The organism is Kribbella sp. NPDC051620 (assembly GCF_044453825.1).
In the GTDB taxonomy this organism is placed as follows: domain Bacteria; phylum Actinomycetota; class Actinomycetes; order Propionibacteriales; family Kribbellaceae; genus Kribbella.
Map to the genome: position 1 here is coordinate 1 of NZ_JBITDB010000004.1, position 115,343 is coordinate 115,343.

Sequence of the window (115,343 nt, forward strand, 5' to 3'; positions counted from 1 at the left end):
AGCGTTCGTCCTGAGCCAGGATCAAACTCTCCGTTGAAATCTATATGTCAACCATCCGAAGACAGTGAACAGACAAAACGAAAAACGATCCATTGAATATCTCAGAAACAATCAAACTGACTTGAATCATCCGTTAATCAAAGGAATCCGCCACAACCCCGAAAAGAGTTGTGAACGGGGTAAATGCTAAATTTCGGCATTGACTTTCGGCACGCTGTTGAGTTCTCAAGAATCGGACGCACACCGCGCTTTTCTCTTTCGAGTTAAGCTCCGGGGCAACCCGCCAAACATTACTGTTTCGTCCTGGGCCAGTCAAATCGGCCCTTTTCGATCCAGTCACCCGGCAAGACTCAGCGGCTGAAGTCCGCACTAGGCGTGCTTCAGCTCCTGGGACCTTCTGGGAGTTCGAAGCGACCGGCCGCTTTCGCGTCCCGCACTCGCTCCGACAAAGAGAACAATACACGCCCCGGAGAGTGCTTTTGACCAGGGGTGCCAACCCCGGCCGTTCACCAGGGCGACTTGGTGATCCCGGGCAGCTCGCCGCGGTGCGCCATCGTCCGGAACCGGACCCGCGAGATGCCCGCCTTGCGCAGGAACCCGCGCGGCCGGCCGTCGGCCACGTCCCGGTTGCGTACCCGGATCGGGCTCGCGTCCCGCGGCAGCTTCTGCAGCCTGACCTGAGCGGCGCCGCGCTCCTCGAAGCCCGACGCCGGGTCCGCGATGATCCGCTTCAGCTCCGCGCGGCGCTCGGCGTACAGAGCGACCGTGCGCTTGCGCTGTTCGTTCTTCGCGATCTTGCTGGTCTTCGCCACCCGCTCCTACCGCTCTTCGCGGAAGTCGACGTGCTGGCGGACCTTCGAGTCGTACTTGCGGATCACGAGCCGGTCGGGGTCGTTCCGCCGGTTCTTCCGGGTGACGTAGGTCGTCCCGGTCCCCGCGGTGCTCCGCAGCTTGATGATCGGGCGGACGTCGTTGTGCTTGGCCATCGAACCCTTCCTTCCGGGCGCCTCCCGGCGCCGTTGACCTCTGTAGCGTTGAACACCCGCCACCGGGGCTGACATTCCCGTTGGCAGGAGTGTACGTTGTACTGGTTATCATTTTCAATAACCATCGAGGGGTGCCATGCCGAGCCAGCTGCCGATCACCCTCCTGACGGGCGTCGACGAGTCCGCGCGCGGTTCCGTCGCCACCGCCCTACTGTCCGTAGCCGGCCAGGCCGTCCTGGTCGAGTACGACGTGAGCGGCCTCGCGGGTGGATCCGTACTCCGGATCGCCCGTACCGCGGGAGGCGTCATCGACCGCGAGGTCATCCGGATGGGCCACCCCTGTGTGTCGTGCGCAATGCGCGGCTCACTCCTCCCTCTCCTGGTGAGCATCGCCGCCACCGAGAAGTACAGCGCGGCGATCGTCTCTGTCCCTGGCGCCGGCGACACCCAGGCGCTGGCCGAGGAGGTCGCCCGGGAAGCCGGCGACGAACTCCAGGTGGATGCGGTCCTGACGGTCCTCGACACGGCCACCTTCGCCAAGGACGTGAGTGGCGAGGACCTGATCCACGACCGGGGCATCCCGACGGCGGCTGAGGACGGCCGGGCGATCGCGGAGGTACTGGTCCGGCAGGTCGAGTACTCGAACGCGGTCATCCTGAGTGAGCCCGCCGACGTGGTCGAAGGTCTGGCCAACGCCCTGAACCCGCAGGCGCTGGTCCGGCCCGCGACAAGAGCCGCGGAGCTGTTCGGAGTACGGCTGCATGATCCGGACGCGGCGGAGGCTTGGGTCGAGCCCGGGTCGATCAGTGCTCCGCTGCAGACGGACGAGCGGGTGCAGACGCTGGTGTGGCAGTCGGACCGGCCGTTCCATCCGGAGCGGCTGTACGACGTACTGGAGGATCTGGTCGCCGGCTCGGTGCGCGGCAAGGGGACGGTCTGGCTCGCGTCGCAGCCGCACGCGCGACTCGGGTGGGACAGCTTCGGTACGAACATCGCTCTCGGCGTCCTCGGCCCGTGGCTCGCCGACCTCCCGGTGGAGCGCTGGTCTGAGGTCGGCCAGACCCATCAGGCCCGGTCGGCGCTCGAGTGGCACCCCGAGCACGGCGACCGCGCGTCGTACCTGTCGATCACCGGAATCGATCTGGACCGGCGGGAATTAGCCCGGGTCCTCGATGGTTGTGTCCTTCGTACGGATGAGTCGGCCGACCAGCTGACCGATCCGTTCGCCCCTTACCTGGAAGGAAGTAGCGCAGCATGAAGAAGGACATCCACCCCGATTACCGCCGGGTCGTCTTCCGGGACAAGTCCGGCAACTTCAGCTTCCTGACCGGCTCGACGCGCGAGAGCAACGAGACCATCGAGTGGCACGACGGGAACACCTACCCGGTCGTCGACGTCGAGATCTCGTCCGCCAGCCACCCGTTCTACACGGGCCAGCAGCGCGTGATGGACACCCAGGGCCGGGTGGAGAAGTTCAAGAAGCGCTACGGCAAGGCGTAACCCCCAAACCCCGAGCCCGCCGATCCCCGATCGGCGGGCTTTCGCTTGCCCTCCAGCACCACCTTGAGCACCGGGCAGCCGGTTACCAGCGGGTTCGACGACTGCTCCGTGCTCAAAGTGGGGTTGTCTCGGATTCGAGACGGAGGGGTGGCGTCGGTACTACGTGCGCTGGGTCACAGGACTCACACTGGGCGGGTGGAGCCGGTGGAGATTGTCGGGGCGGGGCTGTCGCCTCTTGATGTGGTCGCGCTCGGGCAGCGCCGGACGACCGTGCGGCTGGGGGACGACGCCCGCAAACGGATGGCCGCGTCTGCGGAGGCGGTCGCCGAGATCGCGTTGCATCAGCCGGTTTATGGGCGGACCACCGGGGTCGGGGCCAACCGGGATGTGCTCACGTCGGATCCGGAGCACGGGGCGCGGCTGCTGGCGTCGCACTCGACGACCGGGACTACGTCGTACCCGAAGGATGTGGTTCGGCTCGGGTTGCTGATCCGGGTCAATCAGCTGGCATCGGGCGGGTCGGGGCTGCAGCCCGAGGTCGCGGACGCGATCGTCGCGTTGCTCAACGACGATGAGCTGCCCGATCTCCACCGTGGTGGCGCGATCGGTACCGGAGATCTCGGTGCGCTGGCGGAGCTGGGGCTCGCGCTCGGGGACGTCATCGACGGGACCAGCGCACTCCCCCTGCTCTCCAGCAACGCGATCACCCTCGCCGAGTGCTGCTTGGCGTTTGTCGAGGCGGCGACGCTGATCAACGTCGTACCGCTCGTCGGTGGGCTCTCGCATGTCGCGCTGCGCGGCAATGCCGAGGTGTACGACGAACGCGTCCACGCAGCCCGGCCGCAACCCGGCCAAGTCCGGGTGGCCCGCCGGATGCGTGGGCTCCTCGACGAGTTGCCGATCCCGCCGGCCCGGGTGCAGGACCCGTTCGGCCTGCGCGCGTTCGCCCAGGTGCTCGGCCCGGCCGTCGACCATGTCGATGCCTTGGGCAACGCTCTCGCGATCGACATCAACGCCTCCGCGGAGAACCCGCTGGTGGCCGGCGACACCGTGCTCCACAACGGCAACTGGCATGCGATGCCGATCGCGCTGGCCCTCGACTCGCTCCGGCTCAGCCTCCACTCGGTCGCCACCCTCTCGACATCCCGGGTCGCGAACCTGGTCGATCCCGACTTCACCGGTCTGAGCCGCTTCCTCGCCAGCGGCGCGGAGGCGAGCTCGGGCGTGATGATGATCGAGTACGTCGCCCACGACGCGCTCGCCTCCGTCCGGTCGACCGCCCAGCCGGCCACGCTCGGTACGGCGACCCTCTCCCGGGGCGCCGAGCACCACGCGAGCTTCGCACCGCAGGCCGCGGTACTGACCGGATCGCTGCTGGATGCACTCCGGGATGTGCTGGCGTGCGAGCTGGTGACCGCCGTGCGGGCCGCACGGCTGGCTGGGATACACCCAGAGAAGCTGGCGCCCGCCGCGATCGGCCCTTGGCTGGCCGATGCGCTCGCCGCGCTCCCCGACGTACTGACCGACCGTTCCCTGCGCGACGACCTGGAGATCGCCCGAGGCCTCCTGACCCAGTGGGGCGACCGCCAGGTCGAACACCCAGCCGAGGCCGGCTAGCCGAGTCGAGCGCCCGGTCGAAGCCGGTCAGAGGCGGCCGTAGGCCCTCAGGGTGCGGAGGGCCTGGACGGTGACGATGCCTCGGTATTCGAGGGTCGCGGCGGCGCCCGGCGGCTCCCAGGTGATGGCCCAGCCGCCGTCGGGTTGCTGGTCGGCGATCAGTCGGTCGAGGTGGCTCTCGAGCTGAGCGTCGTCGAAGAGTTGCCGCCAGAAGCTGTCCGGGGTCGGTGCGAACTGCAGCGGCGTCACCCCGTACTCCGGATCGGCGGCGTCGGCGCGATAGTGCGAGAGCTTCGGCAGCCACTCCTTCACTGCAGCGACATCAGGCGCGTCAGTGTGCTCGAGGTACTCCAGCGACTCATGCATCGCGTGCGCATCGTCCGGGAACCCCTTGGCCAACGCGTCGGCACACCATGCAGCGGCCCGGTCCCGCCAGGGATGCTCGACACCCATCGTCTGCAGGCGCCCGACCAGCCCGGCAGTCGGGTTGAGGCCGGGGACGTACGTCCACTCGGACATGTGCTCGGCCCGCGGGTAGCCCTCGATCGCCGGGGAGGCCAGCGAGACGGTGCCCTCCGGCGTAGCGACCGACTGCAGCCAGTCGCAGGCCCGGCGTACCAGGTCGTCATCGTGAACGCCCGCGGCGATCAGGACGTCGAAGGCCGTCTCCACATCGAGCCCGGTGCTGTCCGGACACCGCTTGTCCGGCTCCAGACCGTGCCCGAACCCGCCGTCCGCGTTCTGATAGCCGCGCAGCGCGTCCACCACCCCGTCCGGATCGGCCCCTTCGAACACCGTCGCGAACAACCGCCGCTCCACCAACCGCGCATCCCGCCGGACGAACTCCCGGGCAGCCTTGAAAATCTCCATACCCCAACCTTGCCCCGTCGCCCCCTCCCCAGTCTTGAAGAAATCGGCCATGATCCCAGCCATGACCGACGACCTGTACTCCGATGTCCTCGACGAACAGTTGACCCGTCCCGATGGCCGCACAGTCGCCTGGACGCGAACCGGAACCGGTACGCCGGTACTGCGCCTGCCCGGCACCCCTGGGTCGCGCTGGAGCATCCGGGCCGACCGGACCCTGTGGAACGAGCGTGGTCTCCAGGTGATCACCACCGAGCGCCCGGGATTCGGCGACTCGACCCGGCTGCCGGGACGGAAGTACCGGGAGCACTCAGACGACTTGGCGGCGATCCTGGATCACCTCGGGCTGGACCGGGTCTACCTGACCGGAGGCAGCGGTGGCGGGCCGCATGTACTGGCGTTCGCCGCACACCATCCGGACCGGGTGATCGCGGCGACGATCGCGGTCGGGTTCCCCCAACTGAACGATGACGAGTACGACCAGATGATTCCGTTCAACACGAAAGCCTTCCGGGCAGCCCGGGACGGTGACGAGGCGACGCTCCGGGAGCACCTCGCCGGCGCCTACGAGGTGGTCAAGACCGCACCACTGGCCCCGCTGGACGCCGCGATGGCGACCGCGCCGGCGTCCGACCTCGAGGTGATGAGCGACCCGGTCTGGCGGGCCGGTCAGGAGCGCGCGACGGTCGCGGCGTTCGCGCAGGGGATGGACGGCTGGTACGACGAGATGCTGGCGATGGGCGGTGAGTGGACCGACATCGACCTGGCCGCGATCACCACCAGCCTGACCTGGTGGCACGGACCGACCGACCGCAACTGCCCTTACGCCGCAGCCGAGCGGCTGGTCAACAAGTTGCCAACGGCAACACTCAGGACGCTTGGCGCCGGCCACTTCGAACCGTACCTGCGCGAAGGAGACATCCTCGACGAACTGCTCAGCCGTCAGGGTTCGAAGCGGTAGCCCATGCCGGGTTCGGTGAGCAGGTGGACAGGGCGGGCGGGGTCGGCCTCGAGTTTGCGGCGAAGCTGGCCCATGTAAAAGCGCAGGTTGCCGCTCGCCGTCTCGTAGCCCGGCCCCCAGACCTCGGTGAGCAGTTGCCGCTGGGACATCAACTTGCCCGGGTGCCGGATCAGCACCTCCAGCAGGTGCCACTCGGTCGGTGTCAGGCGGACGTCCTCGCCGGACTCCAGTGTCACTCGCTTCGCCGACAGATCCACCTGGGCGCCACCGACGGTGACGACCGGCTGGTCCTGCGCGAGGTTGCTGCGCCGCAGTACCGCGCGCATCCGCGCCAGCAGCTCGTCGATACCGAATGGCTTGGTCACGTAGTCGTCCGCGCCCGCGTCAAGCGCCTCGACCTTGTCCGTACTGTCCGTCCGCCCGGACAGCACCAGGATCGGTGCCTCGGTCCAGCCGCGCAGCCCGCGGATCACGTCGACGCCGTCGAGGTCGGGCAGCCCCAGGTCGAGAATGACCAGGTCAGGCGGGTACTGCGCGGCCACCTTGAGCGCCGCCGTACCACTGCCCGCGACGTGCACCTCGTACCGCCGTGCCTTCAGGTTGATCTGCAATGCCCGCACGATCTGGGGTTCGTCATCGACCACCAGAACTCTGGTCATCCCCGCCCCTCCGACCGCTCACGGCTGCCCGGTACCGGCGCATCACTCGCCCCCAAGGTTGCCACTGGCAACGACACCACCATGGTCAGCCCACCGCCGGGCGTGTCCTCCAGCTGCAGCGAGCCGTGCATCGCCTCGGCCAGCCCGCGCGCCAGGGCAAGCCCGAGACCGACACCGGTGGTGTTGTCAGTGTCACCGAGCCGCTGGAACGGCGCGAACACCCGGTCCCGTGCCTCGCGCGGGATGCCCGGCCCCCGGTCGATCACGCGTACTTCGACCACATCACCGAGCGAACTCCCGGTCAGCAACGGCGGCCGGCCAGGCGGCGAGTAGCGGACCGCGTTGGCCAGCAGGTTGGCGATGACGCGCTCCAGCAGCGCCGGATCGGCGTCCACCAACGGCAACGTGTGCGGGATGTCCACGGTGATGTCGGCAGCCCGGTCACCCAATTCGGCCAGCGAGCCCGGCATGACCTCGTCGAGCGCCATCGGCCGGGTGAAGACGGGCAGTACCCCGGCCTGCAACCGGCTCAGGTCGAGCAAGTTGTCCACGAGCCGCGTCAGCCGGTCGAGCGACTCGTCGGCCGTCGCGAGCAACTCGTCCCGCTCCTCGTCGGTCCAGTCGACGTCCGAGCCGCGCAGGCTGGTGACGGACGCCTTGGCCGAAGCGAGTGGGGATCGCAGGTCGTGGCCGACCGCGCGGAGTAGCGCAGTACGGAGCTTGTCGGCCTCGGCGAGTGGTTTGGCCTCGGCGGCGGCTTCGCTCAAGCGGGCCTTGTCGACCAGGGCTGCAGCGTGGGCTGCGAAGGCTCCCACCAATCGGCGTTCGTCCGCGGCCAAGGAGCGGCCTTGCAGGACGAGTACGAGGTCGTCGCGACCGGGGATCTCCGCGTCGCCGTCCTCCGGGCGCCGGCAGGTCGGCGTACCGGCTGAGGCCAGTGGGCGCCAGGTCTCGGTCAGCTCGTCGGTGTCGATGCGTTCCATCAGGCAGGCGCTCGTCATCCCGAAGGCCTCGCGGACCCGCTCGAGCAACGCGGGCAGGGCGGTTTCGCCGCGGAGTACGGAGCCGGCGAGGGTCGCCAAGGTCTCGGACTCGGCTGCCGACCGCGCGGCCTGGCGGGTACGCCGGGCCGCCCGGTCGACCACCGACGAGACGAGCGCGGCGATGAGCACGAAGATGCCCAGGGCGAGCGCGTTGTTCGGCTCGGTGATCGTGAAGGACTGCTTCGGTGGGGTGAAGAACCAGTTCAGGACCAGCGTGCCCGCGACGGCGGTGAGCAGAGCGGGCCACAAACCGCCGACCAGGGCGACCACGACCACCGCGAACAGGAAGGCGAGCACATTGCTGGTCAGGTTGAGCGTGTCATCGCCAAGGCTGAACAGCACCGCGAACAGCGGCGGCAGCACGACCGCGAGCGTGAACCCATAGACCAGCCGCCGGCGCGACAGGCTCCCATGCACCCGGGGTAAGCGGCCGCGGCCCATCTCCGAGTGCGTGACGATGTGTACGTCGATATCGCCGGAGTCGCGGATCGCGCTGGAGCCGATGCCGGGGCCGGTGAGCAGCGCGGTCAGCCGGGAACGGCGGCTGCCGCCGAGCACGAGTTGGGTGGCGTTCTCGCCGCGGGCGAAGGACAGCAGCGCTTCCGGGATGTCCTCGCCGACGACCTGGTGGTACGTCCCACCGAGGCTCTCGACAAGGGCGCGTTGCTGGGCCAGTGCGGTCGGATTGGCGCCGGTCAGTCCGTCGGACCGGGTGATGTGGACTGCGAGCAGATCCCCGCCGGCGGAGCGGGCGGCGATGCGGGCGGCACGCCGGATCAGGGTCTCGCCTTCGGGTCCGCCGGTGAGCGCCACGACGACCCGCTCGCGCGCCTCCCAGGTGGAGTCGATGTCATGCTGCGAACGGTACTGCTGCAGGCCCGCGTCGACCCGGTCGGCGAGCCAGAGCAGCGCGAGTTCGCGCAGGGCGGACAGGTTGCCGACCCGGAAGTAGTTGCCCAGGGCAGCATCGATCTTGTCCGCCGCGTAGACGTTCCCGTGCGCCATCCGGCGGCGCAGCGCCTCCGGGGTCATGTCGACCAGCTCGATCTGATCGGCGGCCCGGACCACCCGGTCGGGCACGGTCTCCTGCTGCGGTACGCCGGTGATCTTCTCGACGACGTCGTTGATCGACTCCAGGTGCTGGATGTTGACGGCCGAGATCACGTCGATCCCGGCGGTCAGCAGCGCGTCGATGTCCTCCCAGCGCTTGGCGTTCCGGCTGCCCGGAACGTTGCTGTGGGCAAGCTCGTCGACGATTGCGACCTCCGGCCGGCGGGCCAGCACGGCGTCCAGGTCCAGCTCGGTGAAGCTGGCGCCGCGGTAGTCGATGATCTTGCGGGGCACCACCTCGAGGCCGTCGAGCATGGCGGCGGTGTGCTCGCGGCCGTGGGTCTCGACGTACCCGACCACGATGTCCGTACCGCGCTCCCGCCGGCGCTGCGCCTCGCCCAGCATCTTGTAGGTCTTGCCGACGCCGGGCGCGGCACCCAAGTAGATCCTCAGGTGCCCGCGACCGCTTCCGCTCATTTCTCCATCGTCTCAGTTATCCCAGCGCGACCAGGTCGGCATTCAGGGTGACCACGTTGACGTACGGTTCGCCGAGGAATCCCAGCGTCCGGCCTTTCGTGTTGTCCTTCACCAACTGTCGCACCTTGGCCACGTCGAGACCGCGCTCCCGCGCGACCCGGTTGATCTGCAACGCGGCGTACGCGGGGCTGATGGCCGGGTCGAGGCCGCTGCCGCTGGCAGTGAGTGCGTCCGGTGGTACCTGAGCTGGATCGACGTTCTCGAGCTTGGCGACCGCCGCCCGCCGCTCGTCGATCAGTTTGACCAGCTCCGCGTTGTTCGGCCCGTACTGCGAGGCTGCGCTGCCCGCGCCGTCGTACTTGACCGCCGACGGCCGGGTCTGGAACAGCGTCAGATCCTTCGAGTAGTCCTGACCGATCAGGTCGGAGGCGACGTCCTTGCCGTCGACCTGGATGACCGAGCCGTTGGCGTTGTCGTGGAACAGCGCCTGGGCGGCCCCGGTCATCGCGAGCGGATAGATCACCCCCAGGCCGAGGGTGAACACCGCGATCGCCCGCGTTGCGGCCCCGAACTGGCGAAACGTCGCGGGAAGTCTGCTGGACATTGTCTATCCCCTTCAGCCGATGCCCGGGATGAGCGAGATCAGCAGGTCGAGAAGTTTGATGCCGATGAACGGGCTGATCAGCCCGCCGACGCCGTAGATCAGCAGGTTGCGGCGCAACATCGCCGACGCCGAGGACGGCTTATACCGGACCCCGCGCAGCGCGAGCGGCACCAGCGCCACGATCACCAGCGCGTTGAAGACGATCGCCGACACGATCGCCGACTGCGGCGAGTGCAGCTGCATGAGGTTCAGCTTGTCCAGCCCCGGATAGGCCGCAGCGAACAGGGCCGGCAGGATCGCGAAGTACTTGGCCACGTCGTTGGCGATCGAGAACGTGGTCAGCGATCCACGGGTGATCAGCAACTGCTTGCCGATCTCGACGATCTCGATCAGCTTGGTCGGGTTGGAGTCGAGGTCGACCATGTTGCCGGCCTCCTTGGCGGCCGACGTGCCGCTGTTCATCGCGACGCCCACATCGGCCTGCGCCAGCGCCGGCGCGTCGTTGGTGCCGTCACCGGTCATCGCGACCAGCCGGCCACCCTCCTGCTCCTTCTTGATCAGCGCCATCTTGTCCTCGGGCGTCGCCTCGGCCAGGTAGTCGTCGACCCCGGCCTCCTCGGCGATCGCCTTCGCCGTCAGCGGGTTGTCACCGGTGATCATCACGGTCCGGATGCCCATCGCGCGCATCTGGTCGAAGCGCTCGCGCATCCCTTCCTTGACGACGTCCTTGAGGTGGATGACGCCGAGCGGGCGGGCCACATCTTCATTGCTGATGGCAACGACCAGCGGAGTTCCGCCGGAGGCGGAGATGCCGTCGACGATCTCGCCCAGCTCGGCCACCACGGTGCCACCCTGGTCGTGGATCCGGGCCGTGATCGCGCCGGCCGCGCCCTTGCGGACCTGCCGGCCGTCCACGTCCACGCCGCTCATCCGGGTCTGCGCGGTGAACTCGACGAAGGTCGCGTGCGGCAGCTCACCGGTGTGCCGTTCCCGCAGCTCGTACTTCGTTTTGGCGAGCACCACGATGGAGCGGCCCTCGGGCGTCTCGTCGGCCAGGCTGGACAGCTGGGCCGCGTCGGCCAACTCGGTCTCGCTGACCCCGGCCAGCGGGATGAACTCGGAGGCTTGCCGGTTGCCCAGCGTGATCGTGCCGGTCTTGTCGAGCAGCAGCGTGTTCACATCGCCGGCCGCCTCGACGGCCCGGCCGGACATCGCCAGCACGTTGCGCTGCACCAGCCGGTCCATCCCGGCGATACCGATCGCCGACAGCAGCGCGCCGATGGTGGTCGGGATCAGGCAGACCAGCAGGGCGACCAGGACGACGACACTCAGGTCGATCCCGGCGTACCGGGCGAAGGTCGGCAGCGTCGCGGTCGCGATCAGGAACACGATGGTCAGGCTCGCGAGCAGGATGTTCAGCGCGATCTCGTTCGGCGTCTTCTGCCGCGACGCGCCCTCGACCAGCGCGATCATCCGGTCGATGAAGCTCTCACCGGGCTTGGTGGTGATCTTCACGATGATCCGGTCCGACAGCACCTTGGTGCCGCCGGTGACCGCGCTCCGATCGCCGCCGGATTCCCGGATCACGGGAGCCGACTCGCCGGTGATGGCGGACTCGTCGACGCTGGCGACGCCTTCGATCACGTCTCCGTCGCCGGGGATGATCTGGCCGGCCTCGACGACCACGAGGTCACCCAGTTGCAGTTGGGCAGCCGGCACCTCCTGCTCGGTGAGGCGGTCCGCGGACAGCTTGCGGGCGGTCGTCTCGGTCTTCGCCCGGCGCAGGGTGGCGGCCTGGGCCTTGCCGCGCCCTTCGGCGACGGCCTCGGCCAGGTTGGCGAACACCGCGGTCAGCCACAGCCAGACCACGATCCACCAGACGAACACGCTGGGATCGGTGAAGGCGAGGATCGTGGCCGCGACCGCGCCCACCTCGACCACGAACATCACCGGGTTCTTCACCATCACTCGCGGATCGAGCTTGCGGAGCGCGTCCGGCAGCGAGGTGAGCAGCATCTTCGGGGTGGTCACAGTCCCTCCGCGAGGGGTCCGAGAGTCAGGGCAGGGAAGTAGGTGAGACCGGTGACGATCAGCACGACACCGATGAGCAGGACGACGAACAACGGCTTGTGGGTGGGCAGCGTGCCCTCGTTGACGGGGACCGGCTGCTGCTTGGCGAACGAGCCGGCCAGGGCCAGCACGATCACGATCGGCACGAACCGGCCGAACAGCATCACCAGCCCGAGAGCCGTGTTGTAGAAGGGGATGTCGGCACTGATCCCGCCGAACGCGCTGCCGTTGTTGTTACCGGCCGAGGTGAACGCGTAGAGCACTTCGGAGAACCCGTGCGGGCTGTCGGTGTTGAAGATCGACGCCCTCGCCGTCGCCAGACCCATGGCGAGCGAAGCGCCCACGAGGACCACGATCGGCGTGGCCAGGATGTACAGCGAGACGAGCTTCATCTCGCGTGCGGTGATCTTCTTCTTCAGGTACTCCGGGGTGCGGCCGACCATCAGCCCGGCCACGAAGACGGCCAGCACCGCGAGTACGAGCATGCCGTACAAACCGGTTCCGGTACCGCCCGGGCTGACCTCGCCGAGCATCATGTGGAACAGCGCCGTACCGCCGCCCAGCGGGGTGAACGAGTCGTGCGCGGAGTTGACCGCGCCGGTCGACGTACCGGTCGTCGAGCTGGCGAAGAGGGCCGAGGCCCATTCGCCGAAGCGGGTCTCCTTGCCCTCCATCGCGGCTCCGGCCGCTTGCGTCGCAGTACCGGCGCCCTGGTTCTCGAAGAAGGTCGCGGAGAAGGTGAAGGCGGCCCACAGCGTGCCCATCACGCCGAGGATCGCGTAGCCCTGCCGCTTGTCCTTGATCATCAGGCCGAAGGTGCGGGTCAGGCAGACCGGGATCACCAGCAGCAGGAAGATCTCGAACAGGTTGGACAAGCCGTTCGGGTTCTCGAACGGGTGGCCGGAGTTGGCGTTGTAGAAGCCACCGCCGTTGGTGCCGAGTTCCTTGATCACTTCCTGGCTGGCGACCGGGCCACCGGGCAGGTGCTGGGCCTGGCCGACCACCGAGGTGACCTCGTGACCGCCGGAGAAGTTCTGGACGACGCCCATCGCGACCAGCGCGAGAGTGCCGAGCACGGCGATCGGGAGCAGCACGCGGACGACCGTGCGGGTCAGGTCGACCCAGAAGTTGCCCAGCCGGTCCGTCTTCGACCGCGCGAAACCCCGGATCACGGCGATCGCTACGGTGATACCGACGGCGGCCGAGAGGAAGTTCTGCACCGCCAGGCCGGCGAACTGGACCAGGTGGCCCATCGTGACCTCGGGCGAGTAGGACTGCCAGTTCGTGTTCGATACGAAGGACGCGGCGGTGTTGAAGGCCAGTCCCGAGTCCACCTTGGGCAGCCCCAGCGAGAGCGGCAGGTGCGACTGCAGCCGCTGGAGGAGATACAGGAGAATCAGCCCGACCGCCGAGAACGCCAGCAGTGAGCGCGTGTAGACGACCCAGGTCTGGTCGGCCTTGGAGTCGACCCCCAGCAGTTTGTACGTTCCGCGCTCGATCCGGCCGTCCTTGTCGGACGTGTAGACCCGGGCCATGTACCCACCCAGCGGGCGGTACACGGCGGCCAGGAGCGCGACCAGCAAGCCGACCTGGAGCAGGCCGGCGGCAGCGTCGGACATCAGAACCTCTCGGGAAAGATCAGGGCGGCGATCAGGTAGAGGACCAGGGCCGCGGCCACGACGAGGCCGGCGATGTTCTCGGCGCTCACAGCTTCGCCATCTCAGTGCTCATGGCTCTACTGAACTGCGGTGATTGCGCCGTCAGCAGCGTTCTCGCAGGTCTCTCACACCCGGCGACCCAGCTCTCACGCGTCTCTCGCATACTTACGCCTGGTACGAGCAGCCCCCACCAGAGTTAGGGAAAACCGCAGTGACTGAAGTGGACAACCAGGAGTTCTCCGCCACCGGGGAGCAGTTCTTCTCCGAGGAGAGCCGCAAGGCACTGGCCGAGGCCAGTCGCCAGCTGGCCGAACGCCTGCAGGCCCACACCGAGGCCCTGCTGGCGATGACCGGTGACGAGGACCAGAACACGCTCTACGAGCAGAACGCCGCGCTGGAGGAGCTCGTCGAGGGCTGGAACGACGCCGTCTTCGAGCACACCGGGACCGCGCCGCTGCTGCTGGACGACGAGGTCGACGAGGACGCGGACGACGAAGAGGACGAAGAGCGCGACCAGGTGATCAGCGTCGTGTCGCGGTTCGACCTGCGGGTGGTCGACCTGGACGCGTTGCTCGAGGCCGGCAAGTCGGCGCAGGAGCGGCACCCGGCCGAGCTCGACGAGTCCGGCGAGCGGGAGCCGGTCGAGACGGCCGAGCAGGCCATCTACGAGATCAGCCGCGAGGTCGGCGAGGCGTGGTTCGAGCTGCCGGGGGTCGATCTCGTCGCGGGTGCGCGCGCGTACGTAGTACCGGAGTGGCCGTTCGAGCCGCTGGAGGCCGACGCCGAGGACGTTCTCACCGAGCTGGGCGCCCCCAACGGGACCATCACCCACGCGGAGACCTGGGCCTAGACCTTCAACTCGCCGTCGATCACGGTGACGGCATGGCCGGTGAGCTGCACTCGATCGCCGGCCAGCAGGACCTGAACGACCCCGCCTCGGGCGGAAGCCTGGTACCCGACCAGCCGCTCCCGCCCGAGGCGTTTCGCCCAGTACGGCGCCAGCCCGGTATGCGCGCTCCCCGTCACCGGGTCCTCGGGAATCCCGTGGCCCGGCGCAAAGAAGCGGGAGACGAAGTCATACAGCCCGCTCGGCTCGAGGTCCCCCTCCGCCGGTGCGGTGAGGATTGCGCCCCGGAAGGCGAACTTCTCGGTGAGCTTCGCCACGGCGATGAGATCCGGGGCCGCCGAGCGGACCGCTGCTGCGTCCGGCAGGACGACGAGCAGGTCACCCAGCGGTTCTGTGCGGTAGACCTCGACCGGCTCGATGCCCAGCGCCTCGCGCAGGCCTTCCGGCGCTTCGATCACGGCCGGCAGCGACACCGGGAAGTCGAGAGTGATCAGCTGGTCCTCGACCGACGCGACCAGTACTCCGCTCAAGCTGTTGAAGCGGACCCGGCCGTCCAGCAGGCCGTCGGACGCCATCACGTGCGTGGTGGCGAGAGTGGCATGACCACACATCTTCGCCTCGACCGTCGGGGTGAACCAGCGCAGCTCCCAGTCCGCATCCGGGTCGTCGGGGAGCGGGCGCGCGAAAGCCGTCTCGGACAGGTTCACCTCCGCGGCGATCTGCCGCATCCAGCTGTCCGCGGGCCAGGGACCAGCCTCGAGCAGACACACCCCGGCCGGATTCCCGGCGAACGGCTGGTCGGTGAACGCGTCGACGATTCTGATCCGCATGCTGTTGAGGCTAGGCGCGGGCGGCTCGGCGGATCCATAACCAATCGGCGGGGAGTGGACCGCAGTACGGGATCAGGAAGCGGCGACTGCTTCTATTTCGAGCAGCCACTCCTCGGCGTAGATGTCGCAGATGATGATCGTCAGGGCCGGGGCGTGGTTGCCGAGGATCTCTTCGCGGATCTTCGAGTTGAGGGCCCGGTACTGGCGGTCGGACAGGTACGTCGTCACCTTCACCAGGTTGGCGACGCCGAGGCCCGCCTCGGCCAGGACGGCGAGGATGTTGCGCCAGACCATCCGGCACTGGTCCTCGAAGGAGTCCGGGATCTTGCCCTGGCCGTCGCCCCACGGCACCTGGCCGCTGACGAAGACGAGCCGGCGGGCGCCGTCCACCTGGACGCCGTGCGTGTAGTTGCCCGTCGCGGCCGGCAGCAGCTTCGGGTTGAGCGGCTGGATCGAGAGGTCTGGCATGTGGTGTCCCCCGGAGTTTTCGGTTTCGCCATGTCTATCGTGCGAACCGCTGAACCGGCCAGACCTTTCGCTCGTATGGGTGGTGTTCGACTTCGCCAACCGACAGGAAAGTGTCATGTCGCTTCGCTTCAAGGGACGCCCACTCGCCACCGCCGCCGCACTCGTCGGCGGGCTGGCACTGGTCGTTCCCGCCACTGCCAGCGCGCACGAGTCCTACGGTCATGACTCGCGCCACGACCTTGCCCTGCACCAGGTCAACCTGGTGTCCGACGTACCGGGCCAGGCCGCGCTGCTCGATCCCGACCTGGTCAACCCGTGGGGCCTCGCCCTCGGCGCGACCTCACCGCTGTGGGTGTCCAACCAGGGCACCTCCACCTCGACCCTGTACTCCGCGGCGCCCGGCGCGACCGCCGCGACCAAGGTGGCGGCCGTGCGCGTCAACGTCCCGGCCCCGACCGGGCAGGTGGCCAACGCCGGTACCGGCTTCCAGCTGGCTCCTGGTGTGTCAGCCCGGTTCATCTTCTCCACCCTGACCGGGCAGATCGCCGCCTGGGGCCCGCCCGCGACGCCGCTGATCGGTGACGCCCAGATCAAGGCCACCACGCCGGGTGCTGTCTACACCGGCCTGGCCATCGCGACTGCGACGAAGGGCGATCAGCTGTACGCCGCCGACTTCGCGCAGGGCAAGATCGACGTCTTCGACAACGCCTTCGCCCCGGTCGCGCAGCCCGCGTGGGCCTTCAAGGACGCCTCGCTGCCGAAGGGTTACAGCCCCTACAACGTGCAGACGCTGAACGGCCGGATCTTCGTCGCGTACGTCAAGGTCGACCCGGTGACCCACCGCCCCGCCAGCGGTAAGGGCCTCGGCATCGTCGACGAGTACTCGGTGGACGGCCGGTTCGTCGACCGGATCGTCTCGCACGACTCGCTGAACGCGCCGTGGGGTCTCGCGATCGCGCCTGCTTCGTGGGGTAAGCAGGCGGGAGCGCTGCTGATCGGCAACTTCGGCGACGGCCGGATCAACGTCGTCGAGGCCAAGAACCACGGCCGTTTCCAGCACAAGGTCGCGAGTCAGGTGCGCGACGCCGCGACCGGCCGTCCGGTGGTCATCCCGGGTCTGTGGGCCCTGACCCCCGGTACGGCGACCACAGGTGGTACTGACGCGATCTGGTTCTCCGCCGGCATCGCAGGCGAGACGCACGGCCTGCTCGGTCTGCTCCGCAAGTAACACCTGCCGTGTGAACGGGAAAGGGCTGAGGATGCCAGGGGGATCCTCAGCCCTTTGCCAGTTGCTTTTCGAACCAGTGGTGGGCGTAGGGCTCGTCGTTGAAGGCCGGTACTTCGGTGTAGCCGGCGGCCTGGTAGAGCCCGATCGCCTCGGTGAGGTTGCGGTTCGTCTCCAGTCTCAGTGCTGGAGCGCCGTGTGCCGCTGCCTGCTTCTCGAGTTCAGTGAGGAGGCGACGGCCGAGTCCGAGGCCGCGGACCTCGGGTGAGACCCACATGCGCTTTGCCTCGGCCGGTTCGTCGCCGTGGAACTTGAGAGCGCCACAGCCGACCGGCTCGGAGTGCAGGGTCGCCACCAGGAGCAGACCGGCCGGCCGGGTGAGTTCGTCGGTGCTGGCCGAGAGGGTGCGGGCGTGGTCGAAGCCCGCATCGAAGCGAGCGCCTAGCTCATCGAAGTACGACTGAAGGCAGTACTTCGCGTCCGGGTGGCGCGGGTCGACGATGCCGACGGTGACCGTCGAGGCGATCAGCAGCCGCTCGACCTCAGCCATCGCGGTGATCAGCCGGGCGCGTTGCGATTCGCTCAGCGGGTCGAGGATCGATGCGGCGAGGTCGTCGGAGCGCTGGTCGAGGACCGTTCGCTCCTTCAGTCCCTGCGCGGTGAGGCGAGCGGTGCGGACCCGGCCGTCGTCGCCGTTCTGCTCGACCTCGACCAGCCCGTCGTTCTCCAGGATGCGGAGCAGGCGGCTCAGGTACCCGGAATCGAGATCGAGCCGGGACCGCAGCGAGCGCACGTCGCAGCCGTCCGGGCCGATCTCCCAGAGCACCCTGGCTTGTCCCAGCGGCCGGTCGCGCGCCATGTAGGTGTCGCTCAGCGCGCCGATCCGCTGGGTCACGGTGCGGTTGAATCTCCTGACGTCGGAAATACTCACTCTCTGACTATAGTCAGAGAAATATCAGATCGATCGGATCCCGCCGCTGGTACGGCCGCCATTCGGTCAGATACGGGTGGACGAGCCATCGGATCCACCCCGTCTCCTCCGTCCAGGTCCCCGGCGCCGGCACCCAGCCCTTCGGACCCGAATGCAGTACGCCACCCACCGCCTCCACCTGCTCCCGAGGCACCGACCCCTGCACCACAAAAAACATCCACCGCCGCCCCACCGGCGCCATCGCCGTAGGACACCCCGCCTTCACCCGATGATTCAGCACCGCCCCATACGCCGCCGGCAGTTCCATAACGTCAAACCACTCACTAACCAAGGCAATCCCCCACTCCCCATCACCACCCAACTCCACGCAGCTATCCCCACCGACACCCGCCTCCGCACCACCCTCATCGCCCGCCTGCTCCGCGCCACCGTCGACATCCGCGCCACCAGCCCCCGGGTTCACCTCGCCCGGCGGCCCCACCCACTCGACCACCCCAGCACCACCGACACCAAGCCCCGCACCACCACCGGTGCACGGCAGCGCACCACCACCAGTCCGCGACTCGGCACCGCCACCAGCACCCGCCCCCGCGCCACCACCGCCATCCGCGCCACCAGCCCCCGGGCCCACCTCGCCCGGCGGCCCCACCCACTCGACCACCCCAGCACCACCGACACCAAGCCCCGCACCACCACCGGCGCCCGGCACCGCACCACCACCCCCACCTGCCCGCAGCGCGCCGCCTCCACCACCAGCACCCGGCCTCGCGCCGCCACCCTCACCGGTCCCGGGCTCGGCACCGCCACCAGCATCCGGCGCCGCGTCACCGCCGACATCCGCGCCACCAGCCCTCGGGTTCACCTCACCCGGCGACCCCACCCACTCGACCACCCCAGCACCACCGACACCAAGCCCCGCACCACCACCGGTGCCCGGCACCGCGCCACCACCTTCACCAGTCCCCGGCTCGGCGCCGCCACCTCCACCTGTCCGCGGCTCGGCGCCACCTCCATCTGTCCGTGGTCCGGCGCCGGTGTGGCGGACATCCGGCTGGCCAAGTACCAGCCCTGGGCTGTTGCGGTGATTGCCCTCGCCGCCCACCGCAGCAGCGGGTAGGTCGGCGGCGGTCCAGTGGCGTAGTGCGCCTGCGGCCAGCTCCGCCTCGTCCAGGCGGCGCGTAGTGGCGGGCTTCCACCCGACGGTACGACCTGGTTCGGGCCAGACCTCGGCTGCGCGGTAGCCATCACGGACAACCTCACCGACGAGGTGAGGCTCCAGACAGGTTCCACCGCACGGGCAGACACCATGGCGCGGTACGGCGAGCGGCGCGACCGGCCAGCCGTTGGCGGCGTACCGGACCGCCTCCTCATGGATCTTGCGTCGGCGCCGTCGCTCAAGCACACTGACCGACCGCGAAGAGCAGCGAGCTGGCCGGTACCAGTTCGGGATGGCGGTCGGCGAGACGCGAGCACTCCAGCGCGGTCTCCATCGGCGGCGGCTGCTGGAGCAGCTCGGGCAGCTCGATCTCACCGAAGTACCGATCGATCGCGACCGTCAGCCACCCACCCGGGCCGGTCAGCCCATGGATCGTGACGGATGCCAGACCGGCGTTGACCAACTCGGTCCGCAGCTGGGTGGTCGTGTGGTAGACCGTCTCCGCCATCCGCTCGTTGTCCGGGCTGAACCCGGTCTCGAGAATGTCGGTCACCACCTGCTGCCTGGTGAGCAACGTGTTCGCGATCGTCGAGCCGATCAAATTGGCCGCCCGGTTGATCGCCACCACCGCGACGAACCCACCCGGCCGCACCACCCGGATCGCTTCCCGCAGCGCCAGCCGCCGATCCGACGCCTCGGTCAGGTGATAGATCGGCCCCGCCAGCAACGCCGCGTCGAACTGCTCGTTCTCCCACGGCAACCGCCGCGCATCCCCTTGTACCGCACTGATCCCGGCCGCCGTCGCCTGCCGGACGTGCCGCTCCACGGGGTCGAGCAACTCGACCGAGTACCCCAGTTGCTTCAACCAGCAGGCATGCGCCCCCGGTCCGCCGCCGATATCCGCCACCTCAGCCGGCGCCTCCGGCAAGTACTGCCTCAACAGATGCTGCGTCCGCGCCATCTCGAACCGCCCGCGCCAGGTACTCCGCAGCCGAACCTCCTCGTTACACCGCTCCGTGTAATGAACATCCACGCCAACCTGCGTCTCTGCCGTCATACCAACCACCCTGCAGACGATGACCGCTCCCCATCAGGCCATTCCCAGGGCAGACCAGGGGCACCTCGGGGCAGATCCCTGCCCCGCCCGTCGTCCACAGACCGGCGGTTGCTGTGGACAACTTGGCCGCTTCCTGCCACCCACGAATCCCTTGTCCACAAGGGCTTCTCGACTCTGAAAACTGTCGGCGGGTCGGTCTAGTGTTGTGTCCATGGAGATCCCGCAGCTGCGACCGACCTACCTCCAGAGTGACGACGAACTGGTCGTCACTCTGGACACGGTCGAGGCTGCCCGCAGGATTCTGGACACCTACTACCTCGACGTCGTCGACGATGTCGAATCCCGCGGCCTCGCTCGCGAACTCGGCGCCAAGAACACCATCGAACTCCTCGAACTCCGCCACCGCCGCGACCCCGCCGACACCCGCAACGACCTCACATTCCTCAAGAACCTCCCCAAATACGAGGCCGTCGTTGCTGCCCTCACCGTGGCTGACGACGACCCGACCGGTCTCACCGCGGACCACGCCAAAGTCATCGTCACCACCCTGGACAAAGCCCCCTCCACGGTCCCCGCCGAGACTCTCCGCGTCGCCGAAGAACAGATGATCCAAGCCGCCCGCTACCTCACCCCCAGCGGTCTGCGCGACTTCGGCCGCCAGGTCCTCGACCGCCTCGACACCGACGGCCCCGAACCCGCCGAAGACGACGCCTACCAGAAAGAATCACTACGGATCCGGCCCGCCGACCACGGCATCAAGTTCAGCGGCTACCTCGCCGGCGCCAACGCCGAACACTTCAAAACCGCCATCCACGACCTCGCCAAACCCCACCGCACCGCCGACGGCAACCTCGACCCCCGCTCCCACGAAAAACGCCAAGCCGACGCCCTGACCACCATCCTCGACATCGCCACCGGCGCCGACCCCACCACCGGCATCCCCGGAGTCCCACACCTCACCGTCACCATCGACTTCACCGACCTCAAAGCCCTCACCTCAGCAGCCGTCGGCGAACTCGTCTTCGGCGACAACCTGTCCGCCGCCGCAGTCCGGCTGCTGGCCTGCGACGCCGCCGTACTCCCCATCGTCCTCGGCACCGACTCGCAGCCATTGGACGTCGGCACGGAGTACCGGTTCGTCACCCGCCCCATCCGCCGCGCCCTCAACCGCCGCGACAAAGGCTGCGTCATCTGCAAAGCGCCACCCTCCCACTGCCACGCCCACCACCTCATCCACTGGGTCGACGGCGGCCCGACCGCGATCTCGAACCTCGTGTTGCTGTGCGGCGCCCACCACCGCGCCGTCCACGCCGGCCACTGGACAGTCACCATCACCAACGGCAAGGTCCACATCACCCGCCCCCACTGGACCATCCCCACCCCAACCCGCCTAACCATGCCCGCCCCGTCCCCCAACACCCCACGCCCCCCGAACGCCCCATCGGGCCCGACCACTCCGCCAAACCCCGGCACTCCGTCAAGCCCCGGCACCTCGCCAAACCGCGGCACTCCGTCAATCCCGAGCACTCCGACGGGCCACGCCACTCCACAGAGCACAAACGCCTCGGCGAGCGCAGCCACCCCACCAAGCCCGAACACCTCGGCCAACCCGGACACCCCCTTCTCGGCAAGCTCTCCGGAAGCCCCGAGCACCGCGAAGTCCCCGCCCTCCCCGGGCAGCTTGACGCTGGACGGCACCGCTGCGGCCTGGCTCGCACCCCTGACCGCCGCAGCAGCCTGGTCCCAGTCGGTCAGCGTCAACCCCCACAACGCCCAGCCCTACCGGCTACGCCCCACCACCGTCACCCCAACCAACCTCGCCGCGACAGGCCTGTCCTGGCTAACCCCCGAAGCCGTCACCGCCCTAAACCCCTGGGGCGAATCCGGCATCCCCTCCACCGGCCCATAACCCCCACGCACCACGGCCACCGGCCGACCAATAGCCCCACCCCCAGCGCCCAGCCAATAGCCGGACGCCTTTCCGCACGTCCACAACTTCCTTCGCTCACCACCCACCGCCTGCCACCCCCCGCGCACCCAGGGCAGATGCAGCCGAGCAGTCCAACCATCAACATCCACTCAGCCGGCCAGCAACTTCAGAAACCCATCGCTCCTGCACCTCCGCCTCAGTCGATACCCCACCGCCCACGCACCTCGCCCTCAACCGGTGCTCCACCAACGCCTGCCACCTCGACGTCAACCGGTACACCCCCACCCCCGCACTCGACGCCGACCCACCCCCGCCGACCGCTGTCTCTCGACATCAGCCCGCACCCCACCAACCCCCAGCACCTCGACCGCTACACCGGCACCCCAGCACCCCAGCACCTCGACCGGTACCCGACCGCCCGCACCTCGACATCAACCGGCACTCCGCCGCCCCACACCTCGACATCAACCGGCACTCCGCCGCCCGCACCTCGACGTCAATCGGTACTCCGCCGCCCGGCAACTCGACGTAGACCCGCGCCCTCCGACTGCTGTATCTCGACGTCAGCCCGTCCCTAGAAGGCCGACGCCAACCGGTATCTCGCAGGCCCAAGAGGACCTCGGCGCTCTCGGCGTCGCCCGCCACGGACACTTCGGTGGTGCTGGGCGGCGTGCCTCCGGTTGGGATCGTCCATGGCCGGGCCGGACCCACAGCCATCGCCGACTTCAACTCCTTGAGGCGACTGCCATCCCTTCTGCGGGTCGTCCCCTCTGCCGGCCCGCCCTCCTGCCGGTCCTTACCCCTCGCCGGTCCGTGGCCCAAAACGCGATGCCACCACCGACCACACCGCCCAGCGCCGGGCGCCGCCGCGAGGGCATCGTGCTGCCGCACGTCCGCCAGCGCCGGCCGTCGTCACCCGCGGCCCGCCGGCACGTACGCCAGCACACATGGAGCCGAGCAGGTCAAACCCAGAACGTCCCGTACGTCCCCGCGCCGCGCCGCGCCGCGCCGACGATTTTCGCCATCCGGCTGGCTGTTGATGAATGAGCGCCTACTCGAAACCAACGGGTGGTTCCAACTGAGCTGTGCCATGGGCACGATCCATATCTTGTTCTAGTACTTCGTTTTTGCGTTGCGCCTCAGCCGTTGGACTTGCTGTATCCGGCTCGTGCGGTGGTTCCGGCATCGATCTGCCAGCACGACAGACGCTCCCTCACCACGTCGTGGTGAAGGAGCGTCTGTTCGAAGCCGCCCGGAGGCTGAAGACTGCGCGAGCCACCGGAACTATCTGTGTCTTGTACTTCGTCTTTGTGCTTTGGTGTTCTCTTGAGGCGGTCAGTCGAGGGGGCGGAGTTCGTCTGCGTAGGAGACGGAGACTCGGCGGAGGACGCCTTCTTTTACTGAGTATTGGCCCATTCGCCACAGCGGCGGGCTGTAGGCGTGGACGGTGACGCTGCCGGGGGCGGAGCCGACGACGCGGTGGATGTGTTCGGGGCCGAAGCCGTAGACGTCGCCGGCTTCGATGGTGGTTTCGATGGGTTCGGTGCCGATAGCGAGGTTGTGTTCGACCAGTTCGCCGCGGGCGACTGCGACGGCGCCGGAGGAGACGTCGTGGTCGTGCCAGCCGGTGTCGTTCACCGGGGTCCAGCAGATCAGCCAGACGTCGACGTTGGCGTCCCGGTGCAGGGAGGCGAAGACGCGTTCGTCGTCGCTGTAGGCGACCTTGTCCTCCCACAGGTGCGGCTGGGCGGCGAGGCCGCCGGCCAGTTCGGCCAACTCGTCGGGGGTGAGGTCACGTCCCGGGAGGTTGTCCAGCGACAGACAGTCGTTGAGCTCCACGAGCCGGCTGGCCTGGCGCGCGGGTACGACGGGTGCGTCGGAAACGGGCTGAGCAGTCACTGCACTCCCCTCTCAGGAGGTGGCACCGGTCCGAACAGGAGCCGGTGCGGGTTGTTGTGTTGGATCACCGCGGTCGCGGCGTCTCCCTGTCGCAACTCGGTCACGTCGGCGTACGGCCGATCGGTGCCGTGTACGACCTGGTCGATGCCGAGGACCCGGGCGACAGCGTCGATGCCCTGCGGGCCGTAGCTCGAGGTATCGACGTACAGGTTGGTGTCGATGGTGCCGAGACGGCCGCCGCGGGCAGCGAGCCGTTCGTGGTGCACGGGCGCCAGGCCGGCCGCAGCGACGAAGCAGAGCCGCAGCTTCGGGTACGTCGTACGCCCGCCAAATGCATGCCACGCCCACCAAGCGGCCTGGAGCTGGGTCGTGTAGTCGACCACCGGCGACCACCACCCGGGCAGCTCTTCACCTGGCGGCAAAGGTGTCCCGGGATGAACGAGGATCGGCTTGTTCAGCCGCTCGGCCAGCGCCAGCAGCGGGCCGACAGCGGCCCAGCCGGCCGGCGTACCGATCACTTGGGCCGGCAACTGAAGACCCAGAAAACCCTTATCCAGAAGGCTTTCCAGCCCAGCCAGGTCAGGCTCCGACAGGTTGACCGCAGCCCAGGCCTTGAAGGGCGCAGGCAACGACGCGGCGCCGGTGTGCCAAGCGTCCAGCAGCAAGGAATCGCCGAGGTGCTCGACCCCGAGCGGCGAAGACAGCGAGACCCCGACCAGCGAGGTGCCGGCATCGAGCTCGCCGGCGACCCGCTTGTCCACGGCATGCGCCGCCGGATCCACCTCGTACGGCGCTTCGCCGGGCGTGTGCAGCGTCCAGCCGTCCAGGTACGGCGCCGAAGTACGCGCCCGGAGCCGGTCGATGAACTCAGCCGGCCAGAGGTGCTGGTGCACGTCGATCACGTCACCCACGAGCCCCACACCTCCTCCGCCATACCGATTTTGAAGCGCTTCAAGACACCTGTAGTGAAGCGCTTCAAAGCACCACCTGTCAAGCGCCGTTCCAGCAAAGTCCATCCCTGGACAGGTTTTTGTCCCCACCGTGCCCTAGGGTCGATGGCATGTCCGCAACAGGCCGCAGGCCGACCCTCAAGGACATCGCAGCGGACACCGGTCTCTCGATGGCCGCCGTGTCGTACGCCCTGCGAGGTCTGCAAGGAACGCCGGAGACGCAAGCGCGGGTGCAGGAAGCCGCCGAGCGTCTCGGCTACCAGGCCGACCCTGTGGCCCGCGCGCTCGCCTCCGGCCGCAGCGGCTCGATCGGCGTGCTGTGCGCCTCGCTCGAGGACCTCTGGCAGCAACGGCTGGCCGCCGCGCTCGGCCGCGAGCTGCTCGCCCCAGACCGCAACGCGTGGATCATCGACTCGGCCGGTGACGCCGACCGGCAGCTCCAGCTCGCCCAGCACCTGGTCGACCATCGCGCCGACGCGATCGTGGTGATCCCGATCGATCCGGGCGCCAAGGGCTGGGCCAAGATCGCCCAGCAGGCGCCGGTGATCGCGATCGGCGACGCGCTGCCGGCCGCGAAGGCGAAGTCCGAGGTGCTGTTCGACAACGAGACCGGAGTCAGTACCGCGCTGCGCAGGCTGGCCGACGCCGGTCACCGCGACGTCGTCGTACTGAGCCCGTCCCGCCGTTTCGAGGTGGAGCGGCCGGCCGAGGAGATCGCGCAGCGGATCGCGTTCGGACTGAAGGTCAAGGTGCGGATCGTGCCCTGTCCGCACGACTTGGCCGGCGCAACCGACGTCGCCCGCGAAGTACTGACCGGCGACCGCCGCCCGACCGGCATCCTGGCGCTCGCCGACTCGATGGCCTTCGGCGTGTACGCCGCCTGCAAGGAGCTCGGCATCTGCGTCCCCGACGACCTGTCCCTGCTTGGGTACGACGACCAGCCGATGTCCCAGCTGCTCAGTCCGCCGCTGTCCACCTTCCACTGGCCGCTCGACGACCTGGTCGCCGACGTCGTGAGCCGCGTCACGTCGGCCGTCGACACCAACCGCCGCGTCCGCCGCACGACCGTCGAGCCGACCTTGATCGAGCGTGGCTCGGTCGCCGCCCCGCCCGCTGCACAGCCGAACTGAGCTAGGGCGGGACGACAACGCTGAGTCACCCACGACGGTCACACCTGCGAAACTAGACTAGTTCACTGGACTTAAATTCCACTGTCCAGATACTGAGCTACCCCGCGAGCCGGTCCAGGCGGGCAGCTACCGCCGCCCGCCGATGATCCCCGGCGGGAAGACGCCGATCGAGAACCTCGAAGACCTCGAGATCCTCCGCACCCGTCGGCGTCTGCGCGAACCGCCACAGCAGCTCGGCGTCAGCGGCATCCAGTACTGCGCGCCGCAGCGTCGCATCCAACTCGTCCCGCTCCACCCGCAAGGCCGGCGCCTCCGATCGCCCGAGCAACGGCCCGGAGTACAACTCCAACGCCTTGGCCAAATCGCCACGACGCAGGGCGAGCTGCACGTCCGTGATGTCACCCGACACGTCCGCGATGATCCGATAAGGCTTCGTATCGAGCACCCCGGCACCGAGCAGACTGCGCAGCCGATGCATCTCGGCCCGTACCGTCGCCGGATTGCCCTCATCCCCATACAGCTGCAGCATCAACTGCTCAGCCGTAAGTCCCGCCGGATGCAGAAGGAGCAACGCGAGCACCTCGGCCCGGCGCAACGTCAACGCGATCTCACGAGTCCCGACCAAAGCCGCCGCGTCCGGCCCCAGCAGCCGCAACCGCAGCTGTGGGCAGCTCCGGCGTACCGGTCCTGGGATGCGCAACAGGTAGCCCTCGTCCAACTGCTCGACCACCGCTTCACGTCCATCCCCGAGCTCGACGCGTGAAGCGCCGGTGGAGATGTCGAGACGATCGGGCAGCCAAGCCAGCGGCTGGACGGCGAGCACGCGACCAGAAGGAGTAAGCAGCGCGCCGGGAGCGTCGCCCAGGGCGATCAGGTGGCGCATGTTGCGAGCGCGAAGCTGCTCATCAGCAGCAGCCATCCGGACTCGCAGCTGCCCCTCGGCCAGCTGAGCCGCCGCGGTCACCAGCGCCATCATGGCCGGGTGGACCGTACGCAGCGGACCACTCACGTCGACCGCGCCGATCACCTTGCCGGTATCGGGGTCGTGGACCGGCGCCGCGGCACACGTCCACGCGTGGATTCGGCGTACCAGATGTTCGGCCGAATGGATCTGGACAGGTTGATCGGTGGCCAGCGCGGTGCCCATGCCATTGGTGCCGATCGCATCCTCGGACCACACCGCTCCCTCGGTCAGCGCGATCCGGTCGGCCTGCCGGCGCACGTCGGCCGCACCCTCGCGCCAGAGGATCAGCCCCTGCGCATCCGTGACGATCATGATGTGGGACGCCTCATCCGCGATGGTCGTCAGTGTGGCGCGGAGGATCGGCAGTACCGCCTGCAGAGGGTGCTCCTCACGCATGGACTCCAGCAGCTCGGACGGCAGCACCAACGGCGGTCCGTCCAGCTCCGGGTCGACGGACGCCGCCAGCGATCGTTGCCAGGACTCGGCAACCAGCGGCCTGGGCTCCAGCGGGCGCGGCACGCCGGGCACCCGGACTCCGCCGAGCACCTCGTCGTACAGCTCGCTGAGCTGCCGCGCCCTATCCCCGGGGTCCACGCTCCAGCCTCACCCGGAACGGACCCGCACACAAGGGCACACCAGGCCCCGAAGCTATGCAACGTCGATGCAACGTCACCCGGCCTAGCTTTCGCAGCACCGCTCTTTTCTGCAGGAGGACCAATGACGATCTATGCAGCCCCAGGGCAGGACGGCAGCCCCGTCAGCTTCAAGGCACGGTACGAGCACTTCATCGGCGGTGAGTGGGTGCCACCGGCCAAGGGCGGGTACTTCGAGAACCCGACGCCGGTGACCGGCGAGACCTTCACCGAGATCGCCCGCGGCACCGCCGACGACGTCGAGGCGGCTCTCGACGCTGCCCACGGCGCGGCGCCGGGCTGGGGCCGGACGTCGGCGGCCGAACGGGCGAACATCCTGAACAAGATCGCCGACCGGATCGAGGACAACCTCGAACTGCTCGCCGTCGCCGAGACCTGGGACAACGGCAAGGCGGTCCGCGAGACGCTGGCCGCGGACATGCCGCTGGCCGTCGACCACTTCCGGTACTTCGCCGGCGCGCTGCGCGCGCAGGAGGGCTCGATCTCCCAGGTCGACGACGACACCGTCGCTTACCACTTCCACGAGCCGCTCGGCGTGGTCGCCCAGATCATCCCGTGGAACTTCCCGATCCTGATGGCGACCTGGAAGCTGGCGCCCGCGCTGGCGGCCGGCAACGCCGTCGTCCTGAAGCCGGCCGAGCAGACGCCGGCCTCGATCCACGTGCTGATGGAGCTGATCGCCGACCTGATCCCGCCGGGCGTGCTGAACATCGTCAACGGGTTCGGCGTCGAGGCCGGCAAACCGCTTGCCTCCAGCAACAGAGTCGCCAAGGTCGCGTTCACTGGTGAGACCACGACCGGCCGGCTGATCATGCAGTACGCCTCGGAGAACATCATCCCGGTGACGCTGGAGCTCGGCGGCAAGAGCCCGAACCTGTTCTTCGACGACGTCGCCAGCTCCCGCGACGACTTCTACGACAAGGCGCTCGAGGGCTTCACGATGTTCGCGCTGAACCAGGGCGAGGTCTGCACCTGCCCGTCCCGGGCGCTGATCCAGGCCGGCATCTACGACTCGTTCCTGACCGACGCCAAGGCGCGCACCGAGGCGGTCAAGCAGGGCAACCCGCTGGACACCGACACGATGATGGGCGCGCAGGCCAGCAACGACCAGTACGAGAAGATCCTGTCGTACATCGACATCGGCAAAGCGGAGGGCGCCAAGGTGATCACCGGCGGCGAGAAGGCCGACCTCGGCGGCGACCTGAGCGGCGGCTACTACATCCAGCCGACCATCTTCGAGGGCGACAACAAGATGCGGATCTTCCAGGAGGAGATCTTCGGGCCGGTCGTCTCGGTGACCAGGTTCGACGACTACGCCGACGCGATCAAGATCGCCAACGACACCCTGTACGGGCTCGGCGCCGGCGTCTGGTCGCGGGACATGAACACGGCGTACCGGGCCGGCCGCGAGATCCAGGCCGGCCGGGTCTGGACGAACTGCTACCACGCCTACCCGGCGCACGCGGCCTTCGGCGGGTACAAGAACTCGGGCATCGGCCGGGAGAACCACAAGATGATGCTCGACCACTACCAGCAGACCAAGAACCTGCTGGTCAGCTACAGCCCGAACAAGCTCGGCTTCTTCTAGATCGTCATGGTCGACAGGGTTTCGTATACGGAGGAGGCGGCGGAGTTGCTCCGTCGCCTCACCGAGATCCACGGCCCGCTGATGTTCCATCAGTCCGGCGGGTGCTGCGACGGCAGCTCCCCGATGTGCTACCCGGACGGCGAGTTCAAGACCGGCAACGCGGACATCCAGCTGGGTGATCTCGACGTCGCCGGCCTGGACCGGCCGATCTCGTTCTGGATGTCCAAGAACCAGTACGAGTACTGGAAGCACACCCACCTGACCGTCGACGTCGTCAAAGGCCGCGGCAGCGGCTTCTCGGTGGAGGCCCCCGAAGGCGTCCGCTTCCTGATCCGTTCCCGCCTCTTCAGCGACCAGGAATCCGAAGCCCTGGGCCTACTCTGAAACAGGCCCCCTCCCAAGCGAGTGCCGACCGCCCGGTGGCGTTGCCGGACGGCCGGCACTCTTCAGCTGCCCAAATAGGCAGTCAGTTCTTCAGTACTCCGTACGCCGTGCTCGAGCACCGCCGGATAGATGTCCGACCCGCCAACCGCCTCCGGGTACCCCGGATACGTGCTCTTGAGCCGCAGAATCGCTTCCTTCTCCTCATCGCTCGCCGCCCCGACCCGCAGCGCGTCCGCGACATGCGGCCGGTCAACGGCGTGCAGCCAAATCGTCAGCTCGACCTTCCAGCCGGCGTACCCAAGTACCGCATAGAACCGCTCGTCGGTGAGCTGCGGCGTCGGCCGGCGCTCTCCGCGCTCGTCGCGGAAGTCGACCGACAGCAACTCGACCCGCGCGGCAATCTCAGCAAGACCGGTCAGGACATCGCAAGCCCTTGCCGAAGGCGCCGTGAACATGACGTCCAGGTCGCGCAGCACCATCAGCCCAGACCGCGCGCTGCCGATCAGCAACGGCGGCCCGAGCGACGGGAACGCGTGCTGCAGCTCGAGCTTGCGGAGTACCTCATGAGCCTCCGCCTGGAGTGCCTCCGCCTCGGCCAGTAGGTCCATGAAAGGACGCTAGCCGAAAAGTCGGGGGGAATCCTTCGGATTACACCGAAGGGCAGATCTGGGCGGCATGGCGGGAAAAACCGTTGTACCACAAGGCGTTCGCGCACCGGCACCCATGACATTTGTCAGGGATCGGATCGCTGGATTCCGGGGGTCGGACGGGCGGACGATTCCGAACACCAATCACGCCGGTTCCGCCCCGACCGAGATGATCAGGGTGGGCCTGCCCAGCTCGAGGAGTTCTGTTGAAGCAACGGATTCTCGTGTCCGCCCTGGGCGTCGGCGCACTAGCCGTCGCAGGACTGACCAGCCAAGGGGCCGCCGCGGCTCCCACTCCGTACACCGCCGGAAAGCACGCCGCACAGGTCTGTACCACCGCGAAGACGGCCCACACCGCCTCGTGTCACGCACTCAAGCTCGTCGATGCTGCGGGGAAGTCGACGGCGTCGGCTTCGCCGCCCGCGACCGGTCTCACGCCGACCGGCCTGCGGGACGCGTACAAGTTGAACGGGCTGAGCGCGAACGGCCGTACGGTCGCCATCGTCGACGCCTACGGCTACCCGAACCTGGAGCGCGACCTCGGCGTCTACCGGTCCCAGTTCGGGCTGTCCGCCTGCACGATCGCGAACGGCTGCCTGCGCATCATCAACCAGACCGGCGGTACCACGCTGCCGAACTTCAACGTCGGCTGGGCCGGCGAGCAGGCACTCGACGTCGACGCGGTCTCGGCCGCGGCGCCGGACGCCAAGATCGTTGTGGTGCAGGCGAAGTCGGCCAGCTTCGCCGACCTCGGCACCGCCGTGGTCACCGCCTCCAAGCAGCCCGGCGTAGTGGCGATCTCGAACAGCTACGGCGGCGGCGACGCCTCCGACGCGACGTACGGGTCCTACTACAACCACCCGGGCATCGCCGTCACCGCGTCGACCGGTGACGACGGCTACCAGGGCGGCAGCTACCCGGCTTCGTCCTCCTACACGACTGCTGTCGGTGGTACCTCGCTGGTCTCGGCCAGCAACACCCGCGGCTGGTCGGAGAGCGTCTGGAGTGGCGCCGGGTCGGGCTGCTCGACGTACAACACCGCGCTGAGTGCCGCATCCAGCTTCAGCACCGGTTGCTCGAAGCGCGCGATGGCCGACGTCTCTGCGGCGGCTGACCCCTCCAAGGGCGGCATGGCGATCTACTACCCGACCAGCAGGACCGCCTCGACCTGGGCACAGTTCGGTGGGACGAGTGAGGCCGCACCCATCATCGCTTCGGTCTACGCGCTGTCGGGCAACACCGCCGGCTACGCGAACGCTCTCCCGTACGCGCACCCCAGCTCGCTGTTCGACGTGACGAGCGGAAGCAACGGCTCATGCCCCACAACCCAGTGGTGCAACGCTCGGACCGGCTGGGACGGCCCGACGGGCCTCGGTACGCCGAACGGAGCCGCCGCCTTCTGATCTGACGGCGGGGTCCTGACAGCAGCCGACCCATTGGTTGCGAAGGACAACCCTCGCTTCCGTGTCATTCCGCAGATAACCCTTCCCCGGGCCGACCGCCAGGCTTAAGGTCGGCCCGGACGGGTCGTGGAGGGCGATCCGCACGACTTTCTCTGGAGCACAGTTGTGAGAGTTTCTGGCAAGGGACGGGGGCTCCTGGCGGTCACCGCCGTCGGCGCGTCCACCGTCCTGGCTGTAACGGCCGGCGGTGGCGCGATGGCCGCCACCTCCGCCGCCCCGGACACCAAGGCCCCGGCCGACGCCGCCAAGTCGTCGATCACCGGCAAAGAGCGCAAGGGCAACTACGACGCCCGGACGCCGAACGCCCGCGCGAACTACGCGCGCGCCGCGAAGGTTGTCGGCAAGGAGACCGCCGCGTCGGAGAAGTTCCGCGCCTCCCTGGGCAGCCAGGGCGTGGTCGCGGTCGACGAGAACACCGGTACGCCGGCGCAGGTGACCAAGCTCAACGGCTTCCTCACCGCCAAGAGCACCAAGAAGGCCACCGAGATCGCGCTGGCCTACGTCAAGGCCCACCCCGAGGTCTTCAAGCTGTCCGCCTCCGACCTCGGCACCCTCAAGCTGAGCAAGGACTACGTCGACGACCTCGGCACCCACCACATCTCGTGGAGCCAGCAGGTCGACGGCATCGACGTGTTCGGCAACGGCCTGAAGGCCCACGTCACCAAGGCCGGCCAGCTGATCTCGCTGCAGGGCGCACCGATCTCCGGCCTCGTCTCGCAGGCTCAGGCCCGCGAGAAGGCGGCCGGCTCGGTCATCAGCGCCGACGCCGCCCGGACCGCCGCGGCCGAGGATGTCGACGCGAAGCTGCTGAAAGCCACGGCGACCACCAAGGCCGGCACCACCAAGTGGAGCAGCGGCGACACCGCCAAGCAGGTCTGGTTCCACACCGCCGACGGCCTGCGCAAGGGCTGGCTGACCTATGTCAACGGCGGCGGCTCGAAGATCTACAGCCACGTGATCGACGCCCAGACCGGCGGCCTGCTGTACCGCAAGGACCTGATCAGCGAGGGCAACGGCGACGCGCTGGTGCAGGACAACTACCCGGGCGCGCCCAAGGGCGGCACGCAGCGCACCGAGAACCTGATCTACAACAAGTGGCTGCCGAAGAACGCGAAGACGCTGCTCGAGGGAACGTCTGTCGCCGCCTTCGCGGACGTGAACGACGACAACCAGCCGAACGCCGGCGAGACGGTCAAGGTACCGGGTACGCCGACCACCTCGGAGTACAAGCTGGTTCCGTTCCAGAACAGCAGCTCGTTCTGCTCGGCCGCGTTCATCTGCACCTGGGACCCGGCCAAGCCGGACTCCTGGAAGACGAACCTGAACCAGGACGTCACCAACGCGTTCTACCTGGCCAGCAACTTCCACGACTGGCTGGCCAAGCCGCCGATCAGCTTCACCCCGGCGGCCGGCTCGTTCGACGCCGCGGGCGGCGACCCGGTGCACCTGAACGCGCTGGACGGCGCGGCGACCGGCGCCGACGGCGGACCGGACGCCAACCACGACGACAACGCGAACATGTCGACCCCGCCGGACGGCACCCCGCCGACCATGCAGATGTACCTGTGGCACTCGCCGGGCAAGTCCGACGCGCAGGAGCGCTGGGTGCCGGCCAGCGGCGCGAACGACGCCAGCATCCTGTACCACGAGTACACCCACGGTCTGTCGAACCGGCTCGTCGTCGACGCCACCGGCAACTCGACACTGAACAGCATCCAGGCCGGCTCGATGGGCGAGGCGTGGAGCGACTTCTACGCGATGGACTACCTGGTCTCGCACGGGCTGGAGAAGGACACCACCGCTCCCGGTGAGGTCCTCGAGGGCAAGTACGTCGCCCACGGCCAGCTGTTCCGGACCGAGGCGATCGACTGCCGCGTGAAGGCGATCAGCCCGAACTGCGTCGCTCGCGACGGCAGCAAGGGCGGCTACACCTACGGCGACTTCCCGCACATCACCAACCGGCCCGAGGTACACGCCTCCGGTGAGGTCTGGGCCCAGACCCTGTGGGACCTGCGGGAGCGCTTCGGCCGGGCCTACGCGCTGAGCATCATCACCCGCGCGATGGAGCTGTCCACCGCCGACCCGACGATGCTGGACATGCGCAACGCGATCGTCCAGGCCGACCTGGTCGCCAGCGGCGGTAAGAACGCGGGCATCATCTGGCAGGTCTTCGCCAACCGTGGCATGGGCTGGTTCGCCGGCGTGCTCGACGGCGGCGACGCGAACCCGATCGAGGACTTCCACGTTCCGCCGAAGACGGCCACCACGAGCATCACGGGCACCGTCACCGACAAGGACACCGGCGCTCCGGTGGCCGGCGCGCTCGTCTTCATCGGCGGTCACGCCTCCGGCTACGCGGGCGACTACTCCGCAGTGACCGGCGCCAACGGCAAGTACACGATCACTGGCGTACTGCCCGGCACCTACGGCAAGTTCGTCGTCACCGGCGCCGGGTACGAGGTACTGGGCGCTCCCGTGACGGTCAAGCCGAGCGGCACCGTCGCCAACCTGGCTCCGCGGCGCAACTGGGCCGCGTCGTCCGGCGGCGGCACGGTCTCCGCCTACAACGGTCCGGACTTCTCGCCGCAGTGCGGTCCGCAGTACGCGAACGACTCCAGCCAGGGCACCGGCTGGGGCAGCACCACCGGCGACGACAACGGCACGCCGACCAATGTGATGGTGCCGAAGTTCATCACCATCACGCTGCCGGACACCGTGAACGTCACCAAGTTCTCGGTCGACCCGTCGAACACCTGTGGTGACGACCCGACGGCGGCCACCGGTCAGTACAAGATCGAGACGTCGGCTGACGGCACCACCTGGGCCACGGCTCAGGAGGGCACCTTCACCAACGCCAACGTGGGCAAGTACACCGAACTGGCGCCGTCCGGCAACACCGCCGGCGTGAAGTACGTGAAGTTCTGGATGCTCAGCCCGCAGGTCGCGGACTTCGCGACCACCTGCCCAGGCTCCACCGTCAGCGGCTGCTCGTTCACCGACATGACGGAGATCCAGGTCTTCGGTACCAAGTAATCGCATCGATCACCATCCGCGAGGGCCGGCCGAGTATCCACTCGGCCGGCCCTCCGGCTTCTGTCTCAACAATATTCAGGAGTGATGTTTTGTGAGAGTTCCCGGCAAGGGACGCAGGCTGCTCGCGGTGACCGCCGTGAGCGCCAGCACCGTCCTGGCGGTAACGGCCGGCGGTGGCGCGATGGCCGCCACGGCCGCCACCCCCAATGCGAAGACACCCGCCGAGGCGGGCAGGTCGATCAAGGCCAAGGAGCGCAAGGGCAACTACGACGCCCGGACCCCCAACGCCCGCGCGACCTACAACCGCGCCGCGAAGGTTGTCGGCAAGGAGACCGCCGCCTCCGAGAAGTTCCGTACCTCCCTGGGCAGCCAGGGCGTCGTGGCACTCGACGAGAACACCGGTACGCCGGCCCAGGTGACCAAGCTCAACGGCTTCCTCACCGCCAAGAGCACGAAGAAAGCCACCGAGATCGCCCTGGCCTACGTCAAGGCGCACCCGGAGGTCTTCAGGCTCTCGGCCTCCGACCTCGCCGACCTCAAGCTCCGCAAGGACTACGTCGACGACCTCGGCACCCACCACATCTCCTGGGTCCAGGAAGTCGACGGCATCGAGGTGTTCGGCAACGGCCTCAAGGCCCACGTCACCAAGGCCGGCCAGCTGATCTCGCTGCAGGGCGCACCGATCGCCGGACTGGCCACCCAGGCTGCCGCCCGCAGGGCTGCCCCCTCGGTGACCGCCTCCGCAGCGCGCTCAGCCGCGGCCGAGGACATCGGTGGGACCGCGAAGACCGCAACTGCCAAGGCCGCCGGAACCACGACGAAGTGGAGCAACGGCGACTACGCGAAGGAGGTCTGGTTCCACACCGCGGACGGCCTGCGGAAGGCCTGGTCGACGTACACCAACGCGGGCGGCACCCTGATCTACACCCACGTGATCGACGCCCAGACCGGCGACCTGCTGTACCGGCGCGACCTGTCCAGCAACGACAAGGGCGACGCGCTCGTCTTCGACAACTACCCGGGCGCGCCCAAGGGCGGCGTCCAGCGCACCGAGAACCTGATCTACAACAAGTGGCTGCCCAAGGGCGCGAAGACGCTGCTCGAGGGCACTTCGGTGGCGGCGTTCGCGGACATCAACGACGACAACCAGGCGAACCCCGGCGAGCTGGTCAAGGTACCGGGCACCGCGACCGGTTCGGAGTACAAGCTGGTGCCGTTCCAGTCGGTCGCGCTCTGCTCGCCGACGACCATCTGCACCTGGGACCCGGCCAAGCCGACGTCCTGGAAGACCAACATGAACGAGGACGTCACCAACGGGTTCTTCTTCGCCAGCAACTTCCACGACTGGCTGGCCAAGCCGCCGATCAGCTTCACCAAGGCGGCCGGCTCGTTCGACGCCGACGGCGGCGACGCGGTCCAGCTGAACTCGATCGACGGCGCGGCCACCGCCGCCGACGGCGGTCCGGACGCCAACCACATCAACAACGCGAACATGAACACCCCGCCGGACGGCACTCCGCCGACCATGCAGATGTACCTGTTCGGCAGCCCCGGTGACGACGCGACGGTGGCGACCAGCTCGTCGAACTCGGCCGAGATCCTGTACCACGAGTACACCCACGGCCTGTCGAACCGGCTGGTCGTCGACGCCACCGGCAACTCGACCCTGAACAGCATCCAGGCCGGCTCGATGGGCGAGGCCTGGAGCGACTTCTACGCGCTCGACTACCTGGCCTCGCACAACCTGGAGAAGGACACCACTGCCAACGGTGAGATGCGGATCGGCCGGTACGACACCGGCGGCGGCACCATCCGCACGATGCCGAACGACTGCCGGGTCAGGGCCAAGGAGCCGGCCTGTGTCGGCATCGACGGTTCGCAGGGCGGCTACACCTACGGGGACTTCCCGACCATCGGCGGTACGCCGGAGGTGCACTCGTCCGGTGAGGTGTGGGCCCAGACGCTGTGGGATCTGCGCGAGCGGTTCGGCCACACCTATGCGCTGAGCATCATCACCCGGGCGATGGAGCTGTCCACCGCCGACCCGACGATGCTCGACATGCGCAACGCGATCGTCCAGGCCGATCTGGTCGCCAGCGGCGGCAAGAACGCCAAGGTCATCTGGCAGGTCTTCGCGAACCGTGGCATGGGCTGGTTCGCCGGGGCGATCGACGGCGGCGACTCCCGTCCCGTCGAGGACTTCCACATCCCGCCGACCGGCGCCACCACCTCCATCTCCGGCACTGTGACGGACAAGGACACCGGCGCTCCGGTGGCCGGCGCACTGGTCTTCATCGGTGGCCACGCGTCCGGCTACGCGGGCGACTACTCCGCAGTCACGGGCGCCAACGGCAAGTACACGATCACTGGTGTACTGCCGGGCACCTACGGCAAGTTCGTCGTCTCTGGTGTCGGGTACGAGGTACTGGGCAATGCGCTGACGGTGAAGGCCGGCGGTACGACCGCGAACTTCGCACCGCGGCGCAACTGGGCCGCGGCTTCCGGCGGCGGTTCGGTGGTGGACTTCAACGGTCCGGACCTCACCTCTCTCGGCTGCGGCCCGGCCAACGTGATCGACTCCAGCCAGGGACCGGGCTGGGGCAGTACGACCGGTGACGACGACGGCACCCCGACCGGCGTGATGATCCCGAAGAACGTCGACATCGCGCTGCCGGTGGCCGTGAACATCAGCAAGTTCTCGGTCGACCCGTCGAACAACTGCGGCGACCCGGGCAGTTCGGCGACCGGCAAGTACCGGATCGAGACGTCCGTCGACGGCACCACCTGGGCGACCGCCCAGGAAGGCGAGTTCGGCGCCGCGAACCGCGGCAGGTACAACGAGGTCACGCCGACCGGCAACGTCACCGGCGTGAAGTTCGTCCGGTTCGTGATGCTCAGCCCGCAGGTGCCCGACTTCGCCACCAACTGCCCCGACGGCGGTTACGGCGGCTGCCAGTTCACCGACATGACCGAACTCCAGGTCTTCGGCTCGAAGTAACCCTCAGATCCACCGGTGTGGAATGGTTGTCAGCCCTGGTTTGCAAGAACAAAGCCACCGCTATTCGAAAAGAAAATGCCGCCGCTGACAGCGCAGCGATCCGGCCGGCGTACCCGCGCCGGCCGGATCACAAACCCCCTCGGACGACAAAGACCCCAGGCCATCGGCCTGGGGTCTGCTGGAGCGGGTGACGAGAATCGAACTCGCACTGTCAGCTTGGGAAGCTGATGTTCTGCCATTGAACTACACCCGCGCGGCTGCCGGTTTCCCGGCGGACTCAGAGGATCATACCCGACCCCGGTGGCGGTTTGCACGGGGGGTTATCGGGGAGTTTTGAACAAAGGGCACGCCCAGGACTGGGCAGGCCGGTCATCTTCTGGCAGATTAGAACGCGTTGCCGGGGGCAACATTCGACGCAACGTGAGGATGCGGTCCTGACTGGGGCCGGACAAGATGGTTGCGGGGCAACTGAAAAGAAGGGGTGAACGGTGGCAACTGACACTAACGACGCACTCGAGAACCTGGAGAAGGAACTCGTCACGCTGGCACGCCGGCTGCGCAGTCTGCAGCGGACGCTGTCGGACGAGGCGCATCCGGATCTCGAGCCGGCGCAGTACGCGCTGCTCAACCATGTCGAGGAGCTCGCGCCGGTGCGGATGGCCGACCTGGTCGCGGCCCTCGAGGTGGACAAGGGTCCGGTCAGCCGGGCCTGCGCGCGACTCGAGGAAGAAGGCCTGCTGAAGCGGGCGGCCGACAAGTCCGACGCCCGGGCGACCCTGCTGACGCTGACGGCGAACGGCAAGCGCAAGCTCGCCGCGGCCCGCAAGAAGCGCCACAAGGTGATCGAGGACCTGCTCAAGGACTGGTCGCCGGCCCAGGTGAAGACGTTCGCCGGCCAGGTCTCGAAGTTCAACAAGCTCGCCAACTGAGCCGTTGCCGAAGGCCCGTAGCCGCGTCGACGGTCCGGGGAGCTGAGGGCTCCGGAACAGGTACGCGGCCAGGTCCCGGTGACATCGGGCGCCGATCCGATCAGGATCCGAGCCCGGCAGACAGGCGGAGTTGCAGCACGCTGCGGTAAGTTGCGTTCGTGCTGCTCTCCGACCGTGACATCTTGGCCGAGCTCGACGCGAAGCGGGTCCAGCTGGATCCGTTCGATGCTGCGATGGTGCAGCCGTCGAGCGTCGACGTACGGCTGGACCGATTCTTCCGGGTGTTCGAGAACCACCGCTACCCGCACATCGATCCGGCCGAGGAACAGCCCGACCTGACCCGTCAGGTCGAGCCGGAGGGCGACGAGCCCTTCATCCTGCACCCGGGCGAGTTCGTGCTGGGCTCGACGTACGAGCTGGTGACGCTGCCCGACGACGTGGCGGCGCGGCTGGAGGGCAAGTCCTCGCTGGGCCGGCTCGGGCTGCTCACCCACTCCACCGCCGGGTTCATCGACCCCGGTTTCTCCGGCCATGTGACGCTGGAGCTGTCCAACGTGGCGACGCTGCCGATCAAGCTCTGGCCGGGGATGAAGATCGGCCAGCTCTGCTTCTTCCGGCTGTCCTCGCCTGCCGAGCACCCGTACGGCTCCGCGAAGTACGGCTCCCGGTACCAGGGACAGCGCGGCCCGACGCCGTCCCGGTCGTACCAGAACTTCCTCCGCGGCGGCATCTGACCGCCGCGGCCTCTCGGTCGGTGCTGCGAAACGTCAGCCGATCGCCTTCTGGATCACCAGCGTCTTCTCGGTGTTCAGCGGTGCGTCCGTACCGCCGTCCTGCAGGTAGACGCTGCCGTACTTCGAGACCGACACCGGCGGCTGCGGCTCACCCCAGACCAGCCCCGGCTGGCCGAAGGCCGCACTGGGGGTCGACTCCCCCGGCGTGCTGCCGTCACCCGGCGAGCTGCCATCGGTCGGCGTCTCGCCAGGGGTCGGCGTGGCGCCCGCGGACGGCGTCGGCGCCGGTACCGGGACGTCCTCGCCGGTCTTGGCGTCGAGCACGGCAGGCAACTTCTCCGCCTTGCCGTAGACATAGCCGTTGTAGACCGTGGTGATATCGAGAACCACCCGGTTGGAGCTCTTGGTGGTGTACTCCCAGCTCTTCTTGCCGGTGCTGTCGTCGAAGCCGAGGATCTCGTCCTGCTCGTTGCCGTACGAGGAACCGCGGCGGCAGACCACCGCGTCGACACCGTCGGACGAGCAGTCGTAGGTGTTGTCGTCGGTATCGGCCAGATCCGGTCGCTTGGTCTCGACCATGGCACCGGTGGCGAAGTTCACGGCGAAGATGGAGCGCACGTTGACGCCGCCGTACTTGTTGGTCTTCCGGTAGCCGTCGCCCACGATGTACGCGTGCGTCTTGCCGGCGGTCTGCGGAATCAGGTAGCTCATCGCCGGGATCGGGATCGCCTTCTTGACCTTGCCCGTCGCGCCGTCGACGACGGCGATCTTGAGATTCGTGGCACCCTCCTGGCCCGACCCCTGGTCGCCCACCACGACGCCGTTGGAGACCCCGGCCACGCCGAGATCCGGGATCACCGTGGCCTTCTTGGTCACCGGGTCGGCGAACACGGCAGTACCGGCGGTCCTGGAGCCGCCCGCGCTGACGGTGATCGCACCCTGACCGGTCGCCCGGTCGAACGATCCGACACCCCCGCCGATCTTCTCGTTGATGACCGCGGTGGCGGTGCTGAGCACCTTGCCGTCGGCCGGGTCGAGCCACTTGAAGACGACCTCGCCATGCGCCTTCTGGGTGCCGCCCGCCTCGACGTTCTGGGCGTAGGCGATCGCGATCACCTCTTTGCCGTCCAGCTGAACGGCGGTCGGCGTCGTGTAGCCCTCGGTGACGGTGGACTTGACGTCGCTGGACAGCGCCTGCCAGCTGTAGCTCCCGTCGATCGCGACCGCGTGCAGGGCCTCCTTGTTGACGTACATCGCGGTCTTGCCGACGATGGCGCCCTTGCCGCCGTAGAGCTCGGTCGGCCCGTCCGGCCGGGCGTAGGCGATCGCGGTGACCAGACTGAAAGCCTTCGGCTGGTCGAAGCTGGGGAGGTCCGGGGTGCTCGGCGTCGGCGTCGAGGCCGAGTTGGCGTTGTTGCCATCGTCGCTCGACGAGGACGACTTGTCGTCTCCTCCGCTGCAACCGGCCAGCAGCAGGGTGGCGGCGGTCACCGCGACCAACGGACGCAACATCATTTCTCCCCGAGTGTCGACCACAGTTACGGCCAGCACCCTAACAGCGTCAGCGGCCCCGGGAGGTCAATAGACCAAGGCGTTGCAGCAAGCTGCAAAGTGCTTGAGAAGTCATCGAGATCACCGGACGACGGACAGGCCGGTACGGCGGTGGCGCGGCTGCGGCTCGAGCCGGTCGGCCAGCCGGCGCAGTACGCCGGCCAGCTCGTGCCGCGGGCCGACCGCCTCGCCGTCGGCCCGCAGCGCGTCGAGGTGTTGCTTGCTCTGGGCCCGTAGTTCGGCGACCCGGATCTGTTCGGCCACCCGATAGCGGGCTACCTCTTGGTGTTCGCTGATCATGGCTGTATCCCCTCACTGGTCCCCGTGCTGAGTCTTCTGCTGGGTGTTCTGCTGGTTCAGACCCGGACGACGGTGATGTCGCCGGAGACGGTGCGGGCCCGCAGCATCAGCGAGCGCTCGCCCTCGGCCGGCTTCTCACCGGGCTCGAGGTCGCACCGGATCTGGCCGGTGACCGTCTTGAGGTCGAGGTAGGTCGGCACACCGTCCGGTACGCCGATCTGCACGTCCCCGCGAGCCGTCTCGGCCCGCACACTGGGGCCCTCGGCGGACTCGACCCGGACGTCGCCGGAGCCGGAGGTCGCGACCGAGTGATCCCTGATCCGCTCGATGGTGATGTCACCGGAGCCGACCTTGACCGTCGTCGGCCCGGCCGCGTCGCCGACCCGGACGTCGCCCGACCCGGTGGACAGGCCGGTCGTACCGACCGCCTCGCCGATGTCGATGACGCCGGAGCCGGTCTTGGCCCGGACACTCTGACCCGCGTACCCGACCTTGACGTCGCCGCTGCCGGTGTTGGCCGCGAGGTCGCCCTCGATCCGGTCGGCGCGGATGTCACCCGACCCGGTCGACAGCCGGGCCTCGCCCAGCGCCGCGCGGGAGGTGATGTCACCGGAGCCGGTCTGGATCCGGGCGTCCAGGACGTCCGGGGTGGCGATCCGGACCCGGATCTCCGGGCCGCGGCGCAGGTTCTTCGGGGTCTCGACGATCAGCTCGCCGTTCACCACCTCGAACACCACGTCGCCCTCGTCGCCACTGTCGACCTCCAGGTCGACGACGGTCTTGTCACCGTCGGCGGGACGGATCTCCACCAGCCCCGAACCGATCTCGATCCGGACCCGCTCGATCTCGCCGGCCTCGCCGATCAACTGGCTGCTGTAGCTCACTGTGCCCACCCCTGCATCCGCTGGCCCGGGCCACGTCCACCCCGGCGCTGTCCATGGTCGCCGCGCTCACCGCGACGCTCGCTGCGATCGCTCCGGCGGTCACCGCGATCACCGCGGCGTCCGTCGCCGAACAGGCCGTCCGGCCCGAAGACACCCTCCGGCCCGAAAACCCCGCCCTGGCCGAAGATGCCGTCGGGTCCGAGCGGGCCCTCCGGTCCCAGCGGTCCGTCAGGGGCGAAGATGCCGGGGCGGGGCGCACGCGGCGGCCGCGGCGGGCGGCCGTAGCCGGGACGACCGCCGGTCAGCGCCGTCATCACGGTCCGCATCAGCCACGCGTTCGAGGAGATGCCCTCGGCGGTCGCGGCCTCGTCCACCTTGTTCTTCACCGACATCGGCAGCCGCAGTGTGACCCGCGCCGTCGGCTCGTCGGCGTCCAGGGCGAGCTCCGCGGCAGCCGGCTCGGCGACCTCGTCGTCCAGGTCGTCGTCATCGTTGCCGGTCAGCTGACTCGGGGCCGGCGTCACGACGAACTCGGGGCGGCCACCGGCCATCCGGAGCTCGACGGAGCCGGGCGACAGCTCACGACTGATCTCACCGGCGGCATCCGACAGGGCTGAGATGAGGGCCAGCCGGCCCGCGTCATCCAGCGTGGCTCCGAGGCGCTGCGCCACGGAGCGAGTTTGGTCGTCGGCCAGCGCGGTGGCGTTCTCCACGCTACGGCGGACCGACTCGAGGTAGTGGTCAAGTTCCATGACGCAATACTGACGTCATAGTGACGTCACTGTCAACCCTTCTGATGTCACCGATGCCGCCAGGGCGATGTCACAGGCCGTGGGCAGGGCAGAATGAGGGCAGCCGAGGAGAGGGGATCGCAGTGTCCAGAGGAGTGCTCGTCACAGGTGCGTCGCGTGGCGTGGGAGCGGAGGTCGCACGGGTCTTCGCGGCGGCCGGCGACCGGGTCGTGCTGCATTGCCGGGGCGCCGTCGACAAGGCGAACGCAGTACTGGCCGAGTTGCCTGGAGAGGGGCACGCGGTACTGTCCGGAGACCTCGGCGATACGGCCTCGATCCCTTTACTTGTTGAGGAATCGGCGAGGATGCTCGGGCGGATCGACGTACTGGTCAACAACGCCGCGCTGTTCGTCGACGAGCCGGTCGCGGGGTCGCGGCGGCTCGGTCACCCGGTGCTCGAGACGTCGTACGAGGACTGGGTGGAGGCCTGGCGGCGGACGCTCGCCGTCAACCTGGAGGCGGCGGCACACCTGACCTGGTGCGCGGCCCGGCAGATGCTCGACGTGGAGCCGGCCGATGGCGTCAAGCGGGGCGCCGTGGTCAACGTGGGGTCGCGTGGGGCGTACCGGGGTGAGCCGGACGTACCGGCGTACGGGGCGAGCAAGGCGGGGTTGCACTCGTTCGGGCAGTCGATGGCGATCGCGCTGGCGCCACATGACATCACCGTGACGTCAATCGCGCCCGGCTTCATCGCCACCGACATGACCGCCCAGCACCTGGACGGCCCCGGCGGCGACGCGATCCGCGCCCAGAGCCCGTTCAACCGGGTCGCCACCGCCACCGAGGTCGCCAACGCCGTCCACTGGCTGGCCTCCCCCGAAGCCACCTGGTCCAGCGGCGCCGTCCTCGACTTCAACGGCGCCTCGTACCTGCGCTGACTAACGCGTCTTGATGATCATCTTCGCCGATGGAGCCCTGATGGCACCCACGGTGTTGTACCCGGTCACGGTGATCTGGGTATCACCCGACACCGACTTGTAGGTGAGGCGGTCGGCACCGATCCAGAGCGATTGGACCGAGGTCTTCGGCATCCCGGCCGGACGCTTCATCCCGAGCGCCCGGAGCATCGTGGCGTTGTTCATCGTGAGGTCGTACCGATCAACCTTGCGGAAACCGACCGTGTCACCGGCCACGAACTTCACCTTGACGAGGGCCTTCCGCAGCACCTTGTCCCCGGTGGAGGGATCGGCGGCGCTGAACAACTGCACGACGGCGGCTGCCGTCGGGTTGCTGCTCTTCGGGTCGTATTTCAGATACCGCCCGCGGGCCTCGGGAATCGGCAACTGCAGGTAGACCACACCGTTGGCCAGGATCGCATGGGCCACGCCACCGAACTGCGGACCACTCAGGTCCATCCGCATCGCGGCCGGCTTGTAGGTCTGCGCGATCGTCGCGGTCACCACCTGACCGTTGAAGCTCATCCGCATCACCCCGGACCAGGACTTCACCTTGGCGTTGGCGGCGAGCGTCACCGGCGCGAAGGTCGCCGTCGTCAGCCTGGCAGGCGGCTTGGCGGCCTTCTGGTTGGCTGCCGGTTTCGTCGTACTGGCCTCGGGCTTGATCGCCGCGTCGTCCGTGCAGGCGGCTAAGCCGAGTACCAACGGCAAGGCGGCGGCCAGCGCCGCCACCCTCGACCGGATCCTCATCAGCGCTGCTTGACGATCTTGCTCGCCGGTGGTGCCGCAATCGGAGCAACCGTGTTGTAACCGGTCATCGTCATCACGTAGTCCAAGCCCGCGAACTTGTACGCCATCTTGTACAGCAGCTTGTCGGCGCCCAGCCACATGTCGAAGACGATCGGCTTCTTCGCCACGACCACGCTGATCTGGTAGCGCTCCAGCGTCCGGTCGCCGACCTTCTCGGTGCCGACGAACTTGACCTTCTGCCCACCCGGCTGCCAGCTCTTGAACTGCTTCAGCGGATCCGCGTTGGCCAGCATCTGACCGATCGCCCGGACCTGCGGATTCTTGTCGTGCTTCAGGTCGAGCACCATGTACTTGCCGGCCGGCGTCACGCCTGGAGCCGACACATAGACACCACCCTTGGCCGCGATCATCGTCATGATGCCGTCGAACGCGGCGCCGCTCATGGTCATCGAGATAGCGAACGGCTTGGCCGTCACCGCCACTGTCAGGTCCAGGGTCTGGCCTTGAGTGGTCATCTGGCCGACGGCCTTGAAGGAGGTCACCTTGGCGGTGGCCTTGTTCAGCGCGGGCGCGAAAGTCGCGCTGGTCAGGCGAAGTGGCGGGGCGGCCTTCACAGGCGCGGCCGGTTGGGTCTGCTTCTCCGCCGCCGGGGTGCCGGCACAGGACGCCGCCCCGAACAGCAGCGGCAGGGTGGCGGCCAGTGCCGCCACCCTGGTGCGAGTTGTCATGACTAGCGCTTGCCGACGATCTTGCTCGCCGGTGGGGCGGCGATGGCGACCGGCTTGTTGTAGTCGGACATCGTCATCTGCATGTCGACGCCGGCCATCGCGAACTTCATCTGGTAGATCAGCTTGTCGCTGCCCATCCAGACCGAGTACACCAGCGACTTCGGCACGCCCTTCGGGACCGGCTGGCCGGCCGCCTTCAGCGACTTGGCGGTGTCGACGGTCACGTCGTACCGGTCGAGCTTCTGGCCGCCGATCGTCTCGGACTTGACGAACTTGACGCCGCTCAGCGCCTTCTCCCAGCCCTGGTAGGACTTGGTCGGGTCGGCGCTCTCGAGGATCGAGCCGAACGACTTGACCGTCGGGTCGCTGCTGTTCTTCAGGTTCAGCTGGATGTACTTGCCCGCGCCGGTCTGCTTCGGGATCGAGATGTACAGGTTCGACTTGACCAGGATCATCTGCATGGCGCCGCCGACCATCGGGTTGACCATGTCCATCTTCATCGCCAGCGGGCTGGTGGTCTGCGACGACGTGGCGGTGATCTTCTGGCCGCCGACCGTCATCGTCATCTTCGACGTGAAGGACTTGGCCTTGCCGGTGGCCGACTTGAGCGTCGGGATGAAGCTGGCGTTGGTCAGGTGGGCCGGCTCTTCGACCGGCGGCGCAGGCGTGCTGGCCTCCGGCGTGCTGCTGGTGACCGGCGCGCTGGTGCTCTGCGTCTGCGTCGGCTGAGTCGCGCCGCCACCGGCCGTGTCCTTGTCGCCACAGGCTGCGATGCCGAGAATCATCGGCAGGGCGATGGCCGCGGCCACCGCCCGATTACGGAACTTCACGAATTTCCCTCCCCATTGGAACAACCAACGGAGCCTAAGGGGCAGACCCGCTGACTGGGAAGGGAAATTGCAGGAAGTTGCAGTGAACTGCAAGAAAATCGCGGTGGTGGAGGCCGGCGCAGGTGCTGAGGTCAGCCGCGTTTGACCGAGGCGAGGAGGAGCTGGGCCACGTCCTGGACCTCGACGGACTCGCGGGCCGAGCCGTCGGCCTGCTTGGCGGTCAGGCCGTCGGACAGCATCACCCGGCAGAACGGGCAGCCGGTGGCGATCTTGTCCGCGCCGGTCTCGACCGCCTCGGTGGTCCGGTTCAGGTTGATCCGGCTGCCGGTCTTCTCCTCCATCCACATCCGCGCTCCACCCGCGCCGCAGCAGAACGACTTCGTCTGGTTCCGCGGCATCTCGGCGAACTCGGCGCCCGGGATGATCTCGAGCAACTCGCGCGGAGCGTCGTACACCTGGTTGTGCCGGCCCAGGTAGCACGGGTCGTGGTAGGTGATCTTCTGCCCGTTGAGCGAGCTGTCGGCCGGCGCGACCGGAGTCAGCTTGCCCTCCCGGACGAGCCGGTTGAGCAGCTGCGTGTGGTGGATGACGTCGAGCTCGACGCCGAGCTGGGAGTACTCGTTCTTCAGCGTGTTGAAGCAGTGCGCGCAGGTGGAGACGACCTTCTTCGCGCCGGTCTCCTTGAACACCTCGGCGTTCTGCATCGCCAACTGCTGGAAGACGAACTCGTTGCCCGCCCGCCGCGCCGGGTCGCCGGTGCAGGTCTCGCCATCACCCAGTACTGCGAACGACACCCCCGCGATGTTCAGCAACTCGGCGACAGCCTGCGTCGTCTTCTTCGCCCGATCCTCGAAGGCGCCCGCGCACCCGACCCAGAACAGGTACTCGACCTCGGCCAGCGTCTCGACGTCGGTACCGACCGTCTTGACCTCGAACGGCAGCCCCTTGGCCCAGTCCATCCGGCCGGACGGGTTCATGTTCCACGGGTTGCCCTTGTTCTCCAGGCCCTTGAACAGCCCGTTGAGCTCGGACGGGAACGACGACTCGATCAGTACCTGGTACCGGCGCATGTCCATGATCGCGTCGACGTGCTCGATGTCGACCGGGCACTGCTGCACGCACGCGCCGCACGAAGTACAGGCCCAGAGGGCTTCCTCGTCGATCACGGCGACGTCAGCGGGGCCGACCAGCGGCCGCTCCTGCTCGGCCAGCACCAGCTCCGGCAGCGACTTGCGCTCGTCGTCGGAGGACGCCAGCAGGTACGGCGCCTTGGCGTAGGCGTGCTCACGCAGGTTCATCACCACGAGCTTCGGCGACAGCGGCTTGTCGGTGTTCCAGGCCGGGCACTGCGACTGGCAGCGGCCGCACTCGGTACAGGTGGTGAAGTCGAGCAGGCCCTTCCAGGTGAAGTCCTCGACCTTGCCGACGCCGAGCGCGGCGTCCTCGTCGAGTTCCTCGATGTTCTCGAAGTCGATCGGCTCGCCCTTGACCATGATCGGCTGCAGCGCCCCGAGCGCCGTGCCACCGTCGGCCTTGCGCTTGAACCAGATGTTCGGCCAGGCGGTGAACCGGTGCCAGGCGACGCCCATCGTGGCGTTCAGCGAGATGGTGATCATCCAGGCGAACGAGATCAGGATCTTCACCATCGCGACCAGGTAGATCGCGTTCTCCAGCCCGTGCTCGCTCAGCCCGCCGAACAGCCCGGTACCGATGAAGAAGGTGCTCGGGAAGTGGAACTTCGAGGCGCCCGTCAGCTGGTACTCCAGCCCGCGCAGCAACAGGATGCAGACCAGCACGCCGAGGATCGTGTACTCGACGTAGTACGCCTGCCAGGCGCGCGAGCCGAAGAACCGGGAGTACCGGCCCTTCTCGCCGCGCGGCAGGTTGCGCAGCCGGATCGCCATCAGGCCGATGATCGAGACCAGGCCGGTCCAGCTGAGGAACTCACTGGCCCACTCGAAGACGAACCAGTGGCCGATCACCGGCAGCACCCAGTGCGCGCTGAACAGCTGCCCGAACGCGGTCACCAGGCTGAGGAACAGCCCGATGAAGCCGAACGCGACGAACCAGTGCAGCACGCCGATGTGGCTCCACTGCAGCATCCGGGTGTGCAGCAGCGACTCCTTGGCCAGCGTCGCGGTGCGCTGACCCGGGTGGTCGGTCCGCGAGGCCGGCTGACCGAGCTTGATCACGCTGATGATGTGCCCGATCGTCTTGCCGAACAGCGCGACGCCGACAGCGGCGATCGCGAGCGAGACGACGATGGCGAGGATCTGCATACCAGCGATGTTATTGGTTGGTTACCGGTCAGTCATGTCGGTGTCGGCCTCATCACGCCCCGCGTGTTGCGTCTCACTTCGCCCGGGGACCGAAGAAGGACACTTTCCTGACAACTTGCCGACATCGGATCGGGAGTCTGGAGCCGACCTTTTCCCGGCTGTGGAGGATCCGTTCGGATGAGAAGTCCCCTTGCTCGCAACCTGCTGCTGGTGGGTGCGGTGACCGCTGGAGTGCTCGGCGGAGCGGTCGCGCCCGCCGCAGCCGCCGGTACGCCGTACGCGCGACTGCTGACCAGTCACCCAGCCCTGTTCCTGGCCAACCTCGACGATGACGCCGGCCGGTGCCAGGCGCCGGCCCGCAAGATCGCGGCCGCGGCGGTCGATCGCGAGGCGGCCAACGACGAGGCGTTCTACAAGAAGAAGGAGGAGCTGGCGGCGCTGCCGGACAAGGCGGAGGGCGAGCGGTTGTATCAGTTGCTCGTCAAGGCGCACCAGAAGGAGCAGAACCTGGCCGACCGCGAGATGGCCGCCTGCAACGACGCGGCCGACACGGTGGTGAACGGAGCCCAGGACGCCAAGGACCTGGCCCGGATCCAGGTCGCGCCGTGGGTCCTCGCGCCGAAGGACGCCATCGGGCAGCTCACAGTGAGCCAGGCCGATCGGGTGCACTTGTTCGTCAAGCGACCGCAGGGCTGGCAGCTGGTCGGGCCGGATACCCGGCTGACCGCCGACGAGCTGCGGCACGGGATCGAGCTGGGCATCGAGGGCAGGGACATCATCCGCGACGCGGCCGTCTGGGACGGACGCGTCGACGTGACGCTGACCGTGACGACGGGCGGCAAGACTGCGACCAACCGGGTGACGCTGAAGGAAGCGCCGGTACTGACGCAGCTCAACACGCAGCGGCTGGAGCAGGTCTACTCGTCTTTGAGTGATGACCCCGAGACGAAGGAGTGGCAGGAGATCGTCCGGTCGCAAGCTCAGGCGTCGGGTGCATCCTTCAAGGTTCTCGACCAGAGCGGTGACTCGTGGACGCAGGACATCTTCGAGCCGGCCTCCATGTCGATGCCTGGTCCCGGTGGCCGGCAGCAGAGCATGAAGGTGCTGCTCGGGTCGGTCAACGACAGCCGCCGGGTCGGGTCGCGGGTGATCTTCACCGAGCTGGCCGGGCCTGACGTCGCGGCGGTGCATACCGAGCACGTGCCGGTACTGGATCCCTTCGAGAACGACAGCTATGACTCGATGGGCAACCTCGAGACGATGCCGTCGACACCTGGGCACCCGAACGGTCAGATCGTGATCGGCGGCGACGGTCACCAGACCGGGCCGGCGACCGAGATGATGACGCTGCTGAAATCGCAGGGCGTGCAGGATCCGATCGACGTCGACACGTCGTGGCTGTCGATCGGGCACGTCGATGAGTTCGTGCAGTTCGTACCGGTGCCAGGAAGCCCGCGTGGCTGGAAGGCCGTGGTGGCCGATCCGGCCGCCGGGCTTCGACTGCTGCGCGATGTGGTCAAGGCCAGGCATGGCGGCGAGATCATGCACGGTGGGCTGCCGAAGCTGGAGTGGCCGTATGACGAGCGGATCGACCAGCGAACGACGAACGAGTTCCTGGCTGACGAGCAGTTCGTCGGCACCAACGAGCTCGCGGCCTCGAAGATCGCCGCCAACCTGTCCGTCCTGCGGCAGCACGGCCTGACCGATGCCGACATCCTCCGGATCCCCGCCCTCTACACCGCCCGCGGCCTCGACTACGGCATGCTCGAAACGCAGATCCGGTCGACTCCGGACGGTCCCGAGAAGGAGAAGCTGACCGCCCAGCTCCACGCGATGCGCGACGCCGTCGCCGAGATCCCCGGCACGGTCAACGGCCTTGTCCTCAACGCCGGCCGCTACGTAGCCCCCAAAACCTACGGCCCCATCCTCAACGGCAAAGACATCTTCGCCACCGCCATCACCAAGTCTTTCGCCTCCATCGGCTACCACGTCACCTACGCCAACGACCTGACCTCGGTCCACGTCTCCGAGGGCGAACTCCACTGCGCCACCAACACCCTCCGCACCACCCCAACCACCCCCTGGTGGAAGAGCTAGGTCCCCCGCGCACGCCCTCCCCCGCGGGGCGTGCGCAGCACCGTGTCCGGCGGTGACCCTGGACGGCTGTGCCCGGCGGTTGGTGGTCAGGCGACGCGGATGCCGCCGTCGAGGTGGAGGTCGATGGCGTTGGCGGCGCCGTTGCGGAGGAGGAAGTCGACGGCGTCGACCACCTCGGCGGTGGTGGTGGGGCGGCCGGTGGGGGTGCGGGCGGAGATGAGCGAGTGGTCGCGGTCGGCCCACGTGGGGCTGTCGCCGACGACGCCGGGGTGGAGGGCGTTGACGCGGACGGGGGCGAGCTCGACGGCGAGGGTGCGCATCACGCCGGAGACCGCGCTGTTGGTCGCGGTGATCATCGTCGAACCCGGGTACGGACGGAGCTTGCCGAGGCCGCCGAACAGCACGATCGAGGCGCCCGGGCGGAAGCGATCGTGCAGCACCCGTGCTACCTCGGTGTAGCCGACCAGCTTCACCGTCGAGGCCTTCACGGCGTCGGCGATGCTGAAGTCCTTGACCGTGTTGCCGTACTGCTCGATCGCGGTGATCACCAGATGATCCACCTCGCCGACGTCGGCCAGCGCCTTCTCGATCGTCTCCGGCTCGGCCAGGTCGACGGCCAGCCCGCGGGTGTCGCCGCCGATCTCGCCGGCGGCCTGCTCGGCCCGCTCGGCCGACCGGCTGGTGACCACGACGGAGTCGCCGCGCTTTGCGTAGTACCGGGCGATCTCCCGGCCGAGGCCACCGCTTCCTCCGACGATCAGTACTGACGACACCTGAGCCCACCTCTCATGAAGTTTAAATTTCATCTAAAGCATACACCGGTAAGCGGTTGCCGTAACTAACTTTCTCCTGATTGACTCGCGGCGTGAGGTTTTTCCCCTTCGCCCGGGAGTACCAGTGCAGATCACCCGTCGCCGCCTGCTGTCTTTCGTCCCCGCCGCCGCCCTGCTGACCGCGGTCAACCCGGCACCAGCCCACGCGGACACCACCTCCGAAGCAGCAAAGCTGCTCGCCAACACGATCGCGATCTTCACCGGTACGCCGGAATCGAACGCGCGCCCCGAGGTCAAGGCGAAGCTCACCGCCATCGACCAGACCGCCCGCACCTGGCTGGCTGCGATGGACCGGGCCCAACCCGGCGAGCTCTTCGCCGGTCTCCCTCTCGGCACGAGCGACCCCAACCTCAGCGCGTCGTTCCAGCACTTGTACGAGATCGCGCTCGCCACCCGGCGACGAGGCCCGGCATCCGAGTTGCAGGGCAACACCGCAGTACAGGCGAGGGTGCTCGACAAGCTGCGCTGGCTGCATGCCAACTACTACGGCGACCAGTTGAAGGGGTACTACGGCAACTGGTTCACCTGGGAGATCGGCATCTCGCAGTACGCCGGGAGGACCCTCGCCCTGCTCGATGCGCCGGCCGAGCTGATCACGACGTACGTCGCCACGATGGACGCCTACCTGCGCAACGGCAAGAACGGCGACGTCGACCTGGACTCGCGCTTCCACACCGGCGCGAACCTCGCCGACATCACCGCCAACCGGATCCTGCAGGGCGCGCTGCTCGATGACGACGCCCGGATCCGGAAGGCGTTGCAGGACCAGTTCACCGTCTTCGCGACGATCGATCCGTACCACCTGCAGCACGGCGTCACGGACGGGTACTACGCGGACGGCTCGTTCATCCAGCACGCCTCGGTCGCGTACACGGGCTCCTACGGCAAAGGCCTGCTGACCCGCGTCGTCCAGACGGTGAAGACGCTCGACGGCACCGACTACGCGTCGACGGGCGAACTGGTGAAGGTCGTGCAGGGCTGGGTCGAGCACGGGTTCGCGCCGCTGATCTTCGAGGGCTGGATGATGGAGATCGTCAAGGGCCGGGCGATCTCGCGACCCGCGACCGGCTACGACGACGTCGCGGTCGTCGTCGAGGCGATCGTCGACCTCGCCGACTACGCCGCGGCCGCCGATGCCGCCCGGCTGCGCGGCTACGTGAAGTTCACCGCCCGGCCGACGCTCAACCCGAACAGCTTCGTCTCGCCGGTGAGCATCGCCCGCTTCGCCGATATCGTTGCCGATAGCAACATCAGACCGACCGACCTCAATCCGGCGGAGAGTTCGGTCGCGTTCAACTCGATGGACCGGACCGTGCATCGGCGGCCCGGGTACGCGTTCGCGCTGGCCCGGAGCTCCGACCGGATCAGCAAGTACGAGTACATGAGCGGCGAGAACCTGATGCCGTGGTTCCAAGGCGACGGCGCCTACTACCTGTACCTGAGCGGCCAGGACCAGACCCAGGCGTATGGCGTCGACTACCTGACCACCGTGTCGCCGTACGGGCTTGCCGGCGTCACTGCTCCAGTGGAGCAGCGCAAGTCGATCCCTGAGCTCTACGGGACGGCGTACTACGACAGCCCACCCGACTTCACCCCGTCGTCGGAGCTGCAGAACAAGTACGTCTACTTCCCCGTCGGCACCAACCAGTACTCCGGTGGCGCGACGCTGGGCGCCTATGGAGCCGCAGGCTGGGTCCAGTCGAGCGACCAGGCCTATGCCGACCGCATGCGACTCCCGGACGACTTCGTCACCTACCGCAACGCCGAGGCGACCAAGTCATGGTTCCTGCTGGACGAGGAGATCGTCGTACTGGCTGCCGGCGTCGGCGATGCTGCCGGCCGCGCTGTCACCACCTCGCTCGACGCCCGGATCGCCGCGCCGACTGACGCAGTACAAGTGACCGGCGTACTCCGCAACGGCCGCCCGTGGTCCGGTCCGGGCCAAGCCGACCTCACCTGGCTCCGCTACGCCAACACCACCGCAGGCACTGCACTCGGCTACTACCTCCTCCAGCCGACCACTGTCGCTGTCGGCCTGGAGCAGGTCACCCGCAGCCGCCGCATCATCCGCACTGCGAACCCAGACATCCAGGTCACCAAGCAGGTCTTCACCCTCACCCACGAGACGCCGCGACGCGCATCCCTGGCCTACGCCCTCATCCCCCACGCCACCGAAGCCACCCTGCGCTCCTACCGCGGCCGGGTCCACTTGCTCGCCAACACCCCACGCCTGCAGGCGATCCACCACCCCACGCTGGACCTCACGGCCGCCAACACCTTCACCCCCGGCCGCCACCAAGTCCTCAACTACACGCTCGACGGCCCAGCATCCTTCCTCACCCAACGCCGAGCCGGCACCACCACCATCGCCGTCGCCGACCCCACCACCAGACGCCCCACCATCACCGTCACAGTCCTCGGCCGCTGGCTGACCAAAGCCGACGGCCCGGGCGTCGAGCTCCGTCACACCCCCACCGGCACCCGCCTGACCTACGACACCTACCAGACCTACGGCCGGACGATCAGCGCCACATTCCTTCGCTGACCAGGCTCGGTGGATCAGCCTCGGCCGGCCAGCGGAACCCGTCCAGAGCAGCATCCGCCGGACGGCCGGCACTGAGGTAGTCGGCGTACTCCGCGTCGATCAGCCCGACATTCGCCCAGCGGTCCGTCGCCGCGCCCACCAGCCGCTTCGCCAGCTCCAGCACGACCTCGGGCTCGTCGGTGCGGGCGATCAACCGCCCGAACCCGTCCTCCTCCCTCGGCTCCAGCGACGGGAACTCGCCGACCTCGAAGAACTGGTCATGGCCGAGGTCCTCGGCGCAGTACAGATAGAGCTCGTACTTCCCGGCCGGCCGGATCTCGACGTACCGGATGCCGGGCAGCTCGAACCCGGTCGCGGGCCCGAGGAACTGCTGGATCGACCGGCCACGCCGCAGCGCGCCGATCGCCGACTGTCTTGCCAGATAGCGCATCTCAGCTCCCCCCGCCGCCGACGACCTGGGTGTGGATCGCAAGGACGCGCGGCTTGCCGGTGGGTGGGATGACCAAGGCGACCTCATGGAGATAGTCCTGACGGAGGGTTTGGTAGTACTTGACGTTCTTGCTGTACGCCGAGACCGCGCCGCTGGTCCAGTTGGCGTAGTTGCCGGGCTCGACCTGCTGCAGGAACTGCTCGGTCAGGTTGACGAACACCAGCGCCTCGCCGTTCGACGCGATGAAGACGGTCGGCTGGCCGTCCGGCCGGAAGGTGTCGGTGACCGTCGAGATGTAGTCCTTCGCGACCTGGGTCCGGATCTCCTTGCCACGATTGGCGAGCAACTGGCTCACGTCGGCCGAAACGGCGAAGCGTGCCGCCTGCTTGGAGGTCGGTCCCTCCGACAGATACCGGGCGAGGTCGGCGCCGGCCGCCTGCGGGAGCAACGGCAGCTTCGCCATGTCAGCCTTGTCCGGCGTCCGCAGACCGTCCATCGGCGGCAGGTTCGCCGCGGTGAGCGGGAAGACGGCGTGGGTCAGCAGCCACGGCGCCCCGGCGTTGCCTCGCTCCCACACCGCGAGCTGTTTGCGCAGCAGGTCGGTGGACAGGGTCGCCGTGCTGACGAACCGCATCGGGTACGCCGCGAACTCGGGCGCGCCGATCTCGATGTCCTCGTAGCTGTCGGCCGCGTCCGGGTTCGTGGCCGCGGGATCGAGCTTGCGGCCGATGAAGGCGGCCGCGCGCGACTGCCGCAGCCGCGCACCGGCCTCGATCGTCTCGTCCAGCCTGGCGTCGCGGGTCTGGTTCACCCGCGCCCGGACCTCGGCGTACCGGTCGAGGACGGCCTGGCCGTCGGCCAGCGTGACGGCCGGCTTGGTGTTCAGTTCCTGGCTGACGTTCTTCGGCGGGATCGCCGTGCAACCGGTTGCCGTGAGCAACACCAACGACGCGACCCCGACCGCCCGGCGCACCGAGCTGGGCTGGGACGACGCCTTCGGTGGGCTGTAGGGCATCACCGGCTGGAGGTTCAGCGGAGTGACGACCGGGACCGGCGGGAGCGGTTGCCGGCGGCGCCGGACGAACATCAGCAGCAGGCCGACGAACAACAGCAGCAGCCCGCCGCCGAACACCATCAGGCAACTGCCGAACAGGCCGTCGATCTCGACCCCGAAGGTCACCTTCGCGTCGACGCCGGGCGATCCGTCGGCGTTCATCACGACCACGTCGTACCGGCCGTCGACGATCGGCCAGGCGATCGACTGCTTGCCGTCGCCGCTCGCCTTGACCGTCCACCAGTCCAGCCCGGCCGGCGCGGTCAGTGCCGCGGCCTGGCCGGTCATCTCCTGGCGATCGAACGACGACGGCAGCTCGAACCGGATCAACCGCGTGTACTGCGAGCGGCTGAGGTAGCTGGCGACGTCGATGTCCTGCCCGATCCCGACGAAGACCGGCTTGGCGGCCGCCGCGGTGAGGTGCAGCGTCGGGCCGTGCCGGTCGATCAGGTCGGGCGCGGTCATCACCGCCAGCCCCTTGCTCACCAGCGACTGCTCGCCGGTGCCGACGGTGTTGTCGGGACCGACCAGCCAGAACGCCGCGGCGCCTCCGACCGCAGTCACCAACAGTCCCACCAGAGCCACCAAGAGGCCCAAGGCGATGCGGGCGAAACGCATGACAGTACTCCCCGTTGGAACGACAATTCGGCCCTGGACGGAGGGCCGGCCGTAATCCGATAACTGCTCCGACACCGATCTGTTACTGTTCCCGGAGTTAGTGAATGCTCATTCGCAAACCCTCGGGAGGGAGTTCCCGTGGCCAGACCCCGGCTGATCAGCGACGACGCGATCCTGGACGCGACCCGTCAGGTGCTGGCCGAACTGGGCCCGGCCAGGCTCACGCTGGCAGCGGTCGGCGCCCGGATCGGGCTCGCTCCACCGACCCTGATGCAGCGGTTCGGGTCGAAGCGCGGGCTGCTGCTCGCCTCGGCGGCCCGGTCTCCGCTGATGGTGCTCCGGGCGGTCGATGAGGCGGAGGCCAGGAACACCTCCCCGCTCGCCACCCTGCGCGACTTCGCGCTGTCGGGCGTGGCGCACATCAAGCACCGTGGGGAGCTCGGCAACGGGCTCGGGTTCGTCCAGCTGGATGTCGCCGACCCCGAGTTCCGGGCGCATGCGCTGGCGTACACGGCCGCCATCGTCGACAGCTCCGCCCGGCTGCTGACCGCGGCGCAGGAGGCGGGCGAACTCAAGCCGGACGTCGACATCCCGGCTCTGGCCCGGCTCACCCTGGTCTGTTTCACCGGCGCCCTGCAGGTGTGGGCCGTGACCGGCTGGGACTCCCTCACCGACTTCCTGCGGGACCAGCTCGATCTGCTGCTCTCGCCCTACACGACGGAGTAGACAGATGTTCCTGCGACGGCCGCCGGCGCCTTGGCAGCCGCCTTGGTCTAGTACCGGCTAGTTGCGGCCGCGGGGAGCGTAGAGGGCTCGGCGGAGGCGTAGCTCGTCGCGGATCGGCGGTGGGATCGGCAGGTTGCGCTCGGCCAGGGCGGCCGCACAGGCCTCCAGACTCTGCAGCAGGCGGTCGGCACGAGGACCGCCGACCGCGCCGATCCGGGGAGCGCCACGCTCGACCTGGTTCGCCGACCGGGCTGCGTTCAGCTCGGCGAAGATGACGCCGAGCGTGATGTCGGACGGCCGGAGCCGCAACGGCTCAGCCGGGCCGTGGGCGGATGGCGTGAGCTGAGCAGACGGCAGAAACAGGGGTAACGACATGTACATCGCCTCGTCACACCGGAGGTTCAAAGGCGCGCTCGACCTTGAGGCGCCACCGACTCCGATGTCTCAAGGTACTCCTACTACCGCGGTCCGGACGCTTCTCGCGGTCAGCAGGGTCGCGCCTGCGAGGGCGGTGCCGGCCGCGCAAGTCAGTACTGCGATCCGCGGACCGGCCGTCGCCAGGCCGCCCAGCAGGTTCATGGAGGCGATCAGGGGAAGCGTCTGGGCCAGCGACAGCAAGGACTGCAGTCGGGTCAGGTAGGAGCGCGGCGTACTGGCGACGAACAGCGGTGCCAGGTGTGAAGTGAAGAGGCCGACTCCGATCCCTTGGACGAACCCAGACAGCACCGCGGCGTAGCCGACTGACGACAGCGCAAGGCCCGTGATGCCTCCCGCAGCCACCAGGCACCCGAGTGCCGCTGCAGCGCCCGGAAGAGCGAACCCACCCAGCCGTGCGACGACCAGCGTGACGAGCAGGCTGCCGACCACTGTCGCCCCGACGATCAGCCCTGCCTGCGATGCCGGCCAGCCCTGTGAGCGCGCGAGGAGTGGGACGCAGAGCGATGTCACCGGCAGCACGAAGGCGGCTGTCAGGCCGACGGTCAACAGCAGTGCGCGGATTACTGGCTCGGACCAGGCGAGGCGGATGCCGTCGAGGGCCTCCTTCACCACCGACCCGCCTGGAGTCGCGTCGATCGTGAGTGGTGGTCTGATGGCCAGCAGGCAGGCGAAGGCGATCAAGAAGGTCAGGCCGTCGATCACCAGGGCGCCGACGAGGCCTGCGGCGGCGACCAGGAGGCCGCCGAGTGGGCCGGCCGCCAGGGTGACGACCTGTTGGGTTGAGGTGCGCAAAGCCATGGCCTTGGACAGGCTTGCGTCATCGGCGAAGAGGCGCGGGAAGGCGCCCGCTGCGGGTAGGGCGAAGGCGTCGACCGTGCCGATGACTCCGGCTGTCAGTAGTAGCAGCGCGGCCGTAGTACCGGTCAGGCTGAAGGCTGCGGCGAGTAGGAGAGTCAGGGAGGCTAGTAGGAAGTAGCAGGTGAGTAGTACGCGGCGCGCGCCCCAGCGATCGCCTAGAACGCCGCCGGCGAGCAGTAGTACGGCTCTGGGCAGGGTGTAGCCGGTCAGGACCAGTCCGGTGACGTGTGGGCCGAGGGCCGACGCTGCCCAGCCAAGGGCGAAGAACAGCGTCGCGTCTCCGAAGGTCGAGAAGGTCGCGCCTGCCAGCCAGCCGTAGAAGGCCCGGGTCACCCGTCGAGGCGGGTCGGCATCACCAGCGTGGTGAACGTCCCCTGGTCGGCCGAACGGACCACTACCGGCCGGTCCACGGCAGACAGCTCCAGCAAGACGTCCGGCCCGACGCTGACGCTCAGCGCGGCCGCCAGCAGCGAGGCAGAGAAGCCGAGCTGCACAGCACCCGACCCAATGCCTTCCAGCACCCCCAGCAACTCGCCCCGCGCGTACCCGCCGGGCTCCACTGCCGTCACCGTGACTTTGCCCGAGTCGATGTCGAGGGCAACCGTCTCACCGGTCAGCACTGCGAGGAACTGCTGCCGGTCCACCACCACCCGGCACGCGGGCGGGGTAAGTCCGTCGAGGATCGACTGGTACGCCGGGAACTCCTCGTCCACTACCGGTACCACCCGGGACTCCCCGTCAATGACCAGCGCAGTACCGCCCGGCCCCGTCTCCAGCCGCACCTCGACGGCAGCACCGACCCACCGGGCCAGCGCAGTCAGCTCAGGCGCCCTGACCAGCAGGTTGCGTGGGTACCCGGCGAACCCGAGCGGCTGAAGCTTCCGTACGGACAACCTGTAGCGGTCGGTCGCCACCACCGCCACCTCGTCCTCACCAAGCTCCAGGAAGACACATGCGAGCGCCGGGATCTCATCGGTCGAGGCCGCAGCGGCAGCAACCTGCCTGATCGCCGAAGCCAGCTCAGCCCCGCCCAGCGTGACCGCGCACTCATACGGCACAGCCGGCAGCGACGCGAGGATCCGCGCAGTGGCCCGCCGAGCCGCCTCGGCCTTCCCCTCCACCGTCTTGAGATGCGCCTGTACGACGGCCACCCCCGCCGCCGCCCCCTCGTCCAACACCACCCGTACCTCCGCCAGCGGCAGGTCGATCTCGCGCAGATCGCGGAGTAACGCGGCCCGTGCCTCCTGCGACGGGGCGTAGTACCGGTACCCGTTCTGCTCGTCCACGGAGGCCGGCCGGAGCAGCCCGCAGTCGTCGTAGAAGCGCAGCGCGCTCGGGGTCAGCCCGACCTGGCGGGCGAAGGCGCTGATCGTCAGCAGCTCGTCTGTCATGCCGCCGATCCTGGGTCTTCGACCAACCTGAAGGTCAACCTGCCGAGGATTGACGGGAAAGGTGAAAATGGGGGCGTGACGAGGTTGTTCGTGGTGACCGGCGCACCGGGCGCGGGCAAGTCGACGGTGATCCCGGAGTTGCTGCGGCTGCGCTCGGGCCGGCTCGTGGTGATGGACATGGACGAGCTGCTCGACGACGACGGCCGGGTGCTCGGGATCCTCATCGCCGACAAGTCCGCCGCGCCGAAATGGCACGCGTACAACGCGTTGTGGCTGCGCATCACCGAACTCATCCGCCGCTCCGGCACCTCGGTGCTGCTGCTCACTCCCTGCGTCCCCACCGAGCTGCCTGAGGGTCGCTGGCTGCACCTCGACTGCCCCGACGTCATCCGCCGCAAGCGGCTGACCGAGCGCGGCTGGTCGGACGAGCAGATCGCCGACGCCCTCGCGGACGCAGTCGAGCTGCGCAAGCTGGTTCCCCGGTCGGTACCGGGTGACGGCACGCCCGAGGAGTCCGCCCGGCTGATCCTTGCCTGGGTCAACGAGTGAACCAGTCGCGCAGGATCGCGCTGTAGTCCTCGCTGATCCCCTCCACCGAGCGATCCGGCGTACCCGGCCAGTGGCCGACCCCTGGGATCCGGACGCTCTCCACGCGGCTGTTGCCCGACGCGGCGGCAGCACGACGCCAGACCTCCAGCGTCTCCGGTACCGGCAGGTTGGCCTCGTCCTCGCCATGCATCAGCAGCACTGGGCACCCCACCGTCGCGTAGAGCGGCTCCGACTCGAAGTCGATCTCATGCCACACCGGCAGCTCATCGCCCAGATCCACCGGGATCCCGGCCAGGTCGAACCACGGCTCGCCCGACCGCCGCTGCAACAGCTCATCCACAGCTACCCGCTCCGCCGAGTCCCGTGCGACCTCACCCCGCCCCTTGCCGCGCAGTAGCTCAGCCACCTCGTCCCGGATCTCCAGCGCCCCAGCGACGGCCTCATCCCCATACCCGGCCCGCCGCACCGATAGCTCCGTCGCATGCCGCATCTGCTCGGCAGGGCTCACCCCCGCACACCCAAGCAGCAACAGGAACGCCGTCTCCGGCAACTGCTGCGCAGCGAGCGCGGCCACCCACGTCCCCTGGCTCACTCCCCAAAACCCGACCGGTACGTCGTAGTGCGCCTTCAACTGTTGATACGCAGCGACAGCACCCGCAGCCTGTACGCCGTACGGGATGTCCACGTCGTCATACGGCCAGGGCGCCCGCTCAAAGGCCAGTACCGCGACCCCCAGCGGCGCCAGCGTCGCAGCAAGGTGCTCGAAGATCGGCTGCCGGTACGACGAGCTGCTGGAACCGTGCAGCGCGACAACTCCAGACCGGACCGGTACCTCGGTAGGCACGGTCAGCAACGCCGGCCGCCCGTCAACGACGATCTCCTGAGCCTTGATCACCGCTGGATCGTCACACGACGCCCGGGTCAAGGCGCAACCCCACTGGCGCCCACTTGGGCCGTGGCGACACCGGCAGCGGCCCAGCCCCCGGCGTGATCGACCCGAGCACACTGGTGTGCCGTGCCCCGGTACAGCTCGGCACAGTCCCACCCAGCCCATTCACTGTAAGGAAGCCCAGTACTGCGAACGCATATGCCTCCTTGGCCGCCGACGGCATCCCCAGCTCGTCAGTAGCCAGCAGCGGCACGCCACGAAGCTCCTCCGCCAGCAGATGCATCAGCACCGGGTTGCGGATCCCACCTCCGGCCGCGATGACCTCTGTCCCGCCGTGGGCGCGTACTGCGTCCGCCACCGTCCGTGCCGTCAACGCGGTCACCGTGGCGACCAGGTCGTCCGGTTCGACCGGGGGAAGCCCGGTCATCGCCTCAGCCAGGTAGCCGAGATGGAACAGCTCCTTGCCGGTGCTCTTCGGCGCGGGACGCGCGTAGTACGGCTCGGCCAGCAGCCGGTCGAACAGCTCTGGGTGGATCTGTCCCCGCCCGGCCATCACCCCATCTGCGTCGAAGGTGAGCTCACCGGCGGTGACCTCCCGGACGACCGCATCGATCAGCGCGTTGGCCGGGCCGGTGTCGAAGGCGATCGGGTCATCCACAGCCGGGACGACGGTGATGTTGGCGATCCCGCCGAGGTTGAGGGCGACCGGCGCACCGGGGCGGCCGCGCAGCCACAGGACGTCCACGATGCTGACCAGCGGCGCGCCCTGCCCACCGGCGGCGACGTCGCGGGTCCGCAGGTCGGAGACGACGGCAGTACCGGTCGCCTCGGCGATCCAAGCGGGCTGGCCGAGCTGCAGCGTGCCACGCACCTTGCCCTCGTCCACCCAATGAAAGGCGGTCTGCCCGTGCGACACGATCAAGTCGGCATGCCCACCGCACAGCTGCTCGACCGCCTGAACAGCCACGGCGGCGAAAGCCTGCCCGATCCCGGTGTCGAGCCGGCAGACCTGCTCCAGCGTTGTCGTTGCTGGCGGCAACGATGCGGTCAGCTCCGCCTGCAACTCGGGCGGATAAGACTGACTCAGCAGGCCCAATGGGGTCAGCACGAGCTGCCCGTCCTCGATCCGCAGATCGGCCGCCGCGGCGTCGATCGCGTCGTACGACGTACCCGACATCAGGCCGATGACCCGCATCAGTCGCGCAACTCACGTCGGTGGGTGTCGCCGCGGAGCGTCAGGAGGGCGATCACGGAGACCGCGCAGGTGGCATTCGACAGCGAATAGGCGAGTCCGAGTCCGCTGTACCGCGCTCTGGTGGGGAACATCTCTGCCAGCATGGCCGGTCCCGGCCCAGCCATCAACCCGACGACGAGTCCCGCCACGAAGACCGCGGCCCCCTTGGCCGCATTCGAGCGTCCTCGGACTGGAGCAGGTGGCGAACCCCAGGTTGGCCAGCACGCGCTGCTCATCATTCTCCTTCGGCAGCCGTCCCGGGCCACCCTTCCCATCACTGTCCGCTGTGATGCCTTGACACATCGTCCGCTCCGGTTGAGGATCGATCCGCTATACCGGTTTAGCGATCATCCGCCCGCCCTCCACCAGGAGCTGATCGATGAGTCCAGCGAACATCAGTAGACGAAACCTGCTGTCCGGCCTCGCGGCGACCTCCGCCGTCGCCGCGACCGGCGCGGCCCTCCCCGCCGAGGCCAGCGCGACCACCGAGTGCCGTGCCGCGGCCAAGACCGGGCCGGTCACGGTCGCCTACATCGAGGTGAACGACCACAGCATGCTGAGCGCCGGCAAGTACAAGCTGGCGAACGGTGGCGCGCAGGTGATCGACGTCGCGGTGATCTTCGCGGCGAACATCAACTACAACACCAGCACGAAGAAGGCGTACCTGTTCTTCAACCCGCAGGTGACGAACGTGCTGAACAACGTCGCCACCCAGGTCCGCCCGCTGCAGCAGAAGGGCATCAAGGTCCTGCTCTCGATCCTCGGCAACCACCAGGGCGCCGGGTTCGCGAACTTCCCGACCAAGGCGGCCGCCGAGGCGTTCGCCCAGGAGCTGGCCGACGCGGTCAACCGCTACGGCCTGGACGGGATCGACTTCGACGACGAGTACGTCGAGTACGGCAACAACGGCACCGGTCAGCCGAACGCCGACTCGTTCATCTGGCTGGTCCAGGCACTGCGCGCCAAGCTCCCGAACAAGCTCATCACCCTGTACGACATCGGCCCGGCCTCCGACCGGCTGGTGAGTGGCACCCAGAGCATCCGGGAGACGTTCAACTACGCCTGGAACCCGTACTACGGCACCTGGAGCGTCCCGAGCGGCCCGAGCTCCAAGTCCAAGCTCTCCCCCGCAGCCATCTCGTACACGGCCACCAGCCAGAGCACCGCCGTCAGCCTGGCCCAGCGCACGGTGTCCGAGGGCTACGGCGTCTTCCTCACGTACAACCTCACTGAGTCCAACACCGCCACCTACCTGTCCGCCATCACCCAGAAGCTCTACGGCAGCAACACCGTCTACACCCCGTAGATCCAGCCCGGCTGCCAGTCGAACGGCGCAGCCACCAGTTCCTCCAGCGACTCCTCGGCCAACAGGTGCTGCAACGCCCACCTGTTGGCCGAGTGCGCGACTATCAGTACCTGCGCACCGGCGTACAGACGCTTGATGTCACTCAGGAACGACTCTGTCGACTCGACCACCTCGCGATAGCTCTGCCCATCAGGGAACGGCGTATCCACCCGCTCGCGCCTGGGCTCCAGCTCCGGCCGCGGCCGGCCGTTGAGCTTCCCGTAGTTGCACTCCCGCAACCGCCAGTCGACGAAGTGCGGCGCATCGAGCCCAGCCAGCTCAACCGTCTGGACGGCGCGGCGCAGGTCGGAACTGAAGACCACATCGACCCCCTGCCGCCGCACGCCCAGCTCGACCGCCTCCTGCCGGCCCGCTGCGGACAGTTCCCCCGGCAGCCAGCCAGTGGCGATGCCCTGCTCGTTGTCCAGCGTGGTGGCGTGCGTCTCGTAGATCAGCGTGGTCGGCATGGCTCACAGTCAATCTGCTTTGCGTTCGTTACTGGTCGGTATATACTTAAGTTACTCGTGAGTAAAGCGCCGGATATAGGTAGGGGAACCCTGTGAGCCACTACAAGTCGAATCTGCGGGACATCGAGTTCAACCTGCTCGAGGTGCTCGGGCGCGGTGAGGTGCTCGGTCAGGGCCCGTACGCCGAGATGGACGTGGACACCGCCCGTGAGGTGCTGTCGGAGATCGACCGGCTGGCCAAGAACGAGCTGGCCGGATCGTTCGAGGACGCCGACCGCAACCCGCCGGTGTTCGACCCGGCCACCCACGAGGTGCGGATGCCGGAGGCGTTCAAGAAGAGCTACCACGCCTACATGGACGCCGAGTGGTGGAAGCTCGAGCTGCCGCCCGAGCTCGGTGGCCAGCCGACCCCGCCCTCGCTGCGCTGGGCCGCCGCCGAGATGGTGCTGGGCGCCAACCCGGCCGTGCACATCTACGCCGCCGGACCGAACTTCGCCCACGTGCTGTGGCGCAACGGCACCGAGCGCGACAAGAAGATCGCCCAGATCATGATCGACCGCGGCTGGGGCGCCACGATGGTGCTGACCGAGCCGGACGCCGGCTCAGACGTCGGCGCCGGGCGGACCAAGGCCACCTTGCAGGACGACGGCAGCTGGCACATCGAGGGCGTCAAGCGCTTCATCACCTCGGGCGAGCACGACATGACCGAGAACATCGTGCACCTGGTGCTGGCCCGCCCGCAGGGGATCGAGGGAGTCGGCGGCCCGGGTACCAAGGGGCTCAGCCTCTTCATCGTGCCGAAGTACGACTTCGACCTGGAGACCGGCGAGCTGACGGGTGAGCGCAACGGCGCCTTCGTCACGAACGTCGAGAAGAAGATGGGCATCAAGGTCTCCACCACCTGCGAGATCACCTTCGGCGAGAACACCCCAGCGAAGGGCTACCTGCTCGGCGAGGTGCACGACGGCATCGCGCAGATGTTCCAGGTGATCGAGTACGCCCGGATGATGGTCGGCACCAAGGCGATCGCCACCCTCTCGACCGGGTACCTGAACGCGCTCGAGTACGCCAAGGAGCGGGTGCAGGGCGCAGACCTGACCAACCCGGCCAAGGACGCGCCCCGCGTGACGATCACGCACCACCCCGACGTACGGCGCTCGCTGCTCACCCAGAAGGCGTACTCCGAGGCGCTGCGCGCACTGGTCCTCTTCACCGCGACGTACCAGGACCGCGCGGAGCAGGCCCGGTACGCCGGTGAGCACGACCCCGAGGCCGAGCGGGTCAACGACCTGCTGCTGCCGCTGGTCAAGGGCTACGGCTCGGAGAAGTCCTGGACGCTGCTCGGCACCGAGTCGCTGCAGACCTTCGGTGGCTCCGGCTTCCTGCAGGACTACCCGATCGAGCAGTACGTCCGCGACGCCAAGATCGACACCCTGTACGAGGGCACCACCGCGATCCAGGGCCAGGACCTGTTCTTCCGCAAGATCATCAAGGACCAGGGCCAGGCGCTCGGCCACCTGTCCGAGCAGATCCAGGCGTTCGTCGCCTCCGAGGCGGGCAACGGCCGGCTGAAGGAAGAGCGCGGGCTGCTCGCCAAGGGCCTCGAGGACACCCAGAAGATCCTCGGCGTGATGGGCCAGGCGCTGATGTCGAGCAACCCGCAGGCCGAGAACGGCGACCCGCGCAACATCTACAAGGTCGGCCTGAACACCTCCCGGCTGCTCTACGTCCTCGGCGACGTCGTCTGCTCCTGGCTGATGCTGCGGCAGGCCGAGGTCGCGCTGGACAAGCTCGGCGGCGAGCTGTCGCCGGCCGACCAGGACTTCTACACCGGCAAGCTGGCCGCCGCGCAGTGGTTCGTCCGGTCGACGATGCCGACCGTCCGCGCCGAGCGGATCAAAGCCGAGCTGACCGACCTCGACGTGATGGACCTGCCCGAGTCGGCCTTCTGAGCCGAGGGGCGACTCACCGGACGGCACCCCCTCCTGTCCGGCGAGTCGCCCTTCATCTGCCCCTTGCTGCCCCTGGATCTGCCCTGCCCAGGGCGTTCGGTTCACGGAAGAGTTTCGCCCTGCGGTACCGCAACCCTGGCCCGGTCTCCCCTGTCCGAGCCAGGGCTGCGGCTATTCCGGAACCGGTACGGCCACAGTCGCGTCAGTGCAGAGGTGGACCACCCGACCCGTCGTAGGCTGAGCGCGATGTCCGCCCGAATCCCCCGCCTCGGCGCGCTCCTGGCCGTCCTCGCGTTCGTCGCCCCGTCCCCAGCCAACGCAGCGCCACCCGAGCTGCCGGATACGATCGCCGCCGGCTGGAAGGCCGACCGCCTCTACCTGTACGACGCGTTGCGGCCCGGCTTCCAGAAGTCCGAGCTGGACCGGATCCGCGCCGCCACCCGCACGGTCCCCTTTCCCGTGTACATCGCGCTGCTGCCCCGTACGCCGTACACGCGGGAGCTGGATCTACCCACCCTGCTGCAGGCGCGCGTCGGGCAGCCCGGGCTGTACCTGGTGTGGACCGTCTCGGACGACTACTGGGCCGGCGCCGAGACGCTGATCCGGCCGGGCGGTCTCAAGGGGCGCACGCTCACCGGCGTACAGCTCGACGACAAGCAGGACAACAAGATCGTCACCGACCGGCCCGCTCCGCGCATCGTCCGGACGATCCAGCAGGCCGCGACGGCGTACGACGGGCGCGCGTTGCCCCCGGTCCCGGCGGGGGACCTGGAGAAGGAGCGGACGTACGACGATGGGCTCTCGGCGACGGACAAGAAGGACCGGGCCGCGTTCATCGGGCTGGGTGTCGGCGGCGTACTCGGCTTCGTCCTCGTCATCGTGCTCACCCTGCGCCACCGCGAGAAGCAGCCGGCGCCCCGCAAGCGCGGTACGCAGAGCGGCCTCACCGGTCCGGTCAACGTCTGGTCCGTCCGGGGCAAGGCCGATCGGTGGATCGTCAGGGCGGGCAAGACCCTCAAGCGCCTCGAAACGCAGATCAAGACCACCGATGTCCCTGCAGAACTGCTGGACCGGCGCGACGACGCCAGTGCACGGCTGGCAGCGGCTCGCACGTTGCGTGCCGACGAGTCTGACGACCTCACTGCGCCCGCCGGAGCCTTCGTACTGGCCCGGCAGGCGCACGAGGCGGCAAGTGGCGCCGGAGTCCGCCCACCGTGCTTCTTCAACCCACTGCACGAGCCGGGAACCGTCCAAGCGGCCTGGTCCGATGAGACCGAAGTACCGGCCTGTGCGAGCTGCGCGAAGGTGCTGGAGCGTGGCGAGACTCCGCGGGGGTTCCTGGTGTGGAAGAAGTCCGGCCTGCTGCGGCTGGACCAGAAGGCCGTGCCCTACTGGACCCTGAACCCGAAGGAGCAGCCGCTGGTGGCCACCGGATTCGGTGCCCTCGAAGACGACCTGACAGAGCGCGTCAGCCGGGGTGACCGGTGAAACGCTTCGGACTGTTGGTGCTGGCGAGTCTGTTCCTGTTTGCGGTGCCTGCGGCCGCCGCCGAGGTCCCTGCCGATCCGCGGGTGGCAGCAGCGGTCGCTGCCTGGAAGAGCACTCCCCTGTACGTCGATCCGCTCTACAACTCGGTGGACACCACAGGGGTCGTCGAACGAGTCGCCTCTGCGCAGGTACCGGTCTATGTCGCCCTGCTGCCGACCGGGACCTGGTTCCAGGAGAAGGGCGACACCGTACGACTGGCAGGCTGGCTCGCGGTGAGCAACGGGAAGCCGGGCCTCTACCTGGTCGTGGACGACTACACGGTGGTCGGTGCGACTCACCTGGTCGCGGCGAGCACCTACGGGACGACGTACGCGACCAAGGACGAGAGTTTGGCCGGCCGGGTCGGCGACTACCTGGACTCGGTCCGGTTCGACGATCGCTACGACAAGGACCCGGCCAGGACCGCGGCACTGCCGGTCGAGCCGGAGGCGAGCTATGACGATGACGACGACCGGTTCACGGTGAAGTCGGCGATCGGCAACAGCCTGGGCGGCCTGACGCTCGGGCTACTGGGTGGGGCACTCCTCGCCCTGCCCGTACTGGGACTGGCGGCACTGGTCGCCCATCGACGTGGAGGTCGGCCGTGAAGCGCCTTGTGGTTCTGCTCGCCCTACTGCTGGCAGCGGCGCCGTTGCCCGCCACGGCGGCTGTCAGCCAGACGCCGGCCGAGCGGGCGAAGGAGATCGCGACAGCGCTGACCAGGGACCCGCTCTACATCGACCCGGCCTACGCCCCGGCGCTGCCGGAGGCCATGCGGACCGGAGTACGGGCGAAGGCCAAGGCGCTCGGCTACCCGGTCTACACGATCGTCCTGCCGCTGACGCCGAGCGACGCCTTCCAGGGCAAGGAGTCGAACGTCATCACGCTGGTCACCGACGCACTCGGCAAACCCGGCCTGTACGTCGTGGTTGACGGTGGTGGGCGCTTCCCCTGGTACGAGGCGAAGGACCTCCCGCAACTCGACGAGGACAAGCTCGACCCGGCCCGGGAGCGTGCGCTCGACGACACGGGCTATGACGCCGGGCCTACGGAAGTACTGACCCGCTTCTACGAGCTGCTGGCCGGTCCTGCGCTGCCTCAACCGACGCGCACGACCTCCAGCGACGGTGGATCGCCCGCTGATGAGGAGAGCGGTACGTCGGGCGGGACGATTGCCCTGGGCGTCATCGGAGGCGTTGTCGTGCTGATGGTCGCGCTCGGCCTCATCCTCGGTCTCCGGCGCCGAGGTGGTCCGGCGGCGCCCCGCAAGGAGAAGGCCTTCAGCATTCCGCCGCACGTCGCCGCAACCGTGGCCGCCGAGCGCCGGCGGCGGTTGACCACTGAGACCACGGCCGAGCTCACCAAACTCGGATCGGACCTGGCCGCCTTGCCGACGGTGGCCGGCGCGGGGCTGCGGCATCAGCAGCTCGCACTGGACTGCCACGACGCGGCCGGGCGGGTGCTCGACGCTTCGCGCGACCTGGTCGACGTGGTCGGCGCGATGGTGTTGCTGGATCAGGGGCGGCGTGAGTACGACGTCGCGCAGGCGCTCGCGGCCGGGCGCAAGCCTGGCGTAGTACAGCCACTGTGTGCTTTCAATCCCTTGCACGGAAGGGCATCCGGACGTCCGACTCAGGTCGACTCCGATGGCGCCACGCTGACCTTGCCGTTGTGTGCGGACTGCCGCCGGGCGTTGAAGAGTGGCAAGGCGCCGGCCTCGCTGCCCGGGGACGACGGGCCGTACTGGCATGGCGATGACCTGTGGGCGCGGACCTTCTTCGGCGCGCTGTCCGATGACCTGCCGGCCGCTGTGGGCCGGGGTGAGTACCGGTCCTGACAGTGCTGTCCCTGAGCTGGGTGTCAGGGCGTATCTGAGGGTTCTGCCTGATCCGGGCTGCCGTCGTACCGACCTACTGTCGAGCCCACCAGGTGGGGACGAGCAGAGGTGGATGGCAATGGCTACGGTCAGGCAGGTAGGGACGCTGCTGTTGGTGGCGGGGGCCGGGATGGCGTTGTGGACGTTCGGGGACAAGGACTCGAACACCACGCACGAGGTGACCGACAAGATCTCCGTCGTCCGGCTGGACTCGCCGAACGCCGACGTCACCATCAAGGTGGCCGACGTGGACAAGACGACGGTCGAGGAGAAGCGGTCGTACTGGCTGGTCAAGCACGGCGACGCGTACGACGTCGACGGGGAGACGCTGAAGCTCGACGGCAACTGCGGCTGGCAGTGCCGGGCCGACTTCGTCGTCACCGTGCCGCGCGGGACGAAGGTGACCGGCTCGAACGGCAGTGGCGACCTGTCCGTCACCGGAGCCAGTGGGGTGGACACGAGTTCGCGATCGGGCACGGTCAAGCTGATCGACGTGACGGGCGACGTGAAGCTGGACCTGACGTCGGGGGACGTCGAGATCGACCGGCTGGCCGGCAAACTCGAGATCAAGGCGAACTCCGGCGACATCGAGGCCAAGCACCTCAAGGGTGGCCCGGTGAACGTCGAGACCACCTCCGGTGATCTGCAACTCGAGCTCGACGAGGCGGCCGATGTCCGGGCCAAGGGCACCAGCGGCGACATCGAGGTGACCGCGCCGGCCGGCGGCTACCGGGTGCAGGCCAAGACGCACAGCGGCGAGGTCGACAACACGCTCGGCAACGACCCGAACGGCGGCCACACGATCGACGCCGGCACGACCAGCGGTGACGTCACGCTCGCCGCGCGCTGACTCTCCGTAGGTTTACAGCCGGGTACCTCGTACGCTGGAGCTACATACACTCGCAAGGAGGGCTCGGCATGAGCATCGGTGTGGGGATCTTCCTGATGGTGGTAGGCGCGATCTTCTCGTTCGCCGTCCGCGACTCGTGGGACGCCGTCAACCTGACCGCGGTCGGCTACATCCTGATGCTCGCCGGGCTGGCCGGCATCGTGCTCTCCTTCTACATCACGAACCGGCGCCGCCGCGTCCCCACCGACGCGCTCGACCCGGCCGTCGAAGAGGAGTACCGGGTCGTCGAGGAGCACCACCGCGACATCAAGGAGTAGTGGCTCCGGACAGCACCAGCTCGAGCCGGGCGCTGCCGTCGGCAGTGACCCGGATCGGCACGCCCCAGTCCTGTCGATGCATGTGACAGGCCGGGAACTCCACCGCCGCTGAGTCGTCACAAGAAGCCGCCTGTACTGCGACGTGCAGCACGCCGTCGCCGACCCGCTCGTCGATCACGAGCCTGCGCTTCAGGTCGGTGGAGTCGCCCGCGCCTTCCTTGAGCAGCGCTTCGGGCGTCGATGAGACGAGCAGCCGGGTGGACGGGCCGTAGCGGTCGTCGAGCTTCTGGCCCGGCGGCGGGGTGAACACCACGTCCAGGGTGACCTCGCCGGCCGCGATCTCCATCGGTGGGCGCTGGGTGCGGGTGCTGAACTCGTCCGGTTTCGCCGAGGCGCCGAGGGGGATCCGGGTCAGGCGGTGGGCAGCGGACTCGACCACCAGTAGTTCGTTGCCCGCGACAACGGCACCGCTGGGCTCGGCGAGTCCGGTGGCCATCGTCTCGACCAGGCCGCTGGACGGGTCGTACCGGCGTACGGCGCCGTTGTAGGTATCCGAGATCGCGATCGACCCATCCGGCAATACCGTCACACCGAGCGGGTGCTGCAGCAACGCCTCCTCGGCCTTGCCATCCCGCAGCCCGAAGTCGAACAGACCGGTACCGACGGCGGTGTGGACCTCGGCGCCTTGGACCCAACGCAGCGCGGAGATCTCCGAGTCGGCCAGCCAGAGCTTGTCTCCGTCAGCGGCCAGCCCGGACGTCTGGGCGAACCATGCCTGCTCGAGCGCGCCGTCCTTCAGTCCTTCGTTGGTGGTTCCCGCAGCGACCTCGGTGGTCTTGCTGAAGGGGTCGTACGTCCAGAGCTGATGGACGCCGGCCATCGCGATCCACACCTTGTCCTGCCACCAGGCGACATCCCAAGGCGAGCTCAGTACGCCGGTACCGTCGCCGTCCATCCATTGCTTGCCGGTAGCAACCAACGTGCTCACTTCGCCGGTCGTGAGGTTGATCCCCCGCAACGCATGGTTGACGGTGTCGGCCACCACTACGTCGTACCCGACCTCGGCGGCAACCTCAGCCGGCAGGACAGTCACGCCGTTCGGCTCGGAGAACGCAGCCTCGGCGCCGTCCTCGAACCCACGCTTCCCCGTACCGAACCTCCTGACCACGGTCGTCGCATCGGCAGCCAATTCGACAACGCTGTGGTTGCCGGCATCCGCCACCAGGAACCCGTCGCCCAAGGCAACGACCTTCGCCGGGAACCGCAAATCCCCAGCCTCGGCCACCGGCGCCACGTACGGCGACTTCCCCCGAGTCAGCGTCCCCGCCTTCTCATGCTCAGCAATCAACTCCGCCAACTGGGCGTCGAGCGCATGCTCGTGCCCTTCCCCGGAGTACTGCGCGACGATGTACCCATTGGGATCCACCAACACCAACGTCGGCCAAGCCCGCGCCGTGTAGTTCTCCCAAGTCACCAGCTCCGGATCGTCCAGCACCGGATGCCCCACCTCATACCGCTCCACCGCGGCCTTGACCGCGGCCTCTTCCCCCTCATGCGCGAACTTCGGCGAATGCACCCCCACAATCACCAACGCATCCCCGTACTTGTCTTCCAACGGCCGCAACTCATCCAGCACATGAAGACAGTTGACACAACAAAAGGTCCAGAAATCCAACAACAGAAACCGCCCCCGGAAGTCCGCGAGCCTCAGCTCCCGCCCCCCGGTATTCAACCATCCCCGACCCCTGAGCTCCGGCGCGCGCACATGCATGCCCCCATTGTCCGCCCGGACCCCAAGCAGCCCCACGGAGGGCCCACGGACCGGTCACCCCGCCGGGCGGTAGTTTGCGACCGTGGGCATGTACCTCTTCAGTATCGGCGGCGAGGACTGGTTCGACGAGGGTGAGGGCGGCTGGGCCGACACCGCCACGGCGCTGAACACCGAGCTCGAGCGGTTGGGCTTACCGGCGTACCGACCCGGATCGGCGGCAACCACCTTCGAGGAGAAGCTGATCCCTCCCATGGACAGCTTCAGCCGCCTCGGCGGACAGCACGTCTCGACCCATGAATTCGGGCTGCTGTGCGATTGGACGCTTCTGGTCCCCGTATCCCTGGAGAAGCCGATCCAGCTACCGATCGAGTCCCAGTACTCAGAGTCGACCACGATCGCCGGAGCCCCGCAGGTACAGGCGATCGCCGGCAAACTCGCCGACGCAATCGCCCTGCCCACCGAGGTCCCCGCCGCCCCTCACAACCTGACCCTGACCGCCTGGTTCCTGGACGGTCCCGCAAAAGCTCTCGCCGCCGCCCACCCAGCCCCATGGGCCGACGACCTGGACGCGGCCTTCTACGTAGCCCTCTACCTGCGCGCGGCCCAACACTCCCTCCGCCACCACACCCCCATCACCTACTCCTGACGCCCCTTGCCGAACCAACGGGCGAGGTGGGCGTCCAGGTTCTGCTGGTTGTCGCCGACCCAGGCCACGTGGCCGTCGGGTCGGAGCAGAACGCAGGGAGCGTCGAGTGGCGCGGCCGGATCCGTGAGGTGGTCGACCCGGTCCGACCAGCCGCCGACGGTCAGCCGCTCGGTGCGGTCCAGTAGCAGCCCGCGTCCGCTGTGTAGTTGGTCGTACAGGCGGCCCTGTTTCAGGTCGAGGTCGCGCAGCCTACGGCCAACCAGCTCCGGGCCCTCGCCAAGGTCGTACCGGATGTCGATCGCGGTGATCTTCTCGATCAGGTAGCGGTTCACCTCATCGAAGTCCATCAGCTCGGTCAGCAACCTGCGCACGGCCTGCGGTCCGGGTTCAGGGGACAGCAACTCCATCTGAGCCCTGGTGTTGTCGAGCACATCCGCCGCAACCGGATGGCGTTCGGCTTCGTACGTGTCCAGCAGGCCCTCCGGCGCCCACCCGCGAACCTGCGCCGCCAGCTTCCATCCGAGGTTGAACGCGTCCTGAACTCCCAGATTGAGTCCCTGGCCGCCGGTAGGCGGATGGATGTGCGCCGCATCGCCGGCCAGCAGCACCCGCCCGTCCCGATACCGCTCGGCCAACCGAGTGGCATCGCCGAACCGCGACAACCACCGCGGTGAATGCACCCCGAAATCCGTCCCCGCGATGACCTTCAGCTGCCGCCTGAAGTCCTCAAGGCTGGGCGGCCCCGCGCCCTCTTCGCTGACTCCCCAGGTAGGAACCACCACGCGATAAACCCCGCCGCCGTAGGGCCCCGCAATATTGAAAGTCCTGTATGTCTCGCGAACCTCGGCCATCTTGCCGGCGATCTCCTCCGCCGCCCCCACTTCCAGCTCACCCATCAACGTCTCGTTCCGCGAGGCCACCCCCGGAAACCCCACCCCGAGCAGCTTCCGCACCGTGCTCCGCGCCCCGTCACACCCCACCAGATACCGCGCCCGCAGCCGCTCCCCATCGGCCAACTCGACGCTCACCCCGTCGTCATCCTGCTCAAACCCCACCACCGCACAACCCCGCCGTACTTCCGCCCCCACCTCAACCGCATGCTCCTCCAGCACCTGAACAACAACCGGCTGCGATATCCCCAGCAAATAAGCATGCGCCGTATCCAGCCCCACCGGCGCAGGCTTGTTGATGGCAGCAAAAAACCCACCCGCCGGCCGCCGCCTCCCGTGCTCGAGCAGGCGATCCAGAAGCCCCCGCATCGCCATCAACTCAAGAGAGCGGACATGCAACCCAACCAGCCGAACGAATGACACTGGCTCGGTTTCCTTCTCCACCACAACCACCCGCACACCATGCAGCCGCAACTCACCAGCCAACACAGCCCCAGCAGGCCCACACCCGGCAACAACGACATCGAAATCATTCAGCAACGGCTCAGCGGCGAGCTGCGGAGAGTACATGGTTATTGCCTTTCAGGAGCGCCAAGTTGTCGAAGCGCTCCCGGCGAGACCTACTTCATCGCCCAACCGTGACGGCAAGGGGGAGCACCCACCTCAACACAGCCTTCATGGGTCTCACCTCCTCAAGCAGCGTCACGTCCCTCCAACCTATAAGCCCACCCATCTCCCGTCCACCGCGCCCGTTTGTCCCACCACTGACGAAGCCAGCGCGCGGCACCGCCTCAACCACAGGCCACCTGGCGCACAGCTCTTTGCTCTTGTTCTTGCTCTTCAACCGGCTGGCTGGCTCGGTTAGCGGGGGAGGATGAGGGTGTCGGTGAGGAGTTTGGCGGTTTTGCGGAGGGTGGGGGGTGAGGAGGAGAGTTCGGCGGCCAAGGCCAAGGGGGTCAGCGGTTCGCCGGGGCCTACCAGGCGGTGGCGGTGGGCTTGGAGCCAGACGATGGCTCGGGGCCAGGTGGAGAGGCGGGCCTTGGTGAGGAGGTCGGGGGCTTCTCGGACCAGGCGCTCGGCGATGTCGAAGGCTTCGGCGGCGTAGTTGGTGCCCAGGGTTTCGCCGGCCAGCAGCCAGGCGTGGGGGGCCAGGACCGAGAGGGTGGCTGCCTGGGATTTGTCCAGGCCGCGGAGGTCGGGACGTGGGGGCGCGCCCAGGCCGGCGAGCGTGCGGTAGGCCTCTTCCAGGTCGTCGCTGGTGTCGTCCAGGAAGACGCGTTCGCCTGAGAGCGGGCGAATCGGGTCTGTCAGCGCGGCGGCCTCCAGGGCGGGGCTCCAGACGTCCACGGCGTCGACGGCCTCCTCGACCGCGTCCAGCTCTAGGGACGTGCGCTCACCTGCGAAAGCAAGCCACGCCTTGACCACCAACGGCACAGCGGCAAAGTAGGTGCTGTCGGCAAGCACCTTGCGGGGCAGCCAGTGGGAGAGGAAAAGCTCCACCAGTACTGCGCTCACCCGCAACGGCCCGCCAACCGTCCGATCGACCGCGTGGTCGATCCACAGCCGCGCGATGTCCGCCGCATCATCCGGCAGCCCAACAGCGAAAGGCGATTCGAGGAACTCGTCCACCAGCTGATCGCGTTGCCGCCCGGACAACTGCGCCCGCACCGGCGGTCGCACCGGCCGCTCCGGCAGCTGCGTCAGCCGATTCACCAGCAACCCGGAGAAGAACTCGAAGTCCTCCGTCACCGGCGGATCGTCGGAGTCGTGCGTCTCCCCCAGCGCCTGCAAGATGATCCCGGCCGCGGTCGCCGGCCGCACCGTCCGCACGGTCACCCGCCCACCGCGCTGGTACGCCTCGACCACCCGGTCCACCGGCGGCCCGACGAAGACATCCTTCGCGATCGCCCCGAGGTTGTTGTCCACGAAGACGACCACCGTGTGCGGATGCTGCTCGTCGTCATAGTCCAGTACGACGCTCAGCCCATCGCCCGTGACATCTTCCGACACGATCGCGCTCGTCAACCGGAACCCGGCGATCCGCGCCACCCAGTCCGGCACGTCGTACTGCGTACGCCCCCGCGACAAGTGTGCGCGCTGCAACGGAAGCCGCCCGGCCGGTCCGACGGTACGAGCCAGACTCGTCAACAGGACAAAGGAATCCGGGTCGCGCCGTTCCCCCAGCACCCGGGCCGCATCGGCCCAGAAGAACCGCTCGACCTCACCGATCTCGTCAGGCTGCCCGGCGGGCCACAGCTGGTCGGCCAGCAGCGCCGCCGACCGCGCGACCGATGCCTCGGCAATGACCGGATGAAGAGCAGGTGGAGCCGCCGCCAGGTCGAGCAGCAGCGTCTCCTGCAGGGTGTCCAGCACGGCGACGCTCGGCGTGGTGTCGAGGTCTGTTCCCACGACACCCACCGGCGGCTGCCCTGGGGTCGGACCTGAACTGGAGTCGACCAGCCGCAAATGGCTGCCGCGTCCGTCCCGGCCTCGTGACTTTGTCACTCTGGCGAGATTACCGCTGACCGCCCGTCTGCCGCAGGCCGGTGCGCGCGTCCTGTGGACAACTCGGTCGACACGCCGTCACGACACACCTACGGCCCGTGTCTCCAGTACGAAGTACCGAAGCCACGAGCCGTAGGGGAGATCAGCCCTTCAGCGCACCCGCCATCAGTCCGCCGATGAACCAGCGGCCGAGCAGGATGTAGACGAGCAGCGTCGGGAACGACGTGATGAGGGCACCCGCCATCGAAGCCGCGTAGTCCACTTTCTGCCCACCGGCGAGCGCCGCCAGGCCGAGGGTGACCGGGCCGTTGTTCTGCTGGGTCAGGAAGAGCGCGAACAGGAAGTCGTTCCAGACCGAGGTGAACTGCCAGATCAGCGTCACCACGAAGCCGGAGATCGAGACCGGCAGGATGATCCGGATGTAGGTCTGGACCAGGCCGGCGCCGTCGACCCGGGCCGACTCGATGATCTCGGTCGGGATCACCGTGGCGTAGTAGTTGCGGAAGATCAGCGTGCAGATCGGGATGCCGTAGATGACGTGCGTGATGAGCAGCGTCGGGATACCCCGGGTGACGTCCAGGTCCTGGTAGGTCTGCCGCAGCGGCAGCATCACGGCCTGGTACGGGATGAACATGCCGAACAGGATGAACGCGAACACCAGGTTCGCGCCGGGGAACCGCCAGCGGGCCAGCACGAAGCCGTTCGCCGAGCCGATCAGCGACGCGATGATCGCGGCCGGGATGGCCAGCGACAGCGAGCGGACCATGTACGGCTGCAGGACGTCCCAGGCCTTCTTCCAGGGCTCGATCGTCCAGGTCTCCGGCAGCGACCACTGCGCGGCGGCGGTGGTGTCGCTGGAGGTCTTGAAGCTGGTGATGATCACGACATACACCGGCGTCAGGACGAAGAGCAGAAACAAGAGCAGGAGGATATACCGGACGGTCCGGCTGCGACGGGTCGAGCCGTCGGCGATGGTGCTGCGCTGCGGCTTCTTGCTGATCGCCGCGGCCGCCTTGCCGGTGGCGGCGGACGCATCCACGACGGTCATTCTTCGCTCTCCTGCCGAACGGTGTAGGCGACATACGGGATGACAAGGACTGCGACGACGGCGAGCAGCACAATCGCTATCGCGGCCGCCTTCGCCATGTCACTGCGGAGCAGGGTGTTCCACATGTAGATCGAGGGAACCTCGGTGCGGAACTGATTCGGCCCGGTGATCGCGTAGATCAGGTCGAACAGCTTCAGCGACATGTGGCCCAGGATGATCAGCGCGGACAGCGCGATCGGGGACAACTGCGGGAACAGCACGTACCGGTAGAGCTTGAACTCGCTGGCGCCGTCCACCCGGGCCGCCTCGCGCAGCTCGCCCGGGATGCCCCGGAAGCCGGCCAGGAACAGCGCCATGATGTAGCCGGACAGCTGCCAGACCGCCGGTAACGCGATGGAAGCCATCGTGGTCCACCGGCTCCCGCCGGTCCACCAGGGATTCTCCAGGAAGTTCAGGTGCAGGATGTCGAACAGCCGGTTCAGGCCGCGCGCGTCATCACCCTGCGAGGGGTTCAGCAACCAGCCCCAGACGACGCCGGAGGCGATCATCGAGATCGCCATCGGGAACAGGAAGATCGACCGGAAGACGCCCTCGCCGGTGACCCCCTTCTCCAGCAGCAACGCCCAGAGCAGGCCGAAGATCAGCGTGCCCACGATGAACGCCACCGTGAGCACGCCGAGGTTCTTCAGCGAGTTGAGGAACCGGTCCTCGCCGAACAGGTTGACGTAATTCTCGAACCCGACGTGTTTGGTCGGGACCGGCCGGGCGTTGTGCTTGTCCGTCAACGAGGTGTTGAAGGTCCAGGCGATCAGCCCGTAGACGAAGTACCCGAGCAACAGCACCGTGGGCAGCAGCACCAGCGCCCCTGGCCCCCAGGTGCGGATTCTTCCGTGCATGACTCAGGACTCCCGGTCGAAAACGGTCAGGTCGAGATCAGTCAGGTTCGGCGAGGACGGCACCGATCGATCAGCTCGGCTTGGCTGCGGCGACGAGCGCCTTCTGCAGCGTGCCGACGTCCAGACCGCTGCTGAACTGGCCCATCGCCGACAGGATGCTGTCGTTCTGGCCCAGCGTGCAGGCGGCGCCGTGCGCGCAGGACGGCACGATCGTCTTGGACTTCCAGTCAGCCATCGCGGACTGCTGGTACTTCGGGTAGTCGGCCGGCGACGCGTCGGAGCGGGCCGGGATCGAGCCCTTCTTGGTGTTGAACGCCTTCTGGCCCTCGGCGCTGCCGACCGTCTTCAGCCAGCACTTCGCGCCCTCGGGGTCCTGACCACCGGTCGGCAGCGTGAACGAGTCCGCGAGGAACTGGAAGTCGCCCGCGGTTCCCGGCGACGGCCAGTAGGTGTACGCGGTGTCCGGGACCTTGTCGGACAGTTGCTGCGCGGCGACCCAGTCACCCATCAGCGTGTAGGCCGACTGGCCCTTGTTCACGTACTGCAGCGCGTCCGGCCAGTCGATCGCCTCGCGGTCGGCGTTGCTGAACGAGAGCACCTTCTTGAACTTCTCCAGCGCGGCGGTGACGTCGGCGCCGGCCATGTCGGTCTTGCCGTTCCACAGCCCGGTGAACTTCTCCGGACCGAGCTCGGCCAGCAGCACGGCCTCCATCACCATCTCTTCGGCGAAGCCCTTGGAGGTGGCCAGCGGAGCCTTGACCCCGGCCGCCTTCAGCTTCTCCATGTCGGCGATCCAGGCGTCGACCGAGGCGGGCGCCTTGCTGGCGTCGATGTTCGCCTTCTTCAGCACCGTCGGGCTGGCCCAGACGACGTTCGCGCGGTGCACGTTGGCCGGCACCGAGTAGATCTTGCCGTCGACGGTCAGGTTGTCCAGCAGGGTCTGCGGGAACGCCTTGTCGAGGCCGAACTCCTTGTAGAGGCCGCTGACGTCGTCGACCTGGCCGTTCTTGATGTAGTCGCCCAGCTCGGCGCCGGCGTGCGCCTGGAAGGTCGACGGCGGCTTGTTGGCCTGCAGGTCGTTCGCCAGCACCTGCTTCGCGTTCGAGCCCGCGCCACCGGCGACGGCGGAGTTGACGAACTTGTAGTCCGAGCACTCCTTGGTGAACACCGAGACCAGACCGTCGAGCCCGGCCTTCTCGCCACCATCTGCCCACCAGGTGAAGACGGTCACGTCCTTGTTGGCCGCCGCGTCTCCTCCGTTGCCACCGGAGTCGTCACTGTTCCCGCAGGCACTGACCGCGAGAAGACCCACGGTCCCCACTACCGCGAGGGTCTTACTCAAACCACCACGCATTTTTCCACTCTCCGATCAGCTCAGGGAGCTGTTTGACAACGAATGCCCCCTTGACGGCCCCAACTCTGGGCACGGGGCCGGTCGGGTGTCAACGCTCCGCGCAGTCGCGTTGCGCAGACGTGATCCCTCGTGCACACCTGGTGTGAGAGCGCGTACAAAGCGCTCTTGTAAGGCCAGTGCAAGCTGAGGTATTACGGCCCCACCCCACCATCCCGGTCAGGGGGTACTGCGCGCTAAGGCCTGAGCAGCACCTTGATCGCCCGTCGCTCATGCATCATCTTGTAGCCCTCGGCCACATCCTCCAGCGGCAACTCGGAATCGAAGACCAGCCCCGGATTGATCGCTCCCGACAGTACGTCGGCCATCAGTTCCGGCAGGTACTGACGCGCCGGAGCCATCCCTCCGGCCAGCCCCACGTTGGTCCGGAACATCCGCCGCAACGGCAGCTCCACCCCGTGCGGTACGCCGACGAACCCGACCGTCGAGCCCGGCCTGGCCACATCGAAGGCGGTGCTGAACGACTGGTCCGTACCGACGCATTCGAGCACGGCATCCGCCCCCACGCCCGAGGTCAGCTCCAGCACGGCAGCCTTCGCGTCATCTCCCCGCTCGGCGATGATGTGCGTCGCACCGAACTGCCGCGCGATTTCCTGCCTCGATTCGTGCCGGGAAAGCGCTACCACCCGCTCAGCGCCCATCCGCGAAGCAGCCAGTACTCCGCACAGCCCAACAGCCCCATCACCCACCACAACCACGGTGTCGCCGGCCTTTACCCGCGCCGACCGAGCCGCGTGCCAGCCGGTCCCCATCACGTCCGACAACGTCAGCAACGACGGGACCAGCGCATCATCCGGCACCTCGGGAGTCGCCACCAGCGTCCCGTCCGCCCACGGCACCTTCGCGAACTCGCCCTGACCCCCGTCGGCCTGGTCGCTGCCGATCCCGACCAGGTTCTGACAAGCCGACTGCATCCCGGCCAGGCAGTTGGGGCAGGTGCCGTCGCTGGCCACGAACGGAGTGACAACGAAGTCACCGGGCCGCACGGTCCGCACGTCAGCGCCGACCTCCTGGACGATCCCGACGTACTCGTGCCCGATCCGGCTGCCCGGCGTGATCTTGTTCTCGCCCCGATAAGGCCACAGGTCCGACCCGCAGATGCAGCCGGCAACGATCTTGACGACGGCATCCGTCGGCTTCTCGATCACCGGATCCGGCACCTCGCTCAACCGGATGTCGAAAGGCGCATGGATCGTGGTCGCTCGCATGTCCTTACCTTAAGCACGGCCGTCAGAAGGCGGTGTACCGCCCTCGCCGGTGCACGAGCGGCGGGATCTCGTCGGCCGCCAGCTCGACGTGAGCGATCTCGAGCTGCACCTGCAGCGCCCAACCGACCTCGGGCGGGTCCGGGGTGACGAGCCGGCAGCCCGCCCAGGTGCTCACCCCGACCGGCGCCGGGCCCCACTCCGTCTCGGTCCAGTCGATCATCCGGAACGGCCCGCCCGGCGCCGGTGCGACGTACCCGAAGGCGTCGGCCAGCTGCTGGTGCGGGCCGCCGAGCAGGCTGACCACGGCTGTCCTTGCCTTGCGCAACGTTTCCCAGAGATCCGAGTCCGGGTCGATCAGGCCGATCACGTAGCCCGGATCGCCGTCCGCGACCAGCATCGACGAGACGGTCAGCCCGGCCCGTTTCCCCTCATGGGCAGTCGTCCACAACCCGACCGGCGACGGCAGCCGGCCGCGCAACCGGCGTACCGGGCTCCGCTCCGACTCCGGCGGCAGGAACGGATGATCCCCGTGAATGGTCATGCCCGAACGGTACTCACCCGCACTCGGTCAGGTAGAGAAAAGACGTCCAACGGGCGGCTCAGGCCACTCGAGCCACGCACCGACTCCACGGATCCGTCGGGGGTGAACGTGAAGCGGTACGTCTCGCCGATGGCGCCGTAGCCGGAGCCGCCGGTGATGCGCAGCGTGTCCCCCTCCATCTCGAGAGTCGTCGGATCCACGACCGGGTCGGGCGTGCTGGGGTCGATCGCGTACAGCCGCCCACCGAGGACGACGACATCCATCACGCCCCACAGATTGGCGTACCGCCCGGTGAAGCGTTCGAGCCCAGCAGCGTCTTCCCGGGGCTCGGACGAGGCCAGCTCGATCAGCTTGAAGGCAGTCTCGGTCAACTGTCGCGCCGGACCGTCGATCGCATTCGTCAGGACCGACACCGCGAGCCCGCGCTCGGTGTCGACCAGCGACAGGCTGATGTGCCCCGGAAAACCGCCGCTGTGCCCGATCAGCTCCCGATCGCCCACCTTCGACACCATCAGACCCAGCCCGTACTTCGGCCAGTCGGTGCTCGTCGTCTTCCACCACGGGTGCTGCATCTGGCGCTTGGAGGCGTCGGTCAGCAGCCGCTCGTCGCCGGGCAGGTGCGCGGACCAGTAGCTCACCAGATCACGCGCGTTGCCGAAGAAGCCGGTCGCGGACGCCAGCGCACCCGTGTCGACGTGGTCGATCGGCACCCGTTGATCGGCGTACGCCAGCGAGCTGTAGCCGATCGCATACTCGCCCAGCCGGGCCGGATCCAGTTCTGGGCCGAGCCCGGTCAGGCCGAGCTTGTCGACGATCGCGGTCCGCACGAACTCGTTGTACGGCGTCCCGGTGACTGCTTCGATCACCAGACCGAGCAGGCCGAAGCCGATGTTGGAGTACTTGAAGCGGTCGTTGCCGGAGAGCACCGCCGAGCCCGGCTCCTTGACCACCCGGAGCAACTGCTCACGATCCGGGTAGGCCGCGGCGAGCTGCCAGAAGTCGGCCTCCTCGCTGTCCCGGGTGACCCCGCCGGCATGGCTGACCAGGTCCCGGATCGTGCGCTTGCCCAACGGCGTACCGACGATCTCGGTGACGTGTGTCGCGACCAGGTCGTCCAGCCGCAGCTTGCCCTGCTCGGCCAGTTGCAACAGGGCGGTCGCGGTGAAGGTCTTGGAGTGCGATGCGATCCGGAACAGATGCTGGTCGGTCAGCTCGACACCCTGTTCGAGGTCGGCGTGCCCGTACGCCGCGGAGAACGCGACCGCATCCTCCGCGTACACAGCGGCCTGGACTCCGGGGATTCGCTGGTAGCGCTGATTGAACGCCAGCCAACGGTCGTAGTACGCGAGTGCTTCCTTCAGGGTTTCGGAATCCAGGGCGTCAGGCATGACGCCTAGACTGAATGACGCGGAAGCGACTCGCAACGTAAGCGCCGTCCGTGTACGTGGCGTTAGCGGCCGGGTTCGCTCCGGTGCCGTGGAAGTCGCTGAAAGCAGCCGATTGATTGACGAAGACCTGACCGGTCAGGTTCTCCGACAACGCGACCCCGACGTCGAGGGCGGCTTCACGGACCTCGTCCAGCACGGCCTCGTCGGTGGAGTAGACACCGGCCGTCATCGCGCCGCCGTCGCCGACCGTCTGCCGGAACAGCGCGATCGATTCGGCGGTACCGCTGGTACGGACCAGGAACGACACCGGGCCGAAGCACTCGCGGCTGAAGACGTCCTCGTTCTTGGCGTCGAGAGCGACCAGCAACGGCGTCCGGACGACCGCGTCGGCGTACGCCGGGTGGGTGATCGCGCGGGACTCCAGTACGACGTCGCCGTACTCCGGGGCGAGCTCGAGCCGGTTGACCACGGCCTGGTTGACGATGCCGCCGAGCAGCTCGACCGCGCGGGCGTCGTCGCCGAGCAGCTTGCTGATCGAGTTCGCGAGGCCGGCGCCGACCTCGTCGAACGTCTTGTGGCCCTCGTCGGTCTCGATGCCGTCGGCGGGGACGAACAGGTTCTGGGTGGTGGTGCACATCTGGCCGGAGTACAGCGACAGTGTGAAGGCGAGGTTGTTGCAGAGCGCCTTGAACGAGTCGGTCGAGTCGATGATGACCGCGTTGACGCCGGCCTTCTCGGTGAAGACCTCGGCCTGGGTCGCGTTCTGCTCCAGCCAGTCGCCGAACTCGGTACCACCGGTGAAGTCGATCAGCTTGACCTCGGGGCGCAGCGCGAGCGGCTTGGCCAGGCCGTCACCGGGATGCTCGGCGGCGAGCGTGACCAGGTTGGGGTCGTAGCCGGCCTCGGCGAGCACCTCACGGGCGACCTCGACGGTGATCGCGAGCGGCAGCACGGCCAGCGGGTGCGGCTTGACGATCACGGCATTGCCCGTGACGAGCGAGGCGAACAGGCCCGGCCAGGAGTTCCAGGTCGGGAAGGTGTTGCAGCCGATCACCAGCGCGACGCCGCGCCCGGTGACGGTGAAGTTCTTCTCCAGCCGGATCGGGTCGCCCTTGGCCGGCTTCTCCCAGATCGCGGTCGCCGGGTACCGGCTCATCTCCTCGTACGCGTAGGCGATCGCCTCCAGCGCCCGGTCCAGCGCGTGCGCGCCACCGGCCTGGAACGCCATCACGAACGCCTGACCGCTGGTGTGCTGGACCGCGTTGGCCAGCTCGAAGACCCGCTTGTGCAGCCGGTCGAGGATCTCCAGCGTGACGCCGACCCGGCCGTCGATCCCGCCCTTTCGCCAGTCGCTCAGGCCCTTTTGGGCAGCCGCGAGCAGCTCGTCGAGGCCGGCCTCGACGGTTCGCGGGTACTGGACGTCCAGCGCGACGCCGTACGGCGACTCCTCGCTGCTGACCGTGCCGCTGGCGCCAGGCGTCTCGAGCGCGTACGTAGTACCGCGCAGCGCCTCGAAAGCCGCCTTGCCGTCCTCGGCCGCCGTCTCGCCGTAAACCCGCGGGCTCGGCGACTCCGGGAACGCCGAGTAGTAGCCACGACTGCGGATCGCAGTCAGCGCGCCGTCGAGCCGTTCGCGGTGGGCAGCCAGCCAGTCAGTAGTCATGACAGTGATGTTACAGTCCATGACCAGATCGGGGCTAGAGTGTCACAACCACTCCCTACCGCTGGGTGGACCGAATGGGCAAGGAACTAGCGAGCCGGGTCGCGGCCGCCATGTGGGCCGATGACTCCGCGAGTGCTGGTCTCGGCATGCGGCTGGTCTCGGTCTCCGCGGGCACGGCGGAGCTCGAGATGACGATCCGCGACGACATGGTGAACGGCCACGGCATCGCGCACGGCGGTTTCATCTTCACGCTGGCCGACTCGGCCTTCGCTTTCGCCTGCAACTCGCGCAATCTGGTGACCGTGGCGCAGGCGTGCGACATCGTCTTCATCGCTCCCGCCCGGCGCGGCGAGGTGCTGGTCGCCGAGGCGCGGGAGCGGACGCAGTACGGGAAGAACGGGGTCTACGACGTGACGGTCCGGCGAGGCTACGAAGTGATCGCCGAGTTCCGCGGCCGGAGTCGTCAGTTGAGCGGCACCATCATCGAGGAGGATTCATGACCCGCGTGGCCTACCTGGTGGACGGCGTCCGCACCCCGATCGGCCGGTACGGCGGTGCGCTGGCCACCGTCCGCCCGGACGACCTGGCCGCCCACGCGCTGAGAAGCCTGCTCGCGCGGCACCCGAATCTGGACCCCGCGACGATCGACGACGTCTTCCTCGGCTGCGCGAACCAGGCCGGCGAGGACAACCGCAACGTCGCCCGGATGGCGCTGCTGCTGGCCGGGCTGCCGGACAGCGTGCCGGGTTCGACGATCAACCGGCTCTGCGGTTCCGGGCTGGACGCGGTCGCGGCCGCCGCTCGGTCGATCGTTGCTGGGGACAACGAAATCGTGCTGGCCGGTGGGGTCGAGTCGATGTCGCGGGCGCCGTTCGTGATGCCCAAGGCGACGTCGGCTTTTTCCCGGCAGGCGGAGATCTTCGACACCACGATCGGCTGGCGGTTCGTCAACCCGGTGCTGAAGAAGCAGTACGGGATCGACTCGATGCCGGAGACTGCGGAGAACGTCGCCGCCGACTTCTCCATCTCCCGCGAGGACCAGGACCTCTTCGCCTTCCACAGCCAGCAGCGGGCCGCGAAAGCGCAGGCCAACGGCCGGCTCGCCGAGGAGATCGTCGCCATCGAGGTGCCGGGCAAGCGCGGCGCGGTGACCGTTGTCGACGTCGACGAGCACCCGCGCGAGACGTCGCTGGACGCCCTGGCAGGCTTGAAGACTCCGTTCCGGGACCCCGGCACGGTCACCGCGGGCAACGCCTCCGGCGTCAACGACGGCGCCGCCGCGCTGCTGGTGATGAGCGGCGAAGCGGTCGAGCGGCTCGGTGTCACGCCGCTGGCCCGGATCGTCGGTACCGCGGCAGCCGGTGTGCCGCCGCGGATCATGGGCATCGGTCCGGTCCCGGCGACCCGCAAGGTGCTCGGCAAGGCCGGTGTCACGCTGGCAGATGTGGGCGTGATCGAACTCAACGAGGCCTTCGCGGCCCAGTCCCTCGCAGTACTGCGTGAGCTCGGCCTGCCCGACGACGCGGAGCACGTGAATCCGAACGGCGGCGCCATCGCCCTGGGCCACCCCCTGGGCATGTCCGGCGCGCGTCTCGCCCTCACCGCCGCCCTGGAGCTTCGCCACCGCGACGCAGGGTACGCGCTCTCCACCATGTGCATCGGAGTCGGCCAGGGCATCGCGACCCTGCTGGCCCGCCCCTGAAAGGTCTGTCCATGACCGAGCGTTTTCTTGGTGAAGCTTGTCCCGCCGACCTTCTCGACGACGGCGAGAAGCTGGGCGTCGACGAACTGAGGTCGCGGCAGTTGGCCCGCCTGCGGACCACCGTGCGCGCGGCGTACGAGAACGTCCCGCACTACCGGGCCGCACTCGATGGCGTCGGCTTCAAACCCGATGACCTGCAGGACTTCTCCGACCTCTCCCGGCTGCCCTTCACCGGCAAGCAGGACCTGCGCGACAACTACCCGTTCGGCATGTTCGCGGTCCCACGCGAGCAGGTCGTCCGCGTGCATGCCTCCTCCGGTACGACCGGCCGCCCGACCGTCGTCGGCTACACCCGCGACGACATCGACAACTGGGCCAACCTGATCGCCCGCTCGATCCGCGCGGCCGGCGGCCGGGCCGGCGACGTCTGCCATGTCGCCTACGGCTACGGCCTCTTCACCGGTGGCCTCGGCGCCCACTACGGCGCCGAGCGGCTCGGCTGCACCGTCGTACCGGTCTCCGGCGGGATGACCGAGCGGCAGGTCGACCTGATCCGCGACTTCGGCGCCCGGATCATCATGGTGACGCCGTCGTACTTCCTCTCGATCGTCGACGAGATGGTTGCCCGCGGCATCGACCCGAAGGAGACCTCGCTGCGGATCGGCATCTTCGGCGCGGAGCCGTGGACCGAGCAGATGCGCACCGAGGTGGAGAGCAAGACGGGCATGCACGCGGTCGACATCTACGGCCTGTCCGAGGTGATGGGCCCGGGCGTCGCGCAGGAGTGCGTCGAGACCAAGGACGGCCTGCACATCTGGGAGGACCACTTCTACCCCGAGATCATCGACCCGGTCACCGGCGAGCCCCTGCCCGACGGCGAGGTCGGCGAGCTGGTCTTCACCACCCTCACCAAACAGGCTTTCCCGGTACTCCGGTATCGCACCCGCGACCTGACCCGCCTACTCCCCGGCACGGCCCGCCCCGGCATGCGCCGAATGGAGAAGATCACCGGCCGCACCGACGACATGATGATCGTCCGGGGCGTCAACGTCTTCCCCACCCAGATCGAGGAACAACTCCTCCTGGTCGACGGCCTGACCCCCCACTACCTCTGCATCCTCACCCGCCCCAACCGCCTGGACGAACTAACCGTCCAGGTAGAAGCGGCCCCCGACCTCCCGACGTCCTCGTACGCCGCGTCCGCCTCAACCCTGTCACGCCGAGTAAAAGATCGCGTCGGCGTCACAGCATCCGTCGAGGTACTCCCACCCCACGCCCTGGAACGCTCCCTAGGCAAAGCCAAACGCATCCGCGACGACCGCAACCGCTGAGCCGCTCGCGGGGAAAAGACGCAGTCGGGCTACGGGATCAGCAGCTTGGGCAGCGTTTTGTCGACGCCGTCTTTGAGGGTGTCGAGGGCCTTGGGGTCGCCGGAGAGGTGGCGGAGGAGGGCTTGCTGGAAGAGGCCGTCGAACTGGGCGTAGGCGGTGGCCGGTGAGACGGTGATCGGCTTGCCGCTCAGGTCGGCGTAGGTGCTGACGATGCGCCAGATCATCAGCTCCAGCGTCTTGTCGATCTCCAGCACGTCCTCGCGGAACGACTCCTCGAACAGCGCCTGGTTGCGCAGGTCGTACCAGAGGCGGTGCATCGTGCCGTCCTCGTCACAGGTGGCGGCCAGCGCCTGGGCGAAGTCGGCCCGGAGCTGGTCGGCCGACTGGGCGGTGGCGACGATCTGGTCGTACCGGGTGACGCACTCGGCCTTGTAGAGCTTCACGCAGAACATGATCAGCTCGACCTTGTCGCGGAAGTAGTAGTGCAGGACGCCGTGCGAGAAGTCGGAGTTCTGGGCGATCTCCCGCAGGCTGGTGCGGGCATAACCGAGCTCGGACAGGGTGCGCAGCGCCGAGGTGGCGAGCTGGGCACGGCGCTCAGCGAACTTGTCCACCTGGCGGCGCGAGATCCGGTCCGACACGTCGGTCACGGTCAGCCTCCCGAGGTTCGTTCCTGCGAGTTTAACCCGGAGTTCAGAATTTCTGGACGGCTGTCCAAGAAACTCTTGACGACTGTCCAGAAGTCCGTGACGCTGTGGTCATCGCCCGATCGCCGCCTCACCGGTGGTCGGGCGGCCGAAGGGGTCAAGCAGCCGGCCGAAGGGGAGAGCTATGAGCGGGTACGACCTGACCGGACGAAAAGCCTTGGTGACCGGGGGTGCGCGCGGACTCGGGGCCGGCATGGCCGAGGCTCTCGCGGCGGCCGGCGCCTCGGTCGTGATCGCCGACATCGCGGAGGATCTCGGCAAGGCGACCGCCGACGCGCTCAAGGACACCGGCGCGACCGCGGCCTTCGTACCGCTCGACGTCACCGACGACGCGAACTGGGAGGCGGCGATCAGCGCCACCATCACCGAGCTCGGCGGTCTGGACATCCTGGTCAACAACGCCGGCGTCGAGCTGTCCGGCCTGGTGATCGACCTCGACCCGGCCGACGTACGCAAGATGCTCGAGATCAACGTCCTCGGTACGGCGCTGGGCCTGAAGCACGCCTTCCGCGCGATGCGGCCGGAGGGACCCGCCGGGACTGGTGGCTCGGTGGTCAACATCTCCAGCGTCGCGGCGACGATCCCGTTCCCCGGCATCTCCGGGTACTCCGCGACCAAGTCCGCGGTCGACCGGTTGACCCGGGTGGCCGCGATGGAGTCCGGCAAGCTCGGGTACGGCGTACGGGTCAACTGCGTGTATCCCGGCCTCGTACCGACCGAGATGGGCATGAAGCTCGCGGCCGACATGGTGACGCTCGGACTCTGGCCGTCGGCCGAAGCAGCGGTCGGTGACGTCATCGGGCTGACCCCGCTGGGCCGGCTCGGCGAGGTCGGCGACATGGCCGACGCGGTCGTCTTCCTGGCCTCGGACGCGGCCAAGTTCATCACCGGCGCGGGCCTGCCGGTCGACGGCGGAATGGGGATGTGACGATGACCAAACCCGTCGTCGTCTACGGCGCCTCCGGCTACACCGGGCGGCTCGTCTGCGAGTACCTGCGTGAGTTCAACGTGCCGTTCATCGCGGCCGGCCGGGACAAGAAGCGCGTGCAGGAGGTGCTCGACAAGGTCCCCGGCATCGACACCGTCGACCACGAGGTGGTCGAGGTCGAGCACGAGGTGAGCGCGCTGACCGACCTGTTCCGCGGTGCGAAGGTGGTCAGCAACATGGTCGGCCCGTTCGTGAAGTACGGGCCCGAGGTCGTCGAGGCAAGCCTCGCGGCCGGCTGCCACTACCTGGACACCACCGGTGAACAGGACTGGCTGCTGGACGCGCAGAACGGGTGGGGTGACAAGTTCAACGCCGAAGGACTGCTGCTCGCCCCGGGAGTCGCTCAGATGTACACGACCGGCGAGATCGCCGCGAACATCTGCCTGGAGACCCCTGGCCTCGACACCCTCGACATTCTGGTGCTGTGGAAGGGATTCCCGACCTACGCGTCGACCCAGACCATCTTCACCATCCTCAAGGCGGACTGGCACTATCTCGAGCAGAACGAGCTGGTGAAGTGGGACCCGCTCACCACGACCGAGGTCAACGTCCCAGGCCAGCACGCGACCGCACTCGCCCTGCCCTGGGGTGGCACGAGCCATCCGGTCTGGTTCAAGAACGATCCCCGCGTGGCGAACGTGAAGGTCGCCGGCGGCGTCTTCGACCGGACCGTGATGCAGGGCGTCGTCGAGGCGGTGAAGATGGTCGAGTCGCAGATCAAGACGCTGCCCGCCGACCAGCAGGACGCGGCCCTGGCCGAGGTCGCCGCGTCGGTACAGGCCAGCATGCCGCCGCGCGAGAACCCGCGGATCAACACGTCTCTCGACTCCGTTCACGCGTCCGGTCCGCTCGGTCGCGCGCACTGCGTCATCTATGGCAACAGCAACTACAAGCAGACGGGCGTGCTGCAGGCGTACGCCGCCTATTCGCTCCTCCAGCAGCCGCCGAAGCGCGCCGGGCTCGCCTCAGCCTGTCAGGCCTTCGGGCACCGCGAGCTTCTCGGCGTACTGCGGAGCTTCGGGCTGGTTCTCGAACCTGTACTGACCGTCCACCACTGAGACCGGGTGCGGGGGTGCCCCACTCTCACCCCCCAAGGGGTCCCCCCGCACCTGTACCACCTGGAGTTCCGCGTGAGGCTGTACGACTATCTCGACAAGGGCGCATCGCTCGGAGCCGATGCCCCTTGCCTGACGATGGCCGGTACTTCGCTCAGCTACGCCGAGGTGCAGCAACTGTCCTGGCAGGTCGGCCGCGCCCTGCATCGCTCCACCGTGCTGCCCGGCGACAAGGTGGCGATCCTGTCGGCCAACAACCCGATCTCGTTCGCCTGCGTCTTCGGCATCGCCCGGGCCGGCGCCATCTGGTGCCCGATCAACCCGCGCAACGAGGCGGCCGAGAACCGTGACCTGCTCGATGCCTTCGACTGCTCCGCACTGATCTTCCAGCGTACGTTCCTCCCGCTGGTGGAGAAGATGCTGCCCGAGCTGCCGAAACTGACCACGGTCATCTGCCTCGACGATTCGTTGCCCGGGGCAATGAGCTTGGCGGAGTGGCTGGCGGACGTACCGGCCGATCCGTGGTCGCTGGAGCCGATGGACGAGACGGCACTGCTCGTCGGTACCGGCGGTACGACCGGGCGGCCGAAGGGGGTGATGCTGACCGAGCGCAACCTCGAGACGATGTCGGCGATCACCTTGATGAGCTATCCCTTCGATGGCCGGCCGGTCTATCTGGCGCTGGCGCCGCTGACCCACGCGGCAGGAGTACTGTGCTTCCCAGTACTGACGCTCGGCGGCGAGATCGTGATCATGCCGTCGCCCGACCTGGACGAGTTCCTGGCGTTGATCGAGCGGCATCGGGTCACCCACACCTTCCTGCCGCCGACCGTGATCTACATGGTGCTGGCGCATCCTTCCTTGTCCACCACGGATCTCGAGTCCCTGCAGTGCTTCTGGTACGGCGCCGCGCCGATGTCCGCGGCCCGGTTGGAAGAGGCGCTGACCCGGATCGGGCCGGTGATGGCGCAGCTCTTCGGTCAGAGCGAGGCGCCGATGATGATCTCCACGATGGCGCCGGCCGACCACTTCCGTCCCGACGGCTCGCCGGCGGTCGAACGGTTCACCTCGGCGGGACGGCCGTCGCCGCTGACGCAGGTGGCGATCATGGCGGACGACGGACGGCTGCTGGGGACCGGGGAACGCGGCGAGATCGTCGTACGGGGCTCGCTGGTGATGGCCGGCTACTACCGGGACGCGGTGGGGACCGCGGCTACCTCGCAGTACGGGTGGCACCACACGGGGGACATCGGGTTCCTGGACGAAGACAACTACCTCTACATAGTGGATCGGGCGAAAGACATGATCATCACGGGCGGATTCAACGTGTACTCGGCGGAGGTCGAGCAGGCGCTGATGACGTACCCGGCGATTCGCGACTGCGCGGTCGTCGGACTACCGGACGAGAAGTGGGGCGAGCGGGTGACCGCGGTACTGCAGTTGCACCCCGGGCTGACGGTGACCGAGTCGGAGGTCCGCAACTACGTGAAGAGCAAGCTCGGCAGCGTCAAGGCGCCGAAACAGGTGGTGGTCTGGCCCGATCTGCCGCGCTCGAAGGTCGGCAAGGTCCTGAAGAACGAGGTCAAGGCGCGCCTTTTAAATCAATAGGCGCTCCACGGCGCCGCCACTACTCTGAGCGGCAATGACCCAAACGACGCGTCCTCCGCTGACCTCTGACGAGCGGACCCAACTGACCGGCTGGCTGGACCTGCAGAGGTCCTTCGTCCGGATGAAGTGCGACGGCCTGACCGAGGCCGACGCGCATCGGGTGATGCTGTCCACCTCGCCGTTGATGACGATGGCCGGGTTGGTGGCGCACCTGCGCTGGAACGAGTACGCCTGGTTCCAGCTGAGCCTGCTCGGCGTACCGGACACCGGGCAGACGCCCTGGACCGAGGGCGGTCATCCCGACGCCGAGATGTTCGTCGACGATGTACCACTGGCCCAATTGCTCGATGAGTACGACGAGGAATGCGCGCGGTCGAACGCAGCCATCGCCGACCTCTCCCTCGACGCGCTCGAACAGGGCACCGGCGACGACGAGTCGGCCTCGCTGCGGTACATCCTGTGCCACATGATCGAGGAGACGGCCCGCCACGTCGGCCACCTCGACATCATCCGCGAACTCATCGACGGCTCGACCCGCTACGACTGGCGCAATCCGTGAACGCACTCCGGACCGCTGATGAGCGCGCGAGCCTCATCGGCTGGCTGGACGTGCAGCGGGCGCTGGTACGACCGAAGTGTGAAGGCCTGAGCGAGGCCGACGCGCATCGTCAACTGCTCCCGACCTCGCCGCTCACCACCGTGGCCGGCCTGGTCTCGCACCTGCGCTGGGTCGAGTACTCCTGGTTCACCGAGAACCTGCTCGGTACCCCCGACACCGGCCAGACCCCGTTCACCGAAGGCGGCCACCCCGACGCGGAGATGTTCGTCGACCACCGGAGTCTGCCCGACCTGCTCGACGAGTACGACGCCGAGTGCGCCCGCTCGAACGAGATCCTCGCCGACTTCACCCTTGATGACGTGGAGACGGCCGCTCTCCCCATGCGCGGCCCCGCCTCGACCCGCTACATCCTCAACCACATGATCGAGGAAACCGCCCGCCACCTGGGCCACCTGGACATCCTCCGAGAGCTCCTGGACGGCCAGCGCGGCTGACCTCTTGCAGATTTAGTCCGTGCGAAGATAGTCTTCGTGCAGACTAAATCCGAAGGAGCTTCGCCATGTGGGTACACGAGCACACCGCCGACACCGCCGTATCGCGCGACCTGATCTGGCAGACGCTGGCCGACATCGACGGCTGGACCGCCTGGGACACCTCGATGGAGGCGATCGAACTCGACGGCCCGTTCGCCGTCGGCAGCCGGGTCCGGATGACGCCGGCCGGCCAGGACCCGATCGAGTCCACCATCGTCGAGATCACCGAAGGCGAACGCTACGCCGACGAAACCACCTTCAACGGCGCCACCCTGCGCTTCAGCCACACCCTCTCCACCCCTGCCGAAGGCACCACCCGCATCGTGCACCGCCTGGAGATCACCGGTACCCCCGACGCCGACCAGTTCGGCCCGATGATCACCGAAGACTTCCCCGAAGCAATGACGGCCCTGATCGCCCACGCCGCCACTCTCCGGTGACCCGCTACCCAGGCGGCCCGGCCGAAAGCCCCGGCTTCCTCCTCTGGCACGTAACCCACACCTGGCAACGAGCCATCACCACAGCCCTGGCTCCCCTCGACCTGACCCACGTCCAGTTCGTCCTCCTGGCCTGCACCTGGTGGCTGACCAACGAGGGTCACACCCCCAACCAGCAAACCCTGGCCCACCAGGCCGGCACCGACATAAAAATGACCTCCCAAGTCCTGAAAACCCTGGAAACCAAAGGCCTCCTGACTCGACAGACCTCCCCCACCGACGCCCGCGCGAAGACGCTGGCTCCGACCCCAGCCGGCATCAAACTAGCCCAAAAGGCAATCACCGCAGTAGAAGCCGTCGACGAGGCCTTCTTCGCCCCCGTCTCCACCCCTGCCCTGGTGAAGACCCTCACCAAGCTCAGCTCCACTTCTCCGGCCGCCGCCAACTCGTCTTCCTGACTGGATCGAACACCTCCTCCGCCAACAGCGAATGCCGCAGTGCGGTCTCGTTGAGATTGAAGTACCCCACATCAACGAAACGCTTGTGCGGCTGCATGTTGCTGCAGGCATCCCGAGGATGACCGGATGCCCGGGACGCATCCGCTTGATCGCGGCCACCGCGGGCGCGAAGTCCGAATCCGCGCTGATCAGCAGCGTCAGATCCGCCAACCCCACGGCGGCGTCTTCGACCATCGACACGGCCAGCGCCACGTCGGTTTCCTTCTCTTCAAAGGTCCGCGGCCGGCCGCGGACGATGGTGGTGAAGTAGCGGACCCGAACCAGCTCGTCGTCGGGGCGGAGCTGGCGCACGAGTTTCACGAGATCGAGCCAGAGGTACTTCCGGCCGTACTTGCTCTTCATGCCGTAGTACAGATTGAAACCATCGATGTAAGCGGCGACGGTGCCCACGCCTTGCTCTCCTGTTCGGGACAATGGCGTACGCGGCGTGTTACTGTGTAGGTCGAATGCCGGTACGCCCGGCTGCAACGGCCCCCTACTCGGGGGTCGTTCTTTTTATGCGTACCGGTTTGGGCGGCTCGGCCGCCTCATCTCCCGACAGTTGTATGGGAGGGGCCCCACCGAAGTGAGGCCCCGCGCCCGATCGCTGAAGTACTCGCGACCGACGGTTGTCGCCAACCGTAGTCAGTGGGCTATGTCAGGGTCAAAGCTCCAGCCATTCGCCGAAGGCGTAGGGGTGGCGGGTGCATAGGTAGGTGGCCCAGTGGAGGGTGGTGGGGGTGCCGGAGGGGTCTCGGGTGATGCGGAGGAGTTCGCCTGCTTCGCGGCCGGAGACTGTGCGGTAGATGTCTTCGGAGAGTTTTTCGAAGATGGCTGGGGGTTTCCAGTCGGGGGCGCCTTGGGCTACTGCTTGCAGGACGCCTTCGCGGATGGAGAAGACGAAGGGGCTGCCTTCGGAGTACCAGGTGCCGAGGACGCCGCTCAGGTCTTCGGGGATTGTGGTGCCGGGGGTCCAGGGAGTGGGCTTCGCCGCGTCGGTTTCGAGGACCTTCAGGAGTAGGTCGGTGGCCAGGCCAGCGGGGTCGGGGGCCGAGGTGGTGTTCATCAGGGCGATTCCGGCGGTGCCGGACGGGCGGTGGACGAAGGTGCCGGTGATGTGGCCGGGCATGCCGCCGGTGTGGCCGACGGTGACGCGGTTGCCGAGGCGGAAGAGCATGAAGCCGAGGCCGAAGCCGAGCGTCCAGCGCTCGTCGACCATGATCTGCGGCTGGCACATCTCCTCGACGGTGTCCGCGGACAGCACCGAGTCCACAGGGTCGGCGATGAACGACGCCCACTTCGCGAGGTCCGCGGCAGTACTCGCGAGACCGCCGCATGCGTTCATCGCACCGATGTCGAGCACCGGCTCCTTCACCGATACGTCGGTCCACGGCGGCACGTAGTACCCCTGAGCGGCCGGCCCGCCGTCGAACCCGACGGTCGTCCGGTCCATCTCCAGCGGCTGAAGGATGCGCGCCTTGATCGAGTCGTACCAGCTGCGACCCTCGAGCCGCTCGATCACCTCGCCGAGCAGCGAGTAGACCAGGTTCGAGTAGTGGAACCGGTGATGCGGCTTGCCGATCCGCTCGGAGTCGTTCCAGCCGGCCAGCAGCTCGTCGCGGTTCGGGAACGCCATCTTGTCCCACACGTCGCCGACCGGTTCGCGCTGCATACCGCTGGAGTGGCTGAGCATCTGCCGCACGGTGATACCGCCGTGCTTGGTCTCGGGCAGCAGCTGGTCGAGCTGGTCGTCCAGGGTGAGCTTGCCCTCGTCGCGCAACGCCATGATCGTCACCGCGGTGAACGTCTTGCTGTGCGAGGCGATCAGGTACTGCGTATCGGCCGTCGGCGCGGCCCCCGGCTGGTCCAGATCGGCCGAGCCGACCCCTTCGGACCAGGCCAGCCCACCATCGCGGGCGACGGCCCCGACCAGGCCGGGCACCCGCCCCTTGGCCTGGCGTTCGGCGACGATCCGGCTGAGCGCGGACTGGGTCTGAGCGGAGATCTCGGTCACCAACTGACAGTAAGGCATGTTCGGCGGTTTCCTGCAGTAGCGAGCAGGTGCTCGGTGCGGTAGCTCGGCGTGCTGGAGTGAAGGCCTCGATGCTCTTCCATCGTGGCCTTTGCTCCAGTGCGGCGAGGTACCGTGCCGAGTGCCGCGCAGCACGCAGGAAACCGCCGAACATGCCTTCAGGCATGTCGAGGGTGTAGGGATGTGACAAAAGACAGGGGTGTGGACGGGCACTTATGGGAGGGTGGGAACGTGCGCATAGCGGTGCTCGGTCCTCTCGCCATGTGGGCGGCCGACGGATCTCCGCTGGACGTCCGCGGAGTCCGTCTGCGCGGCCTGCTGGCCAGGCTCGCGCTGAGCGCGGGCCGCCCGGTCGGCATCGACACCTTGGTCGACGGCCTGTGGGGTACCGAGGCGCCCAGCGCGAACGCCCTGCAGTCGCTGGTCTCGCGACTGCGGGCCGGCCTGCCCGCGACCGAGTCGAGCATCTCGGTCCAGTCCGGCCCGGCCGGATACACGCTGACCATCTCGCCGGAGTCCGTCGACGCGCTGCAGTTCGAAGAGCTGGTACGCCGGGGCCGCGAGCTGCTCACCACCGATCCCAGCCAGGCCAAGGCACTGCTCACCCAAGCCGAGCGACTGTGGCGCGGTGACGCTCTGGCGGACCTCCGTGACCTACCGTTCGCGGCAATCGAGGCCGACCGCCTCCAGGAGCTGAAGCTAGGTGCCTCCGAGGACCTCGCCGAGGCCGCCATCGCCAGCGGCAACGCCCGCGAGGTCACCGCGGAGCTCGAGCGCGTCACCGCAACCCACCCACTCCGCGAACGCGTCCACGAACTCCTGATCAGAGCCCTGTACGCCGACGGCCGCCAAGCCGAAGCACTGGCGGCGTACGAGCGAGTCCGCTCCACCCTGGCCGACGAGCTCGGCGCAGACCCGGGCGCCCGGCTCCGCGAACTCCACGTGGCCGTACTCCGCGGAGACGCGATCGACCCGGTCGCCACGACTCCCGTAGTACCGGCTGCTCAGACGTCGGCCCCGCGCAGCAACCTGCGAGCCCCGATGACCAGCTTCGTCGGCCGGGCCGATGATGTGGCCGAGCTTGCTCGCCTGCTCAGCAACGGCACGCGACTCGTCACCATGGTCGGCCCAGGTGGCGCCGGCAAGACCCGGCTGGCGACCGAGACCGGCCGGTCGCTGGTCGAGCAGACCGGCGACGGCATCTGGTTCGTCGAGCTGGCCCCACTCGCCGACGCGGCCGACGTAGCGCCCGCGATCCTCGGCGCGCTCGGAGCGAGCGAGTACGTCGACAGCATCCAGCTGGGCCTGGCTCCGAAGCACTTCCCGAGCAGCCGCGCGGCCACCCAGCGACTCGTCGAGGTGGTCGCCGACCGCCGCGTGCTGCTCGTCCTCGACAACTGTGAGCATCTCGTCCAGGAGGTCGCCGACCTGGTCGACTCCCTGCTCGCCGCCTGCCCCCGGCTGCGCGTGCTGACCACCAGCCGCGAGCCGCTGAGCATCCCCGGCGAACACCTGCATCCGGTCGGCCCCCTCGGGCTGCCGCCGATCGACAGTACCGACGACACGTACCCGTCCATCCAGCTGTTCGTCGACCGGGCCCGGGCAGTCCGCCCTGACTTCGCCGTCACCAGCACCAACCGACAGGCGATCGCCGAGATCTGTCGCCGCCTCGACGGCATGCCGCTCGCTATCGAGCTGGCAGCGGCGAGACTCCGCGCGCTCACCCCGCTGCAGATCGTCGACCGGCTCAACGACCGATTCCGCTTGCTCACAAGCGGTTCCCGGACCGCGCTCCCTCGCCACCAGACACTGCGCGCGGTCGTGGAGTGGAGCTGGGAGTTGCTCGACGACGACGAGCAAGCAGTAGCGCGACGGCTGTCCCTCTTCTCCGGTGGCGCGACGCTCGAAGCCGCCGAACGCGTCTGCAGCGGTCCAGGCCTGCCGCCGGAAGCAGTCCTCGGTGTGCTGGCCTCACTGGTCGACAAGTCGCTGGTCGAGGCCGCTGCCGACGACAGATCGGTTCGCTACCGGATGCTCGAGACTGTGAAGGCGTACGGTGCCGAGCAGCTCGCAGCATCCGGCGAGTCGGCGCTGATCCGGGAGGCGCACACCGCGTACTTCAGCGAGCTGCTCCGGCAGGCTCGGCCCAAGCTGCACACCGGCGAGCAACTGCAGTGGATCGCCCGGTTCGACGCGGACAACGAGAACCTGCTCGACGCGCTGCGTACGGCGGTCGACGCCGGCGACGCGCAGACAGCCCTCGACCTCGTCTCGGTGCTCGGCGAGTACTGGAACATGCGCGGCCGCCCGACCGAGGCGGTCACCTGGTTCGAGGCCGCGCTCGAACTCAAGGGGCCGACCCATCCGCTGATCCGCGCGACCACGCTGATGATGTACGCCCTCGGCACCCTCTCGAACGGCGAGGATCCGTCCGCCTCGTACGGTGGTGCGATCCGCGGTCTGGCCGAGGTGCGGCTGTTGAGCCGCCGGCACCGGGTCGTCGCGGAGTCGGGGGTCGGCCGGTTCACCAATGCCGTCTGGGCGATGGTCCGCCGGGACAAGGCGACCTGCTTCCGCGAGCTCGAAGAGGCCAGCCACAACGAGGATCCCTGGGTCCGGAACATGGCCGTGATGATGACCGCGATGTTCCGCGAGAACGAGGGCCAGGTCGAGGAGATGGCCGTCGACCTGACCACCGCGCTGGACGGGTTCCGCGCGCTCGGCGACCGGTGGGGAACGTCGTTGGCGCTGCGCGGGCTGTCCAGTCATCAGGCCGGCCGGGGCGACCACGAAGGCGCGCTGGCGTCACTCAACGAGGCGCTGCAACTGGTCGACGAACTCGGTACCACCGAAGGCGTCGCGCAACTCCTGGCCCAGAGCGCTCAGAGCCGCGCCGAACTGGGCGACCACGACGGCGCACGGGCCGACCTGACCCGGTCACTGCAACTGGCTGAGGAGCACGGAAGCCGTGGCGGGCAAGCGATCGCGTTGATGGGGTTCAGCACCCTGGCCCGGCGCGAGGGCCGGCTGGACGACGCCAAGGACCTGGCGGATCGGGCGTACGAGATGCTCGATCTGGTGGCCGAGCGGGTCGCGCCGCACGGACAGGCGATGATCCTGAGCCAGCTCGGCCGGGTGGCTGTCGCCCGCGGCGAGTTGGACGTGGCTCGCGACTACACCAAGCAGGCGGTCGGTCTTGCGCTCAACACGGAGGACATGCCGCTGGCGTCGGGCATCGTCGAGGCAGCCGCCGAGGTGGAGTTGCTGGCCGGAGACTACGAGCTGGCTGCCCGGACGATCGGCATCGCCGTCGGTCTGCGCGGTATGCGGAGCATCCCGGACTCCGACGTACGCCGTACCGTCGAGCGCTTGCGTGCAGAGCTCGGTGACGCGCGCTACGAGACGGCGTACGAGGCAGGTGCCGCGCTGGGCCGCGAGGACGGGTCCAGTGAGCTCCGCAAGCGGCTCAACCTGCCTGAGGTTTCCGCCGGTCTCGCTGGGCTGCTGATCGGCAGAGCCGACGATCCGGCCCGCGAGAGCGGCTCGATCCGGACTGGCTCCGGACCGACGGGCTCGTTGCGGACGGGTGGCGGATCAGCCGAGCATGAGTGAGACGGCCAGGTCGCGCAGAGCGGTCTGGACCTGCTCCTCCGGTGGGCGTGGCTCGGTCAGCATCCAGTCGTAGACGACCGTGTTGACCGCGCCGATGAAGCACAGGCCGACGAAGCGGAAGTCCTTGCGGGTCAGCTCGTTGCGCGACACCGCGACCTCGCCGACGCCGACGACGCTGGAGATCAGCAACTCGCGGAAGGCGATCCGCTGCTCCTCCACCGCCGGGCTCGCGCCGACCACCTCGACGAACGAGATCCGGGCCCGGCGCAGGTCGGCCATGATGGTCCGCAGATAGCCGTCGACGGCCGCCACGATCCGCTCCCGGACGGGCGCGTCGGCGGTCGCCGCGAGCGCGTCACCGGTACTGCGGACCGCCAGCTCGATCACCTGGGCGTGCACCGCGAGCAGCACGGCTTCCTTGTTCTGGAACTCGTGGTAGAAGTGCCGGGTCGACACTTTCGCCTGCGCACACAGCCGTTCCACCGAGGTCGCGGGGTAGCCGTCGGTCCCGAACAGCTCCAGCGCGGCGTCCAGCAGACGTTCCCGTCGCGCCGCCTTCCACTCCTCCACGGAGCGACCTGAATAGCGGCGTTCGGAGGGTTCGCTCATTGCACCTCTTGTCGATACCCCGTGCGTGAACTCTTGCCATCTTAGCCAGATCGCTCCGCCATGACTGAACAGCCGGTGGAGACCCTGTGGACTCCACCGGCTGTTGTCTGTTTGCTCAGGTCCGCCGGCGGTAGGCGCGGATTGCCAGGGGTGCGAAGACCGCGACCAGGCCGACCATCCAGGCCAGGGTGATCAGCAGCGGCTTCTGAACATCGCCGCCGAGCATCAGGCCGCGCATCGTGTCGACCAGGTACTTGACCGGATTCACGTTCACGAAGGCCTGCAGGAAGCCCGGCAGCGTACTGGTCTGGACGAACACGTTGCTGCCGAAGGTCAGCGGGAACATCACCAGGAAGGCGATCCCCTGCACACCCTGCGCGGTCTTCAGCTTCAGCCCGAGCCAGACCCAGATCCAGCACAGCGACAGCGCGAACACCAGCACGATCAGGCAGGCCAGCAGCCCGTTGCCGACCCCGTTCTGGAACCGGAACCCAAGCACGAACCCGGTGGTCATCAAGATCACGATCGACAGCGTGTACCGGACCGCGTCGCCCAGCACCGCGCCGATCAACGGCGCCACCCGGGCGATCGGCAGGCTGCGGAACCGGTCGAAGACGCCCTTGGCGAAGTCGTCGTTCAGCGCCACCCCGGTGCCCATCGTCGAGAAGACGACCGTCTGCACGAGCAGACCGGGGAGCAGGAACGGCAGGTAGTCGTGCCAGGTTCCGCCCTGGGCGACCGCGCCACCGAAGACGAACAGGAACAGCACCAGGAAGATGATCGGCTGGAACGTCACGTCCGCCAGGGCTTCGGGGTTCTGCCGGATCCGGACGATGTTGCGCCAGGCAAGCGTCAGGCTCTGCTCCGCCCAGGCGAACGGACGGTTGCGACGGGCCGCGTCGGCCGCCGCCGGTTCGAGTGTGGCGGTGCTCATCGGACCGCTCCTTCCAGGACGTCGGCGGGCGATTCCTCAGCGGCGTGACCGACCAGGGCGAGGAAGACCTCGTCCAGGCTCGGCAGTCGCAGGGACAGTTCGGTGACGGCGATCCCGGCCTCGTCGAGCCGGCGGACCACCACGGGCATCGACGTACCGTCCGAGACGGGCACACTGACGAGGGCGTTCACCACGTCGACGGTCGGCCGGGTACCGACGGATTCGGAGACGATCGCGGCGACCCGCTCGAGATGACCCGGCTCAGCGGGCCGGACGTCGAGCGACTGCTTGCCGGCCTGTGCCTTGAGCTCGGCCGGCCGCCCCTGGGCCACCACCCGGCCCTTGTCGAACACCAGCAGCGAGTCGGCCAGCGCGTCGGCCTCTTCGAGGTACTGCGTCGTCAGCAGCACCGTCGTACCGTCGAGCACCAGGTTGCGGATGGTGTCCCACACCCCGTTGCGGGCGTGCGGGTCGAGGCCGGTCGTCGGCTCGTCCAGATAGAGGATGCTCGGGTTGCCGACCAGGCTCGCGGCCAGGTCGAGGCGACGGCGCATGCCACCGGAGTATGTCTTGGCGATCCGATCCCCTGCGTCGGACAGCTCGAAACGGTCCAGCAACTCGGTCGCGCGGGTCTTGGCCTGATCCCGCGGCATACCGAGCAGCCGGCCGATCATCACCAGGTTCCGGCGGCCGGACATGTCCTCGTCGACCGAGGCGTACTGTCCGGTCAGCCCGATGATCTCGCGGACCCGCGGCGCTTGCCGGACGACGTCGAAGCCGCCGACGGTCGCGTGCCCGGCGTCCGGCCTCAGCAAGGTACCGAGGATCCGGACCGCAGTGGTCTTGCCTGCGCCGTTCGGCCCGAGGACCCCGAGCACGGTGCCGGTCGGCACGGTCAGGTCCACGCCATCCAGCGCGGTGGTACTGCCATATCTCTTGACCAGACCCTCGGCCGAGATGGCGACGTTGGTATCGGTGGACATTTGGTTCCTCCCAGATGAGTGCTACTGGGACAACCGTGCGCCCAAGCGCTGACAGGCGCCTGGCACTTGGCTGGTAGCCCGTGCCAGGCGCTGTCAGGACTGTCTCAGCTCACCTTGGTGAGTTCCGTGGTGTCTGCCTTCAGGGGGACGATCTGGTTGGCGCGCAACGCTTCGTAGACGTCCGGGTTGTACCGGGCCAGGGTGGCGCGGGCGCGGCGGCGGTAGCGGAGGATCTGGATGGTGCCGATGGTCCAGAGGACGTACTGGAAGGCCAGTGCGGTCTTGAAGTCGCCGAGTGTCTGCGGGGCGCCGCCCGAGGAGGCGTCGAGCAGGATGCCGACCATGCCGATACAGATCAGCATGGCGATGAAGCCGCCGGTGTTGACCATGCCGTTGGCCGCGCCGAAGCGGGTCGTCGGATTGAAGGTCCGGGCGTAGTCCAGGCCCAGCATCGACCCAGGTCCGCCGGCTGCCTGGACGACGATCAGCAGGAGCAGTACCGGCATCGGGGCCCGGCCGGGCCAGGCGAGCACGATGGTCCACATCAGCACCGAACCGGCGATCACGGCCAGCACGATCCAGGAACGGTAGAACGGGAACTTCGCGGCGTACCGGCCGACCAGCGGGCCGTAACAGAAGCCGGCCAGCACCGGCAGGATGAGCATCGCCGCGGCCGTGGTCGGCGCGACGCCTTGGCCTTGGACCAGGAACGGGTAGCCCCAGAGCAGTCCGAACGTGCCACCCGAGAAGCTGGTGGTGAAGTGCGTCCAGAGTCCGAGGCGGGTGCCGGGCTCACGCCAGGCACGGCGGAGGTTCCGGCGTACCAGGGAAAGCGGCTGCTTGGTGCGGTGTGGCGATACGTCGTACGGACTGTCCTTCAGCAGGAAGAGGACGGCCAGGCCGGCCACCAGGCTGAGCAGACTCGCGCCGGCGAACGTGGGCGTCCAGCCGAATGCGTGGAACGCAGCGGCCATCGGCACCGTCGACACGATCGCTCCGAGGCCGCCGAGCATGCCGGTCACCTGCGACATCACGGGCTGCTTTAGCGCGGGGAACCAGGACATGACGACGCGGAGCACGCTGATGAAGACCAGTGCGTCACCGACGCCGAGCACAGCGCGCGCTGCGAGTGCGGCCGGGTAGGAATCGACCAGGCTGAACGCGGACTGCGCGGCGAACAGGAGACCCGAGGCCGCGATCAGCAGCCGCTTCGAGCCGTACCGGTCCAGCAGGATGCCGACCGGCACCTGCATTGCGGCGTACACGGTCAGCTGGACGACGGTGAAGCTGGCGAGTGCGGAAGCGGAGATGTGGAAGCGCTCGGCCGCCTGCAGGCCGGCGACGCTCATCGAGCCGCGGTGGAGCACGGTCACCAGGTAGGTGAAGACAGCAGTGGCCCACACCGCCCAGGCTCGCCGACCGCCCAGGGGGAAGAGGAGGTCGGTCACTGCCCGCCTCGCAGATCCGTCGCGGCGACGTGGATGTGGTCGATGACGAGCTCGCGGAAGCGCTTGGCGCTGTTGCCGCCGAGCGCGTCGATCATCTCCTGGTGCGCGGCGATGGACTTGTCCATCCGGGCCGGCTGCATCTCGATCCCCGGCACGCCCATCCGGACCTGCCGGTCGCGCAGGCTGTTGTAGAGCTTGGCCAGGATCTCGTTGCCCGCGGCACCGACGATCGCCTCGTGGAAGACCCGGTCGGCGACCAGGAAGGCCTTCGCGTCACCGGCCTTGCGGTGGGTGCGCATCTCCTGCACCAGCGGGACCAGCTTGTCGACCAGTTGCTTGCGGCGCGGCCAGACCTTCGCTGCGGCATGCGTCTCGATCAGCTCGCGCGCTTCCAGTACGTCGTTGACCTCCTGGGCCAGCACCGGCAGGACGAGCGCGCCCTTCTTCGGGTACAGCTTCACCAGGCCGGATTCCTCCAGCCGGAGCAGCGCCTCTCGGACCGGGGTACGGGAGACTCCGACCGCGGTGGCCAGCTCCCCCTCGGTCAGCAGCTCGTTGCCGGGGTAGACCCGGTCGAGGATCGCTGCCTTCACATATGCGTAGACGCGCTCCGCCGCGGGGATCTTCTCCACCCCCGGCGCCGCGTCCGCGACTATCCGTGCAATCTCGGTCGTCTCATCACCCAGCACCAACCCACTCGCCGGCTCCTCGCCGGGCACCCCGCTACCCACAACACCCCTCACGTCACGTATCTCTGTTGTATCTATCTTACACGCAACAGAATCCATCGCTCGTTTCATTCCCAGGCACCGAGTTATCCACAGGTCGGTCCACAGCATGTGGGCTGTTGTGGACGAAGGGTTTCCCGTGCTTTCCGAGTCGATCGGCCCCTGGCGCCGCGATGCGTTCTAGAGTTCGGCCAGCGTTCCCGTCCGATCGCCCCTGATGAGGAGATTGTCTTGACCCCACGCTCGCGTACCCGTCGGCTGAGCGCCGGCCTGGCCGTTGTGGCCCTGGCGTTCGTCGGCGCCGGCACCGCCGCTGCTCACGCCACCCCTGTCTCGGCCACCGGATCGGGCGCCGTCGCGGCCGAGCCGGGGATCCTGATGAACTACGTGGTGAACACCAAGCCGGTCGCCATCCACGTCGACCGCACCGAAGAGGCGATCAAGGCGGCCGGCGGCACGGTCGTCCAGTCGTACAAGGACCTCGGTGTGGTGATCGCCCAGTCGACCAACCCGAACTTCCGTACCGACGTGAAGCTCGGCAAGAACGGCAAGAGCGTCCAGACCGTCGGCGCGACCCGTACCGCCGCCGTCAAGGAGGGCCCGGTCGGCACGGCCGCCAAGACGGCCGCCGCCAAGGGCCTGCAGGCCGGCGAGTCCATCCCGGCACTCGACCCGCGTGAGGGCGAGCAGTGGGACATGGTCCAGATCAAGGCGGACAAGGCCCACGAGCAGTCCGATGGCAGCCGCAAGGTCCTGGTCGGCATCAACGACTCCGGCGTGGACGACACCCACCCGGACCTGGCGCCGAACTTCGACGCCGCCGACTCGGTGAGCTGCAACAACAACGGCGTACCGGACACCACCCCCGGTGTGTGGCGGCCGACCACCAGCGACCACGGCACCCACGTGGCCGGTACCGTCGCCGCCGCCCGCAACGGCGTCGGCATCGTCGGGGTCGCCCCGGGCGTCCGGATCGCCTCGGTGAAGGTGGTCAACGACGACGGCTTCATCTACCCGGAGTACGCGATCTGCGGCTGGGTCTGGGCCGCCGAGCACAAGATGGACGTCACCAACCACAGCTACTTCATCGACCCGTGGGAGTTCTGGTGCAACGACGACGGTGACCAGGGCGCGGTCCAGGAGGCCGTCCGCCGGGCCGTCACCTTCGCGACCAGCAAGGGTGTGCTCTCGGTCGCGGCCGCCGGCAACTCGAACTACGACCTGGCCAACAAGACCACCGACTCCGGCAGCCCGAACGACACCACCCCGGTGACCCGGACGATCAACAACGACTGCCTGGACATCCCGACCGAGCTCCCGGGCGTCATCACGGTCGCCAGCACCACCCAGACCAAGGCGCGGAGCGGCTTCTCCAACTTCGGCCTGAACAAGATCGACGTGGCCGCGCCGGGCAGCAGCATCCTGTCCACGATCCCCGGTGGCAAGTACGGCCTGAAGAGCGGTACCTCGATGGCGTCCCCGCACGTCACCGGCGTCGCCGCACTGATCAAGTCGAGCCGCCCGTGGCTGAAGCCGGCCGAGATCGAGAAGGCGCTCCGCACCGACGCCGACGACCAGGCCTGCCCGGCCGTCATCGACGCCCGCTGCACCGGCACCGTCGCCAACAACGCCTTCTTCGGCGAAGGCCTCGTAGACGCCCTCGACGGCGTCAAGCGCTGGTAACCACCTAGCGCCCACAAACAGAGAGAGGGGATCCCCCGCCCGGGATCCCCTCTCTCCTTTTGTACTACCTCAGAACATCAGTGCGCGGGCTGGGTCCTCGAGGATGGAGGCGACGTCGGCGAGGAAGGTGGAGCCCTTTTCGCCGTCGATCAGGCGGTGGTCGAAGGACAGGGCCAGGGTGGTGATCCAGCGGGGGACGATCTCGTCGTCGACCACCCAGGGCTGCTTGCGGACCGCGCCGAAGGCGAGGATCGCGGATTCGCCGGGGTTGATGATCGGCGTACCGGCGTCGACGCCGAAGACGCCGACGTTGGTGATCGTGAACGAGCCGCCTGCTTGGTCAGCAGGTTGGGTCTTGCCTTCGCGGGCGACGGCGACCAGGTCGTTCAGGGCGCCGCACAGCTCGGGCAGGGTGAGCGACTCGGCCGACTTGATGTTCGGCACGATCAGCCCGCGCGGGGTGGCCGCGGCGATGCCGAGGTTGACCGCGCTCTTGATCACGATCTCCTGGTTGGCTTCGTCCCAGGTGGCGTTGATGATCGGCGTACGCCGGGCCGCCAGGGTGACCGCCTTGGCGACGATCAGCAACGGCGAGACGCGCAGGTCCTTGAACGCCTTGTCCTTCTTGAGGCGCTCCACCAGCTCCATCGTGGCGCTGACGTCGACGGTGATCCACTCGGTCACATGCGGCGCGGTGAACGCACTGCTCACCATCGCCTGAGCCATCACCTTCACCACACCCTTGATCGGAATCCGGGTGTCCCCCTGCGCACTCACCACAGGAGCAGCAACCACCTGAGTCGGCGCCGCCGACGTGTGGTTCTCCACATCGGCCCGGGTAATAACCCCACCCGGCCCGGTCGCCGTAACAGCAGCCAGATCAATCCCAAGATCTTTGGCCAGCTTCCGCACCGGCGGCTTGGCCAGCACGTGCACGCTCGCCTCGTTGCCTCCGGCAACCTCGGCGGAAGCTGAGGTGGAGGTGGGTGCGACCGGCTCATTTACTACGGAGGCAACCTGAGCCGGAGCCACCGGGGTCGGCGAGGCCAGGCCTCCGGCCGGCCCGCCTGCAGCGACCTCCGCGGGCGCTCCGCCCTTGCGGGGGCGGCGTTTGGCTTCGGTGGTTTTGGGGCCGTAGCCGACCAGGACCGCGGTGCGGCCGCCGGGGGCGGTGCCGCCGATCTTGCCTGGTTCGATGGTCTCGTCGTCCGGGAGGGACGGGACGAGGTCTTCCTTGGGGGTGCCGGAGCTGACCGGTGGGGTCAGGTCGCCGGGGGTGGGGTCGGCGGTTTCGACCGAGATGATCGGGGTGCCTACGTCGACCGTCTCGCCCTCGGGGACGAGGAGTTCGGCGACCACGCCGGCGAAGGGAACAGGGAGCTCGACCAGGGACTTGGCGGTCTCGATCTCGACGACGGTGTCGTTGAGTTTGACCGTGTCGCCGACCTTGACCTTCCAGCTGACGATCTCGGCCTCGACCAGGCCTTCTCCCACATCCGGGAGGCGGAACTGCTGGATGCCCATCAGTACCCCATCACCCGGTCGACGGCGTCGAGTACCCGGTCCAGGTCGGGCAGGTACTCCTCCTCCATCCGCGACGGCGGATAGGGAGTGTCGAAACCGGTCACCCGCAGTACCGGCGCCTCGAGGTGGTAGAAGCACTCCTCGCTCACCCGCGCGGCGAGCTCCGAGCCCGGGCCGAGCGACAGCGGCGCCTCGTGCACGACGACCGCGCGCCGGGTCTTCTTGACCGACGCGAAGATCGTCGCCAGGTCCAGCGGCGCGATCGAGCGCAGGTCGACGACCTCCAGGTTGCGCCCGTCCTCGAGCGCCGCCTCGGCCGCCTGCAGACAGGTCTTCACCATCGGGCCGTAACAGAACAGCGTCGCGTCGGCGCCCTCGCGGACCACCTTCGCCTTGAACAGCGGGTACGCCGCCCCGGCGCTCTCGTCCAGCTCCGCCTTCTCGTGGTACCGGCGCTTCGGCTCGAAGAACACCACCGGGTCGTCGGTCGCGATCGCCTGCTGAATCATCCAGTACGCGTCGACCGGGTCGCCGGCCGCGACCACCTTGAGACCAGGCACGTGCGCGAACAGCGTCTCCGGCGACTCCGAGTGGTGCTCGACCGCGCCGATGCCGCCGCCGAACGGGATCCGGATCACGATCGGCATCTTCAGCTTGCCCATCGACCGGTAGTGCATCTTGGCGACCTGGTTGATGATCTGGTCGTACGCCGGGAAGACGAACCCGTCGAACTGGATCTCGCAGACCGGCCGGTACCCGCGCAGCGCCAGGCCGACCGCGGTCCCGATGATGCCGGACTCGGCCAGCGGGGTGTCGATCACCCGGTCCTCGCCGAAGTCCTTCTGCAGACCCTCGGTGACCCGGAAGACCCCGCCGAGCTTGCCGATGTCCTCACCCATGATCAGGACCTTCGGGTCCTTCTCCATGGCGGCCCGCAGGCCCTGGTTGATGCCCTTGCCCAGGCTGATCTTGGTCATCTCAGCGCTCCCCTTCGAAGGAGGCGGCATACGCGTCGTACTGCGCCCGCTGCTCGATCAGTTGCGGGGTCTGCTCGACGTACGCGTGCTCGAAGAAGTCGGTCATCTTCGGGTCGGGCATCGCCAGGCAGCCCGCGCGCAGCGTCGCGGCGACCTGGTCGGCCTCGGCCTCGATCTGCTCGAAGAACTCGTGCTCGACGCCGATCGAGCGGGCCAGGTAGGCCTTCACGCGCTCGATCGGGTCCTTCAGCTTCCAGTACTCCAGGTCCTCCGACAGCCGGTACTTCGTCGGGTCGTCGGAGGTGGTGTGGGCGCCCATCCGGTACGTGTACGCCTCGACCAGCGTCGGCCCGCTGCCCTCCCGAGCGCGCTTGAGCGCCTGCTGGGTGACCGCGTACGTCGCCAGTACGTCGTTGCCGTCGACCCGGACGCCGGGGAAACCGAAGCCGGCCGCGCGCTGGTACAGCGGGATCCGGGTCTGCCGGTCGATCGGCTCCGAGATGGCCCACTGGTTGTTCTGGCAGAAGAACACCACCGGCGCGTTGAAGACCGAGGCGTAGATGAAGGCCTCGTTCACGTCGCCCTGGCTGGAGGCGCCGTCGCCGAAGTACGCGATCGTGGCCTCGCCGTTCTCGTCGCCGACCGCGTGGTCGCGCTGCTGGCCCATCGCGTACCCGGTCGCGTGCAGCGTCTGGGCGCCGATCACGATCGTGTACAGGTGGAAGTTGTTGTCGCGCGGGTCCCAGGCGCCCTGGTCGACGCCGCGGAACAGGCCGAGCAGGTTCAGCGGGTTGACGCCCTTGCACCAGGCGACGCCGTGCTCGCGGTAGGTCGGGAAGACCATGTCGTTGGTGTTCAGCGCGCGGCCGGAGCCGATCTGGGCGGCTTCCTGGCCGAGCAGCGAGGCCCACAGGCCCAGCTCGCCCTGCCGTTGCAGCGCGGTCGCCTCGGTGTCGATCCGGCGAACCATGACCATGTCGCGGTAGAAACCCTTGATCGCCTCGTCGTCGAGGTCGAACGAGTAGTCCGGGTGCTCGACGCGCTCACCTTCGGGCGTCAGCAGCTGGACGAACTCGACCTCCTCGGAGGCCTGGGAGGGACTGACCGGCGCCTCGACGGGCGCGAACACTTCCGGGGCAAGGCCCGGCACCGACTCACTCACATGCACTCCTCGGGTTCGAGCGCGGGATCGCCGCGACCGCAACTTTGCACGGGCCCCGGCCCAGCCAGCCGGGTGAGGCTTCGCAGGCGGGACCGCGTGGATCCAGGTTGATGCAGGGTGGTACCTACCGCTCGGCAGTGAACCTCCTCACTGGTATCACTGCCCATCTTGCCGGACACCGTACCCAGCAGGTTGCTGTTGCGCTAACTGTCTGGACGCCGACTTGTACGGTGGTACCGAAAGCCGTCTCGCGATGAGACACCAGTCCAGCCACTGGTCATATCTCTGACCGTCGTCAGGCTTAAATCGCTCCGTCGTGATCGCATCGAGAGGTTTCGTGCGATCTGTGTCACAAACCGGTCTCGATCAGGGCAACTGCTCCAGGCGTACCAGTTTGAAGTTGGTCCCCTCCCGGTCGCCGTCACCAGGGGTGTTCTCGCCGTCATGGACGGCGAGCAGGCCGTGCGGGAAGAGCGGCCCGAGCGGCTCGGTCGTGACCGCGGCACCGTCACTGTGCTGTACGCCGTCCGCTGCCGGACCATCAACGACCTTGAAACCGTTGCGGTACTCGATGCCCTTGGCGGTGATCCGGTAACTGGCGAAGGTGGAGTCGCCCTGGCTAGACGCGTAGAGGGTCTTGGCGGCGCCGCGGTAGGCGATCGTCAGTCCTTCAGCGTCGGCGCTGAGGTGCTCGCCGGCGTCTTCCGAGAGCGGGCCGGTCGGGGCGCACTCCTCGGTCTCTTCGTCGTATGCCGCCGGCTGACCGAATTCGCGGGTCTTCTCCAGCAGCGTGGGACGGCCGGCGACCGGTACTCGCCAGATGCCGACGTCCTCCTGGGCGGCGTACAGGGTGCCCGTCGTCTGGTCGAAGACCATGCCCTCGACCTGCGGGCGGTCGCCCGGGTCCTCACATGGTGACCAGGTCGATCCGTTGGACAGACGGAAGGTCGATGGCAGGTCGAACTGCTTCACGGCCTGGTAGCTGATCTTGCCGCTGTGGTCAGCGACCAGCCGGAACAGCCCGATCCGCGTCTCACTCCGACGACTGACAGCGACGAATGCCCGGCCCCCGAGGTTCACCGCGGCAACCCCGTACGCCGTCCGCTGCTCCTCAACCTCCGCATCGTCCTTACTGAACACAAGAGGAGCCGTCGGACTCGTGACATCAGTCAGCACCTTCTCCTTGGCATCCGCCCCCCGCTGGTCGACGGAGTACACCCGAAGCCTGTCCAGCCCCCGATCACTCACCACCGCCAGATCCCGCCGCTTCCCCCCGACCACCACCCCAGCAACAACGTCAACGTTGTTGAACCGCCCACCCACCGGCGTCGCCACGTGCTGCAACTCCCGCCCCGCCAGATCCACCACAGTCAACCCACCGTGCTTCAACGTCCCAACCACAACACTCTTCGCCGGCCGCGAGCCACTGACCCAGATCGCCGGATCATCCGCATTCGCATCCCCACCAGCCTCGTCATCCCAGTTAGGCGCCGTCTCCGCCGCGGCTTGCGCCTCCACCAGCAGACCACCCACCGGAGCGACGAAGCGCGAGGACCCAGCGCGCGCCGAAGGCGCGGCTCCCGCTGGATCCGGACGAGGCGAGGACGCCGCCCACGCGGCTTGCGGCGAAGCCGCGGCTGATGCGCCACCCACCACCAGGCGTGGCACCTCCCCCACCTCGCCTTTTCGGGCCGATGCCGGAGGCGAGGCGAGTGCTGTTGTGGCTGTGACCGCCAGGAGGACGGCTAGTGGGATGCGCATGCGGTCAGCGTCACCGCGGTGGATGACCGGCGCCCGACCAGCAGATGAAAACTGGCTTGTGGGGTGGAGCGACGCCGGACTACTGTCAGCATCGTTCTTGTATTTGACCCATGACATCGGAGGGGAACCGCGATGACCGCCGCCGCGCCAGCGCCCGCAGTACTACCGGAGGCCACCGTCAAGCCGGCCTCCGCGGCGATGATCTGGTCGGCCCTCGCGGTGGTCTACGTCGTCTGGGGCTCGACCTACCTCGGCATCAGGATCGTCGTCGAGGCGAAGATCCCGCCGATGCTCGGCATGGGCACCCGCTTCCTCGTCGCCGCCCTCCTGCTGGCCGCGTTCCTGGCGCTCAAATCAGGCGTCACCCGTCTGCGAGTCACCCGCCGCGAACTCCTCGGCTCAGCCGTTGTCGGACTGCTACTACTCGCCCTCGGCAACGGCGCCGTCGCGATCGCGGAGAAGACCGTCCCGTCCGGCCTGTCCGCCCTCCTGGTCGCCGCGGTACCGCTCTGGCTGATGCTGCTCCGCGTCGGCGGCGGCGAACGCCCGCGCGCACTCACCTGGCTCGGCGTCCTGATCGGATTCACCGGCGCGGCCCTGCTCGCCCTGTCCGGCGGCGACACCAGCGCGAAACCACTCTCGGTCGCGATCCTGGTCGCCGGCACGATCAGCTGGGCAGTCGGCTCGCGCTTCTCCCCGCGACTCGGGCTCCCCAAGGATCCGCTGCTCGCCACCCTGTACGAGATGGTCATCGGCGGTACGGCGATGCTGCTGATCGGCGTACTGGCCGGTGAGCCCGGCCGGCTGCACCTCGACGCGATCGAACCGAAGGGCTGGATCGCCCTCGCGTACCTGGTCGTCTTCGGCTCGCTGCTGGCGTACTCCGCCTACTCCTACCTGCTCGCCAACGCCCCGATCTCACTGATCGGCACCTACGCCTACGTGAACCCGGCGGTCGCGGTGCTGCTCGGCTGGCTGATCCTCAGCGAGCCGGTCACCGCCGAGATCCTGCTCGGTGGCGCGATCGTCGTGGTCGGCGTCGCCCTGGTGGTCAGCGCCGAACGCCGCCGCACCACTTAGTACGCCTGAAAAAGGAAGAACCCGGGCTCCCATGGGGTGCCCGGGTCTCCCACCGCTGCCGATGCGCGCGGCAGCGGGTCCGTGTTGCCGAGCCGGCGCCGTGCCCCGAAAAAACACGGCGCGAAACTCCGGCAATGATGCGTGACTATCCGTTTCGTCATGGTAATGCCATTTCGCCGGCCACCGAGCCCGCCGAAAATACCCCATGAATGACGGGCAATCGTTCGCCCGCGATCAGACAACGACGAAACCGCCGATCGGTTACGGCCGGGCGAAAACGAATCGCACTCACCTCCGGCTACCCGCCGGTTGCCCCGCCTGGGTGACAAGTTGCCTGGTCAGAGACAGTTTCCTGCTGCGGCAACAAACTCATCACTCGGCCGCTATGGCTACCCGGGGATTCCCGCCTGAACCAAAAAAGTGGCGACGAAATTTGTAACCCTCTCCATCACCCGTCGTTACCCACTAAGACGAATCCGTCATACCCGAAAGGAAACCTCGCATAATGCAGGTAACACGCAAGATCGCCGCTGCAGCGGCAGTGGCGACCGTTGCCACGCTGGGCCTGGCCACTGTCGTCAGCGCGAACATGATCGACGACAGCACCAAGGCCACCGGCGGTGTCACCGACGCCTCGGCGCTGAAGGGCTACGCCAAGGGCGGCAAGAACTGGTACTTCGTCCGCGACAACGGCGGTCTCGTCGGCGTCAACGACAACAACGTCGGCCCGTTCCAGGCCTGCCACAACGACGTCCCGATCAACGCCGTCGGCGGCTCCGCTGCCGTTGACGACATCGTCGGCATCGTCGGCATCGACAACGACGGCAACCACGCCACCGCCGTGAAGACCTGCGAGCAGGGCTCGGAGCAGAACAACCACGGTGGCAAGTGGTACCGCGTCGGCGACGACGGCCTCGTCTCGGTCAGCCGCAACAACGTCGGCCCGTTCCAGGCCTGCCACAACAACGTCCCGATCAACGCCGTCGGCGGGGCCGCTGCTGTGAACACGATCTCCGGCATCCTCGGCATCGGCAACGACGCCAACACGACGGACATCCTGAAGACCTGCGAGCAGGACTCCGAGCAGAACAACTGACCTCTCCCTGGTCAGTAGTGATGATGGACACCGGACGGATCGCCTCGGTGGGGTGATCAACCGGTAGCAACACCTCGAAGCGGCATCGGGAAGCAAGCCTCACTCCTTCCCGGTGCCGCTTCTCAGGCTCCAGAAGTACGACATCGCCCGGCCCCCGTCCCAGCGGGGGCCGGGCGATTGCGTTGTCACGGCACTCAGGTCGGGCGAGGCTGGATTCAGGCGGGGAGATCCCGAAGGTCGAGCACCGACCCGGTCGGGTACTGCGCCTCGATCACGCCCCACAACCCGGCCGCGGCCTGCTCCGGCGTACTCAGCCCGCCTGAACTCTTGAGCTCTCGGAACCGCTCGACAGCGGGAAACGCCTGCTCGTCGACAGCCCTGATCTCGCCCTGCATCGCCGTGTCCACCACTCCCGGCGCCACCGCGATCACCCGGCAGCTCTTGAGCGCGCCCGCGCTCTCCCGCTCGATCGACGCTTCCTCGAGCCCGACCGTCCGCACCCAGTGCTCAACAGCCGCCTTGCCCGCGTTGTAGGCGGACCAGCCCGGATACGCCTTGGTCGCGGCACCCGACGACAACATGACCAACTGCCGCTCGCAGTCGAGCCCCGCGGTCGCCCGCAGAAACGCGCGCCCGAGCACCTGCGGCGCCGCGGAGTTCAGCAGCACCGCCCGCGCATAAGCAGCCGCATCCACGCTCGCCGCCGATCCGATCGGTACGACCGTGCCGGCGTTGTGCACGAAGATCACCCGCTCGCCGTCGAATCCATCCAGCTCCGCGGCGAAGTGCTCCTCGACCCGCACCCAGTCGGCGGGGTCCGCGAGGTCCGCCGCGAAGTGCTCGACCACTCCACCCCTCCGGGACAGGTCGATCACTCGCGCATCGGCGTACGGCGTACTGACCGCCAGGGCGGCCCCGATCCCGGCGGATGCGCCCGAGATCCAGATCAGGTTCCTCACCGGCGCCAGGCGCACGCGATAGTCAGGAAGAGGTCGTTGGCTTCGCGCTCGCCGATGGTCACCCGGGCACCGTCACCGGGGAACGGCCGGACCGAGACACCCTCGGCCTGGACGGCTTCGGCGAAGGCCAGCGTCTCGTCGCCGAGCGGCATCCAGACGAAGTTCGCGTGCGTCTCGGGCACGTTCCAGCCGGCCGCGCGGAGTTCGCCGACGACCCGGGTCCGCTCGGCCACGAGCGCCTCGACCCGGTCCAGCAGCTCCTTCTCCGCGCGCAGCGAGGCGATCGCGGCCGCCTGGGCGACCTCGCTGACCCCGAACGGCAGCGCGCACTTGCGGATCGCCGCGATCACCGGCGGATGGCCGATCGCGTAGCCGATCCGGAAGCCGGCCAGCCCGTAGGCCTTCGAGAAGGTCCGCAGGACGACCACGTTCGGCCGGTCGCGGTACATCTCGGTGCAGTCGGGCGTCTCGGTGTCGCGGACGAACTCGCGGTAGGCCTCGTCGAGTACGACGAGCACGTTGCGCGGTACGCCGTCGAGGAACTCGACCAGCTCGTCGCGGTGGACGACCGGGCCGGTCGGGTTGTTCGGCGTACAGATCATGACGACCTTGGTGCGATCGGTGATGGCCGCTGCCATAGCCTTGAGGTCGTGCCGGGCGTCGTCGGTCAGCGGGACCTGGACGGAGGTCGCGCCGGTCAGCTGCACCGCGATCGGGTACGCCTCGAACGACCGCCACGCGTAGACGACCTCGTCGCCCTCGCCGCAAGCGGCCTGGAGCAGGTGGTAGAGCACCGCGACCGACCCCGTCCCGATGGCCAGGTGCGTGACCGGTACGTCGAACCGCTCGGACAGCGCCTCCAGCAACGGCAGCGCGCCCATGTCCGGGTACCGGTTCATGTTCGCGGCGGCCTCGGTGGCGGCGGCGAGCACGCCCGGCAGCGGCGGATACGGGTTCTCGTTGCTGGACAGCTTGAACGACGGGCGCCCGTCGGTGCGCTCCGGCGGCCGGCCCGGCTTGTACGCCGCGACGTCGTCCAGGACGGAACGGAAGCGGAC

General features: G+C 68.1%; 102 protein-coding genes, 1 tRNA gene and 1 pseudogene (1 of these 104 running past the window's edge). 43 read left to right on the plus strand and 61 right to left on the minus strand.

Going from position 1 to position 115,343, the window contains the following annotated elements:
- Window positions 1-506 precede the first annotated feature (506 nt).
- Together rpsN and rpmG are read right to left on the minus strand one after the other, a co-directional pair.
- On the minus strand, window positions 507-812 hold the full coding sequence (rpsN, locus tag ACIA12_RS18950) for a 30S ribosomal protein S14 (protein ID WP_396368312.1): 306 nt from the start codon (window positions 810-812) through the stop codon (window positions 507-509).
- A 6-nt stretch (window positions 813-818) separates the two neighbouring features.
- Window positions 819-986 carry a 50S ribosomal protein L33 gene (gene rpmG, locus ACIA12_RS18955; protein WP_396368313.1) on the minus strand — a complete coding sequence of 56 codons (168 nt, stop codon included), beginning with the start codon at window positions 984-986 and terminating at the stop codon, window positions 819-821.
- A gap of 136 nt (window positions 987-1,122) precedes the next feature.
- Between rpmG and ACIA12_RS18960 the strand changes: the two genes are divergently transcribed.
- The 3 genes from ACIA12_RS18960 to ACIA12_RS18970 all read left to right on the plus strand — a co-directional run bounded on the left by ACIA12_RS18960 (window position 1,123) and on the right by ACIA12_RS18970 (window position 4,103).
- The gene (locus tag ACIA12_RS18960; RefSeq protein WP_396368314.1) at window positions 1,123-2,244 is read left to right on the plus strand and encodes a CobW family GTP-binding protein; all 1,122 of its coding nucleotides are present in this window, start codon (window positions 1,123-1,125) and stop codon (window positions 2,242-2,244) included.
- On the plus strand, window positions 2,241-2,486 hold the full coding sequence (locus ACIA12_RS18965) for a type B 50S ribosomal protein L31 (RefSeq protein ID WP_328330752.1): 246 nt from the start codon (window positions 2,241-2,243) through the stop codon (window positions 2,484-2,486). The genes ACIA12_RS18960 and ACIA12_RS18965 overlap by 4 nt, the downstream gene beginning before the upstream one ends.
- 204 nt (window positions 2,487-2,690) lie before the next feature.
- Window positions 2,691-4,103, plus strand: coding sequence for an aromatic amino acid lyase (locus ACIA12_RS18970; RefSeq protein WP_396368315.1), 1,413 nt, complete (start codon window positions 2,691-2,693; stop codon window positions 4,101-4,103).
- A gap of 27 nt (window positions 4,104-4,130) precedes the next feature.
- Here ACIA12_RS18970 and ACIA12_RS18975 read toward each other — a convergent pair whose 3' ends face one another.
- Window positions 4,131-4,973: a hypothetical protein gene (locus ACIA12_RS18975; RefSeq protein WP_396368316.1), complete on the minus strand. Its 843-nt coding sequence runs from the start codon at window positions 4,971-4,973 to the stop codon at window positions 4,131-4,133.
- A gap of 61 nt (window positions 4,974-5,034) precedes the next feature.
- On the opposite strand from ACIA12_RS18975, the gene ACIA12_RS18980 reads away from it, so the two are divergent.
- Window positions 5,035-5,931, plus strand: a complete 897-nt coding sequence (locus tag ACIA12_RS18980; protein WP_396368317.1) for an alpha/beta fold hydrolase — start codon at window positions 5,035-5,037, stop codon at window positions 5,929-5,931.
- On the opposite strand, the gene ACIA12_RS18985 is transcribed toward ACIA12_RS18980, so the two are convergent.
- From ACIA12_RS18985 to kdpF, 6 genes are read right to left on the minus strand one after another with little or no spacing between them, the layout of a single operon-like run.
- Window positions 5,913-6,590, minus strand: a complete 678-nt coding sequence (locus ACIA12_RS18985; RefSeq protein WP_396368318.1) for a response regulator — start codon at window positions 6,588-6,590, stop codon at window positions 5,913-5,915. The genes ACIA12_RS18980 and ACIA12_RS18985 overlap by 19 nt on opposite strands.
- Entirely contained in the window at window positions 6,587-9,160 is a 2,574-nt protein-coding gene (locus ACIA12_RS18990; protein ID WP_396368319.1) for a DUF4118 domain-containing protein, read from the minus strand. The genes ACIA12_RS18985 and ACIA12_RS18990 overlap by 4 nt, the downstream gene beginning before the upstream one ends.
- Window positions 9,161-9,176: 16 nt before the next feature.
- Window positions 9,177-9,764 (minus strand): potassium-transporting ATPase subunit KdpC, encoded by a 588-nt coding sequence (gene kdpC, locus ACIA12_RS18995; protein ID WP_396368320.1) that lies wholly within the window; start codon window positions 9,762-9,764, stop codon window positions 9,177-9,179.
- Window positions 9,765-9,776: 12 nt separating this feature from the next.
- Window positions 9,777-11,780: a potassium-transporting ATPase subunit KdpB gene (kdpB, locus tag ACIA12_RS19000; protein WP_396369375.1), complete on the minus strand. Its 2,004-nt coding sequence runs from the start codon at window positions 11,778-11,780 to the stop codon at window positions 9,777-9,779.
- Between the two features lie 11 nt (window positions 11,781-11,791).
- The gene (gene kdpA, locus ACIA12_RS19005; RefSeq protein ID WP_396368321.1) at window positions 11,792-13,453 is read right to left on the minus strand and encodes a potassium-transporting ATPase subunit KdpA; all 1,662 of its coding nucleotides are present in this window, start codon (window positions 13,451-13,453) and stop codon (window positions 11,792-11,794) included.
- The gene (gene kdpF / locus ACIA12_RS19010; protein ID WP_137256202.1) at window positions 13,453-13,542 is read right to left on the minus strand and encodes a K(+)-transporting ATPase subunit F; all 90 of its coding nucleotides are present in this window, start codon (window positions 13,540-13,542) and stop codon (window positions 13,453-13,455) included. Before kdpF ends, kdpA begins: the two co-directional genes overlap by 1 nt.
- Window positions 13,543-13,703: 161 nt before the next feature.
- Here kdpF and ACIA12_RS19015 point away from each other — a divergent pair, with 161 nt between their 5' ends.
- Entirely contained in the window at window positions 13,704-14,342 is a 639-nt protein-coding gene (locus ACIA12_RS19015) for a hypothetical protein (protein ID WP_396368322.1), read from the plus strand.
- Here ACIA12_RS19015 and ACIA12_RS19020 read toward each other — a convergent pair.
- Window positions 14,339-15,169, minus strand: coding sequence for a PhzF family phenazine biosynthesis protein (locus ACIA12_RS19020; protein ID WP_396368323.1), 831 nt, complete (start codon window positions 15,167-15,169; stop codon window positions 14,339-14,341). The two genes, ACIA12_RS19015 and ACIA12_RS19020, sit on opposite strands and share 4 nt — an antisense overlap.
- A 72-nt stretch (window positions 15,170-15,241) precedes the next feature.
- Window positions 15,242-15,637: a RidA family protein gene (locus tag ACIA12_RS19025; protein ID WP_396368324.1), complete on the minus strand. Its 396-nt coding sequence runs from the start codon at window positions 15,635-15,637 to the stop codon at window positions 15,242-15,244.
- Between the two features lie 115 nt (window positions 15,638-15,752).
- Between ACIA12_RS19025 and ACIA12_RS19030 the strand changes: the two genes are divergently transcribed.
- Entirely contained in the window at window positions 15,753-16,865 is a 1,113-nt protein-coding gene (locus tag ACIA12_RS19030) for a TIGR03118 family protein (protein WP_396368325.1), read from the plus strand.
- Between the two features lie 46 nt (window positions 16,866-16,911).
- Here ACIA12_RS19030 and ACIA12_RS19035 read toward each other — a convergent pair whose 3' ends face one another.
- Together ACIA12_RS19035 and ACIA12_RS19040 are read right to left on the minus strand one after the other, a co-directional pair.
- Window positions 16,912-17,793: a GNAT family N-acetyltransferase gene (locus ACIA12_RS19035; RefSeq protein ID WP_396368326.1), complete on the minus strand. Its 882-nt coding sequence runs from the start codon at window positions 17,791-17,793 to the stop codon at window positions 16,912-16,914.
- Window positions 17,794-17,806: 13 nt separating this feature from the next.
- Entirely contained in the window at window positions 17,807-17,986 is a 180-nt protein-coding gene (locus ACIA12_RS19040; RefSeq protein WP_396368327.1) for a hypothetical protein, read from the minus strand.
- A 75-nt stretch (window positions 17,987-18,061) separates the two neighbouring features.
- Between ACIA12_RS19040 and ACIA12_RS19045 the strand changes: the two genes are divergently transcribed.
- The gene (locus ACIA12_RS19045) at window positions 18,062-18,910 is read left to right on the plus strand and encodes a hypothetical protein (RefSeq protein ID WP_396368328.1); all 849 of its coding nucleotides are present in this window, start codon (window positions 18,062-18,064) and stop codon (window positions 18,908-18,910) included.
- 277 nt (window positions 18,911-19,187) lie between these two features.
- On the opposite strand, the gene ACIA12_RS19050 is transcribed toward ACIA12_RS19045, so the two are convergent.
- On the minus strand, window positions 19,188-20,006 hold the full coding sequence (locus ACIA12_RS19050) for a class I SAM-dependent methyltransferase (protein WP_396368329.1): 819 nt from the start codon (window positions 20,004-20,006) through the stop codon (window positions 19,188-19,190).
- Between the two features lie 211 nt (window positions 20,007-20,217).
- Between ACIA12_RS19050 and ACIA12_RS19055 the strand changes: the two genes are divergently transcribed.
- Window positions 20,218-21,915 carry a DUF222 domain-containing protein gene (locus ACIA12_RS19055; protein ID WP_396368330.1) on the plus strand — a complete coding sequence of 566 codons (1,698 nt, stop codon included), beginning with the start codon at window positions 20,218-20,220 and terminating at the stop codon, window positions 21,913-21,915.
- Window positions 21,916-23,271: 1,356 nt separating this feature from the next.
- On the opposite strand, the gene ACIA12_RS19060 is transcribed toward ACIA12_RS19055, so the two are convergent.
- Together ACIA12_RS19060 and ACIA12_RS19065 are read right to left on the minus strand one after the other, a co-directional pair.
- Complete coding sequence (locus tag ACIA12_RS19060; protein WP_396368331.1) at window positions 23,272-23,835, minus strand: cysteine dioxygenase; 564 nt, start codon at window positions 23,833-23,835, stop codon at window positions 23,272-23,274.
- Window positions 23,832-24,746, minus strand: a complete 915-nt coding sequence (locus ACIA12_RS19065; protein WP_396368332.1) for an amidohydrolase family protein — start codon at window positions 24,744-24,746, stop codon at window positions 23,832-23,834. Before ACIA12_RS19065 ends, ACIA12_RS19060 begins: the two co-directional genes overlap by 4 nt.
- A 149-nt stretch (window positions 24,747-24,895) precedes the next feature.
- On the opposite strand from ACIA12_RS19065, the gene ACIA12_RS19070 reads away from it, so the two are divergent.
- Entirely contained in the window at window positions 24,896-25,915 is a 1,020-nt protein-coding gene (locus ACIA12_RS19070) for a LacI family DNA-binding transcriptional regulator (protein ID WP_396368333.1), read from the plus strand.
- A gap of 97 nt (window positions 25,916-26,012) precedes the next feature.
- On the opposite strand, the gene ACIA12_RS19075 is transcribed toward ACIA12_RS19070, so the two are convergent.
- Window positions 26,013-27,473, minus strand: coding sequence for a GAF domain-containing protein (locus tag ACIA12_RS19075; protein ID WP_396368334.1), 1,461 nt, complete (start codon window positions 27,471-27,473; stop codon window positions 26,013-26,015).
- A gap of 123 nt (window positions 27,474-27,596) precedes the next feature.
- Here ACIA12_RS19075 and adh point away from each other — a divergent pair, with 123 nt between their 5' ends.
- Together adh and ACIA12_RS19085 are read left to right on the plus strand one after the other, a co-directional pair.
- Window positions 27,597-29,120, plus strand: a complete 1,524-nt coding sequence (gene adh, locus ACIA12_RS19080) for an aldehyde dehydrogenase (protein WP_396368335.1) — start codon at window positions 27,597-27,599, stop codon at window positions 29,118-29,120.
- 6 nt (window positions 29,121-29,126) lie between these two features.
- Window positions 29,127-29,504 carry a DUF779 domain-containing protein gene (locus ACIA12_RS19085; protein ID WP_396368336.1) on the plus strand — a complete coding sequence of 126 codons (378 nt, stop codon included), beginning with the start codon at window positions 29,127-29,129 and terminating at the stop codon, window positions 29,502-29,504.
- A 62-nt stretch (window positions 29,505-29,566) separates the two neighbouring features.
- Here ACIA12_RS19085 and ACIA12_RS19090 read toward each other — a convergent pair whose 3' ends face one another.
- A complete protein-coding gene (locus ACIA12_RS19090) occupies window positions 29,567-30,112 on the minus strand; it encodes a hypothetical protein (protein WP_396368337.1) in 546 nt (181 codons plus the stop codon).
- Window positions 30,113-30,357: 245 nt separating this feature from the next.
- On the opposite strand from ACIA12_RS19090, the gene ACIA12_RS19095 reads away from it, so the two are divergent.
- From ACIA12_RS19095 to ACIA12_RS19105, 3 genes are all read left to right on the plus strand, one after another.
- Window positions 30,358-31,554, plus strand: coding sequence for a hypothetical protein (locus ACIA12_RS19095; protein ID WP_396368338.1), 1,197 nt, complete (start codon window positions 30,358-30,360; stop codon window positions 31,552-31,554).
- Between the two features lie 165 nt (window positions 31,555-31,719).
- The gene (locus ACIA12_RS19100; protein WP_396368339.1) at window positions 31,720-34,647 is read left to right on the plus strand and encodes a M36 family metallopeptidase; all 2,928 of its coding nucleotides are present in this window, start codon (window positions 31,720-31,722) and stop codon (window positions 34,645-34,647) included.
- A 127-nt stretch (window positions 34,648-34,774) separates the two neighbouring features.
- On the plus strand, window positions 34,775-37,645 hold the full coding sequence (locus tag ACIA12_RS19105; protein ID WP_396368340.1) for a M36 family metallopeptidase: 2,871 nt from the start codon (window positions 34,775-34,777) through the stop codon (window positions 37,643-37,645).
- 179 nt (window positions 37,646-37,824) lie between these two features.
- On the opposite strand, the gene ACIA12_RS19110 is transcribed toward ACIA12_RS19105, so the two are convergent.
- Window positions 37,825-37,898, minus strand: a tRNA-Gly gene (locus ACIA12_RS19110).
- Window positions 37,899-38,133: 235 nt separating this feature from the next.
- Between ACIA12_RS19110 and ACIA12_RS19115 the strand changes: the two genes are divergently transcribed.
- A complete protein-coding gene (locus tag ACIA12_RS19115) occupies window positions 38,134-38,574 on the plus strand; it encodes a MarR family winged helix-turn-helix transcriptional regulator (protein ID WP_164601271.1) in 441 nt (146 codons plus the stop codon).
- 158 nt (window positions 38,575-38,732) lie between these two features.
- Window positions 38,733-39,308, plus strand: coding sequence for a dCTP deaminase (gene dcd, locus ACIA12_RS19120; RefSeq protein ID WP_328330812.1), 576 nt, complete (start codon window positions 38,733-38,735; stop codon window positions 39,306-39,308).
- A gap of 33 nt (window positions 39,309-39,341) precedes the next feature.
- Here dcd and ACIA12_RS19125 read toward each other — a convergent pair whose 3' ends face one another.
- From ACIA12_RS19125 to ACIA12_RS19140, 4 genes are all read right to left on the minus strand, one after another.
- Complete coding sequence (locus ACIA12_RS19125; protein ID WP_396368341.1) at window positions 39,342-40,820, minus strand: hypothetical protein; 1,479 nt, start codon at window positions 40,818-40,820, stop codon at window positions 39,342-39,344.
- A 120-nt stretch (window positions 40,821-40,940) separates the two neighbouring features.
- A complete protein-coding gene (locus ACIA12_RS19130) occupies window positions 40,941-41,159 on the minus strand; it encodes a hypothetical protein (protein ID WP_396368342.1) in 219 nt (72 codons plus the stop codon).
- A gap of 56 nt (window positions 41,160-41,215) precedes the next feature.
- Window positions 41,216-42,043, minus strand: a complete 828-nt coding sequence (locus ACIA12_RS19135) for a DUF4097 family beta strand repeat-containing protein (RefSeq protein WP_396368343.1) — start codon at window positions 42,041-42,043, stop codon at window positions 41,216-41,218.
- Window positions 42,040-42,795, minus strand: a complete 756-nt coding sequence (locus tag ACIA12_RS19140) for a hypothetical protein (protein WP_396368344.1) — start codon at window positions 42,793-42,795, stop codon at window positions 42,040-42,042. The genes ACIA12_RS19135 and ACIA12_RS19140 overlap by 4 nt, the downstream gene beginning before the upstream one ends.
- A 122-nt stretch (window positions 42,796-42,917) precedes the next feature.
- Between ACIA12_RS19140 and ACIA12_RS19145 the strand changes: the two genes are divergently transcribed.
- A complete protein-coding gene (locus ACIA12_RS19145) occupies window positions 42,918-43,712 on the plus strand; it encodes an SDR family NAD(P)-dependent oxidoreductase (protein ID WP_396368345.1) in 795 nt (264 codons plus the stop codon).
- Here ACIA12_RS19145 and ACIA12_RS19150 read toward each other — a convergent pair whose 3' ends face one another.
- The 4 genes from ACIA12_RS19150 to ACIA12_RS19165 form a co-directional block, all read right to left on the minus strand.
- Window positions 43,713-44,480 carry a hypothetical protein gene (locus ACIA12_RS19150; protein ID WP_396368346.1) on the minus strand — a complete coding sequence of 256 codons (768 nt, stop codon included), beginning with the start codon at window positions 44,478-44,480 and terminating at the stop codon, window positions 43,713-43,715.
- Entirely contained in the window at window positions 44,480-45,208 is a 729-nt protein-coding gene (locus tag ACIA12_RS19155; protein WP_396368347.1) for a hypothetical protein, read from the minus strand. The genes ACIA12_RS19150 and ACIA12_RS19155 overlap by 1 nt, the downstream gene beginning before the upstream one ends.
- A gap of 2 nt (window positions 45,209-45,210) precedes the next feature.
- Window positions 45,211-46,038, minus strand: coding sequence for a hypothetical protein (locus tag ACIA12_RS19160; RefSeq protein WP_396368348.1), 828 nt, complete (start codon window positions 46,036-46,038; stop codon window positions 45,211-45,213).
- Between the two features lie 131 nt (window positions 46,039-46,169).
- The gene (locus ACIA12_RS19165; protein WP_396368349.1) at window positions 46,170-48,317 is read right to left on the minus strand and encodes a (Fe-S)-binding protein; all 2,148 of its coding nucleotides are present in this window, start codon (window positions 48,315-48,317) and stop codon (window positions 46,170-46,172) included.
- Between the two features lie 177 nt (window positions 48,318-48,494).
- Between ACIA12_RS19165 and ACIA12_RS19170 the strand changes: the two genes are divergently transcribed.
- Window positions 48,495-50,414, plus strand: coding sequence for a protein-arginine deiminase family protein (locus ACIA12_RS19170; RefSeq protein ID WP_396368350.1), 1,920 nt, complete (start codon window positions 48,495-48,497; stop codon window positions 50,412-50,414).
- A gap of 86 nt (window positions 50,415-50,500) precedes the next feature.
- Here the strand turns inward: ACIA12_RS19170 and ACIA12_RS19175 are convergent, their stop codons facing one another.
- Entirely contained in the window at window positions 50,501-51,187 is a 687-nt protein-coding gene (locus ACIA12_RS19175) for an SDR family oxidoreductase (RefSeq protein WP_396368351.1), read from the minus strand.
- Between the two features lie 124 nt (window positions 51,188-51,311).
- Between ACIA12_RS19175 and ACIA12_RS19180 the strand changes: the two genes are divergently transcribed.
- Window positions 51,312-53,792 (plus strand): polysaccharide lyase family 8 super-sandwich domain-containing protein, encoded by a 2,481-nt coding sequence (locus tag ACIA12_RS19180; RefSeq protein ID WP_396368352.1) that lies wholly within the window; start codon window positions 51,312-51,314, stop codon window positions 53,790-53,792.
- On the opposite strand, the gene ACIA12_RS19185 is transcribed toward ACIA12_RS19180, so the two are convergent.
- Both ACIA12_RS19185 and ACIA12_RS19190 read right to left on the minus strand, forming a co-directional pair.
- A complete protein-coding gene (locus ACIA12_RS19185) occupies window positions 53,770-54,222 on the minus strand; it encodes a hypothetical protein (RefSeq protein ID WP_396368353.1) in 453 nt (150 codons plus the stop codon). The two genes, ACIA12_RS19180 and ACIA12_RS19185, sit on opposite strands and share 23 nt — an antisense overlap.
- A 1-nt stretch (window position 54,223) precedes the next feature.
- The gene (locus ACIA12_RS19190; RefSeq protein ID WP_396368354.1) at window positions 54,224-55,894 is read right to left on the minus strand and encodes a hypothetical protein; all 1,671 of its coding nucleotides are present in this window, start codon (window positions 55,892-55,894) and stop codon (window positions 54,224-54,226) included.
- Between the two features lie 138 nt (window positions 55,895-56,032).
- Between ACIA12_RS19190 and ACIA12_RS19195 the strand changes: the two genes are divergently transcribed.
- A complete protein-coding gene (locus ACIA12_RS19195; RefSeq protein WP_396368355.1) occupies window positions 56,033-56,620 on the plus strand; it encodes a TetR/AcrR family transcriptional regulator in 588 nt (195 codons plus the stop codon).
- A 57-nt stretch (window positions 56,621-56,677) separates the two neighbouring features.
- Here the strand turns inward: ACIA12_RS19195 and ACIA12_RS19200 are convergent, their stop codons facing one another.
- The 3 genes from ACIA12_RS19200 to ACIA12_RS19210 all read right to left on the minus strand — a co-directional run bounded on the left by ACIA12_RS19200 (window position 56,678) and on the right by ACIA12_RS19210 (window position 59,307).
- The gene (locus ACIA12_RS19200; RefSeq protein ID WP_396368356.1) at window positions 56,678-56,995 is read right to left on the minus strand and encodes a hypothetical protein; all 318 of its coding nucleotides are present in this window, start codon (window positions 56,993-56,995) and stop codon (window positions 56,678-56,680) included.
- A gap of 69 nt (window positions 56,996-57,064) precedes the next feature.
- A complete protein-coding gene (locus tag ACIA12_RS19205; protein ID WP_396368357.1) occupies window positions 57,065-58,249 on the minus strand; it encodes an MFS transporter in 1,185 nt (394 codons plus the stop codon).
- Window positions 58,246-59,307 (minus strand): MerR family transcriptional regulator, encoded by a 1,062-nt coding sequence (locus ACIA12_RS19210; RefSeq protein WP_396368358.1) that lies wholly within the window; start codon window positions 59,305-59,307, stop codon window positions 58,246-58,248. The genes ACIA12_RS19205 and ACIA12_RS19210 overlap by 4 nt, the downstream gene beginning before the upstream one ends.
- A 75-nt stretch (window positions 59,308-59,382) precedes the next feature.
- Here ACIA12_RS19210 and ACIA12_RS19215 point away from each other — a divergent pair, with 75 nt between their 5' ends.
- Window positions 59,383-59,856 carry an AAA family ATPase gene (locus tag ACIA12_RS19215; protein WP_396368359.1) on the plus strand — a complete coding sequence of 158 codons (474 nt, stop codon included), beginning with the start codon at window positions 59,383-59,385 and terminating at the stop codon, window positions 59,854-59,856.
- Here the strand turns inward: ACIA12_RS19215 and ACIA12_RS19220 are convergent.
- The 3 genes from ACIA12_RS19220 to ACIA12_RS19230 are packed head-to-tail and all read right to left on the minus strand — an operon-like array spanning window position 59,846 to window position 62,128.
- Window positions 59,846-60,751: an alpha/beta hydrolase family protein gene (locus tag ACIA12_RS19220; RefSeq protein WP_396368360.1), complete on the minus strand. Its 906-nt coding sequence runs from the start codon at window positions 60,749-60,751 to the stop codon at window positions 59,846-59,848. The genes ACIA12_RS19215 and ACIA12_RS19220 overlap by 11 nt on opposite strands.
- A 10-nt stretch (window positions 60,752-60,761) precedes the next feature.
- Window positions 60,762-61,940 (minus strand): anhydro-N-acetylmuramic acid kinase, encoded by a 1,179-nt coding sequence (locus tag ACIA12_RS19225; RefSeq protein WP_396368361.1) that lies wholly within the window; start codon window positions 61,938-61,940, stop codon window positions 60,762-60,764.
- The gene (locus ACIA12_RS19230) at window positions 61,940-62,128 is read right to left on the minus strand and encodes a hypothetical protein (protein WP_396368362.1); all 189 of its coding nucleotides are present in this window, start codon (window positions 62,126-62,128) and stop codon (window positions 61,940-61,942) included. Before ACIA12_RS19230 ends, ACIA12_RS19225 begins: the two co-directional genes overlap by 1 nt.
- Window positions 62,129-62,358: 230 nt before the next feature.
- Here ACIA12_RS19230 and ACIA12_RS19235 point away from each other — a divergent pair, with 230 nt between their 5' ends.
- Window positions 62,359-63,285, plus strand: a complete 927-nt coding sequence (locus ACIA12_RS19235) for an endo-beta-N-acetylglucosaminidase H (protein WP_396368363.1) — start codon at window positions 62,359-62,361, stop codon at window positions 63,283-63,285.
- Here ACIA12_RS19235 and ACIA12_RS19240 read toward each other — a convergent pair.
- Window positions 63,273-63,791, minus strand: coding sequence for a histidine phosphatase family protein (locus ACIA12_RS19240; RefSeq protein ID WP_396368364.1), 519 nt, complete (start codon window positions 63,789-63,791; stop codon window positions 63,273-63,275). The two genes, ACIA12_RS19235 and ACIA12_RS19240, sit on opposite strands and share 13 nt — an antisense overlap.
- Window positions 63,792-63,883: 92 nt before the next feature.
- On the opposite strand from ACIA12_RS19240, the gene ACIA12_RS19245 reads away from it, so the two are divergent.
- The 6 genes from ACIA12_RS19245 (at window position 63,884) to ACIA12_RS19270 (ending at window position 70,313) form a co-directional block, all read left to right on the plus strand.
- Window positions 63,884-65,743, plus strand: a complete 1,860-nt coding sequence (locus ACIA12_RS19245; protein ID WP_396368365.1) for an acyl-CoA dehydrogenase — start codon at window positions 63,884-63,886, stop codon at window positions 65,741-65,743.
- A gap of 246 nt (window positions 65,744-65,989) precedes the next feature.
- The gene (locus tag ACIA12_RS19250; protein WP_396368366.1) at window positions 65,990-67,231 is read left to right on the plus strand and encodes a hypothetical protein; all 1,242 of its coding nucleotides are present in this window, start codon (window positions 65,990-65,992) and stop codon (window positions 67,229-67,231) included.
- The gene (locus tag ACIA12_RS19255) at window positions 67,228-67,878 is read left to right on the plus strand and encodes a hypothetical protein (protein WP_396368367.1); all 651 of its coding nucleotides are present in this window, start codon (window positions 67,228-67,230) and stop codon (window positions 67,876-67,878) included. Before ACIA12_RS19250 ends, ACIA12_RS19255 begins: the two co-directional genes overlap by 4 nt.
- Window positions 67,875-69,107: a hypothetical protein gene (locus tag ACIA12_RS19260; RefSeq protein WP_396368368.1), complete on the plus strand. Its 1,233-nt coding sequence runs from the start codon at window positions 67,875-67,877 to the stop codon at window positions 69,105-69,107. The genes ACIA12_RS19255 and ACIA12_RS19260 overlap by 4 nt, the downstream gene beginning before the upstream one ends.
- A 118-nt stretch (window positions 69,108-69,225) precedes the next feature.
- Entirely contained in the window at window positions 69,226-69,996 is a 771-nt protein-coding gene (locus ACIA12_RS19265) for a DUF4097 family beta strand repeat-containing protein (protein ID WP_396368369.1), read from the plus strand.
- 68 nt (window positions 69,997-70,064) lie between these two features.
- Window positions 70,065-70,313 (plus strand): DUF6458 family protein, encoded by a 249-nt coding sequence (locus ACIA12_RS19270; protein WP_396368370.1) that lies wholly within the window; start codon window positions 70,065-70,067, stop codon window positions 70,311-70,313.
- On the opposite strand, the gene ACIA12_RS19275 is transcribed toward ACIA12_RS19270, so the two are convergent.
- On the minus strand, window positions 70,303-72,084 hold the full coding sequence (locus tag ACIA12_RS19275) for an NHL domain-containing thioredoxin family protein (protein ID WP_396368371.1): 1,782 nt from the start codon (window positions 72,082-72,084) through the stop codon (window positions 70,303-70,305). The genes ACIA12_RS19270 and ACIA12_RS19275 overlap by 11 nt on opposite strands.
- A gap of 82 nt (window positions 72,085-72,166) precedes the next feature.
- On the opposite strand from ACIA12_RS19275, the gene ACIA12_RS19280 reads away from it, so the two are divergent.
- Complete coding sequence (locus ACIA12_RS19280) at window positions 72,167-72,730, plus strand: hypothetical protein (RefSeq protein WP_396368372.1); 564 nt, start codon at window positions 72,167-72,169, stop codon at window positions 72,728-72,730.
- On the opposite strand, the gene rox is transcribed toward ACIA12_RS19280, so the two are convergent.
- From rox to paaN, 9 genes are all read right to left on the minus strand, one after another.
- Window positions 72,721-74,190, minus strand: coding sequence for a rifampin monooxygenase (gene rox / locus ACIA12_RS19285; protein ID WP_396368373.1), 1,470 nt, complete (start codon window positions 74,188-74,190; stop codon window positions 72,721-72,723). The genes ACIA12_RS19280 and rox overlap by 10 nt on opposite strands.
- A 291-nt stretch (window positions 74,191-74,481) precedes the next feature.
- On the minus strand, window positions 74,482-76,029 hold the full coding sequence (locus ACIA12_RS19290; RefSeq protein ID WP_396368374.1) for a hypothetical protein: 1,548 nt from the start codon (window positions 76,027-76,029) through the stop codon (window positions 74,482-74,484).
- 238 nt (window positions 76,030-76,267) lie between these two features.
- On the minus strand, window positions 76,268-77,173 hold the full coding sequence (locus tag ACIA12_RS19295) for a carbohydrate ABC transporter permease (RefSeq protein ID WP_396368375.1): 906 nt from the start codon (window positions 77,171-77,173) through the stop codon (window positions 76,268-76,270).
- Window positions 77,170-78,069, minus strand: a complete 900-nt coding sequence (locus tag ACIA12_RS19300) for a carbohydrate ABC transporter permease (protein WP_396368376.1) — start codon at window positions 78,067-78,069, stop codon at window positions 77,170-77,172. Before ACIA12_RS19300 ends, ACIA12_RS19295 begins: the two co-directional genes overlap by 4 nt.
- A 70-nt stretch (window positions 78,070-78,139) precedes the next feature.
- The gene (locus ACIA12_RS19305) at window positions 78,140-79,423 is read right to left on the minus strand and encodes an ABC transporter substrate-binding protein (RefSeq protein ID WP_396368377.1); all 1,284 of its coding nucleotides are present in this window, start codon (window positions 79,421-79,423) and stop codon (window positions 78,140-78,142) included.
- Window positions 79,424-79,656: 233 nt separating this feature from the next.
- Window positions 79,657-80,688: a zinc-dependent alcohol dehydrogenase family protein gene (locus tag ACIA12_RS19310; RefSeq protein WP_396368378.1), complete on the minus strand. Its 1,032-nt coding sequence runs from the start codon at window positions 80,686-80,688 to the stop codon at window positions 79,657-79,659.
- Window positions 80,689-80,710: 22 nt separating this feature from the next.
- Window positions 80,711-81,229, minus strand: a complete 519-nt coding sequence (locus ACIA12_RS19315; protein ID WP_396368379.1) for a flavin reductase family protein — start codon at window positions 81,227-81,229, stop codon at window positions 80,711-80,713.
- Window positions 81,226-82,617, minus strand: a complete 1,392-nt coding sequence (locus tag ACIA12_RS19320) for a serine hydrolase (RefSeq protein WP_396368380.1) — start codon at window positions 82,615-82,617, stop codon at window positions 81,226-81,228. Before ACIA12_RS19320 ends, ACIA12_RS19315 begins: the two co-directional genes overlap by 4 nt.
- Window positions 82,610-84,280: a phenylacetic acid degradation protein PaaN gene (gene paaN / locus ACIA12_RS19325; RefSeq protein WP_396368381.1), complete on the minus strand. Its 1,671-nt coding sequence runs from the start codon at window positions 84,278-84,280 to the stop codon at window positions 82,610-82,612. Before paaN ends, ACIA12_RS19320 begins: the two co-directional genes overlap by 8 nt.
- Window positions 84,281-84,354: 74 nt before the next feature.
- Between paaN and paaI the strand changes: the two genes are divergently transcribed.
- The 3 genes from paaI to paaK are packed head-to-tail and all read left to right on the plus strand — an operon-like array spanning window position 84,355 to window position 87,313.
- Entirely contained in the window at window positions 84,355-84,780 is a 426-nt protein-coding gene (gene paaI, locus ACIA12_RS19330; protein ID WP_396368382.1) for a hydroxyphenylacetyl-CoA thioesterase PaaI, read from the plus strand.
- Window positions 84,777-85,982 (plus strand): 3-oxoadipyl-CoA thiolase, encoded by a 1,206-nt coding sequence (gene pcaF, locus ACIA12_RS19335; protein WP_396368383.1) that lies wholly within the window; start codon window positions 84,777-84,779, stop codon window positions 85,980-85,982. Before paaI ends, pcaF begins: the two co-directional genes overlap by 4 nt.
- An 11-nt stretch (window positions 85,983-85,993) precedes the next feature.
- Window positions 85,994-87,313: a phenylacetate--CoA ligase PaaK gene (gene paaK, locus ACIA12_RS19340; protein WP_396368384.1), complete on the plus strand. Its 1,320-nt coding sequence runs from the start codon at window positions 85,994-85,996 to the stop codon at window positions 87,311-87,313.
- 29 nt (window positions 87,314-87,342) lie between these two features.
- Here paaK and ACIA12_RS19345 read toward each other — a convergent pair whose 3' ends face one another.
- Window positions 87,343-87,963, minus strand: coding sequence for a TetR/AcrR family transcriptional regulator (locus tag ACIA12_RS19345; protein WP_396368385.1), 621 nt, complete (start codon window positions 87,961-87,963; stop codon window positions 87,343-87,345).
- 181 nt (window positions 87,964-88,144) lie between these two features.
- On the opposite strand from ACIA12_RS19345, the gene ACIA12_RS19350 reads away from it, so the two are divergent.
- From ACIA12_RS19350 to ACIA12_RS19380, 7 genes are all read left to right on the plus strand, one after another.
- Window positions 88,145-88,948, plus strand: a complete 804-nt coding sequence (locus ACIA12_RS19350) for an SDR family NAD(P)-dependent oxidoreductase (RefSeq protein WP_396368386.1) — start codon at window positions 88,145-88,147, stop codon at window positions 88,946-88,948.
- A 2-nt stretch (window positions 88,949-88,950) separates the two neighbouring features.
- Window positions 88,951-90,066 (plus strand): DUF5938 domain-containing protein, encoded by a 1,116-nt coding sequence (locus tag ACIA12_RS19355; RefSeq protein ID WP_396368387.1) that lies wholly within the window; start codon window positions 88,951-88,953, stop codon window positions 90,064-90,066.
- Window positions 90,067-90,138: 72 nt separating this feature from the next.
- Window positions 90,139-91,671, plus strand: coding sequence for a long-chain fatty acid--CoA ligase (locus ACIA12_RS19360; RefSeq protein ID WP_396368388.1), 1,533 nt, complete (start codon window positions 90,139-90,141; stop codon window positions 91,669-91,671).
- 34 nt (window positions 91,672-91,705) lie between these two features.
- Entirely contained in the window at window positions 91,706-92,230 is a 525-nt protein-coding gene (locus ACIA12_RS19365; protein WP_396368389.1) for a DinB family protein, read from the plus strand.
- On the plus strand, window positions 92,227-92,724 hold the full coding sequence (locus ACIA12_RS19370; protein WP_396368390.1) for a DinB family protein: 498 nt from the start codon (window positions 92,227-92,229) through the stop codon (window positions 92,722-92,724). Before ACIA12_RS19365 ends, ACIA12_RS19370 begins: the two co-directional genes overlap by 4 nt.
- A gap of 65 nt (window positions 92,725-92,789) precedes the next feature.
- A complete protein-coding gene (locus tag ACIA12_RS19375) occupies window positions 92,790-93,203 on the plus strand; it encodes an SRPBCC family protein (RefSeq protein WP_396368391.1) in 414 nt (137 codons plus the stop codon).
- The gene (locus tag ACIA12_RS19380; RefSeq protein ID WP_396368392.1) at window positions 93,200-93,658 is read left to right on the plus strand and encodes a MarR family winged helix-turn-helix transcriptional regulator; all 459 of its coding nucleotides are present in this window, start codon (window positions 93,200-93,202) and stop codon (window positions 93,656-93,658) included. Before ACIA12_RS19375 ends, ACIA12_RS19380 begins: the two co-directional genes overlap by 4 nt.
- Window positions 93,659-93,859: 201 nt before the next feature.
- Here ACIA12_RS19380 and ACIA12_RS19385 read toward each other — a convergent pair.
- Both ACIA12_RS19385 and ACIA12_RS19390 read right to left on the minus strand, forming a co-directional pair.
- Window positions 93,860-94,060 (minus strand): annotated as a pseudogene (locus tag ACIA12_RS19385) (hypothetical protein); the annotation flags it as partial.
- Between the two features lie 301 nt (window positions 94,061-94,361).
- Complete coding sequence (locus ACIA12_RS19390; RefSeq protein ID WP_396368393.1) at window positions 94,362-95,711, minus strand: serine hydrolase domain-containing protein; 1,350 nt, start codon at window positions 95,709-95,711, stop codon at window positions 94,362-94,364.
- 249 nt (window positions 95,712-95,960) lie between these two features.
- On the opposite strand from ACIA12_RS19390, the gene ACIA12_RS19395 reads away from it, so the two are divergent.
- Window positions 95,961-99,341 carry an ATP-binding protein gene (locus ACIA12_RS19395; protein WP_396368394.1) on the plus strand — a complete coding sequence of 1,127 codons (3,381 nt, stop codon included), beginning with the start codon at window positions 95,961-95,963 and terminating at the stop codon, window positions 99,339-99,341.
- Here the strand turns inward: ACIA12_RS19395 and ACIA12_RS19400 are convergent.
- From ACIA12_RS19400 to ACIA12_RS19420, 5 genes are all read right to left on the minus strand, one after another.
- Window positions 99,324-99,950, minus strand: coding sequence for a TetR/AcrR family transcriptional regulator (locus tag ACIA12_RS19400; protein WP_396368395.1), 627 nt, complete (start codon window positions 99,948-99,950; stop codon window positions 99,324-99,326). The two genes, ACIA12_RS19395 and ACIA12_RS19400, sit on opposite strands and share 18 nt — an antisense overlap.
- Window positions 99,951-100,065: 115 nt before the next feature.
- Entirely contained in the window at window positions 100,066-100,884 is an 819-nt protein-coding gene (locus ACIA12_RS19405) for an ABC transporter permease (RefSeq protein ID WP_396368396.1), read from the minus strand.
- Window positions 100,881-101,867: an ATP-binding cassette domain-containing protein gene (locus tag ACIA12_RS19410; protein WP_396368397.1), complete on the minus strand. Its 987-nt coding sequence runs from the start codon at window positions 101,865-101,867 to the stop codon at window positions 100,881-100,883. Before ACIA12_RS19410 ends, ACIA12_RS19405 begins: the two co-directional genes overlap by 4 nt.
- 104 nt (window positions 101,868-101,971) lie before the next feature.
- On the minus strand, window positions 101,972-103,315 hold the full coding sequence (locus ACIA12_RS19415; RefSeq protein WP_396368398.1) for a nitrate/nitrite transporter: 1,344 nt from the start codon (window positions 103,313-103,315) through the stop codon (window positions 101,972-101,974).
- Window positions 103,312-104,058, minus strand: a complete 747-nt coding sequence (locus tag ACIA12_RS19420) for a GntR family transcriptional regulator (protein WP_396368399.1) — start codon at window positions 104,056-104,058, stop codon at window positions 103,312-103,314. The genes ACIA12_RS19415 and ACIA12_RS19420 overlap by 4 nt, the downstream gene beginning before the upstream one ends.
- Before the next feature lie 216 nt (window positions 104,059-104,274).
- On the opposite strand from ACIA12_RS19420, the gene ACIA12_RS19425 reads away from it, so the two are divergent.
- Window positions 104,275-105,726, plus strand: a complete 1,452-nt coding sequence (locus ACIA12_RS19425) for a S8 family peptidase (protein WP_396368400.1) — start codon at window positions 104,275-104,277, stop codon at window positions 105,724-105,726.
- A gap of 69 nt (window positions 105,727-105,795) precedes the next feature.
- On the opposite strand, the gene ACIA12_RS19430 is transcribed toward ACIA12_RS19425, so the two are convergent.
- From ACIA12_RS19430 to ACIA12_RS19445, 4 genes are all read right to left on the minus strand, one after another.
- On the minus strand, window positions 105,796-107,250 hold the full coding sequence (locus ACIA12_RS19430; protein ID WP_396368401.1) for a dihydrolipoamide acetyltransferase family protein: 1,455 nt from the start codon (window positions 107,248-107,250) through the stop codon (window positions 105,796-105,798).
- Window positions 107,250-108,227, minus strand: coding sequence for an alpha-ketoacid dehydrogenase subunit beta (locus tag ACIA12_RS19435; protein ID WP_396368402.1), 978 nt, complete (start codon window positions 108,225-108,227; stop codon window positions 107,250-107,252). Before ACIA12_RS19435 ends, ACIA12_RS19430 begins: the two co-directional genes overlap by 1 nt.
- A 1-nt stretch (window position 108,228) precedes the next feature.
- On the minus strand, window positions 108,229-109,389 hold the full coding sequence (pdhA, locus tag ACIA12_RS19440) for a pyruvate dehydrogenase (acetyl-transferring) E1 component subunit alpha (RefSeq protein ID WP_396368403.1): 1,161 nt from the start codon (window positions 109,387-109,389) through the stop codon (window positions 108,229-108,231).
- 366 nt (window positions 109,390-109,755) lie between these two features.
- Window positions 109,756-111,150: a phytase gene (locus ACIA12_RS19445; RefSeq protein ID WP_396368404.1), complete on the minus strand. Its 1,395-nt coding sequence runs from the start codon at window positions 111,148-111,150 to the stop codon at window positions 109,756-109,758.
- A gap of 132 nt (window positions 111,151-111,282) precedes the next feature.
- Here ACIA12_RS19445 and ACIA12_RS19450 point away from each other — a divergent pair, with 132 nt between their 5' ends.
- Window positions 111,283-112,230, plus strand: a complete 948-nt coding sequence (locus ACIA12_RS19450; RefSeq protein WP_396368405.1) for an EamA family transporter — start codon at window positions 111,283-111,285, stop codon at window positions 112,228-112,230.
- Between the two features lie 505 nt (window positions 112,231-112,735).
- Window positions 112,736-113,326 carry a hypothetical protein gene (locus ACIA12_RS19455; RefSeq protein WP_396368406.1) on the plus strand — a complete coding sequence of 197 codons (591 nt, stop codon included), beginning with the start codon at window positions 112,736-112,738 and terminating at the stop codon, window positions 113,324-113,326.
- 215 nt (window positions 113,327-113,541) lie between these two features.
- Here ACIA12_RS19455 and ACIA12_RS19460 read toward each other — a convergent pair whose 3' ends face one another.
- Window positions 113,542-114,285, minus strand: a complete 744-nt coding sequence (locus ACIA12_RS19460; RefSeq protein WP_396368407.1) for an SDR family NAD(P)-dependent oxidoreductase — start codon at window positions 114,283-114,285, stop codon at window positions 113,542-113,544.
- On the minus strand, window positions 114,282-115,343 hold the 3' portion of the coding sequence (hisC, locus tag ACIA12_RS19465) for a histidinol-phosphate transaminase (protein WP_396368408.1). It continues 18 nt past the right edge of the window; 1,062 of the gene's 1,080 nt are visible here — the last part of the coding sequence; its start codon lies beyond the right edge, outside the window; its stop codon occupies window positions 114,282-114,284. The genes ACIA12_RS19460 and hisC overlap by 4 nt, the downstream gene beginning before the upstream one ends.

Bases quoted from the DNA above. Each gene is read 5' to 3' on its own strand.
- ACIA12_RS18965 (WP_328330752.1), top strand. From the start codon at position 2,241: ATGAAGAAGGACATCCACCCCGATTACCGCCGGGTCGTCTTCCGGGAC.
- ACIA12_RS19130 (WP_396368342.1), bottom strand. From the start codon at position 41,159: ATGATCAGCGAACACCAAGAGGTAGCCCGCTATCGGGTGGCCGAACAG.
- ACIA12_RS18985 (WP_396368318.1), bottom strand. From the start codon at position 6,590: ATGACCAGAGTTCTGGTGGTCGATGACGAACCCCAGATCGTGCGGGCA.
- paaI (WP_396368382.1), top strand. From the start codon at position 84,355: ATGGGCAAGGAACTAGCGAGCCGGGTCGCGGCCGCCATGTGGGCCGAT.
- ACIA12_RS19350 (WP_396368386.1), top strand. From the start codon at position 88,145: ATGAGCGGGTACGACCTGACCGGACGAAAAGCCTTGGTGACCGGGGGT.
- paaK (WP_396368384.1), top strand. From the start codon at position 85,994: ATGACCGAGCGTTTTCTTGGTGAAGCTTGTCCCGCCGACCTTCTCGAC.
- ACIA12_RS19275 (WP_396368371.1), bottom strand. From the start codon at position 72,084: ATGCATGTGCGCGCGCCGGAGCTCAGGGGTCGGGGATGGTTGAATACC.
- ACIA12_RS19045 (WP_396368328.1), top strand. From the start codon at position 18,062: ATGATTCAGCACCGCCCCATACGCCGCCGGCAGTTCCATAACGTCAAA.
- ACIA12_RS19170 (WP_396368350.1), top strand. From the start codon at position 48,495: ATGAGAAGTCCCCTTGCTCGCAACCTGCTGCTGGTGGGTGCGGTGACC.
- ACIA12_RS19085 (WP_396368336.1), top strand. From the start codon at position 29,127: ATGGTCGACAGGGTTTCGTATACGGAGGAGGCGGCGGAGTTGCTCCGT.
- ACIA12_RS19090 (WP_396368337.1), bottom strand. From the start codon at position 30,112: ATGGACCTACTGGCCGAGGCGGAGGCACTCCAGGCGGAGGCTCATGAG.
- ACIA12_RS19030 (WP_396368325.1), top strand. From the start codon at position 15,753: ATGTCGCTTCGCTTCAAGGGACGCCCACTCGCCACCGCCGCCGCACTC.
- ACIA12_RS19025 (WP_396368324.1), bottom strand. From the start codon at position 15,637: ATGCCAGACCTCTCGATCCAGCCGCTCAACCCGAAGCTGCTGCCGGCC.
- ACIA12_RS19055 (WP_396368330.1), top strand. From the start codon at position 20,218: ATGGAGATCCCGCAGCTGCGACCGACCTACCTCCAGAGTGACGACGAA.
- ACIA12_RS19190 (WP_396368354.1), bottom strand. From the start codon at position 55,894: ATGCGTTTCGCCCGCATCGCCTTGGGCCTCTTGGTGGCTCTGGTGGGA.
- kdpA (WP_396368321.1), bottom strand. From the start codon at position 13,453: ATGTCCGACGCTGCCGCCGGCCTGCTCCAGGTCGGCTTGCTGGTCGCG.
- ACIA12_RS19050 (WP_396368329.1), bottom strand. From the start codon at position 20,006: ATGACGGCAGAGACGCAGGTTGGCGTGGATGTTCATTACACGGAGCGG.
- ACIA12_RS18980 (WP_396368317.1), top strand. From the start codon at position 5,035: ATGACCGACGACCTGTACTCCGATGTCCTCGACGAACAGTTGACCCGT.
- ACIA12_RS19305 (WP_396368377.1), bottom strand. From the start codon at position 79,423: ATGCGTGGTGGTTTGAGTAAGACCCTCGCGGTAGTGGGGACCGTGGGT.
- ACIA12_RS19295 (WP_396368375.1), bottom strand. From the start codon at position 77,173: ATGACCGTCGTGGATGCGTCCGCCGCCACCGGCAAGGCGGCCGCGGCG.
- ACIA12_RS19155 (WP_396368347.1), bottom strand. From the start codon at position 45,208: ATGACAACTCGCACCAGGGTGGCGGCACTGGCCGCCACCCTGCCGCTG.
- ACIA12_RS19310 (WP_396368378.1), bottom strand. From the start codon at position 80,688: ATGCGAGCGACCACGATCCATGCGCCTTTCGACATCCGGTTGAGCGAG.
- ACIA12_RS19320 (WP_396368380.1), bottom strand. From the start codon at position 82,617: ATGCCTGACGCCCTGGATTCCGAAACCCTGAAGGAAGCACTCGCGTAC.
- rpmG (WP_396368313.1), bottom strand. From the start codon at position 986: ATGGCCAAGCACAACGACGTCCGCCCGATCATCAAGCTGCGGAGCACC.
- kdpB (WP_396369375.1), bottom strand. From the start codon at position 11,780: ATGCTGCTCACCTCGCTGCCGGACGCGCTCCGCAAGCTCGATCCGCGA.
- ACIA12_RS19365 (WP_396368389.1), top strand. From the start codon at position 91,706: ATGACCCAAACGACGCGTCCTCCGCTGACCTCTGACGAGCGGACCCAA.
- ACIA12_RS19375 (WP_396368391.1), top strand. From the start codon at position 92,790: ATGTGGGTACACGAGCACACCGCCGACACCGCCGTATCGCGCGACCTG.
- ACIA12_RS19185 (WP_396368353.1), bottom strand. From the start codon at position 54,222: ATGCGCTATCTGGCAAGACAGTCGGCGATCGGCGCGCTGCGGCGTGGC.
- ACIA12_RS19165 (WP_396368349.1), bottom strand. From the start codon at position 48,317: ATGCAGATCCTCGCCATCGTCGTCTCGCTCGCGATCGCCGCTGTCGGC.
- ACIA12_RS19225 (WP_396368361.1), bottom strand. From the start codon at position 61,940: ATGCGGGTCATCGGCCTGATGTCGGGTACGTCGTACGACGCGATCGAC.
- ACIA12_RS19125 (WP_396368341.1), bottom strand. From the start codon at position 40,820: ATGTTGCGTCCGTTGGTCGCGGTGACCGCCGCCACCCTGCTGCTGGCC.
- ACIA12_RS19265 (WP_396368369.1), top strand. From the start codon at position 69,226: ATGGCTACGGTCAGGCAGGTAGGGACGCTGCTGTTGGTGGCGGGGGCC.
- ACIA12_RS19445 (WP_396368404.1), bottom strand. From the start codon at position 111,150: ATGCGCATCCCACTAGCCGTCCTCCTGGCGGTCACAGCCACAACAGCA.
- ACIA12_RS19400 (WP_396368395.1), bottom strand. From the start codon at position 99,950: ATGAGCGAACCCTCCGAACGCCGCTATTCAGGTCGCTCCGTGGAGGAG.
- ACIA12_RS19140 (WP_396368344.1), bottom strand. From the start codon at position 42,795: ATGGAACTTGACCACTACCTCGAGTCGGTCCGCCGTAGCGTGGAGAAC.
- rox (WP_396368373.1), bottom strand. From the start codon at position 74,190: ATGTACTCTCCGCAGCTCGCCGCTGAGCCGTTGCTGAATGATTTCGAT.
- ACIA12_RS19355 (WP_396368387.1), top strand. From the start codon at position 88,951: ATGACCAAACCCGTCGTCGTCTACGGCGCCTCCGGCTACACCGGGCGG.
- ACIA12_RS19210 (WP_396368358.1), bottom strand. From the start codon at position 59,307: ATGACAGACGAGCTGCTGACGATCAGCGCCTTCGCCCGCCAGGTCGGG.
- ACIA12_RS19410 (WP_396368397.1), bottom strand. From the start codon at position 101,867: ATGTCCACCGATACCAACGTCGCCATCTCGGCCGAGGGTCTGGTCAAG.
- ACIA12_RS19450 (WP_396368405.1), top strand. From the start codon at position 111,283: ATGACCGCCGCCGCGCCAGCGCCCGCAGTACTACCGGAGGCCACCGTC.
- ACIA12_RS18990 (WP_396368319.1), bottom strand. From the start codon at position 9,160: ATGAGCGGAAGCGGTCGCGGGCACCTGAGGATCTACTTGGGTGCCGCG.
- ACIA12_RS18975 (WP_396368316.1), bottom strand. From the start codon at position 4,973: ATGGAGATTTTCAAGGCTGCCCGGGAGTTCGTCCGGCGGGATGCGCGG.
- ACIA12_RS19455 (WP_396368406.1), top strand. From the start codon at position 112,736: ATGCAGGTAACACGCAAGATCGCCGCTGCAGCGGCAGTGGCGACCGTT.
- ACIA12_RS19020 (WP_396368323.1), bottom strand. From the start codon at position 15,169: ATGCGGATCAGAATCGTCGACGCGTTCACCGACCAGCCGTTCGCCGGG.
- ACIA12_RS19235 (WP_396368363.1), top strand. From the start codon at position 62,359: ATGAGTCCAGCGAACATCAGTAGACGAAACCTGCTGTCCGGCCTCGCG.
- ACIA12_RS19150 (WP_396368346.1), bottom strand. From the start codon at position 44,480: ATGAGGATCCGGTCGAGGGTGGCGGCGCTGGCCGCCGCCTTGCCGTTG.
- ACIA12_RS19250 (WP_396368366.1), top strand. From the start codon at position 65,990: ATGTCCGCCCGAATCCCCCGCCTCGGCGCGCTCCTGGCCGTCCTCGCG.
- ACIA12_RS19070 (WP_396368333.1), top strand. From the start codon at position 24,896: ATGTCCGCAACAGGCCGCAGGCCGACCCTCAAGGACATCGCAGCGGAC.
- ACIA12_RS19270 (WP_396368370.1), top strand. From the start codon at position 70,065: ATGAGCATCGGTGTGGGGATCTTCCTGATGGTGGTAGGCGCGATCTTC.
- paaN (WP_396368381.1), bottom strand. From the start codon at position 84,280: ATGACTACTGACTGGCTGGCTGCCCACCGCGAACGGCTCGACGGCGCG.
- ACIA12_RS19430 (WP_396368401.1), bottom strand. From the start codon at position 107,250: ATGGGCATCCAGCAGTTCCGCCTCCCGGATGTGGGAGAAGGCCTGGTC.
- ACIA12_RS18960 (WP_396368314.1), top strand. From the start codon at position 1,123: ATGCCGAGCCAGCTGCCGATCACCCTCCTGACGGGCGTCGACGAGTCC.
- ACIA12_RS19405 (WP_396368396.1), bottom strand. From the start codon at position 100,884: ATGAGCACCGCCACACTCGAACCGGCGGCGGCCGACGCGGCCCGTCGC.
- ACIA12_RS19315 (WP_396368379.1), bottom strand. From the start codon at position 81,229: ATGACCATTCACGGGGATCATCCGTTCCTGCCGCCGGAGTCGGAGCGG.
- ACIA12_RS19435 (WP_396368402.1), bottom strand. From the start codon at position 108,227: ATGACCAAGATCAGCCTGGGCAAGGGCATCAACCAGGGCCTGCGGGCC.
- adh (WP_396368335.1), top strand. From the start codon at position 27,597: ATGACGATCTATGCAGCCCCAGGGCAGGACGGCAGCCCCGTCAGCTTC.
- ACIA12_RS19200 (WP_396368356.1), bottom strand. From the start codon at position 56,995: ATGTCGTTACCCCTGTTTCTGCCGTCTGCTCAGCTCACGCCATCCGCC.
- kdpC (WP_396368320.1), bottom strand. From the start codon at position 9,764: ATGTCCAGCAGACTTCCCGCGACGTTTCGCCAGTTCGGGGCCGCAACG.
- ACIA12_RS19240 (WP_396368364.1), bottom strand. From the start codon at position 63,791: ATGCCGACCACGCTGATCTACGAGACGCACGCCACCACGCTGGACAAC.
- pcaF (WP_396368383.1), top strand. From the start codon at position 84,777: ATGACCCGCGTGGCCTACCTGGTGGACGGCGTCCGCACCCCGATCGGC.
- ACIA12_RS19300 (WP_396368376.1), bottom strand. From the start codon at position 78,069: ATGCACGGAAGAATCCGCACCTGGGGGCCAGGGGCGCTGGTGCTGCTG.